Origin of the sequence: Halorubrum cibi (assembly GCF_900182635.1) — an archaeon.
GTDB classification, from domain to species: Archaea; Halobacteriota; Halobacteria; order Halobacteriales; family Haloferacaceae; genus Halorubrum; species Halorubrum cibi.
The window spans coordinates 1-110,382 of the sequence record NZ_FXTD01000004.1 but is presented as its reverse complement, the minus strand read 5'-3'; the positions used below and the strand labels follow the sequence as shown (position 1 = coordinate 110,382).

The window sequence follows — 110,382 nt, the reverse complement described above, 5'->3', positions numbered from 1 at the left end:
CATCGGGACCGACTGGACGGACACCGAGTACGCCGAAAACACCGGTGAGGCCGAGTACGTCGAAATCGACTACAAGAAGGTGTTCAACGACATCCTGATCATCCAGCGGTACAACGGCGTCGAGTACGAGAGCGGGAACCTGTAACGATGCTCGAAACGGAGAAGCTCGGAAAGACGTACCCGACCGGCGACGAGGCGCTCAGCGACGTCTCCGTGCGGATCGACGGCCGCGAGGTCGTGGCGATGATCGGCCCGAGCGGGGCCGGCAAGAGCACGTTCGTCCGATGTGTCAACCGGCTGGTCGAGCCGACGACGGGAAGCATTCGCCTCGACGACACGGAGCTGACGGCGCTGGACGACGACGGGCTGCGGAACGCGCGCCGGAACATCGGCATGGTGTTCCAGGAGTACAACCTCGTCGAACGGCTCACCGTGATGGAGAACGTGCTCTCCGGGCGGCTTGGCTACGTCTCGAACTGGGCGGCGCTCCGGCGGAACTTCCCGCCGGACGACGTCGAGCGCGCCTACGAGCTGTTGGACCTCGTCGGGCTCGACGGCATGGAGGACAAGCGGGTCGACGAGCTCTCGGGCGGGCAGCGCCAGCGCGTCGGGATCGCGAGGGCGGTCGTCCAGGAGCCGAAGATCCTGCTTGCCGACGAGCCGACCTCGAGTCTCGACCCCGAGACCTCCCGCGACGTGATGGAGCTGCTCACCGACATCGCCGAGGACCGCGACGTCCCCGTGCTGATCAACATCCACGAGGTCGACCTCGCGGAGGCGTACGCGGACCGAATCCTCGGCCTCCACGCCGGCGAGCTCGTCTTCGACGGGCCGGCGAGCGACCTCACAGAGGAGTCGAAAGGCGTCATCTACCGCGGCGAGGAGCCGCCGGAGTCGGCCGCGACCGACCCGGACTGGCTGTCGGGAGCGGACGACGAGTCGAACTTGCGGAACGGGCAGAACGCCGGCTCCGACCGCCTGCCCGCGGAGGACTGACCCGTGGCGACCGAGTCGTCCTCGTCGGTCGGGTCGGCGGACGCGGCGGACCGGCGGACGTGGCGGCGTCCGACCGCGTTCCGGAGCCGTCGGGTCAAATGGCTGGTGTACGGCGTCGTGCTCGCGCTGGTCGCGTGGTCGGTCGCGAGCCTCCGGATCACGCCCGGCCGCTTCCTCTCCGGGATCGGGTACGGCTACGAGCTGATCGACTCGATGCTGCCGCCGGAGACCGGCCAGGAGAACCTCCTTCGGCTGGCGGACCGCATGATCGAAACGATCGCGATGGCGATGGTCGCCACCGTCGCCGGGATCGCGATGAGCCTCCCGGTGGCGTTCGGGGCGGCCGAGAACATCTCGCCGAAGCCGACCTACTACCTCAGCCGCGGTGTCATCAGCGCCTCGCGGGCGATCGACGGACTGATCGTCGCGATCGTCGCCGTCATCGCGCTCGGATTCGGCCCGCTCGCGGGGATCGTCGCGATCAGCTTCAAGACGATCGGCTTCTTCTCGAAGCTGTTCGCCGAGGACTTGGAGGACATCGACATGGGCGGCGTCGAGGCGGTCCAGGCCACCGGCGCCTCCCGGTTTCAGAGCCTCGTCTACGGAGTCGTCCCGCAGGTCGTTCCCCGCTTCGCCGGGCTCGCCGTGTACCGGTGGGACATCAACATCCGGTCGTCGACGATCGTCGGGATCGTCGGCGCCGGCGGGATCGGCGTCCTCCTCCAGCGGGCCTACCAACGGTACGAGTACGACTACGTGGCGGCGATCCTCCTCGCGATCATCGCCGTCGTGCTGGTCGCCGAGTTCGTGAGTGCGGTCGTCAGACGGAGGGTCCAGTGATGGCGGGGGCCGCGCGCGAGTGGAGCCGGTTCGACGCGAGAGAACGACTCTTCCGGATCGGTTCCGTCGTCGTCGCCGCCGCGGTGGTGGTCGCCTCGTGGGAGTGGCTGGACATCAGTCTCCAGTACGTAGCCACGGCTCCGACGCATCTCAGTGACCTCTTCGGGCGGATGGTCCCACCCGACTGGGGGTACCTGCCGAACGCCGTCGGCCCGCTGGCGGAGACGGTACAGATCGCGGTCGTCGGGACGATCGGTGCCGTCCTGATGGCCGCCCCCGTCGCCTACATCAGCGCCGAGAACACGACGCCGAACCGGACCACGTACGCGCTCGGGAAGCTCATCGTCACCGTCTCGCGGTCGGTCCACACGATCGTCTGGGCGCTGCTGTTCGTCGTGATGTTCGGGCCGGGTGCGCTCGCGGGCACGGTCGCGACCGCGGTCCGGTCGATCGGGTTCCTCGCGAAGCTCCTCGGCGAGGAGATCGAGGAGATCGACTTCGGGCAGATGGAAGGGGTCCGTGCGACCGGCGCGAGCCCCGCCCAGCTACTGATCTACGGGATCGTCCCGCAGATCAAGCCGGCGCTGGTGGGGCTCTCCGTGTACCGCTGGGACATCAACGTGCGGGCGGCGACGATCCTCGGATTCGTCGGGGCCGGCGGGATCGGCGTCCAGCTGTTCGAGGCGATCAACTCGTTCGCGTGGCAGACGGTGTCGGCGCTCCTCGTCGCCATCCTCGGCGTCGTGCTCGTCAGCGAAGGCGTGTCGGCGTACGCCCGACGGAAGGTGCGCTGAGAGGTTCGAAACGAACGATCCGGGACCGGAGACACACGATACATGACTACATACGACCCGAAACGGCGAACCGAACGGACGAGCGACGAGGTCGTCCTCTTCGACATGGACGGCGTGATCCTCGACGGACGGGGGACCGAGGCGGCGGTCCACGCCCGCGCCCTCGACGACGTGCTCGAGGAGCGCGACCTGGAGGTCGACGACGACCTTCGCGGGCCCCTCGCGACGTACGAGTACGACGACGCGTTCCGCGCCGCGTGCGGACGGATCGGCGTCGATCCCGCGGAGTTCTTCCACGCGCGCGAGGAGCGCAGCGCGAAGCGGACGGTCTCCCGGCTGGCGGCCGGCGTCCGGACGCTGTGTCCCGACGTCGACGCGCTCTCCGACATCGCGGAACGCGCGACCGTCGGGCTGGTGAGCAACAACTACCACCCGACCGTCGAGTTCGTCGTCGACCACTTCCGGCTGACCGAGTTCGGGTACGTCCGCGGCCGCGACCTCGGTCCCGAGGGGTTCGAGCGCCGGAAGCCGGACCCGTACTACCTGAACGAGACGCTCGACGCGCTCGACGCCTCCGGCGGACTCTACGTCGGCGACCGCGCCACCGACGTGGTCGCCGCGGAGCGGGCGGGTCTCGAGGGCGTCTTCCTCCGGCGCGAGCACAACGCCTCGCTGGATCTCGGCGTGGAGCCGACCGCCGAGATCGGGAGCCTCCACGAGCTCGCCGACCTCCTCGCGCCCGCCGGGATAGCGGACGGCGAACGTACTCGATAACGAGCGCGTCCCCGGCAGAAACGGTTATCCCCCGCAGCGACGTCTCGAAGGCATGATACCCTCGCTGACCGGGGCGTTCGAGGGGTTCACGGCGGTCGAGGCGACGGTCGCGGTGCTCCTGATCTCCGTCGTCGCCGCCGTGGGCATGGAGTTCGTCGTCCTCCGCGTCGCCCGCCGGTACGTCGCGACCACGGACGGCGAGTACGACGACATCGTCATCGGCTCGCTGCGCGCGCCGCTCGTCGTCACCGCCGCGCTGGCCGGCGTGTACGTGCTCACGCAGGTGCCCGCGGTCCGGGCGTCGGTCGTCGTCGACCCGGGGCTGCTCGACGATCTCTTCGGCCGGCCGTCGCTGTCGGTCGTGATCCTCGTCTGGGCGTACGCCGCCAACGCGGTCGTGAACCGGCTCGTCGCTGCGGTCAACGCGGAGGAGAACCGATTCGACTTCGCGCCCGTCTTCTCGAACGTCTGGAGCCTCGCCGTCCTCGTCGGGAGCGTCGGGTCGCTGCTGTGGCTGTGGGGGATCGAGATCACCCCGCTTCTGGGCGCGGCCGGGGTCGCCGGCATCGCCGTCGGATTCGCCGCGAAGGACACCGTCGCGAACTTCTTCGGCGGGATCGCGCTCTACTTCGACGACACCTACAAGATCGGCGACTACATCGTCCTCGACGACGGCACCGCGGGCACCGTGATCAAGGTCGGCGTCCGCTCGACGACGCTTCTCACCCGCGACGAGGTGATGGTGACCGTTCCCAACGCCGCGCTCAACGCGGCGAAGGTGACGAACGAGTCCGCGCCGCAGCGCCGCCGCCGCGTTCGGGTCCCGATCGGCGTCGCCTACGGCACCGACGTCGACGCCTTCGAGGCGCTCGCGATCGACGTCGCCCTGGCGGAGCCGCTGGTCCTCGATTCCCCGAAGCCGCGGGCTCGGCTCCGCTCGTTCGGCGACTCGGCGCTCCAGTACGAGCTGCTCTGTTGGGTCAAGGGCCCGACCCGCCGCCGCCGCGCCCAACACGAGATCAACCGCGCGCTGTACAAGGGGCTCTCCGACGCGGGCATCGAGATCCCGTACCCGAAACGCGACGTGACGATCGGTGGCGGCCGCGACCTCGATGTAGCCCGTCCCGACGCGCCCCGTCCCGCGACCGCCGACGGACCGGTCTCCGACGGCGAGGACGCGGACTGACGCCGCTCCCGACCGTCTCCGGATCGGTCCGGTTCCGGGGAATATATATTGCTATTGAGAGATACGGTCGTCTGTGAGGTCACGGGAGCGCTCGACCGGGATACGGACCGGTACGTATCACACATAGCAGGGTACATGATCGTCGGTTCGGTACCGCACGACATGGTACCCGTACTTGATCGGGGTCGAGAGCAGGGCGGATCGATGAACGCGACCGACGCTGGCTCGGAATGACCGGTAGAACCGAGCCGTACGAACGGAAGATCCAGCTCACCGGAGGGACGACGTACACGGTCTCGCTCCCGAAGCGCTGGGCGAACGACCGTTCGCTCGACACCGGCGACACCCTCCAGTTGTATCCGAGAGGCGATCGGCTGCTCCTCGCCCCGCCGTCAACGGAGAGGGGAGAACGGACGGTGTCGCTGTCGGCGGCGCGGCACGACCCGGCCGGGATCGGCCGGCTCGTCGCCGCCGCGTACGTCGCCGGCGCCGACGTCGTCCGTGTCGACGGCTCCCCGGATCGCGCGGAGCGGGCGGCCGTCCGCGACGCGGTTGCCGGCCTCGTCGGGATCGAGATCGCGACGGAGACGGCGGAGGCGGTGGTCGCGCGGACGATGCTCGACGTCGCGGACCTCCCGCCGACGCGGACGCTGGAGCGGATGGCGGACCGTACCCTGACGATGCACGAGGAGGCCGTCGCGGCCGCGCTCGCCGGCGACGGCGACGACGGGCGCCGGGTGCGCGACCAGGACGACGACGTGGACCGACTGTTCGGCCTCCTCTCGCGCGAGTTCCAGCGGTCCCTCGTCGAGATCCCGGCGGACGGCGACGGGGGACTCACCCCGTTCGACCACTACGCCGTCGCCAGGCAGCTGGAGCGGGTCGCGGACCACGCGACGAAGATCGCCGAGGCCGCCGGGGCGATCGCGGAGCCGCCCGCGGGCCCGGTCGCAGCTGATCTCGACCGACTCGCGACCGACGCGCGGGCGGCCGTCGAGCGGGCGTTCTCGGAGGCGATCGGAGAGTGCGACCCGCGAGCGCTCGGCGCGACGGTCGCCGACGCCGAGGACCTCCTCGAGGAGGCGAAGCGGGTCGACCGGGAGCTGTACGAGCGGGACCTCGCGGACGGGTACGTGCTCGCGACGGTCCTCGACAGCATCACGCGGACCGTCGAGTACGGCGTCAACGTCGCCGAGGTCGGTCTCCGTGCGGCCCTGCGGGACGATCCGAGCGGCGCGACCGCGGGATCGGCGTGACCGGCGGATCGACGCGACCAGCGAGTCGCCGCTCCGCGTCTGCCTCCGGGTGCCTGTCGAGAGATCATGACAAGGATTCACACCGCCAGGGTTTTCATCCTGCGACGGGTACTCCGTCACATGAGCACCGAATCGGTTCAGGGAGGCGGTAACGACCCGGCCATAGAGGTGACGCCGGAGGCCGCCGAGGAGGCGCTCTCGCTACTGGAGGGCGAAGAGCTCGACACCGACGAGGCGGGGCTCCGACTGTTCGTTCAGCAGGGCGGCTGTGCGGGGCTCTCCTACGGAATGCGCTTCGACACCGAGCCGGAGCCGGACGACCTCGTGGTCGAGCACCACGGGCTGCGGGTGTTCGTCGACCCCGCCAGCCGGAACTACATCGGCGGGAGCAAACTCGACTACGAGAGCGGCCTCCAGGCGGCCGGCTTCCACGTGGAGAACCCGAACGTCGTCTCCGAGTGCGGCTGCGGGGAGTCGTTCCGGACCTGAGTTTCGGCGGTCCCGAGCCGTGTCTCGCTTCTTAAGTCGCTCGACCGAGTACCGTGCGGTATGGAACTCGACGCGTCGACGACCGCGGACGGCGAGCGGGTGTACATCGATCGAGCGCGCGCCGAACGCGGGGCCGAGGGACCCTTCTACTTCGTCTACGCGGACGCGGACGCCGCCGACCGGTGGGGCTTCGCGTGCGGGAACTGCGGCTCGCTCGACACCGCGATGGACACGATGGGGCGGATCCAGTGTACCGACTGCGGCAACCTCCGCAAGCCCGACGAGTGGGACGCCGCTCACGAGTGAGTCGCGGGGAGCCGGCGTGTGCGGGTCGAACGCGGCGGTGTACGATCTCGAGATCCGTGAGAAAGTTTATCACGGATCCCGATCAACGGTCGAGTAGATGGCCACTGCGAGCATTCCACCGACGACGGAGGCCAGAGACGTCTTTCGTGAGCTCGGATACAGCGTCTCCGAGGGCGGACGCGAGTTCGTCGCGGAGCGGAAGTGGCGACGCGTCCTCGTCACGGCGCTGTGTATGGAGGACGACGATCTGGGTCCGTATCTCGCGGACGGTGGGGAGACGCCGCGGCTCCGTTGTTTCGTCACGTGGCGGAGGAACGCCGACGACCTCCAGGAGCGGCTCACGTCGCTGAAGCCCCCTTACGACTGGGCGGTGATCGGCGTCGACCCCGACGGCGACGACTTCTCCGTGATGGAGGGCGCACCGGGGAGCCCCTGAACGGAGCCGGCGGTCGGGCGATCGACCCGCGATCCGCGGGCGGTTTTATAACGCCGTGCGATCAATCAGCACGCATGGTGTTCAAGAAGATCACGCTGATCGGAACGAGCGAGGAGAGCTTCGACGCCGCCGCCGACGAGGCGATCGACCGGGCCGAGGACACCCTCGAGAACGTCTACTGGGCCGAGGTGAAGGAGTTCGGCGTGGAGATCAAGAACGCGCCGAGCCGGGAGTACCAGGCCGAAGTCGAGGTGGCCTTCGAACTCGAGGACTAAGCCGAGAACTCGTACAGCTCGTCGCCGACGTGGTGGATCGAGGAGACGACCTTCCCGCTTTCACCGGCCATCTCGTCGCCGTCGACCATCGCGCGGCCGACCGCGAGCACCTTCCCGTGGGTCTCCTCCGCGATCACGACGAGGTCGCCCTCGCGGATCGCCGCGTCCGCCTCGACGATCCCCGGCCGCATCACGTCCGCGCCGTCGGAGACGAACGAGATCGCGCCCGCGTCGACGGTGACGACGCCCGTCTCCGGTTCGTAGTCGTTCGCGCCCCGGACGGTGAGGAACGGCTCGTCGTCGTCGACGTAGAAGACCGCCGGGTCGCCGTCGACGAGCACCAACTCGTAGTTCGCGTCGACGAACTCGACGAACTCGAACGTCTCGCCGTCGATGTCGACGCCGAGGTGGTCGGCGACCGCCTCGCGGATCGCCGTGATGTCGTCGCTCCGGAGGTGGTGGCGGGATTTCACCTGCATGCCCGTCCGATCGGGCGGGCGGGCGATAAAGGACCCGTTCCGCGTTCCGGGTCGACGACGTCGACGCCGAGCGCCGGTTCGCGGGGTGAATTCCCGGAGCGTTGGCCCGATCAAAACGGTATTAAACCACCTCTCCATAGTCGTCGGTATGCTTGACCCACTGCCGATCGCGCTCGCAGCGATCGCGACGCTGACGGTCGTTCTCGTCAGTACGGTGAAGGGAACGGGGTGGGAGCCCACGGAGGACGTCTCCGACGAGATCGTCGAACGGCGCGCCAGCTCCCTCCCGGATCCCGGCTTCCCCGAGCCCGGCAACCGCGCGATCGGCGCGGGCGGCGGTGGCGGCGGCGCGATCCCGGCGGGCGGCGAGGGCGGCGAGGGCGAACTCGAGGAGGGCGGCTCGGCGAGCGCCGGACCCGGCGACATCCCCGAAGACGAAATCGAGTACTTCGAGGTCGAGTTCGCGAAGCAGGGCGAGACGGTCGAACTCGCGAACAACGAGCCGATCCTCGACCAGGGCGAAGAGCAGGGGTGGGACCTCCCGTACGCCTGCCGGCAGGGACAGTGCGTCTCGTGTGCCGGGCACATCACGGACGGTCCCTCCGAGGACTTCGTCGAACACGACAACCAACAGATGCTCGACGAGAACGAGCTCGGGGACGGCTACACGCTCACCTGCGTCGCGTACCCCCGAGACTCCTTCACCATCGAGACCGGCGAGGCCCCCTGACTCCCGGCGACGATCCCCGACCTCCCCCGGCGACGACCCGCTCGCGACATCCTTTTTTCCGTCTCCGCCATACTCGCTCCATGTCACTGGCAGCCGCCGCCGGCGGGATCCTCCTCGCGCTCGCGGCCGCGGTCGTCCGTCGAGACGCGAGGCGGATCGGCGTCGAGACGGGAACGCCGGCGCTGTGGGCCGGTCTCGTCCTGTTCACCGGGGGAACGGGAGCGGCCACGGCGCTTCTCGTCCCCGACGCGCCCATCCCGGGCGTCCTGGTGGTGGTCGCGTTGGGGCCGCTCTTGTACCTCCTCGAGCGCGACGACTCGCTTCACGGCGACGACGACCCGGACCCGACGCGGCTTCCGAGCGCGGCGGCGGACGGGTCCCCGTCGGCCGAGGGGGAGGCCGCGCGGACGGGCGCCGGCGACGAAGCCGGCGAAACCGACGACGAGGAAGTCCCTCCGGCGACGAGCCGAGACGAGTGACGCCGAGAAGAGGACTCCACGCGAGTCTCCGGTCATCGACGGTGACGTAGTTGGTTTCGACGGTGCGATCGACTCTCAAACCGCAACCTTCCAAAGGTTCGGGCGCGAAGGGGAGGTAATGAGCGACGAGAGCCTCGCGGACCGGATCGAGACGTGGATGGTCGGCCAGATGCCGATCATCCAGATGCACGGCGGGACGAGCGTCGTGCGCGAGGCCGACCCGGAGACCGGCGAGGTCGTCGTCGAACTCGGCGGCGGCTGTGCGGGCTGTGGCGTCTCGAACGTCACCGCCGAGAACATCCGGCGGGACCTCATCACCGACTTCGAGGAAGTGACCGACGTCACGGTTCGCGTCCCCTCCTCCGGCGACCAGGGAGCCTCGACCGTCGAAGGGGGCCGCGGCGGGGAGCTTCGCCACGAGACGGACGCCTCGAACCACTTCTGAGCGCGACGGACCCGCTCCGAGGCCGAGCAGCCGGTCGTCTCCCGCTACAGCGCGTTCTCCAGCGCCGAGGCCACGCTCCGGGCCTTCTCGGCGAGTTCCTCGGGCGCGTCGCCGGCCGCGACGGACCGGTCGAGGACGTCGTCGTCGACGCGCTCGATCGTCCCGTCGGGGTGCTTGATCACGTCGACGTGGAGGTCGACGTACCGGGCGGCGTCCGGGAAGACCTCGACGGGAGTACAGACGTTGACGTAGGTCCCCTTCACCGTCCCGTCGGACCCGCGGTAGGTGGTGGGGTACCACCATCGACCCTCCTTGAGGCTCGTCGCCGCGACGTCGCCGGCCTCCCGGCGGGTACCGAGCCCGTCGTAGTCCCCGCCCGGCGTCATCTCCCGCTCGACGGTCAGCGACCCGTCGTCGTCGACGGCGGTCACCGTTCCCTCGCCGAGGGTGATCAGCCGACCGTCGGGCTTTCCGTGTTCGAGTCGGAGTCGGTCGCCCTCGGCGGGGCCGAAGGAGCCGCGAACGGCGGCGAGGGGGAAGTCGGCGTCGGGGGCCGGATCGCAGAGCGCCTCCGCGAAGTCGACGCCCGCGGACGCCGACGCGGAACCGGCCTTGATCCGGTGGTGGCCCGGCATCGTCGAGGTGACTTCCCGGCGGATCGCGTCGAGCGCGAAGCGCGACTCGCGGCCGAACCAGACCCACGCGCCGGTCTTCGGGCGAGCCGTCGGCGCGGTTCGCATCGCGGAGGAGTCCGCGAGAAGGCCGAGTCCGTCGGTATCGAGACCGTCGGCGGAGGCGGGATCGTCGTCATCGTCGTCTGATCCGTCCGACCCCGTGAGTCGCTCGGCGTCGGCGACGGCCCGTTCCAGTCCCGTCTCGAGCGCGTCCATGTCGGCATCGAGCGCGGCGGGTCCCCAGACCGCGCGCCACCCCTCCGGCGGCTCGATCCCGAGGAGGTCGGTCATCCCCGCCAACTCGCGGGCCGCCTCGTCGTCCCGGACGTCGACGCGAGTCCCCGATCCGGGTTCCAGCGTGACGAGGCCGTTCCCGACCCGTAGTTCCGTGTCCAGTTCCGGCCGGTGTGATACCCAGGGCGCGGCGGAGTTCACCACCTGCGCTCGCACGCGGTCGCCCGGCTCGATCCGGGCGTCGACGTTCGCGTACGGAAGGTATCCCTCGGCGGAGTCGCTCGGGGCGGTCCGGCCGCCCGCGGCGTCGGGATCGTCGGGATCGACCGCGAGATCCAGGACCGCGCCGCCGCCGAGCGTTTCGGTGACCTCGCCGTCGAGGACGGCGCCGACCGGCGTCGGGTCGGTCCACGCGAGGGTGTCGATCCCGACGTCGGCGAGCAGGTCTCGAAGCGTCTCGACCGCGTCGAGGTCGCCTGCGACGCCGACGCCCTGGCGGTCGTCGGTAGTGGAGACGGTCACGTCCGGCGGGGCGGCGGGGAACGTCGCGTCGAAGCGTCGGCGGATCGGCGGCGAGGCGTCGACGACGTCGTGGTCGGCCTCGAGCAGGAGCCTCGTCAGCGCGGTGGTGTAGATCCCGCGGACGCGCACGTTCACGGCGCCACACCTCGGTTCGATCGCATCTCGCCTCCGCTCCCGCGTCCTCCATCGACGTCCATGCCGAAGCGTTTCGGCCGCGATCGCTTGAACCTCCGGTGTTCGGCGAGTCGGACGACCGCGGCGACGCGAGCGCGAACGACGGAACCCGTCGTCGCGACAACACTGACCGCCACGGCGACCGCTTAAGTCGGAACGGGGCCAATCCGCCCGCATGGACTCACGGTCGGATCCCGTGGAGCGGGGCGACGACGAGGACCGCGACCTCTACGACGTCGCCACGTGGGAGGAGCGGACCTCCCTCGACGGGCTCTCGGTCGCGCTGTACTGGCTTCTCACCCGCTCTGCGAAGGCGCTCGTCGTACTCCTGGCCGGGATCATCCTCCTCAGCATCTTCGCCTCCTTCGGTGCGGGACTCCTCTTCGACCTGACGATGGCGGCGCTTCTCGCGCTGTCCGCAGTCCCCGCGTTCGGCCTCGCAGCGTACGTGTACGTCTCAGACGTCACGACCGGCGAGCCCCTCTCGCTTCTGGTCGCGACGTTCCTTCTGTCCGTACTGACCGCGACGTTCGCGGCGGTCCTCAACGGCGCGGCCCGCCCGCTCTTCGAACCGCTCGGTTTCCTCGGGACCGTCCTCTTCTTCTTCGTCATCGTCGGTCCGATAGAGGAGACGGTGAAGCTGCTCGCGGTGCGGCTGTACGCGTACACCGACGAGCGGTTCGACGCCGTGATCGACGGCGCGGTGTACGGCGCGATCGCCGGACTCGGCTTCGCCGTGATCGAGAACCTGCTGTACATCGCGCGAACGGTCGACATCACGGAGCTCTCGCTCGGCCTCGCGGCGCTCGGGGCCGGAGACGGGATCGCCGCGTTGCGCGCGCTCGCCGGTCCCGGCCACGTCGTCTACTCGGCGTTCGCGGGGTACTACCTCGGGCTCGCGAAGTTCAACCCCGAGAACCGCGGACCGATAGTGATCAAGGGGCTCGTGATCGCGGCGACGATCCACGCGCTGTACAACACGCTCGTGGGGCCGGTGACGGCGATCGCCTCGGGGCTGTTCGGCCTCCCGCAGGTCCTCGCGCTGTTCGGGTTCGTCGTCGTCTTCCAGGGCGCGTTCGGCTACGTCCTCCTCCGGAAGATATGGCGGTATCGGGACGTGTACCTCGAGACGCGCGATGAGAGGACGAGCGGTGCGACGGGCGACGGACGCGGTCCGGAGGCGACTCCCGAGCGCGACGAGTTCGAGGAGTAGCCGACCGGTTGACTACGGTGGCGGTCCGACTACGGCGGCGAGTCGACCCGTGAGCGGTCGCCGGTACCGCCGGTGAGCGCGCTCGCGAGCGCGCCCTTGACGACGACGTCGTCGCCGAGTTCGGTGAGCCGGATCTCGGGGACGTTGATGAACACCATGTCCGCGAGCTTCTCGCGGACCGGGTCGAGGACGCGATCGGGGTTGTTGAGCGCGACCGCGCCGCCGACGCTGACGACGAGGGGCGCGTACGCGTGGATCACGTTCGCGATCCCCATCGCGTTCCAGTGGGCGAGCTGGTCTATCACGTGGTCGGCGAAGGTGTCCTCTCCGGCGGCCTCGAAGACGTCGATCGCGGAGAAGTCGGGGTCCTCGATCGGGAGGGCGGTCTCGATGGGATCCTCCTCGTGGAGCTCGCGGGCGTACTTCGGGATGTTGTTGCCCGAGCAGTACCCCTCCCAGTGGCCGTCGAGGCCGCACCCGCAGGTCATGAACCCGTGCGGATCGACGGTCATGTGCCCGACTTCGCCCGCGTTGCCGTCCCACCCGGAGAGGACGTTTCCGTCGACGGCCACGCCCGCGCCGATCCCCGAGGAGACGGTGAGATACACCATGTCGTCGGGGTTGCGCTCGGAGTGGAACCGCTCGCCGATCACGCCCGCGTTGGTGTCGTTGTGGAGGTGGACCTCCTCGGTGTCGAGCAGCCGCGAGACCGGACCGACGAGCGGGATCCGCTCGACGGTGTCCGGGAGGTTCGCCGGGTTCAACACGACCCCGGCCGCGAGGTCGAGCGGCCCGATGGAGCCGATCCCGGCGGCGACGGCCTCGCTCGGGTCGATGTCCGCCTCCGCGCACGCGTTTCGGACGACGCTCAACACCGCCTCGGTGACGGCGATGCCGGTCGGACCGCGGGGGGTCCCGCGCGCGTCGGATCCGAGCACGGTCGCCGTCTCGTCGCCGACGACCGCGCGGACGTTCGTCGCGCCGAGGTCGACGCCCACGTAGTAAGCCATCGGCGGAAAGAGGTCTCCGTTACCACTTAATCGGGACGGTTCCGTCGGTGTCGTGTCGCTCGCGGACGCTCCGCGTCGCGAGAGGTGAAAAGGGGAGTACTGAGACCGATATCAGGGCGCGACGCGTCGCGTCGACTCCACCGGCTCCTCGCGCACGAACGTCGCGGGGCACGGCGCGGAGAGGATCACTTCCTGTGCGACGCTGCCGAAGACCGCCTTGCCGGTCGGCGAACGGTGTCGACCGCCGACGACGACGCGGTCGGCGTCGGTCCCCTCGGCCAGCGCGACGATCTCGTCGGCGTGGTCGCCGACCGCACCGCGGACCGTGTGGTCCACGCCCGCCTCCGAGAGCGCCTTCGAGATGGCTCTCGTGGTGGTGTGACGCTTCGCGACCGCGTCCGGAGTCGATTCCTCGCTCTCGACGTCGACGCCGAGGTTCGACCGGACCTCGGCGAACTCGTCGTCGTCGAACACGTGCGCGAGGACGACCGTGGCCCCGGTGGGCTTCGCGACGCTCGCCGCCTCCGCGGCGAGCCGCTCGGTTCGCTTCTCGTCCTCGGTTCCGACCGCTAACAGTATCGTCTCGATGCTCATACCTCCCGTTCGCACCCGGAGTGTTTAAAACTGCTGATTTTTAACTCAGTATCGAATTAATGTTCATGATGTGTGGAGCGAGCGCGAGCGGCTTCGAGGGCGAGAGAAATCGATCCGGGCGGGAAGACGCACCGCGGCGGCCGCGTCGCTGGAGGACGGACGATCGACGGCGTGAACGAGAAGAGGAGGCGGCGGTCGGTCGCGTCAGTAGTCGGGGGCGTCGTCCTCGACCTCGCGTTTCAGCGAGTCGCGTCGGGACTTGGCGTCGCGACCGGTGGCCTCGAGCAGGAAGGAGTTCTTCGCGTCGACCGCGTCGGCGGCGGCGTCCGCGTTTCCTTCGGCGATGACGTCCTCGGCCGGACGCTCCTCGAAGTGGACCGCGAGCTTGTCCTTCTTGCCGCTGTACTCGGCCGCGCCGGCGACGATCCGCTCGAAGACGGGATTGTCGGGGTCTTCGACCACGTACAGTTCGTGGCCGTCGTACTCCTCGGTTCCGGTGACTTCACCGAAGTACTCCTCGATGGAGGCTTCGAGATCCGGCATGCGCTCGTCGAGATGCTCGCCGCGGCGCATCTTGTACTGCTTCATGCTGCGACCGTTCGACAGGGTCGCGTAAACCAGTTTCGTCACGGAGAATCGGCTTCAAACGGAGGGTTCAAGGCTCGAACCGCCGACGAAGGGGACGAGAAAAACGGAGCAGGGGTCGACTCGACTACCGCGACCGCTCCGCGACGTAGCCGCGTTTACACTCCGGACAGATGTCGCCAGCACGCATCGAACTCCCGGTCGATTCGACCGTCATCCCGCACTCGGGGCAGTAGTACTCGGTCGGAGTCCCTCCCGAATCCATGGTCTCGAACTCGGGGGCGTCCTCGCGGGTGATCCCCGAACCGGGGCCGTCCTTCCACGCGTCGGGAGCGGCCGCATCGGAGTCGTCGACGGCGGCCCCTCCGGCGGCGGAGTCCGTCGACGGACCGTCGACGGGTTCGACGTACTCCGCGTTCGCGGACTCCGCCGTCGATTCGGCGGTTTCGGGCGTGAGGCCACCGAATTCGACGCCGCTGTCGCCGTCATCGCCGATCTCGGCGTCGAACCCTTCGTCGTCACCCCGCTGTTCGGGCCAAGGAGAGGCCTCGAACGTCGAACCGTCGTCTTCCTCCTCCATCTCCGGCCACTCACCGCGATCCCGATCGTCCGCGGTATCCGCGTCGTCCTCCTCGAGGATCACGCCGTCGTCGGCGGCGTCGGCGTTGACGTCGGCGTCACCGCTCGCCGGACCGTCGTCGGCCCGTCCCTCATCGGCGGCCCCGGACGCGGTCGAGTCGTCGACCACGCCGTCATCCGGTCCCTCGTCGATCAGTTCCGCCCCCTCGTCGTCCGCCACCGCGCCGCCTTCGGCGTCGGTCACCGTACCGCCTTCGACGTCCGGTGCCTCGACCGCGTCGTCGTCGCCGGTGGCGTTGCCGTCAGCGGTCGAGTGACCGTCGGGGTCGGCGTCGAGTATCTCCGCGTCGTCGCCGTCGGGGTCCGCGACGTCGACGCCCGCACCGCCGTAGTCGATGTCGGGGCTCCGGTCCGCACCGCCGGAGTCGGACGGCGGCGGCGTGGGTGTCCCGCGGTCGTCGGACGTCGTCGCCGAACCCCCCGTATCGGTCGGTTCGCTCGGCGAGGCGTTGCCGGTCGTCGCCTGGTCGGTGAGCTGTTCCATGGTCGTGACCTCGGTGTTCTCGCTGACGACCTGCGTCTCGCCGCAGCGAGCGCAGGTCTTCACCTCCCTGACGGTCGTGACGACTTCCTCGCCGTCCTCCTCGCGCTCGCGCTCTATTTCGGGCTCCGAGAAGTCGTGCCCGAGCAGACACCTGATTCCCATTACACCACCCTGCGGTGCCGAGGGTAAAAAACGCCCCGTCGGCGTCCGACGCCCGGCACACACCGATTCGAGACGACCGTCGGTACGATTCGAGACACACCAGCACCTTTGAGGCCTCGACACGTACGGTACCATACGTCATGCCGACCGTGTACTACCAGGGAGAGGAGATCGAGTGCGAGGAGGGCGCCGTGTTGCGCGACGTGTTGAAGGAGGCCGGACTGTCGGTGTACAACGGCAGGTCAAAGCAGTTCAACTGCCGTGGAACCGGGTCGTGTGGGACCTGCGCGGTTCAAGTCGACGGCGAGGTCAGCGAGCCGGGCCGCAAGGAGAAGGCTCGACTGTGGCTCCCGCCACACCACCCCAGCCACGACGTTCGGCTCGCGTGTCAGATCCGCGTCGAGGGCGACGTGGAGGTGACGAAGGGCCGGGGGCTCTGGGGCCAACACGTGTGACGAGGTCTAAGCGGCGACGGGACCGCTCGTCGCCGTCGCTACGCGGTCGATAACAGCCCGCGACGGACGTGAGTCCGCACCGCGGGAAAGAAACTCGTTTTCGCGTGTCGGAGCCGTGTTCGGCGTCAGCCGGACGACCCGCCTCGGTATCCGGTTTACTGCCGAACGACGTTAGTCGCGCGGGGACCCTTGGGGGAGGACTCGATGTCGAACTCGAGCTCCTGACCCTCCTCGAGGTCCGGACCGCCAACGTCTTCCATGTGGAAGAACACGTCGTCGTCCTCGTCCTCAGTCGAAATGAAACCGTAGCCGCCAGTGTCGTTGAAGAAATCAACCTTTCCTGTCGCCATTGCGTCTAAACGAACGCCCGTCGACGGGATAAGACTTGCGAGTGTACAGTTACCACGACTTCTGATCGACGAATGTTTTCAGGATCGGACGTGTTCTCGTCGATCCGTGACCGTACGGTCGGGTCTCGACTCGCTGATCGACCGACCCGTCGATTCTCGTCAGCGGTCGGACGGTGTCTGGCGGCGTCGTTCGACCGAAGGTATCGTTCCGACCGAAGGCGTCGTTCAGTCGTCCGCGACGGTTCCGGCAGCCTCCGATTCGGTCTCGACGGTGGGTTCGAACTCGGGGCGTTCGACGCCGAGCAGTTCGTAGGGGTCGGCGTCCTCGGGCATCGCCGACTCGTACCCGTCCGCGCCGCCGCGCTCCTCGAACTCGGCGACGACCTCGGCGCGGAGGTCCTCGTCGGTGAGCAACCGGAGGAGCGTCCCGCCGATCGCCTTCGAGGCGTACAGCATTCCCTCCGTTCCGGTGGAGCCGCTGGCGGCCACCGCCTGCCAGGAGTGCGGCGGCGTTCCGACGGGCCACGTCGCCGTCGTCATCCGTCCGAGCGGGACGATCTGGCTCACGTCGCCGGAGTCGGTGGAGTACGACCCGACCTCGCCGGCGTCGAGCGCGTCGATCGGCTCGGCGAAGTACGCCGAGTCGCGAGCGCGGTCGCGGTGTTCGGGCTCCAGTTCCGCGAGCTGTCCCGACACGTCGCCGAGCGACTCGCGGAGGTCGGCGGCGAGCGGGTCGTCGACCGAGAACGAGCCGAGGTCGCCCATCGTCTCGCGGATGGCGTCGCCGAGCGTCTCGTTCGGTCGGACGCCGTAGATCCCGCTGATCTTGGTGACCTCGACGTCGACGTCCCCCATCAGCGCCGCGCCCTCGGCCGCCCTGCGGAACCACGCGGAGACCTCGTCGACGAGGTCGCGGCTCGGCGCGCGCACGAGGTACTCGCCCGTCGCCTCCGGCGGGACGACGTTGGCCGCGTCGCCGCCCTCGGTGATGACGTAGTGGAGCCGAACCGGGTCGGGGACGTGCTCGCGCATGTACTCGACGGCGGTGTTGAGGAGTTGGAGCCCGTCGAGCGCGCTCCGCCCGGCCTCGGGCGAGGCGGCGGCGTGGGAGGACTCGCCGTGGACGGTCACCTCGAAGCCGTCGACCGCCAGACACGACCCCTTCGTGGGCGCGTTGTACCAGCCCGGATGCCAGGAGACGACCGCGTCGATGTCGTCGAACGCGCCCGCGCGAGCCATGTACACCTTCCCGGCGCCGGCCTCCTCTGCGGGCGTCCCGACGTAGACGATCGACCCCTCGAGGCCCTCGTCGATGGCGTCCGCGATCGCGAGCGCGGCCCCGAGCGACCCGACCCCGAAGAGGTTGTGGCCGCAGCCGTGCCCGTTCCCGCCCGCCTCGATCGGCTCCTTCGTCGCGCTCACGCGCTGTGAGAGACCGGGGAGCGCGTCGAACTCGCCCATCGTGCCGACGACCGGATCCTCCTCGCCGTAGCGGGCGACGAAGGCGGTCTCGACGTCGCCGACGCCGATCTCGACGTCGAAGCCGCGCTCCGCGAGGACGCCGATCAGCCGGTCGGCCGCGTACGTCTCCTCGAAGGCCGTCTGCGGGTGTTCCCAGACGTCGCGGGCGAGGGCCGTGAGCTCCTCGCGCCGATCCTCGACCGCGTCGGTCACCGTATCTAGTTCCATGCCAACGGATAGCGAAGACCGGTGAAAAAGGGTTCGGACGCGGCGAGGTGGGCGGATCGCCGGAGGCGTCGGGAGCGACGCGACCTCGGTCCCAACAAATATACATACCGTCTGCGCCACACTCCAGCCAGTCGGACGGACCGGCGGCGAGCGTTCCGACCGGTCCGCCACCGCACATCGAATGCCGTCACGAGATTCAAGACCCGGCGACGATGCCGACGATGACCACGACGACCGCGACGATGAGTCCGGAGTGCCCGACATCGGCGATGACGAGACCGAACTGACTGCCGACGGCCCCGTCGATCCCGACGGCGACGGCCCCGTCGATCCCGACGGCGACGAGACCTCCGTCGGCGAAAGCGGACTCGCGGGGGCGTGGAACCGTCTGTCGCCGGTCCGCGACCGGGTTCGAAAGCGATTCGAGGTCGACACCCGGTCGCTCGCCGCCGTCCGGATCGCGCTCGCCCTCGTCATCCTGCTCGATCTGCTCCACCGCTCGCAGGACCTCGCGCTGTTCTACACCGACGCGGGCGCCTATCCGGTGGCCGCCTACGAGGCCACCTACGGCCAGTACACCGGCGTGTCGCTTCACGCGCTCTCGGGCGACCTCTGGTTCCAGGGGCTGCTTTTCGCCGTCGCCGGGGCGTTCGCCGTCGCGTTCCTCCTCGGCTACCGAACGCGGCTGGTCGGCTTCGTCTCGCTGTTGCTCCTGTTCTCGCTTCAGGCGCGGAACCCCGCCGTCCTCAACGGCGGCGACCGACTGTTCCGGGTCCTGCTGGCCGTCGCGCTCGTGACGCCGCTCGGCGAGCGCTGGTCGATCGACGCGCTCCGGCGCGGGTCGGCCCGGAAGGCGGTCGCGAGCTTCGGGACCGCGGCGTTGCTCGTCCAGCCGGTCGTGGTGTTCACGGCGAACGCGATCCTGAAACACGCCGGCGAGGAGTGGTACGCCGGCGACGGTCTCGCGATCGCTTTGCACAACGAGGTGATGACGACCACCCTCGGCAAGTTCGTCGTCGAGTTCCCGGCGCTCCTGACGCTTCTCAACTACGGCTGGGTGGTGCTGCTTTCGGGGTCCGCGCTGTTCCTTCTGGGAACCGTCGGACGCGTCCGGATGCTCGCCGCGTTCACGTACACGAGCGCGTTCGTCGGCATGCTGTTGACGATGGCGGTCGGGCTGTTCCCGCTTCTGTTGATGGCGGCCATGCTGCCGTTCCTTCCCGGCGTCTTCTGGGACACGTTGGCTCGGCGGGTGCCGGCGGAGTGGAGCGATCGGCTGCCGTCGTCCTCGGCGGTGGAAGCGGCGCTCGGCCCGCTCGGACGACCGCCGATCGAGCGGCGGGTCCTCGATCCGGACCGGGAGGGATGGTACGGGGAGGCCTCCGACTACGCGATCGCGTACGGCAAGTCGCTTTTGACCGTGCTGGGCTTTTGCGTCCTGGTGTGGATCCTCGTGTTCAGCGCGAGCAGCGTCAGCGGCCACGACGTGCCCGACGAGATCGACTACGAGCACCTCGATCAACAGAAGTGGGGACTGTACGCGCCCGATCCGACGGAGTCGTACAGCTGGTACCCCTCGCGGGCGTACTTCGAGAACGGATCGATGTCGAACGCGTTCGGCGGCGGAGAGTTGACGTTCGACCGGCCGCCGGATCCCGCGGCCGAGTACCCGAACTTCCGACACCGGAAGTTCATGTCGGCCGTCGACAGCTCTGGACCCGATGGCGCCATCGCGGAGGGCTACGCCGACTGGGTCTGTGAACGAGCCCAGGAGGTCCACGACGCGCCCGTCGATCGGGTGACCGTCTACGAGGTGTACCAGCGGAGTCCGATCGACGGCGAGTACGACGATCCCGGCCGACAGATCGTGATCGAGCGAGACTGTTCGGCCACTGGATAGGTGGAGAGACGGGGACCCGACGCGACCGCGACAGCTTTTAGGACGCCACGGGCCTCGGATCGCGTGTATGGTCTCGACCGGCGACACCGCACCGACGTTCACGGCGACGTACAAGGGGTCCGACCACGAGACGTTCGATCTCGAGGAGCATCTCGGCGACGGGCCGGTCGTCCTCGCCTTCTTCCCCGGCGCGTTCACGCCCCCGTGTAGCAACGAGATGGTGGCGCTCCAGGAGCGGTACGACGACTTCGAGGCGGCCGGCGCGACCCTGTTCGGGGTCAGCGCCGACTCGGCGTTCTCGCTCGGGGCCTTCGCCGACGAGTACGACCTCGCATTCGACCTCGTGAGCGACATGGACGGCGACGCGATCGAGGCCTACGGGCTCTCGATGGATCTCGCCGACCTCGGGCTCTACGGCGTCGCCGACCGCGCCGTGTACGTCCTCGACGACGAGGGCACCGTGACGTACGCGTGGGTCGCCGACGACCCGACGAACGAGCCCGACTACGACGCGCTGCTTGAGGCGGTCGAGGCGGCCTGACGCGGGCGAGTACCGACCTACCGGGTTCCCCGATCCCGATACACCGAAGCGTACCCGACATGCTTTTTTCGACGCCCCGAGAGACGGAACCGGATGAGTTCGCGAACCCCACGAGCAGCCGGGGATCGACCGGGCGGCGTTCGGCGTCGAGTGCTCCGTCGACCGCTCGCCGTCTGGCGCTCATGGCGGTCCTGGCCGTCCTGGCCGTTCTCAACGGCGGATTCAGGGAAGTCGTCCTCGTGTCGCGGCTCGGCCGTCGCGTCGCGCACCTCCTCAGTACCGCCCTCCTCGTCGCGCCGCTGTTGTTCGGTCACTCCCCCGGGCGGAAGTAGCGGACCGGTCGCCGGCGTTCGCCCGCCGCCAGCGATCGACCGCCGGCCGCCAACGTATATACCGCCGCACGCACATCCCCGGACATGGAGTCACACACGGTCGTCGGCGGCGAGGGGACGGAGCTACGCGTCGACGACGCGGGACCGCCGGACGCCCCGACGATCCTGCTCGTTCACGGCTACTCGCAGTCGCGGCTCTGTTGGTACGAACAGTTCGACGGCTCGCTGATCGAGGAGTTCCGCCTGCTCGCGCCCGATCTCCGGGGTCACGGCGACTCCGAGAAGCCCGCGGGCGACGGCCCGTACCGCGACCCGGCGCTGTGGGCCGCGGACCTGCGCGCCGTGATCGACGAGCTGGCGACCGACGACCCGGTCCTCGTCGGGTGGTCGTACGGGGGACTCGTCGTCGCCGACTACCTCGCCGTCGACGGAACCGAGGACGTGGCCGGAGCCGTCTTCGTGGGGGCGATCACGGAGAAAGGAACCGACGCGGCCGGCGAGATCGCCGGCGAGGAGTTCGCCGACATGCTCGAGGACCTCGAGACCCGCGACGCCGAGGCCAGCGTGGACGCGCTCGAGGAATTCCTCGACATCTGTACGGCCGAACCGGTCCCGCCGCGGGAGTACCACCACATGCTCGGATACAACGCGCGGTGTCCCCCGCGGGTTCGGGAGGCGCTCCAGGCGCGAAGCGGCGCGAACGCCGAGACGCTGCGCGGTCTGGACGTCCCCGCGCTGTTCGTTCACGGATCGGCCGACCGGGTCGTCCTCCCGAAGGCCGCCGAACGACACGCCGACCTCGTTCCCGACGGCGAAGTCTCGATCTTCGAGGGAGTCGGCCACTCACCGTTCATCGAGGCCCCGGCGCGGTTCGACCGGGAGCTTCGTGAGTTCGCGGGACGCGTCACCGGGGAGTGACTCGCAGAGAGGAGCGGTCATAGTCGGTCAACACAGCCACCTTTTTCGTCGTCGGGTGCCCTCGCTCACTGCGTTCGCTTCGGGAACCACTCCTCGAAAACCGGGAGGGAAAAAGCCGACTCCGCCGTCTCCGACGGCTCCGTCGGTGAACCGCTCGATTCCTCGCGGATGCTCACTACAGCCGAAGCAGAGAGCGATCCTCTGGGCGGTGGCGCGCCGGTGAGCGGGTGCGACAGCACCCGCGAACCCGACCGCGAGGGACGCGGCGACTGAAAGGAGCCGCGAGGCTGGGGAGGCGTGAGGTGCGGTTTCGGGGCGGTTGGGCGGGACTCAAAGGGGCAGCCGGTCCGGGAAGACGGCCGACGCAAGGACCGCAGGAGCGAACGCAGTGAGCGACGAGGACCACAGCGAGGCCCTCGACCGGAGCCGGCTGGGGCTTTGGAGACGTTCACCGCAACAGCAACGGTCCCGTTCTCATCGCTCCGATCACTCACGAAACACCCGTACCACAAGCACTCGAATCAGGACGGGCGGTTCCGTCCGCAGCCCACCGACGGAAGTACACCGACGGAAGTACACCGACGGTTCCGTCACTTCGAGATCCGACGAGGTCGTTCCGCGGCGTCGACTCGGGATGTTCCTTCGATCGGAAGCGAGGACCGCGTCTCGGAGGAACGACACTGCTTTCACAGTGGTTTTCGTGAGAACAACGATGGCGGTTCCAGACTCCTCCGACGACTCGTCACGGCCGGCGCGTGACACGGTAGAATCGCTCTACGGCGGGACGCTCGACGTGTTGATGACGGGGATCGCGATCATCGTCCCCTTCGTGATCACGCTGTACGTTCTGACGATCGCCCTCGATTTCATCACGGGCGCGCTGACTCCCTTCATCCGAGTGCTCAGATGGTTCGGCGTCATCGCGTGGTTCAGGGAGACCGACCTCGTCTCCGTACTGATCGAGTTACACGTCTACGGCTACGTCATCGACTTCTTCACCGAGATCATCGCCGTCGGCATCCTGTTGGGGATCGTCGTCGTCGTCGGCTCGATCGGTCGTCACCGATACGGCGAGCAGGCGATAGACGTCATCGACCTCGCGCTGGCGTCGATTCCCGGAATCGGGACCGTCTACAAGAGCTTCCGCCGGATGGGCGACGTGATGCTCGACAACGAGGCCGAGAACTTCCAGGAGATAAAACTCGTCCAGTGTTTCGGCGAGGACGTCCACGTCATCGGCTTCGAGACGAGCACGTCGCCGGAGACGGTCGCCGAGGCAGCCGGTCACGACGAGATGGTCACGCTGTTCATCCCGCTCGCACCGAATCCCGTCACGGGCGGATTCCTGACGCACGTCCCCCGAGACCGCGTCATGGACGTGGACATGTCCATCGAGGAGGGCGTCCGAAGCATCCTCACGAGCGGCGTCGCCACCGGCGAGCGCGCCAACGAGAAGACGCCCGTCACCATGGGCGACTTAGAGAAGGTCACCGACATCGACCGCCTCCAAGACGCGATCAGGACCGACGACGAGAACGCGGAGGACGAGGACCCGAACGACGAGAAGACGCAGTAGAATTGGACTGCCGCCTCCCCGATTTGAATTCGCCGAGACGCTCGGCCTCGCTCCGCTCGGGCTCGCGACTCGTCTGCTCAAATCGGCTCGACGTCGGTTATTCACCCGCTCGCTCCGCTCATGGGTTCAGAATATGCCGCTTCCCCGATTTGAAACGCGTGAGACGACCGGAGGGAGTCTCACTGTTCCCCGCTCGCTCCACTCGTGGGGACGGGAGACAGCTCGGGCTATGACACGGAGCGAAATCTCTTCGAATGGAAATCGTGTAGAATCAGGATGCCGCCTCCCCGATTTGAACTCGCCGAGACGCTCGCCCTCGCTGCGCTCGGGCTCCCGACTCGTCTGCTCAAATCGGGTCGGGAGCATTTTCACTGCTCACGGTTCGGTCGCTCCGCTCCCTCACGAGTTCGCAGGAAAATGCCGCCTCCCCGATTTGAACGGGGGACAGCTCGATCTTCAGTCGAGTGCTCTCCCAGTCTGAGCTAAGGCGGCTCGCGTTTCGACCAAGGCCGAATCGAGACAAAAGGATTTCGAAAGACGGCGGTCGCCCCGACTCGAGGACGCGCCGCTTCGACACGAATGTCGATTCGAAGAGCGATGACGGCATGCTGCGTGGATACCGACTTCGTCAGCACCGAAACGCGGCGGAGCCGCCGGTCGAACGAACAACTATGTGTCTCGGTACCGAACCACTCGGATCGATGGCACCGAACGAGACCGACGACGACGCCGAGGAGGAGCTCGGGCCGTGGTGGCGTCGGCCGATCGAGGCGGTCGTCGCCGCGGGCCGATGGATCGCCGACATCTTCCGCGGATACGCGGGGATGCGAGAACTCAAGCGAAACCGGCGGTAGCAGGCGTCTCGATCGCGACGGCGACGCTCGTGAGTTGCTCGCGCGTTAAAAGTGGGACCACCCGGATTCGAACCGGGGTCACGAGCACCCAAGGCTCGAAGTATACCACTAACCCATGGTCCCGTGTTCTCCATTACCCGGATGAGCCGCTAAAGCGTTTCGTTCGTCGGTCCCGCCTCACTCCTCCTCGTCGTACAGCTCGAGGTCCGCGACGAGGTCGTATGGGTCCGTCCCCTTCCGGACCGCATCGAGGATCCGGAACGCCTCGTCGGGCGCGAGGAAGTGTCGACAGATCGCCCGCCCGAGCGGTGTCGGCGAGAAGCCGTTGATGAACTCCCACTCCAGCAGCTTCCCGACCGCGTGCTTCGTCGGCACGTCGCCGATCATCCGGTCGTTGAGCCGCTTCGCCCGCTTTCCCGCGACGACGACGTTCGCGAGCGTCTCCTCGACGGCGGCCGTCTCGTCGTAGTGAGTGGCGACGTCCTCCATTTCGCCTTTGAGCAGGGTGAACGCGACCTCGTCTTCGGTCCGGTCCATCGAGTTGTGGTAGACGGCGTCCGGCTCGACGAGGAGGTAAACCCGGCCGCGGTCGTGGTAATCGGGCCGGCCGGCCCGGCCGAGCATCTGGGAGAACTCCTGGACGGAGAGCCACTCGATCCCCATCGCGAGCGTGTCGAAGATCACCTGCGAGGCCGGGAAGTCGACGCCGGCGGCCAGCGCCGCCGTGGTGACGACCGCCGACAGGTCCTGGTTCCCGAACATGCGCTCGACCTTCTTGCGGCGGCCGTAATCGAGCCCGGCGTGGTACGGCGCGGAGTCGTACCGCAGCTTTCGGCTGATCTCGTGGCAGCGTCGCCGGGAGTTCGTGAAGATTATCGTCTGCCCGCGGTACCCCTTCGAGGACTTCGTGTCGAACTCGCGTTTCACGAGCTTGTCGGCGATGTCGGCCTTCTCGCGGCCGTCCGCGAAAGTGACGTGGCGCTCGATGGGGACGGGGCGCTCCTCGAACTCGATCAGCGTCGCCCGCAGCCGCTCGGCGAGCCACTCCGGGTTGCCGACGGTCGCCGAGAGGTAGACGAACTGGGTGCCGTCGTACCCTTCGTGGCGCTCCATCCGCTCCTCGCTGTAGTACTTCAGCCGGGAGATCAGGCCGTCGAGCCGGTGGCCGCGTTCCCCCTCCTTCAGGGTGTGGACCTCGTCGATGACGACGGTCCCCACGTCGCCCAGGTCCTTCCCCGTCCGGAGCGCGTGGTCGATTCCCTCGTAGGTCCCGACGATCACGTCGGCGTTCGGGTCGAAGCGATTGCCGTCGTCGGCGATCCGCGAGGAGCCCACGCGGATGGAGACGTCCAGCAGGTCGCCGTAGCGGTCCTCGAAGTCCTCGTGCTTCTGGTTGGCGAGGGCGACGAGCGGGACGAGAAACAGTAGCTTTCCGTCGCCGTTCAGCGCCCGGTCGATCCCCGCCAGCTCGCCGACGAGGGTCTTGCCCGTCGCGGTCGCGCTCACGACGAGCTGGTCGTCGCCGTCGAGGAGCCCGTTTCGAACGGAGAGGCTCTGGACGGGCAACAGCTCCTCGAAGCGGCCCTGAACGCGGGCTGCCAGGTCGGGGTGGAGGTCGAGCTCGTCGGTTCGCACCGGCGAGACGTCCTCGACGGTGGCCGACACCTCGTCGTACTTGGTGAGGTCGGGATCGAGTCCTCCCTGAAGCAGATTGACGATCCGGTCGAGGTCCTTCGAGTCGTACAACAGCTCCTCGAGTCGCTCCTCCGCCGCGCCCGTGAAATCGCCCTTGTACGACAGCTCGCGCTCGAGCTCGCGGCGGGCGCAGTCCCGGCAGATCCGTTCGCCGTTGTGCTCGATCGCGGTGTCGGCCGTGATCGGGCCGTAGCGTCCGTCGTTCGCACAGCGCCGACAGGTCCGGACCGCCATCGCCTCCAGCTGGTAGCCGTCGAGCATCTCGTGGAGGCGCTCGCGACGTTCGGGAGAGGTCTGTTCGGAGATCCGGATGCGGGTGGCCGCGCGAGCGAGGTCGACGAACTCGTCCGGGGATCGGGGATGGTCCTCGCCGTCTTTGATGACGCGGAACTTGCCGGGACGGGGGCCTGCGGACGTCTCTTTGAGCTCGAGGCGTCCGCGAAGCACTCGGTTGCCGTCCCGGTTCGCGACCACGGTGTAGTCGCTCCGCGCCTCGTGGAGGAACAGCGTCTCGACCTCGGCCAACTGCTTTGACACTGCCCGAGCATACGCGAGGCGGGTATTTCAGCGATTCGTCTCGAGAGCCGCGGCTCTCGGCGGTCGGAGTCGGAGGGAACACGGAATCGGACGAGACAGCTGAATCGGGGGCGAAGACCGAAATCGAAGGAGAGGAAGGTGTCGTCTACGCGACGAGCAGCTCCTCGCCGCGTTCGACCGTGATCCGGCACGGCGGCGAGAGCTTGTTGTACGCGCGACGGAACGCCTCCTTCACGACGGGGGCCTGGTCGACGGTACAGTACGCCGTGAAGACCACGTCGTCGGCGTTGAGCCGGGCCGCCGTCCCGACGGGCTTTCCGAACGCCTGGCGCATCCCGTCGGAGACGCGGTCCGCGCCCGCGCCGGTCGCCTGCTTGTTCTCGCGGATGACCTGGTGGGGGAACTTGCGGAGCGTCATCTTGTAGTTGCCCTCGCCGAGCTCCTTGATGAGGTGGCGGTTCGCCGAGAGGCGCGCGCTCTCGAGCGAGCCGTGGCGGATCTGGAGCTCCTCCTCGACGCGGAGGCTGATCTCGACGGGGTAGTCCTCGGGCTCCGTGGAGAGGTCGCCCATGTTGTGCTGGGCGATCTTCGAGCCGGGGATGCCCGTGATGTACTCGCGGCGGGTGTACGACGGCTTGTCGATCGTCCGGTACATAGAGGCGGGTTTGTCGGACATGGTTACTTGTCCGATGTAGCCCCCGCTGCGTCGATAAAGCCTTCGATACCGCGACGGAGCCGTCGGGGAGTCGCGTGCGTGAGGGGACGGAGTCGTTCTCGCCGAGGGCGTCCTCACTCCTCCGGCGTCGGCTCGAGCGCGACGTGGTCGAATCCGCGGTCCGCCAGCCGCTCCGCCGCCCGGTCGGTGACCGAGGGCGCGACGAGCACGCCGCGGACTTCGACCGTGGCGTCGGCGTCGGCGCGGTCCTCTTCGATCCCCAACTCCTCGCGGAGCGCGCGCACGTACCTGGCGAGTTGGCCGACCGCGTCGGGGCCGACCCGCCGGCGTTTCAGCTCCACGACGACCGGGTTGCCGTCGGCGTCGACGCCGAACACGTCCATCGGACCGGCGCTGGAGGGACGCTCGGTCTCTCTCGGTTCGAAGTCGGGTTCAACGAGATCCGGGCGTTCCAGGATCCGGGTCCGGAGGTCCTCCTCGCTGCCGTGGAGGTCGAGGTCGCGGCCGCCGGTGACCGGCATCGCCGACAGCTGGTGGATGTCGGAGAAGCGGACGGTGAGGGTCTCTGCGGGGTTGGTTCTGGTGGAGACCACGCGGAGCCGTCCCTCCCGGACCGCGGCGCGGTGTTCCGATCCCGGCGGCTGCCAGTTGACCGGCTGGCGGCCCTCGTCGGTGTGGACTAAGGCGGCCCCGTCGGGCTTCAGGAGGAGGAGGCGGTCGCCGGTGCCGAGGTCGGAGGCCGCCCGGCCCTCGTAGGAGACCGTACAGCGCCCGAAGATGCTTATCAGATCGCCGCGCTCGAAGGCGTCCTCCAGCTCCCACAGCGCCTCTCGGTGGGTCGGGTCGTGGAGGCTGGTGACTGTCACTGCTACGTGTTGGTCGGTGGCGTTCAAAAAGGGCGCGAGGACGACGTGGATACGAACGTGGGTGTTTGCGAAGCGAGATCCGGGTGAGAGCGCGAAGGGACCGTCGTCAGAGACGAGATCGCCGTAGCCCCAGTCGATCGGCCAGAGGTCGTTGCTGGCGCGCTGAAGCCGTCCAAAGCCCCAGTCGCTCGGATCTACGCAGTTGCTGACGCGGTGAACATCGCCAAAGCCCCAACCGCGAGGATTCGGGGGCCTCGCTGTCGTTCGAAAGGCGCTCCGCGCCTTTCGTGATGTCGTCAGAACGCGACGCGTTCTGACTGCTAGCCAGAAATCAGAGATTTCTGGCGATGACGAGAGAGCTTTGCTCTCTCGAACCACGGTCCTCAGTCACTCGCTTCGCTCATTCCTTGCGGTCCTTTCGTCGGCCGCCGTCGTCCTCGCGGTTGCCCCTTTGTGTCCCACCCCGCCCCGCACAGCCCCGCACCTCACGCCTCCCCAGCCTCGCGGCTCACTTCGTTCGCCGCGTCCCTCGCGGGCTCCTCGCGGCCTCCGGCCGCTCGGAGGCGCGCCACCGTGATTAGACGGTACTGATCGTCGCGGTCGATAGCCATCGAGAACCGGAATCGAACGTGGTGTGGCCGTCTATGTCCCGTGCTCCCAGCTTCCCATGTACTCGCGCTGTTCCTCGGAGAGCGAGTCGTGGTCGACGCCCTCGGCGGCGAGTTTGATCTCGGCGACCTCGCGGTCCAGATCGTCCGGGACGTCGTGGACGCCGGGCTCGTAGGCGTCGGCGTTCGCCGCGAGTTCGCGGACGACGACTGCCTGAACGCCGAAGCTCTGGTCCATGACCTCGACCGGGTGGCCCAAGGCGATGGGTGCGGCGAGGTTGACGAGCCGCCCCTCGGCGAGCACGTTGAGCACGCGCCCGTCCGCCATCTCGTACCCCTCGACGCCGTCGCGGGCCTCGAAGCGGTCGACCGCGAGGTCGTCGAGCTCCTCGAGGTTGATCTCCACGTCGAAGTGGCCGGCGTTCGCCAGCAGCACGCCGTCGTTCATGACCTCGAAGTGCTCGCGGGTGATCACGTCGCGGTTGCCCGTCGTCGTGACGAACACGTCGCCCTTCTTCGCGGCCTCGCGCATGGGAAGCACCTCGTACCCCTCCATGTGGGCCTCGAGCGCCTTGCGCGGGTCGACCTCACAGACGATCACGTTGGCGTTCTGGCCGGCCGCCTTCTTCGCGACGCCCTTCCCGCAGTAGCCGAACCCGCCGACGACGACGTCCTTGCCCGCGAACGAGAGGTTCGTCGTCATCGCGATGGTCGCGAGCGAGGACTCGCCGGTGCCGTGGACGTTGTCGAAGAGCCGCTTCATCGGCGTGTCGTTGACGGCGAAGACGGGGTAGTGGAGCTCGCCGTCGTCGTCCATCGCGCGCAGGCGGTGGACTCCCGTGGTGGTCTCCTCCGCGCCGCCGAGGATCGAGTCGATGAGGTCGGGGTACTCCTCGTGGACGAGTTTCACCATGTCCATCCCGTCGTCGACGGTGATCGTCGGCTCGTGGGCGAGACACGCGTGCATCGCGTCGTAGTACCCCTCGTCGTCGACGCCGCGGACCGCGTAGGAGGTGATCGACTCGTGGTCGTTCAACGCCGTGGAGACGTCGTCGTGCGTCGACAGCGGGTTACAGCCGGTGATGGCGACCTCCGCGCCGCCGTCGGCCAGCAGCTCGACGAGGTTCGCCGTCTTCGCCTCGACGTGCATCGCCATCGCGATCGTCTCGCCCTCGAGGGGTCGTTCCGTCTGGAACTCCTCGCGGAGCGCGTTCAGGATCGGCATGTGCTGGAGCGCCCAGTCCATCTTGCGGCGTCCCTCCTCGCGAGCCGTCTCGGGGTCCGACAGGTGCTCCGTGACCGGCGGATACGTGCTCTCGCTCATGGCTCTCGATTCGCTCACGTCGCACTAAACCCTGCCGACACCGACGCGTGCGTCAAAAGAATCGAAACCGGAAAAGCGATGCTTCGAGCGTCGACGAACCGGACTCCGTCGACGATCGGCGTCCGTCACGGTCGAAGCCGTGCGCTCTCAGCTACGGCGGGCCGTTGCCGTTGCCGTTCCCGGGACCGTTGCCGTTCCCGGGACCGTTGCCGTTTCCGGCGTCGTCCTCGTCGCCATCGTCCGCGTCGTCGTCCTCATCCGACTCGTCTTCCTCGGAATCGTCGTCTTCCTCGTCGGCTTCGTCCGCCTCCGTTTCGTCTTCGTCCGCGTCGTCACCGTCCGAATCGTCATCGTCCGTGTCGTCCTCCTCAGTCTCGTCCTCGTTCGCGTCATCTCCATCCGCGTCGTCATCGTCCGAGTCGTTCTCGTCCGCATCGTCATCATCCGAGTCGTCGGCGTGGTCCGGCGGGCTGCGCTCATCATCGTTCCCGTCTCCGGCGTGGTCGGGGGCGTTTCCGGGCGCGTCGGTCTCGTTTTCGGCGTCGTTGTCGGAGTTAACGTCGTCATCCGGACCGTCGGGGCCTCCCGCGTGGTCCGGCGCGTTGCCGGGGTTGTTCTCGGTCACGAAGTCCGAGACCGCGCCGCCGATGCCGCCGTCGCGGTTCTCGATGTTCTCGATGAAGTCGCGGAGCACCTGTCCGAACGGCCGCTCGTCGGAATCGTCGTCGCCGACGGTCAGGTCGACGGTCGTCGAGGCGGTCTCGTTCTCGAACGTCGCAGTCACCTCGACGGTGACGTTCTCCTCGGGAGCGGGAAGCTCGACGGTCCCGTTCTCGTCGGTCGAGTAGTTCCCTTCGCCGACGTAGGTGGCGTTGGTCGTGTCGTTCTCGTCGGTCGTGTTCTCCCAGTCCACGGTCGTGACGTTCACCGAGGCGTTCGCGACCGTGGAGTCGTCGTCGGTCACCGTGACGACCGGCTCGTCGTCGGTTTCATCCACGTCGACCTCGAGTCCGTCCGGCGCCTCGAGGTGAGCGAACGTCGACCCGGTCCGGTTCTCGGTCGAGGCGGTCACTTCGATCCCAACGTCCTCCTCGGGAGCAGGCAACTCGACGGTTCCGTTCTCGTCGGTCGTGTACTCGCCCGTCCCCGCGTACGAGGCGTTCGCCTCGTCGTCCGCGACGCTCACGACCACCGTGGCGTTCTCGACCGCGGTGTCGTTCTCGGTCACCTCGACCGTCGGTTCGCCGTCGGCGTCCTCGACCGTCACGCCGAGGCTCTCCTCGGCGGCCGCGACGCCGGTCACCGCGCCGACCGCGACGACCGCGATCAACAGCAGGCCTATCGTGCGTTGGCTCATGTCCAGTCGGGTCGTGCGGCCGGCCCCACATAAGAGGGAAACTCCGTTAAGCCCGATCAATTCGGATTTAAATCGGGTTAAGCCGGCTCTACGGGCCGTTCTCGGATCGGGGGTGATCGCGGAGTGTTCGAGCCGCTCATCGGAGCCGTTCCGACCCGATCGGAGCTCGCCCGCGGCTCGCTCCCTCGAGTTCCTCGGCGACGACGTGCAGGTTCGTGCGCTCAAGCGGCGACGCGCCCGCGGGTCCGTCCCGCCTTACGCGTCTTCGGGGTCGTCCCGGCGTCGGGACTGACCCAGCGCCACCCCCGCGAACGCGACGACCGCCAGCTGGACGCCGACGCCGACGCTCGATCCGACCGCGAGGACCGCCGTGACCGCCCCCTGCTGGGGACCGAGCCAGAGGAGCGTCCCGGCAGTCGCGACGAGGTACGCGACCGCGGCGACGAGACCGGTCGCGAGCGCGACGCTCCCGCCGTCGGGGGAGCCGTCCCCCGTTCGACCGACCCGGTAGGCGACGCCGAGGAGGAGGCCGTACGCGAGCGCGAACGAGACGAAACGGCCGCCGGCGACGTACAGGGAGAGGACGCTCGTGGCCGGAAGGTCGATCGGCGACTCGAGCAGGATCGGGGCGATCCGACGCGTCACGGAGGTCGTTCCCGCGGCGACGGCCGCGGCGACCGCGGGGAGGAGGGCTCGGTTCACGCCCCGATCCCGATCCGACGAGGGATTGAACCTTCCGGTGGGGATCGGGACGCCCGTCGACCCGCCAGCCGACGTCCTCGGCATCGGGCGATGACGAGGAACGGATCCGCGGGTCGAGTCGCTACGGGTTAGTAACCGTTATACATCGGGTGACCCACACTCGAACCATGCAACGACGCGCTGTAGCCGTATACGTCGCGTTCTTCTTGCTCGTCGGGAGCGCGACCGGTGTGCTCGTCACGACGGCCCAGACGCCCGGTATCTCCTTCGAGAACCCGGACCACGACCTGTCGTCGGGTGATACGTTCGAGGTGGAGGGCGAGGAGTACACGTTCACGGGGGCCAGCGAGAACTCCGACGGCGAGATCGTCGGATCGGTCGAGCGGAACCGGACCGCGGAACGGTCGGAGTCGTGGTCGAACGGATCGACCGTCCAACTCGACGGCGGGGAGTGGACCGTCCGGATCTCGGGTGAGGACCCCGACTCGTTCACGCTCGTCGAGGTGCTCGACCGAACCGCGATCCTCGAGAACGACTCGAACGCCGACAACGAGACGATCGAGCGCGACGGCGAGGAGTACGTCGTCGTGACCGAGAACGACGAGTCGCGGCTCGTTCCGGCGGACGAGTACTTCCCGGCCCCCGAGGAACGGTCGTACGCGGTCGACGACGAGATCCAGTACGAGGACCGGACGGTCACCGTCGACTCGGTCTCGAGTGACGCGGCCGTGGTCGTCTGGACGGAGACGGAGACGGTCTCGACGGAGATCGCCCAGAACTCGCGGGTGACGATCGGTGGGACCGAGTTCGTCGGGCACTTCCCGGATGCGTCCTCCCTGACGCTCTCGACCGACTTCGACTCGTTCGAGGCGCAGAACGCCGCGATCGACCGTCACGAGACGAACAGCGACGGCCTGTGGCGCGTGATGATAATCAGTCTGCTGTCGTCGGGGCTGTTCCTCGCGATGGCGTTCATGCCCTCGCGGTACTGAATCGGACCTCGATCGACCCGCATTTTCGGTGCCGTTTTGTCTCGTCGTTTCCGCCGGATCGACACCCACTACCGCCAGCAAACCGATCGCCGCATCATGAACTCCCTCGCCGAGACGGTGCGACAGCTCGCCCCCCACTGGGGCGTCATGTTCGTCGCGATGCTTTCCGCGCTCGCCGTCGCGGAGCGCGTCGTCGTCGCCGTCCCGCTGTGGGCGTCGCTGCTCGTCGTCCTCCTCGTCGCCGTCGGCTATCCCTCGCTCGTTCGCGCCGTCGGCGTCGCTCCGGACGTGTGGAAACGGTGAACGAGCGGTTCGATCGCGATATCGAGGGTTCGATCGCGTCCGATCCCGACCGCCGCGTCACTCCTCTTCGGGACTCGGGTCGGCGGCCCGGTCGGGTCCGATGCCGGGTCCGTACGCGCCGACGCCGACGCCGAGCGCGAAGGAGGCGACGGCCGAGACGGCGATCCACAGCAGTTCGGGGTGTTCGTGGCCGGTGTGTAACAGGATCTCCATGTCGACCCCTCCTCGCGCCGACGCTAAAACCCATCCATTCGATCCGGTAACATCCGCGTCAGCCGATCACGATCCGGTCTCTCCCGACTTTATTCGGGTGGATACCTAAGGGAGGGTATGGACGACGAAAACGAGGCTCCGGTGACGCCGGAGCGACCTGACGCGCCGTTTCACACGACCGGAACCGACCACGTCACGGTCTGGGGGAGCAACGAGGCGGACACGATCGCGTTCTACCGCGATCTACTGGGGATGCCGCTCGTCCTGCGCCAGCCGAACCTCGATGACCCCTCACAGACGCACCTCTTCTTCGACACCGGCGACGGCCGGATCCTCACGTTCTTCGTGAGCGACGACCGCCCCTCGGCGCGCGGCCAGCGCCCGGGTACGGGGGCAGTCCACCACCTCTGTTTCAGCGTCGATCCCGACGAGTACGAGGACATCATGCGTGCGCTCGAGGACGCCGGAAAGGGGTACAACGTCTTCGACCGGGGGATCTTCCACTCCATTTACACCCAGGACAACAACGGGCTCGTGATCGAGCTCTCCTCGGACAAGTACGAGATCCCCGACGACCGCAAGGGCGAGGTCCTCGCGACCGCCCAGCGGCTCCGCGAGGAGGACGACGCGGACTTCGCACAGGACCGCCACATGGAGGGCGCCTTAGAGGAACTGGGACTTCCCGTGAAGAAGTACGACCTCCCCGAGGCGGACTCCGGCGTGGGCGTATGAGCCGGCGGAGTCCACACGCGGGCGACGACCCCCACGGCGACGAGGAGTTGGTCGCGGCCGGGACGCCCGTGGCGGAAGCCGACGCCGCGGTCGTTCTCGTCCACGGCCGAGGCGCGACCGCCCGGAGCATCGTCGGCTTCGGCGAGGAGGTGTCGTCTCCCAACGGTTCGGTCGCGCTCTTAGCCCCACAGGCGGCCGCGAACACCTGGTATCCGAACTCGTTTCTCGCCCCCGTCGAGGAGAACGAGCCGGGACGGAGTTCGGGACTCCGGGCGGTCGCCGGCGCCGTCGAGACCGCGACCGACGCCGGGGTTCCTCCCGAGCGCGTCCTCGTGGCCGGGTTCTCACAGGGCGCGTGTCTCGCGAGCGAGTTCGTCGCGCGGACCCCCCGCGAATACGGGGGCCTCGCCGCCCTGAGCGGCGGGCTGATCGGCGAGTCGATCGACGTCGACGACTACGTCGCCGGCGCCGCGGATCCCGACGGCGAGAGCGACGCCGCCGGTTCCACGGACGCGCTCGCCGGGACGCCGGCCTTCCTCGGCTGTAGCGACGTCGACCCGCACATCCCCGAGGAGCGAGTTCACGAGACGGCCGAGGTGTTGGAGGCGCTCGGTGCCGACGTCGAGATCCGGATCTACGAGGGGATGGGACACGGGATCAACGCGGACGAGACGGAGTACGTCTCGGCGATGGTCGCGGCCCTGTCGTAGCCGTCCCCACACCGTTTTCTCGCCGGCGACCTCGATCACGAGACGTGACGTTCAGCATCTGCGTTCGCGAGCGGTACACCGACGACACGGGCGACGGCCAGGTCCGGTTCGGCGTGGCGGTCACGACGCGGCTGCCGGGCGTCGGCGCGCTGTGCCCGTTCGCCTCGGAGCACGGCGCGGTGGCGACGCAGTCGCACACCAACGTCGAACTCGGCCGAAAGGGGCTCGCGTACTTCGCCGACGGCCTCGCGGTCGAGGACGCGCTCGACGCGCTGCTGGCGGCCGACGAGGGACGTAACCGCCGACAGCTCCACGGCGTCGACGCCGACGGGATCTTCGCGTTCACCGGAGACGAGTGCGGGGAGTGGTGCGGCCACCGCGTCGGACAGAACTTCACCGTCGCCGGCAACCTCCTCGCGGGTTCCGCGGTCCTCGAGGACGCCGCGGCCGCCTACGAGTCGACCGCACACGGCGAGGACCCGCTCGCGGAGCGCCTGATCGACGCGCTCGCGGCCGGGCAGGACGCCGGTGGCGACAAGCGCGAGGACTTGACGGTCCAGTCGGCGGCGGTTCGGGTGGAGACCACCGAGGAGACGGAGCGGCTCGATCCGTCCCACGCCGACCTCCGCGTCGACGCCACCGAGACGCCGATCGCCGACCTCCGGGAGACGTTCGAGACCGCGGTTCGCGGCTACGAGGACGCGATGGCACGGTACGCGGACGACGAGTGACGACCCGGCGCCGCCCGCTCTCGACCGAGCGTCACAGCCGCAGTCGGGCGAACACCGGCAGGTGATCGGAGGGGTACCGTCCCCGGTCGTCGCGGTCCGCGAGCGTCGCGAACGCCTCTGTTTCGACGTCCGACGAGACGAACACGTGGTCTATTCGCCGGTTGTCGATCAGCCGCGAGAAGTCGGTGAGGCTCGTCCGCGGCCCGTGTCGTACGTCGGCGGTCGCGGCCGCGTCCCGGAGAGCGTCCTTCGTATCGTGATCCGATCCACCGCTCGTTTCATCACCGGGGCCGTCGTCCGCTTTCGGGGGGTTTCCGGTGAGGATCCGGTGTGGGTCCGATCCGGGCGTACAGTTGAGATCGCCGACGAGCACTCGCGGGAGCCGTTCGGCTCCGTGGATCGACTCCCCGGGCGAACCGCCGACGGCGTCCGCACTTCTCCCCTGCTCGCTCACCGCGGCGAGTTCTGGGATCCGCTCGCGGAGCAGTCGGGCGGACTCGCGGCGTGCGCGCGCGCTCACGTGATCGAAGTGCGTGTTGACGACGAGCAGCGACGAGTCGGCGGGCGCGGTCGGTCCCCCGACCCGGTCTCGGGGTCGGATCCGCACCCAGGTGGCGATCCGCGGATGCGCGGCGTCCCAGTCGGTCGAGGGGTCCGCCGGCGTCTTCGAGAGCCAGAACGTCCCGTGGTCGACGACCCGCCAGCGATCGGTGCGCACGCCGATCGGACACCCCTCACCGCCGTCGTCCTTCCGTCCCCTCCCGAGGAGGTCGTACTCGGGGAGACGCTCGCGGAGGTCCGCCCGCTGGCCGGGCAGCGGCTCCTGAAACGCGACGACGTCGGGACGGTGAAACCGAACCGCGTCGGCGACGCCGTCCCTTCGGGCGTGCCAGGCGTCGTGGCCGTCGTGTCGGTTGTCGTAGCGGACGTTGTAGCTCAAAACCCGAATCCGACTCATTGTCGACTCCTCGTGAGCGAACCGACGTAAATCGAGCGGCGTCCGCGACTCACTCGACGGTCTCCTCGCCGGCGCCCGGTGCGTTCCGTTTGACGCCCGTGACGGCCTCGACCGCGTTCGACCGCGAGGCGTATCCTTCGCCGGAGTCGGCGACCACGTTGCCGTTGCGGTGGCGGAGCCGCCAGCGCCACTCCGCGGCCGCGTCCTCGTATATCTCGAAGGCGGCGTTTCCGACCTCCAGCGCGTCGGCGTCGGGGGCGTACTCGCGGACGCGGCCGATCGCGTCCTCGGCCCCGCCCTTCGAGGCGTACCCCTCCCCGGAGTCGGCGATCACGTTGCCGTTGCGGTGGCGGAGCCGCCAGCGGAACTCACCGGCGGCGTCCTCGTACAGCTCGAACGTCGCTTTCGCCCCGCCGTCGCCGGATCCGGCCTCGCCGACGGTCTCGTCGCCGTCGTCAGCCTCCTCGCCACCGCCTGCCTCGCCGTCGAGGTCGTCGAGGTCGGCGGTCGCGACGTTCGACCGGACGCTCTCGAGTCCCTGCCGGGTCTTCGACCGGCTGCTGTACCCCTGTCCGGAGTCGGCCATGACGTTGCCGTTCTCGTGGATCAGCCGCCAGCGCCACTTCCCGGCCCTGTCCCTGTACACCTCGAACGCGGCGGGATCGATCCGGAGATAGTCGGCGGCGGCGACGTGCTCGCGGACCCGTGAGAGCGCGCGCTTCGCGTTGGACTTCGAGGCGTATCCCTCGCCCGAATCGCCGATGGTGTTGCCGTTGTCGTGACGGAGTCGCCAGCGCCACTCCGCCGCGGCGTCCTCGAACAGCTCGAAGGTCGCCTCGCTCTCTATCGCCTCGTCGTCGCTCGGGACGGCCACGTCCGGCTCGTCGGCGTCCGGGGGCTCCGGCCCGTCGTCGTCGGCGATCGCCTCGGCCTCCTCGACCGGCGTCTCGATCCGCAACAGTCCGGCACCCAGCGCGTTTCGCCTCACGCTGTGGAGTCCCTTCTGCGCCTTTCCGCGGCTGCTGTACCCCTGTCCCGAGGTCGCGATCACGTTGCCGTTGCGGTGGCGGAGCCGCCAGCGAGGTCTGCCGCCCGCGTCCTCGAACACCTCGAACCTGGCCTTGCTCTCGTGAAGCGCGGCGGTCTCGGCCCGGGCGGTCTCGGTCTCGGCTTCGCGTTCCTCGGTCTCGGCTTCGAACTCCGCGACGCGCGCCTCCGCCGATCCCAACTCCTCGCGGGTCGTGTCGAGTTCCTCGCGAGCCGCCTCCAGTTCGGCCTCCGTCTCCTCGCGGGCGGTCGCGGTGGCGGCCGTCTCCGCTTGCATCCGCTCGTAGTCCTCGTGTACCGGGTCCGAGAGCAGCGGAACGACGGTGCCGGCCAGCCCGATGAGGGCCAGCCCGACCCCGTAGACGGTGATGACCGCCGAGTCGCCGGACGCGGTGAACCACCCGTCGGGAAAGATGCTCACGAACCAGACGACCCCGACGAAGCTCAACACGGCCCCGAGATAGCCGAGATACGTCCCGGCCCGACGGAGCGGGAACCGGATGACCGCACCGAGCATCACGAACGGGGGCGCGAGCGCGGCGAGCGCGTACGCGAGCCCCCGGGGCGTCGTCGCCGATTCGGTGAGAAAGAAGAGGACGACCCCCGACAGCCCGAGCAGTACGCCGAACCCGAACAGCCAGTAGCCGTTCACCTCGTCGTCGGTGGTCGGCGTCCCGATGCGCCGCTCGTACACTCCACCGCCCTCGAGTTTGTCATGATTTGCCATATCAAAGACATCCACGTCCGGCCGTTTATATTTGTAGGTGGAGTAATATGTAGGTGTGCGGAAGATCGCCGACTCCCCTCGACCGCTCCGGTCGTTTTTAACGGATACCGTTCCAACGGTCGATCGATGACGAGCTCGTCGACGCGGCACGCGGACCCCGAGGAGAACCCCTACGTCGAGGAGCCGCCGACCGACTTCGATCCGATCGCGGAGCTGTCCCCCGAGGCGGCGGAGCGGCAGGTGTCGCTGCTCCGGTCGGCGATCCGCGAGCACGACCACCGGTACTACGTCGAGGCCGATCCGCTGATCGAGGACGAGGCCTACGATCGGCTGTTCGAGCGGCTCCGCGATCTGGAGGAGGCCTTCGACCTCGACGTCGAGGGATCTCCGACCCGCCGGGTCGGCGGCGAGCCGGTCGACGAGTTGGCCACCGTCGAACACGTCGAGCCGATGCGGTCCATCGACAACGCGAAGGCGGCCGAGGCGGTCCGCGAGTTCGACGAACGCGTTCGATCCGGCCTCCGCGAGGGGGGGTTCGATCCGGCGGATCTCCGATACGTCTGTGAGCCCAAGTTCGACGGCCTCTCGGTGGAGGTCGTCTACGAGGACGGCGAGTACGTCCGCGCCGCGACCCGCGGCGACGGCCGCGAGGGCGACGACGTCACGGAGCAGGTCCGGACGATCCGGTCGGTTCCGAGTCGCCTCCGCGGTGAGCCCCCCGCACGACTCGCCGTCCGCGGGGAGGTGTACATGCCCCGCGACGCCTTCGAGACGCACAACCGGAAGCGTCGCGAGCGCGGGGAGGAACCGTTCGCGAACCCGCGGAACGCCGCGGCCGGGACGCTCCGACGGCTCGATCCCGCGGTCGTGGCCGATCGTCCCCTCGACGTCTTCTTCTTCGACGTGCTGGCGTGGGAGGGAGACGAGATATCGGGCCCGGCACGTCCCGCCACCAACCGCGAGCAGTTCGACGCCTTCGACGCCCTCGGCCTCCCGCGGACCGACCGCGTCGAGTTGGTCGAGGACGTCGAGGCGGCCATCGACTACCGCGACCGGATCCTCGCCGTCCGCGACGACCTGAACTACGCGGTCGACGGCGTCGTGATCAAGGTGAACGACAGGGCCGCCTGCGAGGCGCTCGGGTCGACCGCGCGGGCCCCCCGATGGGCGTTCGCCTACAAGTTCCCGCCCCGGACCTCGACGACGACGATCCGGGACGTCACGGTCCAGGTCGGACGAACCGGGCGACTCACTCCCGTCGCGGAACTCGAGCCGGTCGACGTCTCGGGCGTCACCGTCTCGCGCGCGACGCTTCACAACCCCGCGGAGATCGAGGCGCTCGGGGTGAACGTCGGCGATCGGGTCCGGATCTACCGCGCCGGCGACGTGATCCCGTACGTTCCCGAGGTCGTCGAGAAGCGCTCTTCGGGGACCTACGCGTTCCCCGAGCGGTGTCCGGTCTGTGACGCCCCGGTCGAGCGCGACGGACCGCTGGCGTTCTGTACCGGGGGGCTGGGCTGTCCGGCCCAACTGGAGCGGGCGGTCGAACACTGGGCGCGCCGCGACGCGCTCGACGTCGAGGGACTCGGCCCCGAACGCGTCGAGCAGCTCCGCGAGGCCGGGGTCGTCGAGTCGCTTCCGGACCTCTACGACCTCACGGTCGAGGATCTCGCCGGATTGGAGGGGTGGGGCGAGACGAGCGCCGAGAACTTGATCGACGCGCTCGAGGCGACCCGGGAGCCCCCGCTCGATCGGTTCCTCGCCGGGCTCGGGATCCCCGACGTGGGGCCGACGACCGCCCGAGCGCTGGCGCGGGCCTTCGGCGACCTCGACGCCCTGCTCGCGGCGGACGAGGCGGCGCTCCGCGAGGTCGACGACGTGGGGCCGGCGGTCGCGGCGTCGATCCGGGACTTCTTCGACGCCGAGGAGAACCGAGAGGCGATCGAGGCGCTCCGCGAGCGCGGGGTGGAGCCGCGACCCGTCGAGACCCCCGACGCCGCCGGCGACGACGCGTCCCTCGAGGGGTTGACGTTCGTCTTCACCGGGTCGCTGTCGACCACTCGAGACGAGGCGCAGGCGCTCGTCGAGGCCCACGGCGCGAACGCGACCTCGAGCGTCTCGGGCAACACGGACTACCTCGTCGTCGGCGAGAGCCCCGGCCGGTCGAAGCGCGTGGACGCCGACGCCGAGGACGTGCCCGTCCTCGAGGAGGCCGACTTCGCCGACCTGCTGGCCGATCACGGGATCGATTGGCCGCCGGAGGACGAGGCGTAGCGTCGCGGGTCGTTCGACCTCGGCATCGCAGCGAGCCGCAACCCTTTATCAAATGCCGCGGAAACGGAGGGGTATGACCGCCATCGAGCTGCGCGGCGTGACGAAGGAGTTCCCGGGCGTCACGGCCGTGTCCGACCTCGACCTCACGGTCGAGGAGGGCGAGGTGTACGGCTTCCTCGGCCCCAACGGGGCCGGCAAGTCGACGACCATCGACATGGTGCTCGACCTGGTTCGACCGACCGAGGGGACGGTGACGGTGCTCGGCCGCGACGCCACCGCCGACAGCGTCGAGATCCGGAAACGAACCGGCGTCCTCCCCGACGGGTTCTCCGTGTACGAGCGGCTCTCCGGTCGGAGACACGTCGAGTTCGCGATCGAGTCGAAGGAGGCCAACGTCGAGCCCGAGTCCGTCCTCGAACGGGTCGGGCTCCTCGAGGACGCGGACCGAAAGGCGGGCGGCTACTCGAAGGGAATGCGCCAGCGGCTCGCGCTCGCGATGGCGCTTGTCGGCGAGCCCGACCTGTTGATCCTCGACGAACCCTCCTCCGGGCTCGACCCCGCCGGCGTGAAGGACATGCGCGAGATCGTCTCCGCGGAGGCCGACCGCGGTGCGACCGTCTTCTTCTCCTCGCACGTGCTCGCGCAGGTCGAGGCCGTCTGCGACCGCGTCGGCATCCTGCGAGCGGGCGAGCTCGTCGCCGAGGACTCCATCGAGGGCCTCCGCGACGCCGTCGGTGACGGCGAGACGCTGGAGGTGACCGTCGACGACGCGACCGACGCGGTCGTCGACGCGGTCCGCGCGGTCGACGGGGTGTCGCGGGTCGACCGCGACGGCGACGCGCTCCTCGTGAGCTGTGACCCCGGCGTGAAGACGCGGGTCATCGCCGCGGCCGAGGACGCCGGGGCCGTCGTCGACGACTTCCACACGGAGGAGGCGTCACTGGAGGACCTCTTCCTGGCGTACACGGAGGGCGAGGCGCCCGGCAGAAGCGGGGACGCGTCGTCGGCGAACGGGAGCGGGGACGACCCGGACCCCGCCGGATCCGAGGAGGTGGAGCGATGAGCCTGCTCGCGGTCGCGAACAAGGACTTCCAGGACACGGTCCGGTCGCGCGGGATGGCGCTTCTCGTCGCGCTGTTCTCGCTTCTCGTCGCCGTCTTCGCGTACGTCGTTCGCCCGCAGGGACAGGCCGACCAGTTCGCGACGGAACTCCTCTTGAGCGCGTTCGTCGGGCCGGTGCTCGTGACAGGGCTGGTCCCGCTCGTGGGCGTCGTCGTCGGCTACAACGCGGTGAGCGGCGAACGCGAGTCCGGCTCGCTGAAGCTGCTCCTCTCTCTCCCTCACTCGCGAGCCGACGTCGTCTTCGGGAAGGTGGTCGGACGAGGTGCGGCGATGGCGCTCGCGACGTTCGCCGGATTCCTCCTGCCCGCGCTCGTGTTGATCGTCACCCCGGTGACGTTCAACGCGGGCTCGTTCCTCGGGTACACCGTCTTCGCCGCGGCGCTCGGCGTGGTGTTCGTCGCCATCGCGGTCGGCTGCTCGGCGGCGGTCGCGACCCGCCAGCGCGCGCTCATCGCCGGGATCGGCGTCTACGCCCTCTTCGTACTCCTGTGGGGGCTGTTCACGGGTCGCGTGGTCGGCGCGTTCTCCGGGCCGATCGAGGCCCTTCCCGTCTCCATGACGCAGATCCGAACCTTCCTCGACGCCGCGAATCCGACAAGCGGTATCGAACTCCTCGCCAACGCCTTCCTGGGCGACCAGCTGTTCGCCGGCGACTCGCTCAACCAGCAGGTGTCCGCGGTCGCGATGTTAGTCTTCTGGACGCTCGCGCCGCCGCTCGCGGGACTGTTGAAGTTCGACCGCGACGACCTCTGAGGTCGCCGTTCGTGGGTTTCTCCGCGTCACGTCTCTCCTCGTCCACCGCGCCCTTGATGCCCGGAGAGCCCCATCGTCGACACGATGAACCGACGCCGACTCCTCTCGATCGCCGGTCTCGCCGGGACCGGCGCGTTCGCCGGCTGTGTTGGAAACGGCGGTGGCTTCGGTGGCACCGGCGACGACGTGGACAACGAAGGATCCGCCGAGGGCAACGGCGTCGACGGATCCGCCGGCGACGATCCGGACGTGACGTTCGCGGTCGAGACCGTCACGTCGGGCTTCTCGAACCCGTGGGCGATCGATTTCCTCCCCGCCGGGGACCTCCTCGTCACGGAACGCGCCGGCACGCTGAACGTCATCGACCCGGAATCCGGCGAGGTCCGGCCGGTCGACGGGACCCCCGAGGTCGACGCCCGCGGGCAGGGCGGGCTCCTCGACGTCGCGCTCGGACCGACCGCTTCGGACCCGGACTGGGTATACCTCACATACTCGGCGGCGAACGCCGCCGGCGACACGGCGACCCACGTCGGCCGCGGGCGGTTCGACCCGGACGGCGCTCGACTGGAGGGGTTCGAACGCCTCCACGCCGCCGGACCCTTCGTCGACTCGACGGGCCACTACGGCTCGCGGATCGCTTTCGACGCGGACGAGCGGCTGTACGTGACCGTCGGCGACCGCCAGTTCAAGGACTTCGGGCCGGACCACGTCGCCCAGGACCTCGGCGTCGAACTCGGCAAGACCCTCCGACTCGAGGCGGACGGCTCGGTCCCCGCCGACAACCCGTTCGTCGACGACCCGGACGCGCGGGACGCGATCTTCAGCTACGGACACCGCAACGCCCAGGGGTTGACCGTTCACCCCGACACCGGCGACCTGTGGGAGAGCGAGTACGGCGAGCAGGACGGCGACGAGATCAACGTGCTCCGCCGGGGCGGCAACTACGGCTGGCCCGTCGCCGACGAGGGGTGTACCTACGGCTCGGGCGAGCCGATCGGCGTCTCCCACGACGACCGCGAGGACGTGATCGCGCCGGCGTACTCGTGGCCCTGCGGGAGCGGTGGCTTCCCGCCGGGCGGGATGACGTTCTGTTCCGGGGCCGCGTTCCCCGAGTGGGAGGGCGACCTGTTCGTGGGCGGGCTGGCCTCGCGGGCGCTCGCCCGATTGACGGTCGAGGGACGGGAGGCGACCGGGATCGAGCGGCTGTTGACGGACCGCGAGTGGCGGATTCGCACCGTCGCCGAGCACCCCGACACGGGCCACCTCTACGTCGCGGTCGACGCCGACGACGCGCCGATCGCACGGTTGACGCCGGCGTGAGGGCGTCGGCGGCGCGTCGGCGGTCCCGAGTTACTCCGTCGCGGTCTCGATCGCCGCCTCCAGATCGGCGACGATGTCCGCGGGGTCCTCGATGCCGACCGAGAGCCGGACCATGTCGCCGGTGACGCCGGCGGCCTCCTGCTCCTCCTCCGTCAGCTGCTGGTGGGTCGTCGAGGCCGGGTGGATGACGAGCGTCTTCGCGTCGCCGACGTTCGCGAGCAGCGAGGCGAGCTCCGTGTTCTCGACGGTCGCCTTCGCGGCCTCGAAGCCGGCCTCCAGCCCGAACGTGATCATGCCGCCGTAGCCCCCCTCGAGGTACTCGCTCGCCTCCTCGTGGGTCTCGTGGCTCTCCAAGCCGGGATAGTTCACCCACGCCACGTCGGCGTGTTCCTCTAGGTACTCCGCGACGACCGCGGCGTTCTCGCAGTGCCGGTCCATCCGCAGCGGGAGCGACTCGGTCTGCTGGAGCGTGTTCCACGCGTCGAAGGGGGACTGCTGATTGCCGAGATCGCGCAGGCCGCGGGTGACGGCCGCGAAGGTGAACGCCGCGTCGCCGAACGCGTCGACGTAGTTGATCCCGTGGTAGGCGGGGTTGTCCTGCGCTATCTCCGGGAACTTCTCAGGGTACTCGGCCCACGGGAACGAGCCGCCGTCGACGAGGACGCCGCCGATCGTGGTCCCGTTGCCGGTGAGCCACTTGGTCGTCGACTCCCAGACGAGGTCCGCGCCGTGGTCGAGCGGCCGGCAGAGGTACGGCGTCGCGAACGTGTTGTCGACGAACAGCGGCACGCCGTGGTCGTGGGCGATGTCGGCGATCCGCTCGATGTCCGGCGTGACGAGCGACGGGTTGCCGATCGTCTCGAGGTGGACGTAGGCGGTGTCGTCGTCGATCGCCTCGGCGTACCCCTCGTAGTCGAGCGGGTCGACGAACCGGGTCGAGACGCCTCGCCGCTCGACGGAGTGGGTGAGGTAGGTGTAGGTGCCGCCGTACAGCGCCGAGGAGGTGACGACGTTGTCGCCGGCCGAGGCCAGCATGAACGTCGCGAGGTCGAGCGCCGCCATCCCGGAGGAGGTGGCGACCGCGGCCACCCCGTTCTCAAGGGAGGCGATGCGTTCCTCGAGCGCCGCGTTCGTCGGGTTCATGATCCGCGAGTAGACGTTTCCGGCCTCCTCTAACGCGAACAGCCGCGCGGCGTGGTCGGCGTCGTCGAACTCGTAGGCGGTCGTCTGGTAGATCGGGGTCGCGCGCGCCCCCGTCGCCGGGTCCGGGCTCGATCCGGCGTGGACGCTTCGCGTGCGGAACTCGCGGTCGGAATCCTCGTCGCTGGGCATATACGCCCCTCCGTGCGCGATCCGGTTAAAGCCGATAGACGGTCACGGATGCTACCGGTAGCTCGGACGGATCACGGTGCGTGGAGGCCACCGCTTGCGGATGCTCACTACTGCCGAAGCAGCGAGCGATCCTGTTGTGCGGTGGCGCGCCGGTGAGCGCCCGGAGGGCGCGAACCGTCCGCGAGGGACGCGGCGACTGAAAGGAGCCGCGAGGCTGGGGAGGCGTGAGGTGCGGTGCGGTTGGGGTGGGACTCAAAGAGGCAGTCGCGAGGCGGGCGCAGGCGACGTAAGCACCGCAACGAGAGAGTGAGCGAAGCAAACGATCGAGTGAGGAGCGCAGCGAGCGTGCGCCCGCCTCGCGACTGGGGCTTTGGAGACGTTCACCGCGCCAGCAACGATCCTCTTCTATTCTCCTCGACCACTCACGAAACACCCGCTCTATAAGCACTCGAGATAGAACGACCGTCTCACACCGAAGCCGCCTACAGGGAACGAGTCCGACGAAACGGCCGAATTTCGATCCGAACGCGACTTATCCGCCGACCGCCTACGCCGGCCATGGACGTCTACGAGCTGGGCGAGGGCCCGGCGGAGGTCGCGGTCGTCGCGGCGATCCACGGCGACGAGCCCTGCGGGGTTCACGCCGTCGAGCGGCTCGTCGCCGAGGATCTCGCCGTCGAACGGACGGTGAAGCTGATCGTCGCGAACGAGGAGGCGCTCGCGGCGGACGCGCGCTACCTCGAGGCCGACCTCAACCGATCGTTCCCGGGCGACCCCGACGCCGACGCACACGAGGAGCGGCTCGCCCACCGGCTCCGCTCGGAGCTCGTCGGCTGTACGACCCTCGCGATCCACTCGACGCAGTCGTACGCGGAACCGTTCGCGGTCGTCGACTCGATGGACGAGGTCGCCCGCGCGGTCGCGCCGCACCTCCCGGTCGACGCGGTCATCCAGACCGACGCCTTCACCGAGGGCCGGCTGATCGAACACCCGCACACCATCGAGATCGAGGCGGGCCTCCAGGGGAGCGAGCAAGCGGCCGACAACGCCTACTGGGTCACCCGCGCGTTCCTCGCGGCGACCGGCGCGCTCCCCGCGCCCGGCTCCGACGACGTGATCGACGCCGGCGGGCGCGAGGACGTGCCCGTCTTCCGGCTCCGCGACCGGATCCCGAAGCCGACCGCCGAGGAGTACGAGGTGTTCGCGCGTAACTTCGAGCGCGTGGAGGCCGGCGACCGGTTCGCGACCGCAGACGGCGAGCCGCTCCGCGCGGAGGAACCCTTCTACCCCGTGTTGCTGTCGGCGTACGGCTACCGCGACCAGTTCGGCTACGTCGCAGAGCGAGTCGGCGCGATCGAGTAGTCCGATCGCCCGCGCGGGATCCGACTACTGCTCCACGAGTTCGTACTACTCCACGAGCTCGATCGTGTCGTCGCCGTTCGGGACCGCACAGAGGAACGCGCCGGGCTCGTCGCCGTCGTTGCGGTACCAGTGTTCGACGCCCGCGGGGATGAGAAGCGAGTCGCCCGCCTCCACGGTGTACTCCTCCTCGCCGATGCCGACGACGTACTCGCCCGCGAGGACGTGCTGTTCGTGTTCGACCGCGTTGGTGTGTCGCGGCACCTCACTGCCGGCGGCGAGTTCGAACCGCCGGATCGCGAAGTTGGGCGCGCCGTCCGACTCGTCGAGGAGGACGCCCTTCCGGAGCCCCTCGGCCGCGTCGACGGCCTCGTAGGCGACCTCGCTCGCGCGCTTGACGACCGGTTCCGCGTCGTCGTGGGTGGACCCACTCATACCGGTTTCGTCGTTCCGTACCGGTATAAATGGATTTATTGTGGTATGGAGGATCATGAAGGACATATGCAGGAGAACGTACCTCACGCCGACCGCGGCGAAGCGGACGGAGAGACGATCCCGCACTGGCACGACCCGAAGAGCGAGGGGATGACCATCGTCGAGGGAGAGGACGCGACGGTGTACGACGACGAGGGCACCGCATACCTCGATTTCGTCTCACAGCTCTACTGTACGAACGCGGGTCACAGCAACGAGGCCATCACGGACGCGATGACCGCACAGATGGAGCGGATCCCCTACGTCTCCTCGGCGAAGGGGAACGACGTCCGCGACGCGTTGGCGGCGGATCTGGCGGAGATCGCGCCCGGGTCGCTCTCCGAGGTGTACTTCTCGATCTCGGGGAGCGAGGCGAACGAGTCGGCCGCCCAGATCGCGCGGACGGTCCAGGACGCCCCGAAGGTGCTGACGCGGTGGCAGTCGTACCACGGCGGGACCGCCGGCGCGGGCGCGCTCACCGGTGACCCGAGCACGCGGTCGACCGTCGGCCGCTACGCCGCGACGACCGGATCCGGGAAGTTCCTGCCGCCCCTGCCGACGGCCTTCGACGCCGACTCTCCGGAGGATCTGGCCGAGCAGGCCGCGGACCACGTGGAGTTCGTGATCCGGAACGAGGGGGCCGACTCGGTGGCCGCGATCATGATGGAACCGGTCGGCGGGTCGAGCGGCGGCTACCCCGCGCCGCCGGGCTACTTCGAGCGACTCCGCGAGATCTGCGACGAGTACGACGTGTTGTTGATCGCGGACGAGGTGATAACGGGGTTCGGCCGCTGTGGCGACTGGTTCGGCATCGACACCGAGGACGTCGAACCCGACCTGATCACGTTCGCGAAGGGCGTCACGAGCGCGTACGCTCCGCTTGCCGGCGTGATCGCCGCCGACTGGATCGGCGAGGCCATCCGCGAGGAGGGGTACGACCTGGGACAGACGTTCGCCGGACATCCCGTGGCCTGTGCTGCCGGCCGCGCCGCGATCGACGAGTACGACTCACACCTCATCGACGACGTCCGAGAACTGGCGCCGGTGCTCGAGTCCCGCCTGACGGAGTTGGAGGAGACACACGACGCGGTCGAGACCGTTCGCGGTCGGGGGTTCCTCTGGAGCGTCGTCTTCGCCGATCCCGAGACCGGGGAACCGTTCGTCCACCCGTGGGCGGCCGACGGAGACGGGGAGGAGAACCCGGTCGCCGCGGTCCGGGAGGTCGCCGCGGACAACGGGGTACTCTTCGGCAGCGGCCGGCCGGACGTACAGATCCTCATCTCGCCGCCCCTCTGTACCACCCGCGAGGAGATCGAGCGCGGTATCGACGCCCTCGACGAGGCGATCGAGGAGACGTTCGAGTAACGGGTCGTCACCGTCGCTCGTTTTCGCCCGGATCGGTGGGGTCGGCCGACGGGCGTCCCACGGTCAACAGTTAAACGGCCGCCCGATCAACACGGAGGCATGCGTGGACTCCGGATCGGGACCGTCGTCGGCATTCCGGTCAGACTCAACTGGACGTTCCTGATCGTGTTGCCGCTCTTCGCGTATCTCATCGGCTCGGAAGTGACGACGATCGCCGGGGTGATGAACGAGACGCTGAGTGCCGGCATCGACACGACCGCGGTCGGTGCGGGGACGACCCCGTGGCTGCTCGGGCTGGCGGCCGTGATCGGACTGTTCGCCGGCGTCCTCCTCCACGAGTTCGGCCACTCGCTCGTCGCGATGCGGTACGGTTACGAGATCGAGTCGATCACGCTGTGGCTGCTCGGCGGGCTCGCGAGCTTCACGGAGTTCCCCGAGGACTGGAAACACGAGTTCTGGATCGCGGTCGCGGGTCCGATCGTCAGCCTCGGCGTCGGCGCGGTCTGTTACGGCGCCTTCGTCCTCGCGCCCGCGGGGGCGGACGCGCTGCTCTTCGTGTTCAGCTATCTGGCGGTGTTGAACGTCGTCCTCGCCGGGTTCAACATGCTCCCGGCGTTCCCGATGGACGGGGGACGCGTCCTGCGGGCGCTGCTCGCCCGCAACCAGCCACACGCGCAGGCGACCCAGCGCGCGGCCGCGATCGGGAAGATATTCGCGTTCCTGATGGGCATCTTCGGCCTGTTGACGTTCCAGCTGCTCCTCATCGTGCTCGCCTTCTTCATCTACATGGCGGCCTCCGGCGAGGCCCAGCAGACGACGCTAAAGGCGGTATTCGAGGGCGTCACCGTCGCGGACGTGATGACGCCCCGCGACCGGCTCCACACGGTGACCGAGACCGCCTCCGTCGCCGACCTGATGAGCCGGATGTTCGAGGAGCGCCACACCGGCTACCCGGTGATGGATGGCGAAGACCTCGTCGGCATGGTCACCCTCGAGGACGCCCGCGAGGTGCGGGAGGTCGAGCGGGACGCCTACCGCGTCGAGGACGTGATGGAGACGGACGTCGCCTCCGTCACCGCGGGCACGGACGCGATGAGCGCCCTCCAGGTGATGCAAGAACGCGGCGTGGGGCGACTCCCCGTCGTCGACGCGAACGGGGAGCTGGTGGGGCTCATCTCGCGGTCCGACCTGATGACCGCGTTCAACATCATCCAGACCGGCGGCACGCCGAGCGTGATCACCGGCCGCCGCGCCGAAGAGGGCGGTCGGATACTCTGAGACGTCGAGGCCCGCACCGACCCTCCCGCGCTCCTCGGTCGGATCAGTCGTCCGCGGAGCCGACCGGCGTCGACGTCGACGCCCCGTCCGCGTCCTCCTTCTCGCTCTCGTCGCCTCCGAGCTCCGAGAGCCGGTCCAGCGCGTCGACCATCGCGACGACGCTGGCGCGCGTGATGTCGGCGTCCGACGCCGAGACCGACACGGATCGGTCGCCGCGCGAGAGGTCGACCGCGACGGTGACGACGGCGTCCGTCCCGCCGGTGATCGCGTCGACGTGATAGGAGTCGAGCTCGAAGGAGACGGCGTCGACGCCGCCGCTCTCGTCGGCGAGCGCCGCGCGAACCGCCTCGAGACCGGCGTCGACCGGCCCGGAGCCGGTGCCGGAGGCGACCCGCTCCTCGTCGCCGACGCGGAGCCGCACGGAGGCGGTCGGCAGGTTGCCGCCGGAGGTCGCGGAGAGGTCGACCAACTCGACGTGTCGGTCGCGCTCGCGGCCCTGGACGTCCTCCGTGATCGCGAGCAGGTCCGCGTCGGTGACGCGCTTCCCGCGGTCGCCGAGCTCCTTGACGCGGGCGACGACCTCGCCGAGTTCGTCGTCATCGACGTCGACGCCGTGGTCGGCGAGCGCGGCCGCGACGCCCGCGCGCCCGGCGTGTTTGCCCAACACGAGCCGGCGCTCGCGACCGACCGTCTCCGGCGGGTACGGCTCGTACATCGTCCCGTCCTTCAGCGTGCCGTCGGTGTGGATGCCCGACTCGTGGGCGAACGCGTTCGCGCCGCACACCGACTTGTTGGGCGGGATCGCGACGCCGGTCACCTCCGAGACGCGCCGGCAGAGCCGGTAGAGCCGCCCGACGTCGACGGTGTCAACGTCGTAACAGCGGTCCAACGCGATCGCGACCTCTTCTAAGGCCACGTTGCCGGCGCGCTCGCCGACGCCGAGGACGGTGCCGTGGACGGTGTCCGCGCCCGCCTTCAGCCCGGCGTGGACGTTCGCCACGCCGAACCCGAGGTCGTCGTGGGTGTGGAGGCTCGTCGGGCCGAGGTCGGCGAGCCGGGAGACGATCTCGGCGGTTCGTTCCGGGCCGGCCGCGCCGACGGTGTCGCAGTAGCAGACGCGGTCCGCGCCCGCGTCGAGGCCCGCGCTCATCAGACGTTCGAGGTAGTCGAGGTCGGCGCGCGAGCCGTCCTCGCCGAGCACCTCGACCCAGAGGTCGTGGTCCGTGGCGTACTCGACGAGTTCGACGGTGGTCTCGACGACCTCCTCGCGGCTCGATCCCACCTTCGTCTCGACGTGTTTGTCGGAGGCGGGAACGACGAGGTTGACGCCGTCGACGTCGCAGTCGAGCGCGCGGTCGATGTCGGATTCGACGCCGCGGGCGAAGCTGGTGACCGTGGCGTCGAGGCCCTCGCCGGCGACGCGGCGGATCCCCTCGCGTTCGCCCTCCGAGGTACACGCCGAGCCGGCCTCGATCACGTGGACGCCCGCGGCGTCGAGCTCGCGGGCGACGTCGACTTTGTCCGCGGGCGTGAGCGAGACGCCGGGCATCTGCTCGCCGTCGCGAAGCGTCGTGTCCAACAGCTGTACCTCCTCGAGGTCGGTGAGTGGGTTCGGGTTCAAAAGGGTCTCCGTGGTCTGCGTCGGTGTCGTTCGGTCGGTTCCGCCGTCGGAAACGAGGCCCGATGAGTCGGCGTCGGCTGACGCGGCATCGGACGCGTCGGCTGACGCGGCGTCGGATGCGGCGTGATCGTTACTGTCGGCGAATTTCACGGCCAGCCGCCGCGAGGCGACTTGCTCTATCCTCCGAACGACCACGAGTGTCTCGTGTCATTCGTACCCGTGCGGATGGACCTTAGGGTAATAAATCAGACGATCCCCGTCCGAACTCGCCGAACGATCGTAGATGATGGCCGCATCTCAGTGACGATCCCTCACCGATCACCCGATAAGCGACCGGAGCGTTCGGCGGCGGGTTCCGCACCGCTCGCGGTACTCGCAGGACGTACATCGGTCGTCGTCGACGCGGGCGGGAGGACCGTCGATCGCCCGAATCGCCCTGAGCGCCCGGCGGTAGGCCGCCTTTCGGTGCGTCGTGAGCCGGACCTCCCGGACGACGCCGACGGCGGGATACTCGACGACCGCTCGCGGAACGGGTCGTTCCCGCTCCCACGCGAGCGCCTTGGCGGCCGCGACCGCCCGGACCGACTGCGGCTCCCAGACGCCCGCCTCGGGCGGCTCGCCGGGCGAACAGAGGACGGGGACCGGCGGGTCGTCCTCGACGCCCGCGAGCAGCTTGTGGACGACTCCGTGACACTCCCGGCCCGAGAGGAACGTCCGCGTCTCCGCGGGGTCGACGAGCCGGTCGTACAGATCTCGTTCGCGGAGTCGCGAGAGGTTCCGGCGGTAGGCGGCGGGCTCGCGCCGGATCGGGAGCCGTCGGAGGGCCGAGTCCGGGGCGTCGACCAGTTCGGGGTAGCGGTAGGCCAGATCGATCCGGTCGCGGACCTCCTCGGGGAGGCTCCGGTCGTCCTCGCGGCGGCGGTAGTAGAGCTGGCGGGGGCAGTACGCCGCGGCCGCGAGGTCGCTGAAGGGAGTCACGGGAGGGATCGCCGCGACATCGTATATAAGGAGTCGGGCTGGAGGTTGGGTTGATCGGTCGCGGTGGCGCGCACGAAACGAGCGGCGGAGCCGCGAGTCGTGCGCGAGGGAGTCGGCTCGGCGTTCGTAAACGCCGAGCCGACGAGGCTGGGGAGGCGTGAGGTGCGGGGCTTTGCGCGGCTGAGGTTTCGAAAACGATCCTGACTACGCTGTCGAGTCAACGAATCGGACGTGACACGGGATTCACGATCTACAGTGATACGTCGGTTTCGATGTCCTCGGTGGCCTCCCGGAGCCCGTCCTCTCGGGCGGTCGCGGCGTGGGCGTCCTCGATGTCGGCGTCGGTGAGGAGCGCGCGGAACTCGTCGCGGAAGCGGTCGTTCACGCGCGTGGACGCGAGGTCGGCGCGGGCGACGGGAACGAACTCGCGAACGGTCTCCGCGTCGGCGTCCAGCTCCGCCGCGGCCGCTTCGACCGATCGATCGGCCGCGAGCAGGCGTTTCAGCGCCGCGTACTCGAAGGGAGCGTCGCGGTCCGCGTCCGCGACGAGGTGGAGATCGAGGCGGGCGTCGCGAACCGCGCGGGCGTCGATCCCCGAGTCGACCGCCGATCCGGAGCCGCCGAGGGCGTCGGCGATCGCCGCGTCGTCCTCGCCGTCGAAGAAGCCGACGACGACGCGCTCGTAGCCGGCGTCGCCGAGGTCGGAATCGAACCCGTACCGCTCGCGCATCGTCGCGACGAGCGCTGCGACCCGGTCGGCGACCGCGTCGTCGTCGCGGTCGACGAGGCTCCCGGGCGACTCGGCCTGCCGCTCGGTCACCGTCTCGGAGCCCGTGGCGTCGACGAAGAGGTCCCGAAGCTCCTCGGTCTTCTCGTCCATGTCCCCGAAGACAGGCGGCGAGGCCGAAAAAGCGTGTCGGCGGGCCCTCGCGGATCCCCGGCCCGAACGGGGAGGCCGGCGCGGAGACGACGAGGGCTACCCCGTCGTCGTAAACCAGTATTCTCAAATGAGTTTACGAGAGACGGCGATCCATGTCGACTCGAACCGAGTCCGTCGATCTCGTCGGCGACGAGGCGGCGACCAACCTCGCACGCGCCGCGCTGTTCGCCGCGCTCGTCGGCGCGTTCGCGTACGTCACGTTCCCGAACCCCGTCTCGCCCGTCTCCGTGACGCTCCAGGTGCTCGGCGTCTTCCTCGCCGGGATCTACCTCGGGCCGGTCTGGGGGCCGGCCGCGCTCTCGTTATATCTGGTCGCGGGCGCGCTCGGCGCGCCGGTGTTCGAGGGCGGCTCCGCGGGCGTCGGCCAGCTCGTCGGCCAGTCGGCCGGCTACCTCTGGTCGTACCCGCTGGCCGCGAGCGTCGTGGGCGCGGTCGTCCACCGCGGGACCACCCTCCGCGACCCGGCGTCCGTCGGGGTCGCGACGCTGGTCGCCGCGATGGTCCTCGGGATCGTCGCCGTCTACGCGCTCGGGGTCGCCGGCCTGATGCTCGTCCTCTCGCTCGGCCCGATCGAGGCGGTGACAGTGGGCGCGGTGGCGTTCCTCCCCGCCGAGGCGCTGAAGGTCGCCGCCGCTGTCGGGATCGTCCGGTCGGACGCGATCACGGCCGCCTGAGCCGTGATCGCCCTCGAGAGCGTCACGTGTCGGTACGAAGGCCGCAACCGCGGCGACGAGAACGGGGTCGACGGCGGCGGGACCGTCGCCGTCGACGACGTCACCCTCTCGGTATCGGACGGCGAGTTCCTCGTCGTCGCCGGCGCGAACGGCTCGGGCAAGACGACGCTCGTCCGCACCTTCAACGGGCTGGTGACCCCCGACGCCGGGACCGTCTCGGTGAACGGAGTCCCCGTGAGCGAGGACCTCGTCGCCGCCCGCACCGCGGTCGGGATGGTGTTTCAAGAGCCCCGCGACCAGTTGGTGTCCGCGACCGTCGGCGGCGACGTCGCCTTCGGCCCGGAGAACCTCGGGCTGTCACACGGGGAGATAGATCGCCGGGTCGCGGTCGCGCTCGACGCGGTGAACATGACCGACCGCGAAGACGACCGGATCGACTCGCTGTCGGGCGGCGAGCGCGAGCGCGTCGCGATCGCCGGCGCGCTCGCGATGGAGCCCGACCACCTCGTCTGTGACGAGCCGTTCACCTGGCTCGACGAGCCCGCACGCGAGTCGGTCCTCGCCCGCCTGCGCGAACTCCACGCGAAGGGGACCGGCGTCGTCGTCGTCACCCACGACCTCCGGGGCGTGCTGGAACTCGCCGATCGGGTCGTGGGCCTCGCCGACGGGCGGATCGTCGTCGCCGGACCACCACACGCGGCCGCCCCGGATCTCGCCGGACTCGGCGTCCGGGTTCCGGAGGCGTTCGACAGCGCCGGCGGCGCGGGGAGGCCGACGGACTCGTGACGCTCGCGTACGTTCCGGGCGACTCGCTCGCACACCGGCTCGACCCCCGGACGAAGCTGCTCGTCCAGATCGGTTTCGCCGCGGCCGCCTACGCGCACACCACTCCTCGGGAGTTGGCGGCGCTCACGCTCCTCGCCGGCGGCTGTCTGTGGGCCGCCGACGGCGACCTCGCCGACCTGTGGACGTACCGGGTCGCGTTCCCGGTCCTCCTCCTCGCCCCCCTCGTCGCCGGCGCAACGATCGAGTCGCCGTGGTTCCGCCTCGATCGCGCGGCGGAGACGGCGCTCGCGAGCTACCGCGTCCTGCTCCTGCTCGTCGTCGCCGCGGCCTACGTGCGGTCGACGCCGATTCGCGACTCGCGGGCGGCGCTCCAGCGGACCGTTCCGGGGCGGGCCGGCGCGTTCCTCGGGGCCGGCGTCGCGCTCGTGTTCCGCTTCCTCCCGCTGCTCCGGCGCGACCTGCTGGCCGCGCGCGAGGCGGTCTGCGCCCGCGGCGGCGGCCAGCTCCCCGCCCGAGAGCGGATGCGACTGATCGCGATCGCCGGGACGAACCGGGCGTTCGGTCGGGCCGACCGGCTGGGGACCGCACTGGCCGCCCGGTGTTTCGCCTGGAACCCGACGCTCCCGAGGCTGTCGTTCGGACCGGCGGACTACCTCGCACTCGCCCTCGGGGCCGGGCTGTTCGCGGTCGCGGCGACGGCGGCGCTCTGATCCCGATCGCCGTCGGGGTTCGGCCTCGACGGCGACCCCGATCCGACGCCGCGTGGCAAGTTTTAACCCGACCGTATGCCCGTGATAGATCATGACTGCGCTGCAGGCGGCCACCCGGGAGACGTTCTGGACCATCGGTCCGGTCGGGAAAGCCGCGTTCTACTGGCTCGCCGCGGTGGCGGTCCTCGCGTTCGGCTACGGCGTTTACGCCCGGTTCGCCGCGTACGCGCGGGGCCGCGAGGATCCGCGCGATCGGCTCTCGAATCTCCCCGGCCGCGTCGTCTCGGCGACGCGGACCGTCCTCTCGAACGAGAACCAGTTCGACGGGGACCTGTACGCCGGCGTGATGCACACGTTCGTGCTCTGGGGCTTCCTCGTGTTGCTCGTCGCCACGACGATCCTCGGGATCGACATCGACGTCTACCGCCCGCTCGCCGGTGAGTCCTTCTGGGTCGGCGACTTCTATTTAGTCTACCAGTTCGCCGTCGACGCGTTCGGCCTGCTGTTCGTCGTCGGCGTCGGCATGGCGATGTTCCGGCGCTACCGCGAGCGCGACGGGCGGCTGTGGGGCAAACACACCTCGCTCGAGGACGACGCGTTCGTCTGGACGCTCTTCCTGCTCGGCGTCGGCGGCTTCGTCCTCCAGGCGATCGGGATCGTCGGTCAGCCGGCCCGCGCGGACGAGGCGGTGAGCTTCGTCGGTATGGCGATGGCGGCCGGCTTCGAAGCGGCGGGACTGACGACCGCGGGTGCGGAGGCGATCTACGGAGTCGTCTGGTGGAGCCACTCGCTTCTCGCGTTCGCGTTCATCGCGTGGATCCCGTACGCGAAGCCGTTCCACATGATCTCCTCGTTCGCGAACGTCGTCGCCCGCGACGAGACGGCCGGCGCGCGGCTCCCGAACGTCCCCGCCGACCTCGATCACACGAACGCCGAGTCGCTCGACGACTTCACCTGGAAGGAGCTGATGGACGGCGACGCCTGTACCAAGTGCGGGCGCTGTACCGACGCCTGTCCGGCCGACACGGTCGGGCGAAACCTCGATCCCCGCGACGTGATCCTGGACCTCAAAGCGTACCGCGAGTCCGTGGTCGACGACCCGGTCGCGGGGAGACGTGACAGTGGGGTCGCGACCGACGGCGGCGTGGACGGTTCCGCCACCGTCAGCGACGGCGGCACCGTCCCCATCGTCGCCGACGAGGGCGGCGTGATCGCGAGCGAGTCGATGGAGTCGTGTATGTCCTGTATGGCGTGTATGGACGCCTGCCCCGTCGACATCGAGCACCTCACCTCCTTTACCCGCATGAACCGCCAGCTCGTCGACGAGGGTGCGGTCGACTCGAACCTCCAGGACGTCTTCCAGGACGTGATGACGAAGGGGAACACCTTCGGTGAGTCGCAGTCGAAGCGGGGCGACTGGGCGGACGACCTCGAGTTCGAGGTCGACGACGCCCGCGAGACCGAGGTGGAGTACCTCTGGTACGTGGGCGACTACCCGAGCTTCGACGACCGGAACAAGAAAGTCGCTCGGTCGCTTGCCCGGCTGTTCGAGGAGGCCGACGTCGAGTTCGGGATCCTCTTCGACGACGAGAAGAACGACGGCAACGACGTTCGTCGGATCGGCGAGGAATTCCTCTACCTCGAGCTCGCCGGCCACCACGTCGAGACGTTCGCCGACTGCGAGTTCGAGACGATCGTCTGTACCGACCCGCACTCGTACAACACGATGAGAAACGAGTACCCCGAGGTCGACTTCGCGGAGTTCGCGGACGACCCGATGATGCCGTTCGACCGCGAGGAGCCGTGGAACGCCGACGGCGAGACCGACGTGCTCCACTGGACGCAGGTCGTCGAGGAGCTGGTGGACGACGGACGGCTCGGCCTGTCGGGCAACGAACTCGACTACACCGTCACCTACCACGACCCCTGTCATCTCGGACGGTACAACGACGAGTACGAGGCCCCGCGCGAACTGATCCGCGCGACCGGCGCCGACCTCCACGAGATGCCGCGCTCGCGGTCCGACTCCTTCTGTTGTGGCGGCGGCGGCGGCGGGCTCTGGGCGGAACACGACGAGGAGGTCAAACCGAGCGAGGAGCGGCTCCGCGAGGCGCTCGAGGACACCGACGCGGGCGACGGAATCGAGAAGTTCGTCGTCGCCTGTCCGATGTGTACGACCATGTTCGAGGACGGCCGGAAGACCGGCGGCTTCGAGGAGGACGTCGAGATCGTCGACGTGGCGGAGCTTCTGATCGAGGCGATGGAGGCGGGTTCCTGACGGGCCGATCGAGGCGGGTTCCTGCGGGGAGAAACGGAACTCAGGCGCGGCGGGGAGTCGACTCGACGGCGTCGTCGGTCCGGCGAAGCAGTGCCCGACCGGGCGCCCGGTCTCTGACGGGCGCGTCGCCGAGGTAGTCGACGAGGGCGTCCCGGAGCAGCGCCGTTGCTTCCGCGTCGAGTTCGTCCCCGCGCTCGATTCGGGCGAGCGGGCGGCGGTACGGGGCGGCGTCGCCGCCGGCGTCGACGACGCGCTCGCAGGCGTCGAGCAGCGCCGCGTGCGCGACCCACGCCTCCTCGCGGGAGAGCGTTAAGTCGATCGCGTCGGATCTCCGAGAGGGCATTCACCTGGGTTCTCCAGAGGGAGGGTCTTAAAAGTATGCCCGAGTTCGATGGTTTAAGAGTCGGCGCACGAAAGCGCGGGTATGGTGCGGGATCCGTCGAGCGACGAGGCTCGCCCGGAGGTCGCCGAGGTACTCGACGCGCTGGCCGACGAGGCCGCTCGGCGGATCGTCGCAGCGCTCTCGGAGCCGAAGACGGCGAGTGAACTCTCCGAGGAGTGTGACGTCCCGCTCTCGACGACGTACCGGAAACTGGAGAAGCTCACCGACGCGTCCCTGTTGAACGAGTCGACCGACATCCGGCGCGACGGCCAACACACGACGCGCTACAGCGTCGCGTTCGAGGAGATCATCGTCTCGATCGACGAGGAGGACGAGCGCGAACTGGCCGTCGAGTTCGAGCGTCCGGAACCGACGCGCGACGAGCGACTGGCCGACCTGTGGTCGGAGCTTCGTGAGGAAACATGACAGCAGCATACATCGACCTGACGATAATCGTGGCAAAGACCGCCATCCTCGTGTTGGGTGGCTCGATCACCTACTACGCGCTTCGGGCGTTCGAGCGCACGGGCGACCCGTCGCTTCGAGCGCTCGGGGTCGGCTTCGGCGTGGTCACTGTCGGGGCGCTGGTCGGCGGCGTCTCCCACCAGATCATCGGTGCGGACCTGGCGGTGGGGATCGCGATCGACAGCCTGCTGACGGCCGTCGGATTCGCGGTAATCGTCTACTCGCTGTATCTGGAGTGATCGGTCGGTTCGCGGGCCCTCGGCCGAGTCCGTCGACGAACGGTAGTCTTTTGCGGGGCTCACGCGTGGGATGGGACAGATGAGCGAGGCCGCACGCGAGGAGCTCTCCCGCCGGATAGCCGGCGAGATCACGCTCAGCGACGACCCGGGAGCGACCCTCCGAAAGTGGCGGACCGACTTCGACGTCTCACAGACGGAGCTGGCCGACCACCTCGGCGTCTCCTCGTCCGTGATCTCCGACTACGAGAGCGGCCGCCGCGAGAGCCCCGGCATCGGCGTCGTCCGCCGGACCGTCGAAGGGCTTCTCGACATCGACGAGAAGCGCGGCGGTGGTCGGCTCCGGCAGTACGCCCGAGTCCTCTCGGCCGGGTTCGAAAGCGACATCGTCCACGATCTCCGGGAGTACGCGACCGCGGTTCCCCTGGAGGACTTCTACGAGGCGATGGGTGCGACGGAGGTCGTCCGCGGCGACCGCGACCACGTCAACGGTCACACCGTGATCGACTCCATCCAGGCGATCACCCGCCTGTCGAGCGAGGAGTTCTACCGCCTGTACGGCCAGTCGACCAACCGCGCGCTGGTGTTCACGCGGGTCACCCGCGGGGAATCGCCGCTCGTCGCGATGCGCGTCGTCAGCCCGACCCCGAACGCGGTCGTGCTCCATGGGATCGACGCCGACGACCTCTGGGAACACGCCGGCGACCTCGCCCGCGTCGATGGCTTCTCGCTCGCGACCTCCACGCGCGATCTGGACGCGTGTCTGGCGGACTTACGGGAGCTGTAAGCGGCACCGGAGCGACGCCGGAGACCTCCCCGGAGCCGCGATCGGGGGGCTGAAACCGCTGGCGCGTCTCGCTTCCCCCATGAGTGACCGAGGATACGCCGACCGACTCGCCGCCAACCGCGAGGAGAAGGACGACTTCTTCGCCGAGCACCCGCAGTCGCCGATCCCGCCGGAGCACCGAGAGGGGTTCGACGGGCTCGAGTACTTCCCGCCGGACCCCGACTACCGCGTCGAGGCGACCGTGACCGTCCACGACGAGCCGGAGCCCGTGGAGATGGAGACGACGGCGAGCAACCCGGTCCGCTACCTCCGGGTCGTGACGTTCTCCTTCGAGATCGACGGCGAGGAACTCGAGCTCGCGGGGTACCGGCAGGAGGGCGACGACGGGGCGATATTCGTCCCGTTTCGCGACAAGACCACGGGCCAGCAGACGTACCATCAGGGACGGTACATGGAGCTGGAGCCGGACGAGGAACTCGGGGACGGCGACGCGGTCGTGGTCGACTTCAACCTCGCGTACAACCCGTTCTGTGCGTACAGCGAGACGTTCGCGTGTCCGCTCCCGCCCGAGGAGAACTGGCTTGAGATCGTGGTCCCAGCCGGCGAGAGGGCACCCGTGTTCGCCGAATCGGAGTAGCCGGAGCGCTCCAGAGACCCGGCGCGCGCCTCCGAGCGGCCGAAGGCCGAGAGGAGCCCGCGCGAGGGAGGCCGAGGGGACCCGCCGGACTTGCCGGCGGGTCACCGAGGCCGAGGCTGGGGAGGCGTGAGGTGCGGGGCGGTCGCGGATGCGGAGCGGTCGCGGTATCAGTGCGCCCGGCGATTCGTGATCGGTTCGTGGCTCACACGCGACGGTCGCTATCGACGGTCCCGAGGCGACCATACGGGACGCGAATCGAATCGGCTCAGATATTCTCCTCGTACCGCTCGATCGCGCGGTCCGCCCCCGCCGACAGGAAGCCGATGTCCGTCCCCGCGATCAGGTAGTCGTAGCCCGCCTCGACCCACCGGTCGATCAGCTCGTCGCTCGTCGCCAGCGTTCCGACCGGCACCCCCTCGTCGTTCGCGGCGCCGATCGTCTCCGCGATCGCGTCCGCGAACGCGGGGTCGTCGTACTCGCCGAACCGCCCGAGCGACGTCGAGAGGTCGGCCGGACCGACGAACAGCGCGTCGATTCCGGGAACCGCCGCGATCTCGCCGGCCGACTCGACCGCCCGCGGGGTCTCGATCTGGGCGATCACCGCGATGTCGTCGGCCCCGCTCCGGAGGTACCCGTCGAGCCGCCGACCGAAGTCGGACGCCCGGCTGCCTGCGACGCCGCGCCGGCCGCGGTAGCCGTCGGAATCGACGCGGTCCGCCGGGTCGGCCGAGGCTTCCTCGTCCCCGCTCCCGCTCGCGACCTGCGGCGGGTACCGACACAGCTCGACGAGTTCGCGCGCGGCCGCCGGCGAGTTGATCTGCGGGGCCATGATAGCCGATGGCCCCGCGTCGAGCACGCGCTTGATCCGGGCCGGCTCGACGTCGGCGACGCGCACCAGCGCCTCCGCGTCGCCGGGAGCCGCCTCGATCGCCCGGAGCATGTCCTCGACGTCCCCCGCCGTGGTCGCCGAGTGCTCGGTGTCGACGGTCACGAAGTCGAAGTCGGCGGTCGCCAGCGCCTCCGCGACGCCCGGCGACGGCAGCGCACACCACCCGCCGACCGGGCGGTCGCCCTCCGCGAGCTTGCGTTTCAGGTCCATACGCCACGTTCGTGAACGGGGTACAAAAGCGCCGGTGCGGCGGCCATCGCCGAGGGGTTCAGGGCGGGTCCGTCGTCCGAACGTACCCGAGGGTCACGGCGCGAGAGCACGCGGAAAACGCGATCCGGCGGCGTCGAAGTTCGCCGGTATGACGACGCCGACGACTCGGTCCGAACTACAGTCGGCCGACGTTCTCGACGGCGACTGACTCGACGTCCTCGACCTCGGCGAACGCCTCCTCGACGGCCTCGGTGCCGCCCGCGTCGTCGGGGACGATCACGGTCGGGAGCAGCGCGACGAGCCCGAACGCGACGTCGTCGCGCTCGAAGCCGCGGATGCGCGCGCCCTGCGGGAGGGCGGCCTCGAGTGCGTCCTGAAGCTCGTCGAGGTCGACCTCGGGACTGTTCGGCATGACCTTGATCTTGGCGGCGACGTCCCCCATCTCAGGGCCCCCGGAAGCCGCAGTCGTGACACTCGTAGAGGTTGCTCTGCTTCCGGCACTTCGCGCACCGGTGGATCGTCGCGCCACAGTCCGGGCAGGCGAACCGCGCGGCGTTCATCCCGGACACCTGGATGCCACAGGAGACACACTGCTTCGTGCCCCGGCTTTCGGTATCGCTCATACCTGTTCTCACCGGCGCGTGACGTTTAACCGTTGTTCTTTGCCCTCGCGCCGCGTCGTCCACGGACGCGAGGCCGTCGACCGACCGCTTCGCTCCACCACCTCGCCCCCTCACCCCAGCATCAGCGGTCCGATCAGCACGCCCATCAGGTGAACGCGTCGCGCGCCGAGCCGCGGCGGAAGGAGGCCGAGGACCGCGGCGACGAGGAAGACGCCGACGCCGAACGATCCCGCGAACGCGTAGGAGACGCAGCCGAGCAGACAGAGGACGCCGACCGAGAGCCGGGTGTAGTCGGCGTTCCCGACCACCCGGAGGTACGCGTCGCCGACGAGGAGTACGAGCGCGAACCCGCAGGCCGCCGCGGTGGCGCAGGCGACGAGGAGGATCGGCAGCGCGAGCGGCACCTCGGCGCGGTCGATCGCGACCGTGACGCCGGTCCGCGGCGTGCCGAGGGCGACGAGCGCGAACAGCGCGAAGACCGTGTTGGCCGTGTTGGCTCCGCTCGTTGCGACGATGAACCCGCGGTCCGCCTCGCTCCGCGGGACCGCGGGCAGCGCTGCGACGCTCGCGATGGCCGCCGAGATCCCCGGTACGTAGCCGACGACCGCGCCGGCGAGCGACCCTGCGGTCGCGCTGACGCCGAGGTCGCGTCTCCCCATCGTGATCCGGGCGTCCGACTGCGGGGGGACGCCGTCGCCGCCGAGCGCATCGACGAGGACCGGCGCGCCGAACAGCCCGGCGAAGAGCGGCGCGAGCACCCCACCCGCGTCCAGCGGGGCCGCCGGGTCGACGTCGAGGGTTGCGACGCCGAGCGCCGCACTCGCGAGGAAGGCGACGACCCCGCCGACCGCGGCTCGTTTCGACGATTCCGTGACGACGAGGAAGGCGACGACCGCCGCGAGCAGGACGGGAAGGTGCGTCCGGATCGTCGGGTAACCCCGTGCCATGACCCAGGTGATCGGGACCGCGAAGGGCACCGCCAGCGCGACCGCGAGGCCGGACCCGACCGCGGAGAGGCGGAGCGCCTCCCGCCCGCGGCCGGCGACGACGAGCCGGTGGCCGGGGAGCGCGGCGACCGCGGTCGCGGCGTCGGGCACTCCGAGCGCGAGCGCTGGAACGATGTCGAGGAACGAGTGGACGACTCCCGCCCCGAGCATGGCGACGCCGACGAGAAGGGGATCGGCGGGGATAGAGGGAGCGAGCCCCGCGAGCAGCAGCGCGAAGTTGTTCGCGTGGAGTCCGGGAACCAGCCCGCTCACGGTGCCGAGTGCCGCGCCACAGAACAGGAACGCAAGCGCGGCTCCGGCGAAGGTCGGATCCAGAACCGGGCGGACGAGCGCGTCCATCCCGGCGAGGTGGCCGCGGCTTCGGGCATAAAGGTGCGCCGGCGTGTCGAACTATCGAAGCGGACGACGAGATCCGAGAATTACGCCGAAGCGGCCGCCTGCGACTTCTTCTGAGTGATGTAGCCGGCGATGCGGTTGCGGACGCCCTTCGACTCGACGGTCGTCAGCGCGGAGACGCTCTCCTTGTTCGTCTCGAAGTCGGTGTTGAACGACTCCGGATACCGCTCCAAGAGGACGTTCGCGAGCTGTTTGATGTACTTGGGCTTGATGGCCATACCGAGCGATACCGGCGGGCCGAACTAAAAGGGTTCGTTCCCGCGCGAGCGGCTGTACGGAGGGATCGCGCCGCCGTAGTTCCGAAACGGGTCACCGAGAGTCGCCCGAATCGTCGACGACCGCGTCCACGTCGAGCCCGCGTTCCGCCGCGAGCGCCCGCCAGTCGGTCGCCTCGTCGATCCGCGCGAACGCCTCCCGCTCGGCCGGACCGCCGCACCGGTCGACGACGTCGGCGAAGTACCGCAGCCGGCCGAGCAGTTCGTCCGCGTCGTACCCGGGGACGTCGAGCCGCGAGGCGGCCACGGTGGCGTCGACGACCGCGCCGAACCCCCGGTTGACGGTGGGTACCCGCTCGGAGACGACCGCGCTCTCGACCGGCTCGAGCGCCCACGTCCGGACGGTGGCGTCTCCCCTCTCCTCGCTCGCGACCTCCGTCACGCGCACTTCGACCCAGGCGTCGGCGTTGGGCAGGACGGGATCGGGCTCCTCGCGAACGGCCAGCGCCGCGTCGACGAACTCCCGGGGATCGATCGTGAACTGGACCACGCCGCCGCCGCGCTCGGTGAAGTTCCGCCAGGTCCGGGTCCGGCCGAAGGTCCGGGCGGTGGCGGGTTCGTCGGGTTCGTCGGGCGCGTGGATCCCGAGCGCGGCGACGTTCCACAGGTCGTTCGGACCGAGGGTCGAGACGACGGACTCCGTGACCCCGCGGAGGTCGACCGGCCAGCCGTCGGGGCTCACGGCTTCACCCCGTGGTCGTCCCTCGCTTCTCCCGATCCGTTCGCGTCCGCCCCGCGACGGAGCGCGACGTACAGCGCCGCGCAGGTGAGATCCGCCGTGGTCCCCGGGTTGATCCCCCGCTCGAGGAACGACGCCGCGAGCGACTCGGCCGCCTCGAGATCGATCGCGTGGACCGCGTCGGCGTCGGGTGGGGTTCCGTGGGGCTCCGTACTCAGAACGTCCGTCGGGTCCGTCTCCGTCGTCGGATCCGCGCTCGAGACGATCGCGCGCGCCTCCGCGCTCGCCTCGCGCGCGACCGCCGGCCCGTGTGCCGTCGCGACGAGCGTGTCCGGTTCGGTCGCGAGTAGGCCGAGGAAGGCCCTAGCGGCCCGATCCGCCAGCGGTCCCTCGTCGGAGAGGACCCACTCGGCGGCGCGGAACGTCCGCGGGAACCCCTCGACCCACTCCTGAGCGTTGCGGTCAGGGATCCGATCGTCGCTCCCGTCGTCCCCGGCGTTCGCCGACGTCGCCATCACGTCGCGAAGGGTGAGCCCGCGCTCCCGGAGGACCGGTTCGGCGTCGCCCCCGCGACGAACGTCGAGGTCCGTCGCGTCCTCGGGCGGGTCCTCGACCGCGACGTCGACGTGCTCGAACGCCCGGTAGAACGCGACCGCGTCGTCGACGGTCGTCTCCCGCGTCACGCGATCGAGCCCGCCCGGCGAGAGGTCGCCGTGCCGGGTCGCACGGAGGAGCGGGACGAGAAGCAGGAGACACCCGAACTGCGTGTTCGTTCCGGCCCGATCGGCCATCCCGGCGACCGCGCGCTCGAAGGCGTGGCCGACCGCCGCGCCGCGGGCCCCGCGCTCGAGCCCCTCGCGAGCGCTGACCGCGCCGCCGAGGAAGGACTCGAACCGGAGGTCCGCGAGGTCGCGGCGGCGGTCGACGTTTCCCGGCTTCGGCGTCCCCGCGACCTCGAGCAGCAGCGCGAGGACGGCGTCATCCGCGGGAGAATCGCCCGTCATCGAGACACCTCCCGCTCCCGTCCGTCGGATCGATCGAGGAGGTCCCCGGCGCGCCAGTCGGCGACCGCGTCCGCGACCCGTGACAGCACCCGCGGGTCGTCGCTCGGCCGACCGACGCTCACCGCGTCGGCACCGTACGCTGCGTACTCACGAACCGTCTCGCGACCCCGGACGCCGTTGTTGGCGACGACCGTCGGGAGAGCGGGGGCGTCGGTTTCGGCGGACGCGAACGCGCCAGCGGCCGCCGAGCGCGCAGCCGCCGAGACCTCGGCGACGACTGCCTCCGAGTCCATCGCGTCGACGTGGATCCACTCCGCGCCCGCCTCCGCGACCGCGCGGGCGACCGCGGCGAGGTCGACGCCCTCGACCTCCGCACGGACCTTCACGCTCGTGGCCGCGCCCGTCTCGACCGCGGCGGCGACGTAGTCGGCGAGGCGGTCGCGGTCCGCGAGCAGAGTCTCCCCGCAGCCGGCCGCGCGAAGTTCCGGCTGCCGGCAGTGGGCGTTGATCTCACAGATCGCGCCGCGGTCGGCACAGACCGCGGCCGCCTCGCGGACCGGCTCGACGGTCGCGCTCCGGACGTTGACGCCGGGACGAACCGGGGAGTCCGCGAGCGCCCGCACCTGTCGGTCGATCCACGCGATGGGGTCCTCGGGCAGGAACTCGGAGCGCCCGCGCGCGACGAGGTCGCGGGCGGCCTCGCGGCTCGTTGGATCGATCGCGATCCCGCCCAGCACCGCGCAGTCGACGTGGTCGGCGGCCGCACGCGCCCACGCCGCATCCGATTCGCCGCTGAGGCTCGCGGCGACGAGAATCGGCTCGTCGGCGCCGTCGCCGACGTCGGCGGCGGGCGCCGACGAGCCGATCACGACACCACCTCCAGCGCTCGCTCGCAGGCGATCGAGACGCGCTCCGCGTCGTTGGCGTCGTCGATCCGGGTGTCGGTTCGCTCGACGTGGCGGTCGGGCTCGGTCGGGTCCTCGCGATCGAGGACGAACGCGTCCGCGAACGGATAGGTGTCGACGACGCCGGCGGTCGAGGGGTCGAGCCCGACTCCCGCCATCAGCTCGGCGGCGGGTCCGGAGAACGCCTCGTCGCCGACGAACGGCGAGACAGCGACAACGGGGGTCGCCTCGAGGGCCGCCTCCACGCCCGGTACCGCGAGCATCGGGCCGATGCTCGTCACCGGGTTCGACGGACCGATCACGACCGGCTCCGCGAGCGCCTCGCGGACCGCGTCGGTCGGCTCCGCCGCGTCCGCTCCGCGGAACTCCACGTCGTCGACCGCCGGCTCGCCACGCCGGGCGACCCAGTACTCCTGGAAGTGGAGCGTCTCGCCCTCGACCGTGTGGACCAGCGTCGCGACCGGGTCGTCGGACATCGGGAGGAGGTCGACGACGAGGCCGAAGGCGTCCGCGAGGCCGGCGATGACCTCGGTGAGGGTGTGGCCCTCGTCGAGGAGCCCGGTTCGCGTGAGGTGTACCGCCCGGTCGCGGTCGCCGATCTCCATGAACTCCGCGACGCCGGAGAAGCGCCGCCACCGGGCGATCTCCCGGCCCGCGGTCTGGGCGTCGTCGTCGAGGTAGCGCGGTCCGGAACCGAGGTCCGCCGCCTCGGCGAGCCGGGCCAACTCGTCGTGGGTCTCCGTGGTGTCGCCGGCGATCCCCCACCAGCGGTCGCGGTCGAGGACGCCGCCGCCGGCGAACAGCACGGTGTCGACGTCGGGACAGACGAGGTGGCCGCCGAGCTCGACGTCGTCGCCCGTGTTGGCGACGACCGTCACGTCGTCGAGGTCCCAGACGGAGCCCGCGCCCTCGAGCAGCTTCGGCGTCCCCGTGCCGCCGGCGAGGAACGTAACCATACGCCCGCAAGGCGGGGGGCGGATTTGTATCCTCGGCTCCGCGGTGACGACGCGAATCGCTGGAGGGTCCGACGCGCCGATCAGGCGGTCTCCATCTCGCGTTCGAGCTCCCGGAGCCGGTCGATCCGCTTCTCCGTCGAGGGGTGCGTCGACGCGATCCGGCTGAGGAATCCCGCGCTGATCGGGATGATGAAGAAGGCGTTCATCTCCGAGCTGCCGTCGCGGAGGTCCTCCTGCGGAACGCGGTCCATCCGGCCGTCGATGCTGACGAGCGCGGACGCCAGCGCGCCCGGCTTCCCGGTGATGACCGCCGCGCCGCGGTCGGCGGCGTACTCGCGGTACCGAGAGAGCGCGCGGATCAGGAGGAACGAGACGATCCAGACGACGATCGACACCGCGATGGCGACGATCACCGGCGCGCCGCCGCCCTGCCGGTTGTTCCCGCCGAAGAGCCAGCCCCACCGCACGATGAAGAAGGCGATCGTCGAGAGGAACGAGGCGATGGTCATCACCATCACGTCGCGGTTCTTCACGTGTGCGAGCTCGTGTGCGAGCACGCCCTCGAGCTCGTCCTGGTCGAGCGTCTGGAGCAGACCGGTTGTCACCGCGACGGTCGCGTTCTTCTGGTTCCGACCGGTCGCGAACGCGTTCGGTACCCGCGAGTCGGCGATAGCGACGTTCGGCTTCGGCAGGTCGGCCTGCTGGCAGAGCCGCTCGATCGTGCGATGGAGCTCCGGCTCCTCCTCGGCGGTGACCGTCCGGGCCCCCATGCTCCGGAGCGCGAGCTTGTCGCTGAAGAAGAACTGGGCGATCGCAAACCCGCCGAGCATGACGAGCGGGAACAGGAAATCCTCGAAATACAGGGACAGCACGCCGACGAACACGATGTAGAGGGCGAAAAGCAGGAACATCGTGAACGCCATGCGTCCACGCAGTCCCCAGTCGGTCTTCCAATCCATACCCGTGGGTTACCGTTCGTGGCGTTAAAAGTTGCCGGCGCGGAAGCGTCGTCGGTCGACGCGAGATCGACGGAGGGCGGACGCCGAAACCGGCGAACGACGGCCTTTTTTCGGGCCTCGGCAAGCCACACGCATGGAGACCGTCCTCGTCACCGGCGGCCGCGGCGCGTCAGGTCGCTGGATCGTCGACCGGCTCGCCGGCGAGTACGACGCCGTCGTCGTCGACCGCGAACACCCGGGCCTCGGCATCGATCCGGCCCCGAACGTCTCGTTCCGCGCGGCCGACCTCGCCGAGCGCGGCGAGGCGCTCGACGTCGTGAGCGCGGTCGACCCCGACGCGGTCGTCCACTGGGCGGCGATCCCCGTCGCGGGCACCCACCCGGAGGGACGCGTCTTCGAGACGAACGCGCTCGCCGCCCACAACGTCCTGTCCGCGGCGGGACGCGCCGACGCCCCGGTCGTCCAGGCGTCGAGCGACGGCGCGTACGGCTTCTTCTTCGCCGACCCTACGCCGCTGCCCGAGGAACTGCCCGTGACGGAGGACCACCCGCTGCGGCCCGAGGACCCCTACGGGCTCTCGAAGGTGACCGCGGAGGAGACCGCGGCGGCGGTCGCCCGCCGACACGGCGTTCCCGCCGTCTCGATCCGGCCGTCGTGGATCCAGTACCCCGGCGCGTACGCGTGCCGGGAGGGAGAGTACGTCGAGGACCTCGCAGCCGGCGCGGGCAACTTCTGGTCGTACGTCGACGTCCGGGACGTGGCGGGTCTCGTCGCCGCCGCGGTCGGGGACCTCCTCGGCGAGGATCCCGCCGTCGGCCCGGGGTCCCACGAGGCGGTCAACTGCGTCGCCGCCGACAACGCGCTCGGCCGCCCCCTGCTCGACCTCCTGCGGGAGGCCTACGGTGGGGTGCCGGCGGACAACGACGTCGCCGAGGGCGACGACCGGGGCGCGTACGCGATCGAGAAGGCGGCCCGGCTGTTCGGCTGGGAGCCGACCCGGTCGTGGCGGGAGGCGGCGGGGTCGGCGGGAGCGGACGCGACGGAGCCGGCGCTGTTCGAGCGGTAGACCGAGAACGCGACGCTCGACCGCGTCAGATCGACAGGATCGCGTTCACGAGCGTCCGCGTCGCGATCGCGGTCGCCGCGCCGAGCCACGTCAGCAACACGAAGTGGATGTAGCCGTTCGCGGGGTTGCCGCCGTCGATCTTCCGGATCATCTGCGAGGAGAGCGTGGCGTTGAAGAGCACCACCGTGAGGAGCAGGTACTCGATGAGCGGGATGTCGTACGCACCGGGATAGACGATCTGCCCGATGTCCATCTGGTCGATCTGGAAGTCGGCGGTCAACTCGGCGAGGATGGCGACGATCTCCAGCCCGATGAAGAAGGCGAACGTCGCCGCCGCGGTGATCCCGTACAACAGCCCGATGAACGTCACGGCGGACTGCCGGCGCTGCTCGCGGAGCTGGTTTACGGTGTTCATGTTCCGCGAGATCAGTTCGCCGAGCAGCTTCGGGTCCCCGCCCATCTCCCGACCGACGAGGTACATCTCGGAGAACTTCTGGATCAGGTACGACCGCGTGTCACGCGAGAAGGCCCGCCACGCCCCCTCGGTGCTGATACGCATGTTCAACCGGCGGTACAGCCGGGTGATGGACGGCGAGAGCGCGCCGAAGTCCTTGTCGCGAAGCGTCGTCAACACGTCCGAGGTGGTCGACTGCTTGGCGCTCTCGGTCGCGCCGAGCGCCCGGACGAACGAGGGAAACTCCCCGTCGCGGGCGGTGATCGCCTGCTCTTCGGTCCTGAGGATCACGCCGGTGAGGAAAAGCGGGGTGATCGGGACCGCGATGTACAGCGGGAGCCTGACGTCCTCGAGGAAGAAGAGGAGGCCGGGCAGTCCCGGCCCGTACCCGAACATCCCGGCGGCGGTGAACCCGATGAGCAGGAACGAGAGACCGGCACCGATGCCCAACGACGCCCACAGCTTCAGGTCGCCGGGCGAGCGTTCGTCGGGGTGATACCAGATCGGGTCGTACGGCGAGGTCGCCCGGATCATCGCGTAGAAGCCGAGCTGGACGAAGACGAAGAGGACGATCACGGCCGCGACCGTCGCCGTCGGGTCGTTGCCCGTCAGGATCGGGAGCACGATGGCGAACACCAACGCGAACGTCATCGAGAGGATCATCGACATGTACAGGTCCTTCATCACCTCCAGATTCGACAGCGACGACTCGTAGAGCGTCTCGTACTGGGCGAGCATGACGTCCTGTTCGGAGACGAGGAAGTCCTCGAGCGACTGGCCGGCCCCGAGCGTGTAGCCGAGCCGGTCGAAGAAGTCCGCCATGGCGTCGGAGGGGACCTCCTTGGCGCGCCGGCGACACGCGTCGTCGAGGCTCTGGTTCCAGGTGTCGACGAGGTGGACGACGCGACCGATCTCCTCGGCCGCGGCCCCGTACTCCTCCTCATTCGCCAGCGTCCGGAACACCTCCATGCGGTCGATGTTCGTCGTCGACAGCACGGTCATGTGCGTCATCACGAGGTGGAGCTGGTTGTCGATCCGGTTCTCGACGCCGCTCAGATAGATCTTCGGATAGACGACCGCCGACAGAAGCGTGAGCGCGCCGAACATCGGGATAGGCACTCGAGCGGCGACGGGCAGCGGGAGGACGAATGCCCCGGCCACGGTGGCCGCGAACACCAGGATCGCCGGGATCAGCACGTAGCCGACGTACTGGCGCTTGGTGATGTCGAGCTTCTCGTAGGAGTCGAGCACCTCCTCGGTGAGCCGCATCGCGGTCGCGAGCCCGTCTCCCGCCGCCTTCACGTTCATCGGGTCACCTGGTCCATGCGCGCGAACTCACCTGACGTTTCGGTGCATCTCGAAGGGAAGCCCCTCGACCCCGTCGCGCTGGAAGGCGTCGATCGCCTGATTCACCTCGTGATAGCCCAGGATGTCCTCTTGGATCATCCGCTCTATCAGCTCCGCGCGGAAGTCGAGATCGTCGTAGATGTCGCGGGTGTCGGCGTAGCCTAAGAGCGTCGCGATCTGCTCTTCCAACACGTAGGAGTTGTTCATCCCCTGGAAGACGATGTCGTCCTCGACTGGATCCCAGCTGAACACCTCGCGGGTGACGACCCCCTCCATCTCCTTCGAGTACCCCTCGATCTCCTGAACGCTCGTCACCCGACGGAGCACGTCGTCGCCCTGTTTCACCCGATTCTGGAACAGCGCGACGTCGGCGTTGTCCATGAACGTCTCCGGGACGTTAATCGGCTCGGAGGTGAACCGCTGGATCATCGAGACGATGTCGGAGGCGTGGAACGTCAACATGACGGGGTGACCCGTCTGAGCGGCCTGGAACGCCATCCGACCCTCCGCCCCGCGCACCTCGCCCACGATGATGTAGTCGGGACGCGACCGCAGCGCGGCCGCGACCAGGTCGAACATGTCGACGTCGGAGGATCCCTCGCCGCCGCCCTCGCGGGTCAACAGCTGCTGCCAGGTGTTGTGCGGCGGGACGACCTCGGCGGTGTCCTCCGCGGTGTATATCTTCGAGTCCTGCGGGATGTACGAGAGGATGGCGTTCAGCGTCGTCGTCTTCCCGGACGCGGTCTCCCCGACGACGAAGACGGTCTGTTCGTTCTCTAAACAGAGCCAGAGGTACGCCGCGAGCTGCGGCGAGAGCGTCCCCCAGTTCGTGATCTGGTTGACCGACAGCGGGACGTCCTCGCCCTGCCGGATCGTGAGCGAGGAGCCCTTGAGCGAGACGTCGTCGGAGTAGATGATGTTGATACGCGAGCCGTCCGGAAGCGTCGAGTCGACGATGGGATCGGAGTCGGAGAGCGGGTCGCCGATCCGCTCGCCCATGTTGCGGAGCCAGTTGTCGAACTCCTTCGGCGTCCCGAAGTCGACGGTGGTCTCGAGCATGCCGAACGTGCCGTGATCGACGTGGCACTCGTGGGGGCCGATCACGTGGATGTCCTCGTTGGCCGGGTCGCGCATCACGGGTTCGAGCGGACCGAGACCGACGATGTCTCGGTTGAGGCGGTACCGAATGTTCTCGTAGGTCTCCTCGGTGACCGAGAGCTTCCCGACGTTGAGAAGCTTCGAGGCGGTCGATCTCCAGCCCGTCTGACCGTTCTGGATGTAGGTGACGTCCTCGAGCAACTCCTCGATGAGGTCATCGTACTCGGCCTCGGAGGCGGGGGCGGTGTGACCGCCGCTGGCGGCGAGGAGCTTGTTCTTCACCCGTTCGAGGACGGTCGCCTGCGGGCCGGACATCTCGGGTTCGATCGCGTAGTACTTCGTCTCTTGGCCGAGGTCGCCGTACACGTGACAGTATATCGGCCCGCCGACCGGATAGAGCACGTTCGGACGGTCCGACTCGTACTCGCCCTTCGGTTCCTCGATGTACAGGGGGAACTCCCCGGTGATCTGTTTGAACTCCTTGAGGTGCTCTCTGAGGTGCGGCCGGCGCATGGCGGCCTTCCGGAGCTCGTCTGACGGTTTCGCTGTGCCGTGTTCGGTCATCGTTCGTGTCTCGTATCGTCGCTCCTCGCCGGGGGTGCCCCCGCGGCGGTCCCCTCAGGCGACACTGCGACTCTCGATGACGATCCCCGTCCCCGAGCGGACGGAGAAGCCGATGGTGTCGCCGACCTGTTCGCCCATGCCCGCGAAGCGTTTCACGTTGATCTGCCGACGGATGTCGTTGCCGACCTCGATCATCTCGAGCTGGAGGAAGACGTCGGCGATCGACCGGAACGGCCCGATCGCGTCGTCGTCGACGGCAGAGGGGTCGACGGTGAGGACGACGATCTTCCCCTGCGAGATGATCTCCCGGAAGAAGGAGATGATCTCGAGTGCCGCCTGTCGCTCCTCGTTCTTCCGAACGAGCGCCTCGAAGGTCGGGTCGTTCCGGAAGATCGCGTCGAACGTGTCGAGGAAGATCACGTCCGAGCGCCACATCGCGTCGGCGTTCATCAGCCGCTTGAGCAGCTCCTTGCGCTCGCCGTCGTCGTCGGAGAACGCTCCGCCGGAGTCGAAGTCGGCGTGTAAAAAGAGCAGCTCCTCGTTCAACAGCGGCTTCACCATGTCGTACTCCAGGGAGTGCATCTGGTCGATGAACCCGCGGACGGTGAGCTCCGTCGACATCAGCGTCACCGACGCGCCCTCCTCGACGAGGCCGTAGGAGAAGCGCTGGGACATCGCGCTCTTTCCCGCGCCGTAGTCGCCCTCGACGAGCACGATGCTCCCGCGGGGGATCCCGCCGCCGAGCTCCTTGTTCAGCCGGTCGCGCTCGCCCAAGCCCAACGACAGCAGGTTGTCGGTGCGGGGCATTACGCCTCCACCCGGAACTGGAACAGCTCCTCGTCCCCGTTGACCGTGAGGTACACCCGGTGGTCGCTCGTGCCGCCCGCGGGGTCGACGCCGACCACGTCGAGGTCGATCGTGAGCCGGAGTACGTCGCCGCGGCTCCAGGCGGTCGCGCCGTCGACGGAGACGACCTCGCCGGTCGTCGCGTCCGGCCGCACGTACTGCCCGTCGAAGACGACGTCGACGCCGGAGCCGTCGGGGGCGAGCCGCTGGGTGCCGGTGTTCTTCACGAGGAGCGTGACGTTGTTCTCGGTCCCGTTGTACACCCCGCCGTTGGGATCGGAGATAACCGTCACGTCCGTGCGGAGCTGTTGGGTCGCGTCGAGGCTGCCGTCCTCGACGGCTGCGCTCACCCTGTCAACCCCGGTGGTGACCGTGCCGACGACGCCGGCGGCGATCACGAGGCTGGCGACGAACAGGATGAGGTGGGAGACCGGGACGCTGGCCATCTACGCGCTCACCCCCGTCGCGTCGCGGACGCCGGACTCGACGACGAGGACGACGCGGGAGTCGTTCGTGACGCCCGTCTCGAGGGAGTTCCCGTCGACCTCGACGGAGAGTCGCTCCCCGCCGAGCCAGAGGTCCGTGTCGCCGTCGCCGTCGACGGTCGTGGTCGCGTCGGCGACGTCGACGTACTCGTTGTCGACGACGAGGGTCGTATCGCTCACGACGAGCCCGACCGACCCCTCGTTGGTCGCGTTCACGACGAGCCGGTCGTTCCCGCTCGCGTTGAACGTCGCGGAGTCGACGGAAAACGCGGTGTTCTGTCGTTCGAGCGCGCGCTCGTGGACGTCGCGTTCGCCCTCGGTGACGCGGTCGAACCCGTTGGCCGCGACGGGGTAGAAGGCGGTGAACGCGAAGAACATCCCCGCGACGATGATCGCCGTCGACGCCGAGACGCTAACGCCCATCTCCCCACCCTCCGTCCGCCGGGTCGGCGCGGTCGGGATGCGGATCCGGGTCGTTCATCGGTCGGGGCGATCTCCCGTTTCGGTCGCGGCCGTCGTCGGGTCGCGAACGACGGTCGCTCTCGTCCCGCGGATCCGCGCCGTTTCGCCGCTCGTGGGTATCCCCCCCGGTTCCGTTGGGGGGTGAATCACGCCGTTCGCGTCCGCGGGCGTCACGAGGACCGCGAGAGCCGCGGGCGGGAGACGGCGGCCCCCCGCCGACTATCGATCCGCCGGCGAGGTCGTCCCAGCGGTCGAGGAGGACGAGATGCCCGCCCGTCCCGTTGAGTTGCGTGATGTACCGCAGACTCCGGGTGTGGTGTTCACGGACCAGGCGGTCGGTCCCCGGCCGGTCGACGAGGTTGCGGTCGATCGTGCCGAAACCCGAGAGGAAATCCCGGAGCCGCGCGGCGGCGTCGGGGCCGACCCACTCGATCCGCTCGTAGTAGTTCACCGCCCGCACCGCGTCGGTGACGTCGCTCTCGGTGACGAGGAACTCCAGCCACTCCATCACGAGCAGGTCGCCGACGTAGTCGCCGGGTAACTCGGTGAGGTACGGCTTTCCACGACGGCCCGAGAGGTCGTCGTCCCCGACGTACTCGAAGCCGTCTCCGGTCGCCTCGGCAGGATCGCCGCCCGGCGTCGGGCCGTGCGATCCGGCCGCGCGGTCGTCCCCGACCGTCTCGCCCCCGACGTCGTCGAGGCCGTCGTCCGGTCCGTCCCCGAGGTCCTCGTCGAAACCGTCGCCCCCGACGCCGTCGTCGAGGCCGTCGCCGAGACCGTCGTCGTCGAACGGATCCGTCCCGTCGTCGAAGGCGTCCTCCTCGGATGCCGTCTCGTCGCCGGCGTCATCGGCCCAGTCGGCCTCCCCGGAGTCGTACTCCTCTTTGAGTTCGCTGAAGCTCTTTCCGTCGTCGTTCATGTCGTCGTCTTCCTCCGCCGGTTCGGTCTCGGACGCGGCGTCGGCGGGTTCGCCGTCGTCCGGTTCGCCGTTCGGTTCGTCCGCGTCGTCCGCGTCCTCGAGGTCGTCGAAGTCGTCGAGTCCGTCGTCCTCGTCGAGCAACTCCTCGTCGAAGAACCCGTCCGCGTCGGCGCTCGCGACGTCGTCGTCGAGTTCCGCTTCCGCCTCGTCGTCGCCGTCGTCGTCGAAGAGGCCAAAGGAATTCTCGGCCGCACCGCCGCCGTTGAATCCGCTGGACTCGTCGACGAACGGGTTGATCCCGCGGGTGACCATCTCGTAGATGTCGAGGAGGTTCCGAACGTCCTCCTCGATGTCGTCGACCGCGGCGGAGATCTCCTCGTTCTCCGACCGCACCGTCGACACCGTGGAGGAGAGGGTGGCGACCTCGGCTTCGAGGTCGTCGAGGCGCTTCTCCAACTCGTCGGTGTCGGAGCCGCTTCCGCCCCCGCCGTCGCCGAACCCGTCGTCCCACTCGTCCATGCCGTCGAAATCGTCGAAATCGCCACCCCCCATTCCGCCGGCCATACCGCCGTCACTCATGCTTCCGTCGTCCCCCATTCCGCCGTCGCCTCCCATACCGCCGCCTCCCATACCGCCGCCTCCCATACCGCCGCCTCCTCCCATACCGCTGTCTCCCATTCCGCCACCGCCTCCCATTCCACCACTACCGAAGACGTCGTCGCCACCGTCCGCGTCGTCCCCGTCATCGTCGAGGAACCGGTCGAGAACGCTCGCACCGACGAGCCCCAGCGTGGCGACTGTCCAAGCGGCCGTCGAGACGCCCCACACCGATAGTTCGAGGCCCATTGATCACAGCAACCCCCAGACGACACTTCAACCCACCCCTCAAAATATCACGTGTGAGAAAACTGGCGTGACGACGCTCGATCTCACCGAGGGTCTCACAACGTCCGCTCGAACCCGTCGGCCGCCCGGACGGCGAGGTCGCCGCCGGACAGGAACCGCACCGTCCGGCCGACCGCGTCGCCGACGTCGCTGGCGACGATCGGAATTCCGGCGTCCTCCAGACACTCGCGGGCGCGGTCGACGTTTCGCGGACCGACCGCGGCCGTGAGATCGAGCATCTCCGCACCGCCGACGAGTCGGGCCTCGAGCCGAGCGGGCGACGCACCGGCCGACGCCAACTCGTCGACGAGCGTCCCGAGCCCCGAATCGACGTACTTCGCCGGGCGGGGCGTGTGCGAGGCGTTCCCGTCGGCGGACGGCAGCATGGCGTGGAGGAGTCCGCGCGTGTCGGTCACGGGATCGACGAGCGCGACCGCGACACAGGAGCCGAGGCCGCTCGTCGTCAGGGTCGCGCCGTCGTTCACGACGGCGAGATCGCCGACGCCGACCTTCACGCGTCGGGGGGGTTCGCCCCGGTTCGAGGCGGTCCGATCCCCCGACGGCGTGAGGTGGCTCATGTCTCCGAGAGGCGTTCCAGCGCCGCGGCCAGTTCGCGCTCGTCAGGGAGCGCGTACACGTCACAGCGTGCTTGGATGCCCTCCGTCCGGATGGCGGCGTCGATGACGAACCCGTAGTCCTGACGTCGACTCAGCGAGGCGACGAGCGGGCTGACCGTCGCCGACCCGATGTCGTGGACGAACTCCGGCGGCGAGTGTGAAATGGACGTGCCGAGGACGTTCGCCCAGCCGTCGATGAAGCCGCTCGTCATCACGTTGCCGAGCTCACAGAGCGCGTTCTCGGCCATGTCACCGAGCGGCTGGTCCGGCTCCATCGGAAGCATCGCCTCGGCGATCGCCGCCGCCGACTCCTCCGAAAAGAGGATCGCGAGGTAGCCGCTCGGCTTCCCTTGAAGTTCGAAGACGGTCCCCGCGTGCGGCTCCGTGCCCACCTCGCTCGGCACGTCCGCGAGCGGGACGAACCGGAGCCGACTCACGTCGACGGTCGTCTCGAGCCCGGTCATCATCCCGATGTTGTCGGCGGCGTTCGCCGAGCCGCGCTTCGCCAGCGACGCGAACGTCGAGAGCGACTCGTACGGGACCGCGGTGGCGTTCGCCCCGCCCGCGGAGCCGCCGGCACCCTCCGCGCCGACGGTCGCCGCCGTGGCGGTCTTGCCGACCACGAGGTCGCGGAACGGCCCGGAGTCGGGCAGCATGTAGATCGAGAAGTCGAGGTCCGTTCCCGTGGCGTCGAGTCGGCTCTCGAAGAGGAAGACGCCGTCGCCGGCGAGCGCGCCGTCCGGCAGCACCGCCGCGCCGTCGGCCTCGAAGTACCGCGGCGGAGTCATGTCGATCGCGCGTCCGAGGTAGTTCGCCCAGCCGTCGAGGAAGCCGCCGAGCGCGATGTTTCCGACCTCCGTCACCGCGCTCCGACCCATCGACGCGCCGCCGGGAAGCACCGAGAGCAGCCCGTCGATCTGTTCGGCGTCGAACGCGAGCACCGCCTGTCCCTCCAGACCGCCGTCGAGTCCGACGCGCACGCCGATCGACTCGCGGCCGGAGAAGGCCTCCGCGAGGTCCTCGCCGGTGGCGACGCTCGCCCCCGTCACCTCGACCGCGAGGTCCGACCCCGTCAGCTCCCCCAGCGCGTTGGCCGCGCGTTCGGCGCCGCGCTCGGCGAGCCGGTTACACGCGCCGAGCGCTCGGACGTCGACGCGCATCAGACCGCCGACCCGATGGCGTCGAGGACGTTCGGCTTCTGAAACGGCTTCGTGATGTACCCCTCCGCCCCGGCTTTGATCGCCGCTTTCATCTTCTCCTCCTGGCCGACGCTCGTACACATGATCACCGTCGCCTCCGGGTCGTCGCCTTTGATCTCCGTCGTCGCCTCGATCCCGTCGCGGATGGGCATCACGATGTCCATCATCACGAGGTCGGGGCCGTGTTCGTCGTACATGTTCACCGCTTCCACCCCGTTCTCCGCCTCGCCGACGATCTCGAACTCCCCTTCGAGGATCTCGCGGAGCAGGTTCCGCATGAACTCCGAGTCGTCCGCGATGAGCACGCGCTTCGCCATATACACGAACTCGGAGCCAGCGTCCACTTAACCGCTCGCCCGCGGTTCTCAGCGATGAGAACGAACGTGGATTCCATCCGACCGGAAGCACGACGGTGGTCGATCAGCTCACAGCCAGTGGTCGATCAGGTACGTCGCGCCCACGACGACCGTACCACCGAACGCCTCACGGGTACCGACCGGGATCAACCCCGGCGTCGCCGGATCGGTGGGAGTCTCCGGGTCGTCGCCGTCGGTTCCGTTGAGGGCTGACCCGTTTCCGGCCGCCGTGTCGGTCCCGTTTCCTTCATCATCCGCGGTGCCGGTTTCGCTTCCGTTCGCGGCGTCGGTGTCGTTTCCGGTGTCAGTGTCGTTTCCGGCATCGGCGTCGCTTCCGGTGTCAGTATCGTTTCCGGATCCCGCGCCGTCGGGGTCCGTACCGTTCGCCGTCTCGGTGTCGCTTCCGGACTCCGTTCCGTTCGCGACTTCCGTTCCGTTTCCGTTCTCCGTCCCGGTGTCGTCTCCGACATCCGCCTCGTCGTCGATCTGCGTCACTGCGGGGTCAGGTTCGACCCGCAGCGTGCCCGTCGTCTCGTCGCCGTCGATCGCCAGCGTGTACGAGTACGTGCCGGGGTCGAGGTCGACCGTCGTCCCGTTGAACGTCTCGTTCTTCGGCTCGTCCGGGCCGGCAGTTACGTATCGCTCCTCGTAGATCTCTCCGCCGGCGACGTCGAGCGACAACAGCTCTCGACCCTCGACGGCACCGGCGTTTCGAACCGTCACGGACAGCTCGGAGAGCGTGTCGCCACGGGTCACGTTGAGCTCGGTGGTCTCGTCGTCGAGCCGCAGCCGGTCGGGGTCGGTGGCGTCCGCGACGACGATCGCCGTCCGGCTGTCGTAGGGTCGCGAATCGGCGTACAGATCGAACGTGAGGCGGTCGCCGGGCCGCGCCTCGCCGATGCCGGGATCGACGCTGAACGTCCCGTCGTCGCCGATCCGGACCGTCGACTCGGAGGCCTGTGGCGTCTCTCCGCCGTCGTACGCGAACGCGGCCGTCAGCTCGTTAGCGGGCAACAGCGTGGTCGTCCCGGTCACCCCGCTCCCGTCGACGAGTATCTCGCCGTCGTCGGTGACGTGGTCGTACCGGAGGTACCGCTCGCTGATCGAGAACGACGCCTCGACGGAGACGCCCGTCTCGTCGGTCGAGAAGTACGGGAACTGCTCGGGGACGCCGTCGTCGCCGACGGAGGCGGCCGCGAACGGCGGGTCGGCGTCGACGGAGCCGGGATCCTCCGCGAACCGGTACCGCTCGCCGTCGACCCCCTCGAGCCCGAACTCGACGCGGTACTCCTCGCCGGGGTCGAGCCGGTCGCCGATCGCGTTCCCGTCGCTCGTGTCGATCACGAGGTAGAGACGGCCGGCGGTGGGATCGTCGGGCGCCGGCTCGAGCTCGTTTGCCGACTCGAAGATCAGCGTGGCGTCCTCGAGCTCGTCGGGGCCGATCCGCGTCGCCGGCTCGTTGCGACCGGGGTTCGTCTGTTCGATCTCCAGGGATACCCCTTCTTCGGCGGCGAGCAGGTCGGCGAGGACCGCGCCAGTCGCGTTCTCGCCCGCGGTGACCGGACCCGCGCCCCGCTCGTCGGCGAGGTGTGACATCGCACCCCAGATCCCGGCGGCGTCGACGCCGATCACGAGCCGGTCGCCCTTCGTGACGGCCGACCGCTCGAGGCCGTCGCTCCGCAGGGAGCCGACCGCCTCGACGCCGGAATCCGAGTCGCCCGGCATCGTCGTGAACACCTCGATCTCCTCGCCGAGCCGGCGTTCGGGCTCGGTGATGACGAGTTTCGACCGATCGGAGGCGGCCGCGGGAGCGACGACGCCCTCCTCGTCGACGGTGAACGTCGCGTTGTCGACGAGCGAGAGGCGGTAGCGCTCGGGGGCGAGCGGGCGCACCGGCCCGTCAGCGCCCGTGCTCGACGGGAGCCCGGAGAGGGAGTTCGCGACCTGCTCGCCGTCCTCGTCGACGAACGCGAGCGAGCAGCCGGAGACGGAACAACTGGAGGCGCTCCCTTCCTCGCTCGTGACGGACGCGTACTCCACCCCCGTGCCCGCCGTGCGGGTGTTGAGGGTCAGTTCGACGGATCCTTCGCCGCTGACCTCGATCACGTCGACGAACCCCACCGGTGCGTTCGGATCGGTGAGTCGGTTCCCGCCCACGAGGAGGTACTTCGTTCCCTCCCCGACGTCGACGGAGACGTCGACGAGGTCGCCGGCGGTCGTCGTGTACGTGTCCGACCCGAAGGACGCGTCCACCGCCGCCGGGGCGTCCGTCACTCCGGCATCGATCGACGTCGTCTCGGACGGCAACGGATCGGCCGCGGCGGCCGCGTCGCCGACCGGCATCACACCGAGGGGAGTCGCTCCGACGAGGAGGAATCCGAGGAGAGCGATGCTCAGGGATCCGACGGCGAGCACCCTCCCGATCGATTCCCGCTCGAGAGTCGAGGCGAGGATCGAGTCGGCGTCGACGGACTGGTTCGGAGGGTTCGTCGATGGTGGCGGGGGTGGCTGTGACATCGTTGGTCGTTCGCGCGGTCCGTCCGCGGACGGACCGGCGGTCGTCTGGATCGACTCGGCGTCGTTCCGACTAAAACGTACGCCCCCGATTATCAGCACGGAAAACGAGCGGATCGGTCGTGATTACGAGGAAGAAGCCATATACGTTCGATTTGACGATCCGAGATCCCGGTCGAAGCCGACCGCGGACCGAAGAGTTAAGCCCGACCGCGGTGCCGTTCCGATGAGGATGAAGTCCTGTCCCCGCTGTGAGGCGTCGATCGACGACTCCGCTCGATTCTGCTCGCAGTGCGGCGCGCCGCAGAACGAGGAGGCCGCCGAGGAGCTCGACCAGTACGTAAAGCGGCAGGCGGAGCAGGTGGCCGCGGGGTCGGGCGGGGGAGGCGGCAGTGGCGGAGCCAGCGGAAGCGGCGACATCACCGCGGCCGACGTATTCGGCGTCGCCGCCGAGGAACTCACCGAGCGGGAACAGCTGTGGCGGCGGGGGACCTACGTGCTCGGGTACGCGACGATCGTGGTCGCGCTCACGCAGATCACGAACCCCGGCGCGTGGCTCCTGCTGCTCGGCGGGATCGCGATCCTTCCGCCGACCCGTCGGCTGCTCGGGCTTCCCGTCGGCGGGACGTTCAAGCGGGAGGCGATGGCCGGGCTGTACGTCGTCTTCGTGGTTCTCGGCGCGGCGCTATTCTTCGTGTTATAGTTCGAGATGTGGTCGGTTTAAACGGTGGCGCGCCTCCGAGCGCCCGACAGGGCGCGAGTAGGGAGGGACCGAAGGTCCCTCTGACAGCCGGCGGCTCCGCCGCCGGCGAGAGCCCGCGAGGGAGTCGGTCGCCGCTGGCGACCGACGAGGCTGGGGAGGCGTGAGGTGCGGTCCCGCGAGCGAAGCGAGCGGGAGTACGGAAGTCGCAGCGCCGAGCGGAGCGAGGCGATCGTCTTCCGGTGGTGCTGGGCAGTCTGGGTGGGACTCAAAGGGGCAGTCGCGAGGGCGCCGTAGGCGACGCAAGCACCGCAGGGAGCGAGTGAAACGAGTGACCGAGGAGCGCAGCGAGCGTACGGCGCCCTCGCGACTGGGGCTTTGGTGGTGTTCGCCGCGTCAGAATCGATCACAACCAACCGATCCGCCCGATCTCACTCGATCCGGAATCCACCGGCATTCTCGGCGGCGCGGATCAACTCGCCGATGGAGTCGTCGGCGGAGAGGCCCCGGCTCGCCGCGAAGCGTTTGATCGCCACCGGCGGCAGGTCGATCGGGGTGTCGGCGGCGACGAGGAGCAGCCCGAGCGCCTCCGCCGGATCGGTTCCCGGCCCGGCGTTGGCGACGAACCACGAGAGGGTGTTGTCGAACGTCGCCGTCACGTCGTTCGAGACCATGCGGTTGCGGGCGGTCGACCCCTTCGCGTGGAGCGTCATGTCGACCCCGTAGTCGAAGCCGTCGTCGTCGAAAGAGTCCGCCAGCCACCGGCTCACCGCCCGGCGGTCGACGCCGGCGTCGCCACCTTCGGCGCCCGAGGAGCCGTCCGCACCGCCCGAGCCGCCCGCCCCACCGCGCGCACGACCCCGTTCCCCGGCGACCGGTTCGCGCTCGTCGGCGGGGGCGGGGTCCGTCGGCGACCGGAATCCCGAGTCGTCGGCCGGGCCGGGTTCCGGCTCGGGGGACCGCCGTCGGACGTTGGGCCGGCCGTTGGTTCCGACGACGTACCGGCCTTCCCCGATCTCGACGACGTTCTCGTCGTCGGTGAAATCGAGTTCTTCGGGGTCGGCCGGCGATGCGTCGTGGTCACTCATGGCGTAGCCGTGGTGACGCGAGAAAATAGGTGTTCCGGGCGGACCGGTCCGCCGGGGACGTGGTTAACGGGCTATTCGAGGCTCGTTAGAGCCTGACCGCTTCGTCTACCGAGTTGAACAGGTCGGGCGCGCGGAGCTCGACCTGCGTCGTCGCGCCGGCGGGCGAGACGATGTCGAGGGTCGCCTGTTCGCCCTCGCTGAAGGCGGTACCGTCAGCGTTGAACGCACCGGCATCCGGATTCAAGAGGATCTGGAACTGCGACTCGCTGTCGAGCACGGCGCTCCGCTGAAGGTCGCCATCGTCGCGGATCGCGAACTGGCTACCACTGAGGTCGTTGACCCCGCTCACGAGGTCGACGACGGCCACGGTGTCGGTGTCGAGATCACTGCCGTCGGGTGCCTTGAGAGTGACCGTCAACTCATCACCACTGGCCATGTTACCGGAGAGGTTGGTCAAGGCGACGTTCACGGTGTCAGGGCTGCTGAAGCTAGAGTCGTTGATCGTCGTGTAGTCGGTGTTACTACCGTCAGTCACCGTGAGATTGTACTCATCGTTGTTCCCGGACGTGCCAATGCTGACATTAGCGGTTAGCGTGTTCGCACCGACGTCAACCTCCGCTTGGGCGTCGGTTTCGTTTCCACTGACATTGCCGTAGGACGTGTCAAGCGTCCCACCGGGGACGAACACCAGGTTCTCCTGGCCGTCCGGGCCGACCGCCTGGATCGTCGTTTCGGTCAAGTCGATGTTGTCAGAACCGGGCGCACCGGAGACCGACACGCGGATCTCTTTGAGAGTGTCAGCTCCGGAGGCGACGATGCCGACGGAACTGCCCACTTCGATGCGTTCGGAGACGAGGTCCGTACTCTCCTGACCGGTCGCTTCCGCCTGTGACTGGAGGAACCCGGCGGTGTTGATCAGGACGCCGGCGGCGATCGCCGCCACCAGCACCATCGCGATGAACACGATGAGCGTCCCGATACCCACCTGACCGCGCTCCTCGGGGTTAGTGATGAATTCGAACATTGTTACAGCCTCACCGAGGTGTCCTCGCTCGTGATGGTCGTCGGGACGCGGATCTCCTTGGTCGTCGTCGCGCCCGCGGACGTCGTGAACGTCACCGTCAGACGTTCACCTTCATCGAGTTTCGCGTAATCGATGTCGCCCGTGCTGCCGTTGAGGTTGATTCTGACGTTGACTCGATCGCTGTTGTCCGTCAGGATGCGTCCCTGATCGGTGCCGATGATGTCTTCGGTCGTGACTTCAGCGACGGTCGTTTCATCCAGATCGAAGGTCGCCTGTCCGCCCTGGCCGATGAACTCGGTCGTCGTCTCTTGTAGGTCGACCGGGCTCGAACCCGGCGCGAGCGCCATGACGAAATTGAGGGCCTCGACCTGATCGTAGTTCGTCGTGTTCACCTCACCCGAGGTACTCACGACCTGAAGCCGGTCCGAGACCTGGCTCGTACTCTCCTGCCCCGTCGCCTCCGCCTGCGTCTGGAGGAACCCGGCGGTGTTGATCAGGACGCCGGCGGCGATCGCCGCCACCAGCACCATCGCGATGAACACGATGAGCGTCCCGATCCCCACTTGACCGCGCTCTTCCTCGTCCAGTATGGTTTCGAACATTGGTTGTTGTGTGGGCCCGCGGTCCGCCCGGCGGGCGTTATCGCTACGGAACGGGAATCGCCTATTAAAGACACGGGACGGGTTATCTAAGTTGATAAACGGCTGCCGTCGTGCGGTTTTTGAGTTTGATACACAGATATAGTTACAGAAACGAAAAACGACATGGCCACCGGATTATCAGGACTGGATCCGGAGAGTCACCGATCTCGGATCTCCTCGATCTCCGGTTCCGAGACCACGAACTCGCGCGTGCCCGGCTCGTAGACCGCGAGGCTCCCCGCGACGAGCGCCATCGACCCGGCGAGCAGGCCGGTGTTGACCAAGAGCAGCGCTCGGGGATTCGCGAACGCCGTCCGAAACGCCGCGAGGGGAGTAGCGAGCGCGGCGACGACGACCAGTCCGAACCCGACGGCGAGGTACGCCATCGCGGTCCGCCCGGAGGAGCGGTACGCCGTCACCGCGAACGCCGACAGCGTCGCGCCCACCCCCGCGAGCACGGTGGTCGTCACGAGATACAGTCCTTCGATGAGGTCCATACGCGGCCTGCCCGCTCGGCCACGATAAAGCTCCTGTAACGGGTATCAATACCGATAACGTTCGGCGGATCGACGATCGGTCATACGCGACCGATCGCCGCGCGGCCGCAGACCCTCAGAAACCCGACCGTCCCGCGTCGACGACCCGATGGAAACCGTCGGTAGTCGTGCTCTCTATCAGTATCTTTTTGGGTCGGGAATTCATAATTGATAACGATAATGGTGGGGGACGACCTGATCACGGTGCTCGGGAACAAGTACAACACGGACATCCTGACGGCGACGGGCGACGCCAAGTCCGCACAGGACCTGAGCGAGGAACTGGAGGTTCCGATCGCGACGTGTTACCGCCGGATCAACGAGCTCGAGGAGGCTGATTTACTCGAACTCCACGATCGGCCGCTCTCCGACGAGCACCGCCGGGTGAAGGTGTACCGCCGGAAGGTCGACGGCGTCGACGTCGACTTCCGGGACGGGCTCACCGTCGAGGTCGAGGAGCGCTCCGCGGTCAAGAACCGTCTCGACGACGTGTGGCGCGACCTCTCAGCGAGGAGCGACTGAGTCAGAACGACGGCTCGTCGGACTGGCTCATCATCGAGAACCCGCCCGCCCGCTCGTGGACCGTGATCCCGCCCTGCCCGATCTCCATCGGGAAGATGTCCGTGTCGATGTCCTGTTTCCGCATCTTCGCGACCCAGACGTAGCGGTTCACTCCCGAGTCCGTCGGCGTCTGGATGAAGTAGATGTTGCCGTCGGTGAGGAAGTTCTCCAGGCCGACCTCGGTGTCGGGGAACACCGCGCCCTGTTCGTTGATGAGAAGCGAGGTCAGCCCGTTCGCCTTGAGGATGTCCGAGAACTTCAGCAGGTACGTCCGCTTCTCCTGTTCGTCCTCGAAGAACAGCTGGAACATCGACAGCGAGTCGAGCACGAGCCGGTCGAAGTCCTCGCCTTCGATCGTATCGAGCAGTTTGTCGACGGCCGTCGAGAAGTCGGTCTCTCGGAGCATCTGACGTTTATCCAGGATCACGATCTCGCCGTCGTCGACCAGATCGCCGAAGTCCTCGAACCCGATCGACTCGGCGGCGGCGCGGATGTCGGCTTCGTCCTCCTCGAAGGAGACGTAGACGCCGCGCTCGTCGTGCTCGGTTACGCCCGTGTAGAGGTACTGGATCCCGAAGATGCTCTTTCCGGTACCGGGGTTCCCGGAGACCAGAACGGTCGACTGCTCCGTGATACCGCCGGTGAGGATCGAGTCGAGCCCCTCGACTCCGGTAGAGACGAGTTCTGACATTCGCCTTGGCCTTCGCGGCGGGAGCATATAAAAGACGATCCGTTCGAGACACGGGTCTGGCCCGGTGACGACGACCGGACGACGACCGGACGACGACTGAACGACGACCCGACGTTCGTGACGAGGAAGACGGCGATAGCTTTATTCCTCGACACGCCGCCACGTCCAGTATGCTCGGTGAAACGTACCCCGTCGCTCTCGACGGTGATCGGCGGTGAGCGAAGCGACGGTTCTCGTCGTCGAGGACGAGTCGGACATCGCGGCGCTTTACGCCGGCTTCCTCGATGAGCGCTACGACGTCACCGTCGCCGAGACGGCCGCCGAGGCGATGGACGTCGTCAACGAGACCGTCGACGCCATCCTCCTCGACCGGCGACTCCCCGACGGCAGCGGTGACGACGTGCTCGAACACGTCCGCGAGAACGGTCTCGACTGTCGAGTCGCGATGGTGACCGCCGTCGAGCCCGACTTCGACATCATCGGCATGGGATTCGACCTCTACTTGACCAAGCCGGTGAGTCGAGCGAACCTTCTGGCCGCACTCGAGACGCTCTTGACCCGCGACGAGTACGACGACCTCCTCCAAGAAGCCGCGGCGCTGGCGAGCAAACGCGCGGTCCTCAAAGCACAGAAGCCGGCCGCCCAACTCGACGGCAACGAGGCGTTCGCCCGACTCGTCGATCGTCTCGACGAGATCGACGCCGACATGGATGCCATCACCGAATCGCTCTCGACGGACGACTACCGCGCGATGTTCCGGGACATCGGCGAGGCGTGACGTCGTCCACCGACGAGGCGTGACGCGGGCGACTGGCGGTTCGAGATCACGACGAGAGCTGATCCCCGATCAGCTCTTCCGCCGCCGCGAGGAACGCGTCGCGCTCGTCGATCGGGACCGTCGCGCCGGCGGCGACGTCGTGGCCGCCGCCGTCGCCGCCCACGGACCGGCTCGCCTCGCGCATCACGGCCGAGAGGTCGAGACCCCGTCGGACTAACCGCCCCGTTCCGCGGGAGGAGACCTTCAACTCCGTGTCGCTCTTCTCGGCGAACGCGATCACGGGTTTCGAACGGTCGACGGCGGACGAACCCGCGGCCATGCCGGCGACGATCCCGACGATCGTCTCGCGGATCCGCGAGCCGGCGTCGAACCACTGGAGGTGCTCCTCGTGGGTCACGCCCTCCGATTTCACCCATTGGAGGCCCTCCGAGAGGTTCCGCCTGTGGTTCCGGAGCAGTCGTCGCGCCTCCGCGAGCGCGACGTCCCGGTCCCCGAGACACACTGCGAGCCCCACGTCCGCACGCTCGTACCGCGCCGTCGCGTTGAGCAGCGTCGAGAACTCGCTGACGTCTCGAAGCTCGGTGCCCGACTCCTCGTCGAGCAGCGTGTAGGAAGTGCCGACGAGCGTCTCGATCCGGTCGGCGGGAACGCCGGAGGCCACGGCGCGTCGTATCAACGCGGAGACGAGCGTTTGCCGCTCCGCGTCGTCGAGGTCGACCCAGCGCCGCCACTCGCCGTCGCGTCTCGCGTCGACGTCGAGGTCCCGGAGGAAGCCGATCGCGCCCGCCTCGTCGTTGGAGATCCCCGGGATCCGAACGTCAGAGGCGTACTCCAGCAGCTTGGGGAGCGGGCGGGTCTGTCGGCCGTAGAGGTCGAGGTCGGTGCGCTCCTCGAGGACGCCCGCGTCGACGCCGTCCGCGACGATGGCCTCGTTCGCGCCGACGAGCCCGCCGCCGCCGTTTTGCATGTCGCCCACCGCGCCGACGACCGCCAGCGCCGCGAGGTCGCGGTTGTCGCCGTCGGGACCCTCTAACGCCCGAGCGAGGACGTAGCTCGCGCCCGCTCCCGAGAGCTCGCTCGCTCCGTCGATCCCCTCGAGAAGCGGGTTGAGGTGGAACGTCGTGTCGGGATCGGCTGGCTGGTGGTGGTCGGCGATCACGGGGACGAAGTCGCCGCGGGTCTCGTGATCGGCGATGACGTCGAGCTGGCCGGAGCCGAAGTCGGTGAAGAGGACGACCTCGAACTCGCGGGCGGCGATCCCCGCTATTGACTCAGCATCGAGCTGCTTCTCGAAGACGACCTCGTGGTCGATCCCCGCCCGCGCGAGCGCCGCCGACGCGACTGCCGCGCTCGTGAGCCCGTCGGCGTCGATGTGGGATGCGAGCAGGACGCGATCGGCCGCGCGCAGTCGCTCGGCGCAGGCGCGAGCCCGATCGCCGAGGTCGGGAACGGGAGTGTCGACGGCTGCCATTACCCGTTCGTGGGGCCGCATCCCGGATAAACGCACGTTTCGCGCGGCGGGTCAGCGCACGAGCCCGGTCCGTCTCCCGGGGCTCACCGTTCCACGGTCAGCTCGATCCGGGCGTCCCGTGAGGATCGACCGACTTCGACGACGTACTCGCCGGGGTCGACGGTCCACCCCTCCTCGGGGTCGTACCGGGAGAACGCGAGCTCGTCGAGGCGGATCGTGACCGTTTCGGTCTCGCCGGCGGCGACGGCGACGCTCTCGGCTCCGGCGAACTCGCGGACCGGGCGCTCGACGCCCGCGACCCGCGGCGGGCGGACGTACGTCTGGACCACCTCCCGGCCGTCGCGGTCGGCGACGTTCTCGACGGTGACGGTGACTGCGGCGCCTCCCGCGTCGCCGCCGGTGGCGACGTCGAGGGCGGCGTCGCGGTACTCGAACTCCGCGTACGATCGGCCGTGCCCGAACGGGTAGGTCGGCTCGAGGTCACGGGCGTCGAACCAACGGTAGCCGACGAAGACGCCTTCGTCGTGGCTGACGCGCCCGTCGACCCCGGGGAAGCGCCGACGGTCGGCCGTCGGGTACGCGGACGCCGGCGCGAACGTGACCGGCAGCCGGCCTCCCGGATCGACGTCCCCGTACAGCAGCGCCGCGAGCGCGTCGCCGTGGACCTGTCCGGGGTACCAGTTGAAGAGGACCGCGTCGACGGCGTCGCGCCACGGAAGCTCGACCGGGCCGCTCGCGGCGATCGCGACGACGGTCCGATCGGCGGCCGCGGCGACCGCCTCGATCAGTTCGTCCTGGCGACCGGGGAGTCCCAACCCGTCCCGGTCGAGGGCCTCCGTGGTGGTGTCGCGGACGACGACGACGGCGACGTCTGCGGCCTCGGCGGCCGCGATCGCCGCATCGACGTCGACGGCCGAGCCCTCGTCGGCCGCGTCGACGGGGTCGGTCGTATCGCCCGTGTCGACGGGGTCGGTCGTATCGTCCGTGTCGACCGGCCCGGCGGAGCCCTCCCCGTCGCCCAGGAAGTCGAACATCGAGATCCCTTCGACCGGCGGGTGGCCGGGAGCGACGGTCACGTTCCCGTCCGCGCGAGCCACGAGGCCTTCTCGCGGCGTGGTGCTCGTCTCGGGAGTCGTCTCGGAGGAGCCGCCACCGCCGAGGACCGCCTCGTCGACCGCGGGACCGACGAGCGCGACGTCGGCGTCGGTCGAGAGCGGAAGCGCGTCGTCGTTCTTCAGGAGAACCGACCCTCGCGTCGCAACCTCGACCGCCGTTCGACGGTTGGCGTCCGTGTCGACGTCGGGCTCCGACCGGTCGCCGTCCAGCACTCCGGCCCGGTCCATCGTCCGGAGGACGCGCGCCGCCATGTCGTCGAGCCGCTCGCGCGGAAGCGACCCGTCCCGGACTGCGGCGGGGAGTGCCTCGTCGAACGGTTCGCACGTCTCCTGGTCGGGCATTCCGCGTGCGATCTCCGGCGGGATCGGGTCGTCGGCCTCATCGTCGCCGTTACCGGATTCTTCTCCTTCGCTCGTCATCGGGACGCCCGGCATCTCGACGTCGAGGCCGGCGGCCGCGGCGTCGACCGCGCCCTCGGTGCCGTACCAGTCGGAGACGACGTAGCCGTCGAACCCCCACTCGTCTTTCAACACGTCCGTCAGCAGTCGGCGGTGGTCGCTCATCCGGGTCCCGTTCACGCGGTTGTACGCCGACATCACCGAGCCGGCGCCGGCCGCGACCGCGGCACGGAACGACGGGAGGTACAGCTCGCGGAGCGCGCGCTCGTCGACTTCTGCGCTGACCGTCGCGCGGTTCGTCTCCTGGGAGTTCGCGACGTAGTGTTTCGGCGTCGCGATCACGTCCGCGGACTCGATCCCCTCGACGACGCTCGCGGCGGTCGCGGCCGACAGGACGGGATCCTCCGCGAAGTACTCGAAGTTCCGTCCGCCCTGCGGGACCCGGATCAGGTTCGTTCCCGGCGCGAGCAGGGCGTCGGCTCCGGCGGCGCGGGTCTCGCGGCCGAGCGCGACTCCGTGTTCGCGGGCCAACTCGGCGTCGAACGTCGCGGCCAGCGCTATCGGGGCGGGAAAGGCGGTCGCCGACTCGCCCGGGATCCGGACGCCGAGCGGCCCGTCGACCAGGCACAACGGAGGGACCTCGAGCCGATCGACGCCCGCGAGGTAGCCGGTCGCGCGCCCGGTCGGGTCGGTCGTCCCGGAGACGAGTCGGGCCGCCTCCTCGAGCGTGAGCGCCTCCACCAGCCTGCGGACCGCCGCGTCCTCGGTCATGGTGAACCCTCGGCCGCCGGGCGCAAAGACGTTCGGTCGGCGGCGGGCGACACGGCCCGCCGCTCGCGGCGAGTCCGGCAGGGCTTGCCGTAACTGACAGTTATAGATGTTTGCGGATATATGCGCAACACACATGACACGTGGGTTCGACACCCGGAGTCTCCACGCCGGGTCGACCGCCGACCCGGCGACCGGGGCTCGTGCGACGCCGATCCATCAGACGACCTCGTACGCGTTCGCGGACGCCGACGCGGCGGCGGACCTGTACGCGCTCCGGGCCGACGGCGACGTCTACTCCCGCGTCTCGAATCCGACCGTTCGCGCCCTCGAGAACCGTCTCGCCGACTTGGAGGGCGGGTCAGGAGCGGTCGCGACCGCTTCCGGAATGGGCGCGTTCGACGCGATCGCCACGGTGCTCGCGAGCGCGGGCGACAACGTCGTCGCCAGCGAGGAGATGTACGGCGGCACCGCGACGCACCTCACCACCGTCGCGAACCGCCGCGGGATCGAGACCCGCCTCGTCGGCACCACCGACTACGAGGGGTACGCCGAGGCGATCGACGACGACACCGCCTTCGTCCACGTAGAGACGCTCTCGAACCCCTCCCTCGTCACGCCCGACTTCGAGCGGCTCGCCGACGTCGCCCACGACTGCGCGGTCCCGCTCGTCGTCGACAACACGTTCGCGACGCCCGCGCTCTGCCGACCGATCGAACACGGCGCGGACGTCGTCTGGGAGTCGACGACGAAGTGGATCACCGGCAACGGCACCACCGTCGGGGGGATCGTCGTCGACGGCGGCACCTTCCCGTGGGACCACCCGGACGCGGAGTACGAGGAGCTCTCCGGGCAGTCGCCGGCGTTCCCGATCGACTTCGTCGAGCGGTTCGGCGATGCCGCCTTCGCGAACGTCGTCCGCCAGCGAGCGGTCCGTCCCACCGGGAGCCAGCAGTCCCCGTTCGACGCCTGGCAGACGCTTCAAGGCGTGGGAACGCTCCCGCTGCGGATGGAGCGTCACTGCGAGAACGCCCGACGGGTCGCCGAGTACCTCCGCGGCGACGACCGCGTCGATTGGGTGACGTACCCGGGATTCGACGACCACCCGACCCACGGCGACGCGAGCGAGTACCTCGCCGACTACGGCGGCATGATAACCTTCGGCGTCGCGGGCGGCTACGGGGCCGCGAAGACGCTCTGTGAATCCGTCGACCTCGCGAGCTTCCTCGCGAACATCGGCGACGCGAAGACGCTGATCATCCACCCCGCCTCGACGACGCACGCACAGCTCGACGAGGAGGCCCGGGAGGCGGCGGGCGTCCCGGCGGACATGGTCCGGCTCTCGGTCGGCATCGAGGAGCCCGCGGACGTGATCGCCGACCTCGACGGCGCACTGGGGGCCGCGACGTCGACACCGACGTCGACGGAGGCGTGAACGTGGCGGCGACACCCACCGACGCCGGCGTCGCGGCGCTCGGGGAGTTCACCTTCGAGTGCGGTCGGGAGATCCCGGACCTGCGGGTCGGCTACGAGACGTACGGCGAGTTCGACGGCGACAACGTCGTCCTCGTGTGCCACGCGCTCACGGGCAGCCAGAACGTCGCACGGACGCCCGATCGCGACGCCGACGCCGGGCAGGCCGGCCAGGCCCGGGCGTGGTGGGACGACGTGGTCGGCCCGGGGAAGGCGATAGACACGACCGAGTACTACGTCGTCTGCGCGAACGTCCCCGGCTCCTGTTACGGCACGTCGGGGCCGGCCAGCGAGCGGCCGGCGGACCTCGAGGTGCCCGGCGAGGAGCCCGACCACGACCGCTGGGGGACGGCGTTCCCGCCGGTTCAAGTCGAGGACTGGGCGCGCGCACAGCGCCGGCTGCTCGACCACCTCGGCGTCGGCCGGCTCCGGGCGGTCGTCGGCGGCAGCGTCGGCGGGATGAACGTCCTCGAGTGGGCGAAGCGCTACCCCGACGACGTGGATCTGGTCGTCCCCATCGCGGCCGCGGCCCGACTCGACGCGCAGTGTCTCGGGCTCGACGCCATCGCGCGCCGGGCGATCCGCTCGGACCCGAACTGGAACGGCGGCGACTACTACGGCGAGGGTCGCGAGTCGCCCGCCACCGGGCTGGCGATGGCCCGCCAGATCGGCCACGTGATGTACCTCTCGAAGGCGTCGATGGAGCGGAAGTTCGGCCGGCGCTCGGCGGGCCGCGACTCGCTGAGCCGCGAGGAGGGCGACCTCGGGCTCGAGGCCGACCCCGCGGCCGCCTTCTTCCCGTACCGCGAGGTGGAGTCGTACCTCGACTACCAGGCGGAGGGGTTCGCGGAGCGGTTCGACGCCAACAGCTACCTCTACCTCACGCGCGCGATGGACGAGTACGACCTCGCGGCCGGCTACGGCTCCGACGCCGACGCGCTCGCGGCCTTCGAGGGCGAGGCGCTTCTACTGAGCTTCACCGGCGACTGGCACTTCACCGTCGAGCAGGCCGAGTCGGTCGCGACCGCCTTCCGCGAGCGCGACGTCCCCGTCGCCCACCACGTGATCGACTCCGACCACGGCCACGACGCGTTCCTCGTCGAACCGGAACACGTCGGCCCGCCGCTGCGCGATTTCCTCGCGGACGGGGTGGAGGGCCGCGCCGTCGACGACCGAGGCGGCGACGACGAGGAATCGGAATCCGACCGCGACCCGGACCACGCCCCCGTCCACTCCAGCCTGTTCGGCGGGTGAATCGGAGGGAGAGTCGGATACGGAGGAACGAAAACCCGCGGTTGCGGTGGCGCGCCGGTGAGCGCCCGGAGGGCGCGAACCCGACCGCGAGGGACGTCGCGACCGAAGGGAGCGACGAGGCTGGGGAGGTGTGAGGTGCGGTGCTGTGCGGAACGGGGTGGGACTCAAAGGGGCAGTCGCGATTCCCGCGAGCGTGAGCGAGCGGGAAGTCGAGAGACGAAGTCTCTCGGAAGGACGAAGACGCGCGACGTAAGCAGCGTGGCGCGACGCGCCACGGGAAGCCGGCGGCGGAGCCGCCGGCGACACCGCAGGGAGCGAACGAAGTGAGTGACTGAGGAGCGCAGCGAGCGCATCGAGTCCTCCCGGCTGGGGCTTTGGAGGTGTTCACCGCACCAGCAACGATCCGCCTCAAACGGCCGGACCCTACTCGAAACGATCGGATCTAAGAGAGCGATCTCGGGCGGGTTCGAACCACGGTCGCTCCCGTTCGCTCGTGATGCTCGCTCACCTCCCGCTCTCTGGTTCGGACCCGCCTCACATACATTTCTGTGACTCACTTCGTTCGTCCCAGAAATGGGCTCGGGCGGGTTCGAACCGCCGACCTCAGCCTTGTAAAGGCCGCGTCATAACCAGCTAGACCACGAGCCCTCGTCGAAACCAGCCGCCGCGAGCGGAAAACGGTTTCTGTCTCGACCGCGAACCCCGGCCGTGAACCGTCGTTTTCCCGCGCTGACCACCGCCGCCATCGTCGTCTTCGTCCTCGCCGCGCTCGTGGTCGCCACCGCCCCGACGGTCCTGATCCCGAGCTACGACACGACCGCGGTCGAGGCGGTCGACGCCGAGACGGGCGAGACGCTCACGACCGTCGAGGCCCGGATCGCCGACGGCCCGATGAAACGCTACGTCGGGCTTTCGACGACGGACGAACTCGCCGACGCCGAGGGGATGTTGTTCGTCCATTCCGAGTCCGGCGAGCACGGCTACGTGATGCGCGACATGGCCTTCGCCATCGACATCGTGTTCGTCGCGGAGGACGGCGAGATCACGGAGGTTCGCGAGGCGGAACCCGAATCGCGCCCGCTCACGACCTACGAGGGGACGGGGAAGTACGTCCTCGAGGTCCCGAGAGGGTGGAGCGCGAAAAACGGGATCGAGCCGGGGGATCGACTCGAGTTCGATCTGTCCTGACTGCCGAAGCGAGTTCGCGGATGCCCCGACGAAACCCTTTCACGCCTCCCTCGCGTGCGACCGCGTATGGCCGGTCCCCTCCGACGCGCCGCCTGGAACCTCCGGTACCGCTGGCGGCGGGTGTTCGCGCTCTGCGTCGTCGGCGCGGGCGTGCTCGCGCCGATCCTCACGAACCTCTGGTGGACGCTGCCGCTCGTCTGGTTCCTCGGTCTGTTCGTCGTCCTCCCCGTGCTCCACACCCTCGCGAAGCCGCTCCCGTCCGCGGACGACGAGGGCGGTGACGGCGATCGAGGTTCCGGAAACGACCCCGCGCTCGACGCGTTGCGCGAGCGCTACGCACGCGGCGAGATCGACGAGGCGGAGTTCGAGCGGAGGTTGGATCGTCTGCTCGAGACCGAGGACGCGGAGGTCGCGGAGCGCGACCGCGACGTGGCCGCCCGGATCCGCGGGACCGTCGAGCGCGAACTCGAGCGCGTGCGTGAGTGACTCGGATGGATGACCTCGACGGAGCGACCGCCTCGGACGACCCGACCCGCCGGATCGACCGTTTCTTGAGCGCGCGGCCCGGACGGGAGGGTAATGGACGGACCGCTGTGGATCGACACGCACGCGCCGGACCTCGACGAGATCCGGCAGACTGACGCCCGCGACCGGCTCCGCCGGGCGGTCGACGAGCCGATGAACCTCGTCGTTCAGGGGCCCCCGGGAGCCGGGAAGACGGCCGCGACGCGGGCGCTGGCGCGGGAGTCGCACGCCGACCCCGAGAGCGACCTGATCGAGATCAACGTCGCGGACTTCTTCGGCCGGACGAAAAAGGAGATCCGGACCGATCCCCGGTTCGAGGGATTCCTCCAGGGGAGAAGTCGGATGGCGAAACGCGACATGATAAACCGCGTCCTCACCGAGTCGGCCTCCTACGCGCCGATGTCCGGCGAGTACAAGACGGTGTTGCTGGACAACGCCGAGTCCATCCGCGAGGACTTCCAGCAGGCGCTCCGACGGGTGATGGAGAAACACCACCGAACGACCCAGTTCGTGATCGCCACCCGCCAGCCCTCGAAGCTCATCGCGCCGATCCGGTCGCGGTGTTTCCCGATCCGGCTGCGCGCGCCGACGACCGACGAGACCATCGACGTGCTCGAGACGATCTGCGACCGCGAGGACGTGGAGTACGACGCCGACGGCCTGGAGTTCGTCGCAAGCGCGGCCGGCGGCGACCTCAGACGCGCGATCCTCGCGGCGCAGACGACCGCCGTCGAGGGCGGGGAGATCACCATGACGACCGCCTACGAGACGCTCGGCGAGGTGGGCGAGGACGACGCGATCCGCGAGGCGCTCGCGGCCGCCCGCGAGGGAGACCTGAAGGACGCCAGAGGGACCCTCGACGACCTCCTCGACGAGGGCGGATACGACGGTCCGGGGCTGCTCCGCGAGACGCTGCGGGTCGCGCGGGCGGGCTCCGCGTACGGCGGTGACGACCTCGCACGGCTCCACACGCTCGCCGGCGAGGCCGACCTCGCGCTGACCGAGGGGCTCGACGATCGGCTCCACCTCACACACCTGCTCGCGGCGTGGGCGGCCGGCCGAACGGACCTCCACGCCGCGTTCCACGAACCAGACCCCGCGGGGGCCGAACCGTGAGCCGGAACCCGCCGCTCGCCCGCGTGCTCCCGTTCGAGGTGGTCGACGACGCCTGGCGGCTGGCGCTCGTCCCCGCGCTCGCCGCGGCCGTCGTCGGTCCCTTCCTCCCGCCGGTCGGCCTCGGCCTGGCCGCGCTCGCGCTCGGCGTCCTCTGGTTCCACCGCGACCCCGAGCGAACCCCGCCGGATCCGGAGCGGGCGGTCGTCTCGCCCGCCGACGGCACCGTGAGCGTCGTGCGCGAGGAGGGGACGCGGCTCCGCGTCGGGGTGTACATGAGCGCGGCCGACGTCCACGTGAACCGCGCGCCGGTCGCCGGGAACGTACGAGAAGTCCGGCATCGACCCGGCGCGAACCGCCCGGCGTTCGACAAGGAGTCCGAGCGCAACGAGCAGGTCGCGATCGACTTCGGTGAGTACGAACTGCTCGTCATCGCCGGCTGGTTCGCCCGCCGGATCCATCCCGCGGTCGAGTCCGGCGACCGCGTCGAGCGGGGCGACCGCGTCGGCCACGTCTCGTTCGGCTCTCGCGCCGACGTGGTGTTGCCGGCCGACGTCGCCCGCGAGGACCTCCTCGTGCGCGAGGGCGATTCGGTCCGCGCGGGCGAGACGATCATCGCGGAGCGGGAGTGAGGCCGGAGAGGCGGACCCGAGCCGCGTCCGGCTCGACCCGTCGATGAACCGCGTCGACCCCGTCTCGGCCATAGCGTTTTGTGTGCTCGCGGAGACGGGACCGTGTATGCCCGACGAGACGGAGGAGACGGTCCACGAGTCCGAACGGTCGCGCAGTCGACAGGCACTCGCCACCTACTTCCGCCGGATCGCGAAGGCGCTCGGTCGCGGCGAGCCGGTTCCCGTCGCCGACGCCGGAACGATCACCGTCGACCCGCCGGCCGAGCCCGACCTGGAGGTCGAGATCGAACGCGAGGGCGACAGGGTCAGTCTCGAACTCGACGTAGAGTGGATCGAGGAGGAGGGCGACGTCGACCTCGACGCCGCCGCGAGCAAGGCGACGTTCGAGGTGTACGGTGACGCCGCCGACGACTGGCGCTGGCGGCTCGTCCACGACAACGGCAACATCATCGCCGACGGCGGCGAGGGATATTCCGACAGGCGTGACGCCGAGAACGGCATCGAGTCCGTGAAACGGAACGCGCCGGGCGCGCACGTCGTCGACCTGAAGAACGAGGAGGAACCGCCCGAGGAGGGCGGCAGCAACGCGACCTTCGAGGTGTTCGAGGACCAGGGGGGCAAGCGGCGCTGGCGGCTCGTCCACGACAACGGCAACGTGATCGCCGACGGCGGGCAGGGGTACGCCTCCAAGCGGAACGCGGTCGGCGGGCTCCGGAGCGTGAAGGAGAACGCGCCGGGCGCGGCCGTCGAGGAGGTCGACGAGTAGAGGGAGACGGGCGGGCTTCAACGGGGCCGAACGGAGTCGTTTAACCCGCCGGCCGGCCACTCTCCTCCCATGACGAACGCACTGGAGGTCGAGAACCTCCGGAAGAGCTACGGGGACCTCGACGCCCTGAAAGGGGTGTCGCTGACGGTGCCCGAGGGCTCGTTCTTCGGCCTGCTCGGCCCCAACGGCGCGGGGAAGACGACGTTCATCAACGTATTGGTCGGGCTCGTGCGCGCCTCCGGCGGCGACGCGCGCGTCTTCGGCCACGACGTGGAGGCGGACTACCGGGAGGCGCGCGACCGGATCGGGCTCGCCCCACAGGAGTTCAACGTCGACCGGTTCTTCCCGATTCACGAGGTGTTAGAGCACAAGGCGGGGTACCACGGCGTCCCGCGCGACGTGGCCGCCGAGCGCGCCGAGCGCGCGCTCAAGCAGGTCGGGATCTACGACAAGCGCGACACCCGATTCGACTGGCTCTCCGGCGGGATGAAACGCCGGTTCATGCTGGCGCGGGCGCTCGTCACCGACCCCGACCTGTTGATCCTCGACGAGCCCTCCGCGGGCGTCGACGTCCAGCTGCGCCGCGACCTCTGGGACCTCGTGACGGAACTCAACGAGGAGGGCACGACCGTGCTCCTCACCACCCACTACATCGAGGAGGCGGAGCGGCTCTGCGACGAGGTCGCCATCCTCGACCGGGGGCGGGTCGTCACCGTCGCCTCCCCGGAGGAGCTGATGGACCGCGGCACGGACCGGGTCGTCATCGCGCTCCGGGAGCCGCCGGCGTCCACGGACGCGCTCTCCGATCTCCTCCCCGGCGACGACCGGATCGAGGACGTGAGCCTCGAGGAGGATCGACTCGTCGTCACTGCCCGACAGGGCGGGCTGGTCGCGCCCGACCTCGTCCGCGAGCTCGACCGCGCCGGCCACGAGATCCTCGACATGGAGATCAAACGCACCTCCCTCGAGGAGGTGTTCGTGGACATGACTCGCCATGAGGAGGGGGACGGTCGCCCGGACGGGGACGGCGTCGACGGCGACGTCGACGATGAGGGTGGGAACGACCGCGACGACGACGCGCCGCTCGAGACGGCCGCGACCGGCGGCCGGGAGGGGTCCCGATGAGCGGCGACGCCGGGAGCATCGATCTCACCGGCTTCCTCACGCTCACCAAGCGGGAGGTACTGCGGTTCCTCCGGCGGCCGAGCAACACGTTCGCGCCGCCCTTCATCACCAACGTGTTGTACTTCTCGGTGTTCGGCGTCATCCTCGGCGAGCGGGTCGGGACGATCACCGGCGTGCCGTACATCCTCTTCATCCTGCCGGGGCTCGTGGTGCTCGGTGCGGTGTCGAACAGCTTCGAGAACGCCTCCTTCTCCATCTTCCACGGGAGATGGAACGAGTACATCCACGAGGTGCTCACCTCGCCGCTGTCGTACGCCGGGATGGTCGGCGCGTACGTCCTCGCGGCCGCGACCCGCGGGGTCCTCGTCGGCGGGCTCATCGCCGCGATCGGGTGGGCGATCGTCACCGCGCTGTTCCGACCCGTTCCCGTCGAGGATCCGCTGTATCTGCTCGCGTTCCTGCTCGTCATCACGCTGCTCTTCGCCAGCCTCGGCGTGATCGGCGGGCTCGCCGCCAGCGACTTCGACGACCTCACCGTGATGAACCAGTTCATCCTCCGACCGCTGGTCTTCTTCGGCGCGGTGTTCTACTCGCTCGAGGACCTCACGCCGCTGTTGCGCGACATCTCGCTTCTCAATCCGATGGTGTACATGGTCAACGGCGTGCGCTACGGCTTCCTCGGCGTCGCCGAGGTCGACCCGCGGCTCTCGCTCGGCGTGCTCGCGGGCATGACCGTCGCCGCCGTCGGCCTCGACGTGCTGTTATTCAAGCGCGGCTACGGGCTGACGGATTGAGTCGGGCGGCGATCCGATGTCCCGCCGCGCGCCCCGCATCCCGGACCGCACCGCTTATTCGCCGCGACTCTCTACCTCGGGCCGGACATGGACGCGCTCCACGCCAAGTACCCGTTCTTCGAGGGGGCCCGCGACGCCGTCGCCGGGGCGTCGGCGTCGCTTCCGGAGCTCGTCGCCGCCGACGCTCCGGCGGTCGATCGGGCCCGCGAGCGCGTCGAGCGAGGGTTACTCGAGGGCACGATCGAGCCCGAGGCCGGCGCGTTCGGCGGCTCGGCAGTCGACGTCGATGCGCGCGCGGAGCTGCTCTCGTACCCCATCGCGCGGATCCTCGTCTCGCTTCTCGACTCCGAGCCCGCCATCGAGAAGTACGCGGCCGCGGAGGCCTCGACCGCGCTCGATCGCCTCCGTGCCGACCTCGAGCGCGACGACGGGCTCAGATCGACGCCGACGCCGACCGTCGACCTCGACGACGTGCTCGCCGAATTCGACCTGACGAAGGCCGTCCGCGCCGAGCCCGTTCGTGGGAGCCGCGACCCGAGCCACTACCGGATCGCGGTCGGCCCGTACCTCCGGCTGAGTTCGCCGTCGTGGGGGGACTCCTGGCGGCTCGTCAACCGGGCGCTCGCGGACGGCGCGGTGCGGGTCTCGCGCGAGGAGCTGTTGGAGGCGCTCGGGTCCGCGATCGAGGCGCGGGTCCGCGAGGGACTCCCGTTCGAGCTGGAGGCCGGCGAGGGGATCGCGGCGGAGCTGGAATCGCGCGTGACGGAGCTGAAGCGGCTGCTCAAAGAGCGCACCTACACGGGGCCGATCGACGTCGTCGCGCCCGAGCTGTTCCCGCCGTGTATGGAGAACCTGATCGGGAAGGCCGAACGCGGCGTCGAGCTGTCGGGCCCGGAGAGCTTCGCGCTGATGGCGTTTCTCGTCGGGATCGGGATGTCGCCCGACGAGGTGGTGGCCTTCTGTGCGGACACGAGCCTCGACGCCGAAGGGATCCGCTATCAGACGGAGTACCTCGCGGACGACCGCGGGACGCAGTACCCACCGCCGACGTGCGAGACGCTCTCGAACTACGGGATCTGCCACAACGAGGACGACCACATGCGCGTCGCCGCCGATCCCCTCTCGTACTACGAGACGCGGGTGAACGACGCCGACGCCGACGATATCGTCGACTGGCGGGAGAAACACGGTGAGAGGGATCCGGATGAGAGGAGATCGGACGAGAAGGATCCGGACGAGAGGAGACTGGACGAGAAGGATCCGGACGAGAGGAGACTGGACGAGAAGGATCCGGACGAGAGGAGACTGGACGAGAAGACGGAGGACGAGCGGACCGACGAGGCACGCGCCGATGACGAAGCGGCTATCGGAGAGGGAGAGCCCGTCGAGAAGTGAGGTGGGCGAACGGCTACGCCTCGCCGTTGCCGGCCCGGATGAGGTACGCGCCGACGAGCGCCATCAGCAACACGAATCCGGTGAGAAGCCCGACCAGCGCGATCGCGCCGGACTCGGGGAGCGAGGAGCCGTCGAACGTGACGCCGATGGCGACCAGCCCGGCGATGAACACCATCGCGGCCAGGAGCGAGACGGTGATCTGTCGACGCAGCTCCGCATCGATTTCCATGCCCCCGGTTCCCGTCGGCACTAAAAAAGGACTTCGATGAACCGCCCGGAAGCGTCTGGGGAGGGCGGTCGCCGAGGGCTCACCGCAGCCGACAGGTTAAGCTGAACCCGCCCGTAGGTCGGGACGAACCGGGGCGATCCCGGGGAACGTCATGACTCACAGACGGATCCCGCCGGTGTCGTTCGCGATCGACGGTGCCGCCGGCAACGAGGAGGACGACGGGAATCACGATGACGACTCCAGTGACGACGCCGAGGACGACAGGGACGCCGACACGGACGGTAACGGTGATTCGAGCCGGGAGAACGGCCGGTCCGAGCGGGCGAAACGCGAGCCGATGACGGTGCGGCCGCTTCGGGATCGCCGGTACGTCGTCGAGACGGAGGGCGGGACCTACGTCATCGCGCTCGATTCGGGCACCTGTAGCTGCCCGGACCACGAGATCCGCGGAGAGCGGTGTAAACACCTCAGGCGGGTCGCCATCGAAGTGACGGAGGGGCGACTCCCCGCGCCGGATCAGCGGGTCGGCGTCTGTGCGGTCTGTGGAGTCGAGACGTTCGTCCCGTTCGCGGCGTCCGGACCGCGGCTCTGTGAGCGACACGGGTTCGACCGCGGCGACGCCGTGTACGACCGCGAGACGGGGAAGCTGCTCGTCGTCACTCGCGTCACGGAGCGGCGCGCCGACGAGTACCGAACCGACGAAGAGCGGTCGATCGACGCGTACCCGACCAACGCGGCCTACGGGGCGCACGAACCCGTCGTCGAGGCGGTCTACGCGGAGTCGCTCGGGCCCGCCCACGGGATCGACGACGCCAGGCGGTACGGGTTCCCGGCCTCGCGGCTGGTGTCGGTGGACATCGGCCGCGAGGAGTGAATCGAGCGGGAATCGGTTCTACAGCACGTCGAGCGCGTCCTCGACCGGCATGTGGCCGTCCCGGACGGCCTCGAGGACCTCCCGGCGCTCCTCGTCGGGGTCGGTCGCGACCTCCTCGAGGGTCACCTTCTCCGTCTCGCCGACGAACTCGGGGAAGTCGGTCCCCTCCGCGAGCGCCGTCTCCTTTTTCACGCGATAGGACCCGGCGTCGGTGGTGTACAGGTCGCCCGGGTGGAAGAAGTACCAGTCCTCGCGGTCGAACCGAACCGCGATACGAGCCTTCGCACCGAAGTTCCGCGCGAAGAAGAGCAGCGCCTCCACCTCCTCGCCGGAGAGGTAGATCGGGTCGCCCGCGCTGGACTTCGCCTCGATCGCGTAGAAGGTCTCGCCGTCGCCCGCGAGCACGTCCGGCAGCTCCCGCTCCGTCGCCGAGCCGCTGGCCGGCGCACGCATCACGGCGAATCCCGCCTCGTCCAACTCGTTGACGAGCTCACGCTCGCGGCGATCGCCCTTACGGTTCGCCGACACGGTCACGTTCACCCCGGTGAGTCACGTCGATCGGTACTCGAGAGGAGGCTAAAAGGTCGGCGGGTCGTCGGCGGCCCTTCGGGATCCGTGTCGGGATTTATCCCGTCACGTCGCGTACGGTGAGTCATGATAACGCGTGTTCTCGTCGCGATGGATGGGTCCGAAGTCGCCGAGCGGGCGCTCCGGTACGCGCTCGAGGTCCACGAGAACGCGGAGGTCGTGGTCCTTCACGTGGTGGGGGAACCGTCCTCGATGATGGGCGAAGCGACGGAGATCGCGCTCGCAGAGGACTCCGAGGAGAAGGCACACGATCGGTCGGAGGAACTGATCGAGCGGGTGGGAGAGATCGCGACCGAGTACGACGCGACGGTCGACGTCGAGGTCGCAGTGGGTCAGCCCGGCAAGCGGATCGTCGAACGGGCCGAGGAGTTCGATACGGTGATCGTTGGAACCCACGACGGGTCGCTGATCGACCGGTTGCTCGTCGGTAACGTCGCACAGACGGTTTTCCGGGGATCACCGGTGTCGGTGACGGTGGTTCGATGACGGACACCGGAAGCTCCGCCGCGATCGGATCTTCCACGAACATGTTCGCCCGGTGAGACAGGGTCCGGCGGCGACGACTGTGCGATATGAGTGAAATCGACACCGTCGTCGACTCCGACGCCACTGCCGACCACGACGCCACCGCCGACCACGACGACCTTCCCGCGTTCCTCACGGAGGAGCACGCGGGTTCGTGGTCGGCGAACCTCGAACTCGACCGATACGCCGACGACAGGGAGTCGCTCGTCGAACACGCGCTGCTCGCGGTCGAGCGGACCGACCCGGCCCACCACGTGAACCTCGTCACGCACCCCGAACACGGGAATCCCGAGCCGTATCTGGGCGAACGCCTCCGTGAGCGGTTCCCCGAAGCGACCGCGGAGGTCGTCGATCAGTGTGGCTGCGGAGGATACGTCTACCGAGTCGAGCCGTGATCTCGCGTCAGTCATCGGCACGGGCCATCTCGTTCGTCGTCACTCCTCGAACTCGACGCCGGTGACCTCGAAACGCGCGCCGCCATCGGTTCCGTCGGCGATCCGGACCTCCCAGCCGTGCGCCTCGACGACTCGTTTGACGATACTGAGCCCGAAGCCGGTGCCGTCCTCGTCGGTCGAGTATCCCGGACCGAACACGTCCTCGCGCGCGTCTCGCGGGATGCCGACGCCGTCGTCCTCGACGTAGAACCCGTCCGCGATCTCGCCGACCGTGATAGTCACGCCGTCGCCGGGCTCCACAGGAGCCCGGCTGTCAGTCGAACCGTGTTCGACGCTGTCGTCGGCCCGTGGCCGACTGCTCGTGGAATGGTTCGAAAACTCCGAGGAGGAGTTTTCGTCATCACGAGAGACGGCGTCGCCGTCTCTCGAACGACCGTGTTCCACGCTGTCGCCGGATTCCGGAGGAATCCGGCTGCCAGTCGAGCCGTGCTCGACGCTGTTCCGAAGGAGATTCTCGAAGAGCTGCTGGAGTCGGGTCCGATCCGCTCGAACCGTTCGGTCGACGTCGACGCGGAGCCGCGCGCCGGGCGGTCGCTCGACGTGGACCCAACAGCCCTCGATGAGGTCGGCGAGGTCGACGATCTCGAGCTCGCCGAGTTCTTCGCCCTCGCGAGCCAACGTGAGGAGGTCGCCGATCAGGTCGTTCATGCGATCGTGCGCGCGGGCCACGTCCGCGAGGTGCTCGCTGTCGCACTCGTCCTCGACGAGTCGGAGCCGGCCCTCGGCGACGGTGAGCGGATTCCGGAGGTCGTGGCTCACCACGTCGGCGAACTCCTCGAGCCGCTCGTTCTGCCGTTTCAGTTCGTCGCGGCTGCGTCGGAGTTCGCGCTCGCGCTCGCGCTCGTCCAGCGCGGTCTCGGCCGCCGTCGAGAGGATCCGCGCGAGGAACTCGTCCGTCGAGTCGAAGGCGTTCGGAGTCAATTCGCCGATCGAGAGGGTCCCGTGTTCGCCCATCGGAAGGAGCATCAGACTCCGAAGGCCGGTTCCCTGATCGAGTGCGTCCCCCTCGGCCTCGATGTCGTCGTACACGCGGACCTCGCCGGCCTCGTAGGCCGCCCAGTTGAGGCTGCCGGAGTCGGATGTGTACACCTCACGTTCCGGGACGACGTCGCTGACGGCCTCGGAGGAGGCCACGGGGACGAGCCCGTTCTCCTCCGATTCGTAGAGACGGACCACGGCGACCGAGAAGCCGAGGATATCCTCGACGGCGTCGATCACGCGATCGGCGATCTCCGTTCGTGACTCGGCGCGGATCAGCTCCCGCGTGGCGTCGTGGAGCAGTTCGAGTCGTTTCTCGCGCGTGCGGAGCGTCTCCTCGCGAGCGACGCGGTCGAGCGCCGCCTCGAGGTAGTTCGCAAGGATCTCGACGAGGAGCACGTCGGTCTCGGTGAAGCGGTTGGGCTCGGCCGACGAGATGACGAAGACGCCGTGGTCTCCGATCGGGTGGAGCACGACGCTCTCGGCCGGCGTCTCCTCGGTGAGTCGGGACGAGGCGGAGACGTCGTTCAGGTGGACGGACTCCGACTCGCGGAACGCCTCCCAGACGAGGTGCGCCCGCGTTCCCGGCTCGGTCGAGCGGTCGTACCCCGGTAGCTCGTCGAACAGCTCCGGGACGCCCTCCGCGAACGCCGACAGCTCGAGTCGCGTCCCGTCCTCGTTCAGGAGGTGAACGCCGGTCAGGGACGCGCCGATGATCTCGTCGGCCGCCTCCGTCGCCAGCCGCGTCGTCTCCTCGACCGTCCGGGTGTAGTTGAGTCGCCGCGTCCGCTCCCGCAGCTCCTCGAGTTTCCGCTCTCGACGCTTTCGATCGGCGACGTTTCGGCTGCTGACGAGGAATCGCTTCTCGCCGTCGATGTCGAATCGCCTGAGGTGAACCCTGACGGGGAACGTCGACCCGTCGCGGCGTTCGAACTCGGTTTCGATCTCCACCCGGTCGTCGACGTCCATCTCCCGCCAGATGTCGCGAGCCTCGTCGGGACCGAGGTGGTGGTCGAGCTCCCAGACTTTGGTTCCGACGAGCTCCGACTCGTCGTAGCCGGTCTCCGCACACAGCCGGGGGTTCGCGTCGAGGAGCGTTCCCTCGACGTCGTGAACGTCGATCATGTCCGGGGAGTTCTCGAAGAGCGCCTCGAGCCGGGTCGTGGTCCGCTCGAGTCGCCGTTCGCGCTCTCTCCGATCCGTGATGTCGGTGATGAATCCCTCGAGCACCTCGAGGCCACCGTCGTCGTCGTGGACGGCGCGTCCGCGCTCCCAGAGCCACTTCGTCTCGCCGGCCCTCGTATGGATCCGGTAGGTCACCTCGAAGGTGCCGTCCGTCTCGATCGCCTCCTGGACGACGGACCAGGCGTTCTCGCGGTCGTCCGGGTGGATCACCTCCTCGCCCCACACCACCTCGTTTCGCTCCAGTTCATCGGCGGCGTACCCGGTGAGCGACTCGACTTCTCCCTCGACGGTCTCCATCGGCCACTTCGGGTCGTTTCGACACCGGTAGATCATCCCGGGCAGGTTCTCGATGAGCGTCTCCAGACGACGGGTCCGCTCCGCCAACAGCTTCCGAGCCCGGTCGGCGTCGGCCGCGTTGCGGATCCGGTTTGCGAGGAGGGCGTACTGTTCGGTGCCGCCGCGCTTCTGGAGGTAATCGGTGACGCCCGCGGATATCGCCTCACTCGCGACCTCCTCGCTCCCCTTCCCGGTAAAGAGGACGAACGGCAGGTCCGGGTGGTCATCGCGGACGGCCCGCAGGAAGTCGATCCCGTCCAGGCCGGGCATGTCGTAATCGGAGACCACGCAGTCGACCTCGGCGTCCGCCAACGCACGCAGTCCCGCCTCGGCGTCGTGTTCGGTCCGGACCTCGATGCGGTCGTCCTCGCGTTCGAGGAACGTCGCGACCATCTCGGCGAGACCCGGATCGTCGTCGACGTGAAGGACGCGGATCGTCTCGAGGGTCCCGCTCATATACGTGAGAACCTACCAACACGCAGTGAAAAGTGTTTGTGACGGCCGTCGCGAGACGGAGTGAGTCGCGATTCGGGAGGGGATCGCGAGCCGACGGGGCTACCGTCGATACCGGTTCGGGACGTACCGTGACAGCGCCTCCGGCGCGTAGCCGAATACCACCGGAGCGAGGGAGGCGAGTCGCCGGCGTAACGCGACGTAGGCGACGCCGACGGCGAGCGCCGCGACCGCCACGATCCGGAACGATCCGTCGAGGACGACGAGGAGCGGGAGCGACAGCCCGGCGAGAAGCGTCAGGTCCCCCGGCGAGCCGTCGTACCGGATCCAGCGTTTCGGTCGCCGCCAGCGACCGCGGACGTGGTCGTACACCGCGCGCTCGGAGGTGCCCTCCCAGGGACGCAGTTCGAGGCCGCCGCCGTAGCGGTCCATCCGGCAGTGGACCGTCGCGCCGAGCAGGAAGGCGGCGATCGCGACCGTCGCCGGGAGGGTCACGACCGCCGCGGCGACGACCGCCGGGGCCGCGAGGAGGGTGTACACGGTGGGGTAGTGAAGCGTGCGGCGGTGGCCCGAATACAGGTCGAGGTCGGGCGCGACGCTCCCGGCGAGTGCGCCGACGAGCGCCGCGGGAGCGATCTCGGGAGCGATGGAGACGAGCGGGGCCGCGAGCGCCAAGCCCACCATCGCGTGTGTCGGAAGCATCATGGATTCGTCGGGATGGAGTACGCGTACGCGGCGCCGAGGTTTATACTCGCTGGAGGAATGTAAGCGATACACACGGTACGTGTCACGGACCCGCGTCAGGTATCCACGTCAGTCCGTCCGGTCACGCGATTCCCCGTCAGTCCGTCCGGTCACGCGGTTCGTCGATGTCCGCGTGAAGCCCTCGCGGAGGAGGAAGAGGCCGATCTCCCGTTCGATGCCACCTCTACCCTCCGATCGCGAAGGCGATCGGTAGCCACAGGTACGTGAGAACGACGATCGCAACGATACCGAGTAGATTCAGCCACAACCCGATACGCGACATCTGGGGAACCGTTACGTAGCCGCTGCCGAAGACGACCGCGTTCGGGGGCGTCGCCACCGGGAGCATGAACGCCATCGAGGCCGCGAGGGCGGCGGTCGCCATCAACACGAGCGGCGATTCGCCGAGGGTCACCCCGAGGCTGATCATGATCGGCATGAAGACCGTCGCGGTCGCCGTGTTCGAGGTGACTTCCGTCAGAAACACCACGACCGTGGCGATCACGAGGATGAGCACGACCACTGGAACCCCCGAAATACCGGCCAAACCCTCCGCGATGACGGTGTCCAGTCCGCTCTCTCGAAACCCGTTCGCCAGCGAGAACCCGGCTCCGAGGAGCAGGAGCACGCCCCATGGCAACCGTGCTACATCACGCCAGTCGAGCAGGAACTCTCGGGTTTCGTAGTCCACCGGAACGACGAACAGGAGCACTCCTCCCACGATAGCAACGACCGCGTCCGTTACCGCCGGAAACAGTGGCTGAAGGACGAACGGCCGGAGGAGCCATCCCGCTGCGACGAGCGTGAACACGACCAACACCCGCCGCTCGCCACGAGAGGTCCTTCCGAGCTCCTCACGTTGTGCCCGAATGACCGTCTCGGCCCCTCGATCGCGTGGGATCTCCGGTCGAAGGAGTTTCACCAGCACTACCCACGTGACGAACAGGAACACGATAGAGAGTGGCCCCACGAACACGATCCAGTCGAGGAACCCGATCTGTACGTCAAGACGGGATGCTGCCACGCCCGCGAAGACGGCGTTCGGCGGGCTCCCGACCAGAGTTGTGACACCGCCGATCGACGCACTATACGCGATCCCGAGCATCAGTGCGACTCCGAAGCCAGTCGCGGGACGGTCGTCCGGATCCGAGTCGACTCCCGCGACGAGTTCGTTCCCCTCGTCTCCCTCCACCGGCGCCCGATCGGACTCCTCCGCGGTCCCGATCGAGACGATGACCGCGGTCCCGATCGGCACCATCAGCATCGCCGTCGCCGAGTTCGAGATCCACATCGAGAGGAAGGCGGTTGCCAGCATGAACCCGAGCAGGAGCCGGTCGGCTCGAACGCCGACGTGGCTCACGACGGTGAGGGCGATCCTCCTGTGGAGGCCCCAGCGTTCGATCCCCAATGCGAGGAGGAACCCACCTAGGAGGAGAAACACGACGGGGTCTGCGTACGGTGCCGTCGCTCCCGCGGTGTCGATCACGCCGGTTAGCGGGAAGAGAACGACCGGAAGGAGGCTCGTCGCCGGGATCGGGATCGCCTCGGTTATCCACCAAGCCGCGATCCAGAGGGTGCTTGCGAGCGCTGCGTTTGCGGACGGAGGGATGGCAAACGGAGAAACCAGGAGAACCCCGACGAACAGCGCCGGCCCCAGACCCAGTCCGACCTGCTGTCGGGTGACGAACTCCGAGACGCGACTGTGAGTGATCATCTCTGAGGCTGGGGTATGGAAGTTTCAAGGCAAAAACCCCGCCGTTCACAGTAGTTGCCGAACCTCGAGTTGAGTGTTGCTGACTCCCAACAGATCGCGTGGATTCTGGTAGATATTCCGGATACTGGTGGATTCAGTTATATACGCATTCATATGGGGGTAGCCACCTATATTAATTTTAATTCAATTAATATGAATTAATCACACAGAGAATTGATTCGGCAACTACTGTTCAGGGAGGGGAGGATGTCAACGTCGAATGATTGCGAGGCAATGGAGTATACCGCTGTATTCGACTGTCCCTCGAGCGTGAGCCCGCACGCTCTCCGGCGTGGTGGGATCACTAACCAGTTGAACAACGATGTTCCGAGAGAGGTTGTCAGTGACCGCGCGAACGTGACACTGGGTGTTCTCGACGAACACTACGACCGCCGAAGCCAGCGTGAAAGGATGGAACAGCGACGGGGGTATCTCGACAATATTTGATTTGCCGTAACGGGTATTGCTACACAATTTCAACACAGCAGTATGTCCGAAGACAGTTCGCCGCCCGAGAAAACGACGGTCAACATTCGAATGACCGAGACGTTTCTCGCCGACGTCGACGCAACGTGGGAAGACCTCGGGTACAACAGCCGTAGCGAGTTCGTTCGCGACGTACTTCGTGACGCGGTGAAACATCCCGAATTCAACCGTGCGGATCTCAAGGCGATCGCTGCGAGCGAGGTCGACATTCAGGAAGGTCGAACACACTCTAGCGAGGAGATCAAAGCGGAGTATGGGCGTGAAGATGCGAGTGACTGATGAGCGAGGAGTGGGACTGGGAGCTCACTGATCGGTCGAAGCGACAACTCGACGCACTTGACGAGCACGCTCGCGACCGAGTCATTTCTAAACTCGATGAAGTCGTCACCGATCAATGGCGGGAGCCAACGGATCACCTCGAACCGCTTGCGGGGGCTCCACATCAGAAGCTTCGGGTTGGACAGTTCCGGCTCGGATGCCGTGCCGATCGCGAACAACGAATACTCTATGTGGTCGCGATCAGAAAACGGGGTGGAAACGCGTACAGAGGCGACGATTGAATTCCGTGTGCGATCTGTATTTCTTGCTACGCTCTTCTGTAGGAGATTGTTGATACTGCTGAGCTGCTGCTGTGGAGTCGAAGAGGACAAGGACACCGCGTCAGCGGTGTCCGACACGGATGAT

At 68.8% G+C, this 110,382-nt stretch carries 114 protein-coding genes, 3 tRNA genes and 2 pseudogenes (1 of these 119 only partly in view); 61 read left to right on the top strand and 58 right to left on the bottom strand.

Translation table 11 applies throughout. From position 1 onward, the window contains the following. The 11 genes from phnD to FN829_RS06460 all read left to right on the top strand — a co-directional run. Positions 1–145: the 3' end of a phosphate/phosphite/phosphonate ABC transporter substrate-binding protein gene (gene phnD / locus FN829_RS06510; RefSeq protein WP_142986185.1), read on the top strand. Its footprint begins 1,103 nt before the window's first position; only the last 145 of its 1,248 coding nucleotides appear in the window; its start codon lies beyond the left edge, outside the window; it ends in the stop codon at positions 143–145. A 2-nt stretch (positions 146–147) separates the two neighbouring features. After that, positions 148–996: a phosphonate ABC transporter ATP-binding protein gene (gene phnC, locus FN829_RS06505; RefSeq protein WP_142986184.1), complete on the top strand. Its 849-nt coding sequence runs from the start codon at positions 148–150 to the stop codon at positions 994–996. A 3-nt stretch (positions 997–999) separates the two neighbouring features. Beyond that, complete coding sequence (gene phnE, locus FN829_RS06500) at positions 1,000–1,836, top strand: phosphonate ABC transporter, permease protein PhnE (protein WP_142986183.1); 837 nt, start codon at positions 1,000–1,002, stop codon at positions 1,834–1,836. Then, complete coding sequence (gene phnE, locus FN829_RS06495; RefSeq protein WP_142986182.1) at positions 1,836–2,630, top strand: phosphonate ABC transporter, permease protein PhnE; 795 nt, start codon at positions 1,836–1,838, stop codon at positions 2,628–2,630. The genes phnE (FN829_RS06500) and phnE (FN829_RS06495) overlap by 1 nt, the downstream gene beginning before the upstream one ends. 42 nt (positions 2,631–2,672) lie before the next feature. After that, positions 2,673–3,404: an HAD family hydrolase gene (locus FN829_RS06490; RefSeq protein WP_142986181.1), complete on the top strand. Its 732-nt coding sequence runs from the start codon at positions 2,673–2,675 to the stop codon at positions 3,402–3,404. Positions 3,405–3,456: 52 nt separating this feature from the next. Continuing rightward, the gene (locus tag FN829_RS06485) at positions 3,457–4,590 is read left to right on the top strand and encodes a mechanosensitive ion channel family protein (RefSeq protein ID WP_142986180.1); all 1,134 of its coding nucleotides are present in this window, start codon (positions 3,457–3,459) and stop codon (positions 4,588–4,590) included. Positions 4,591–4,820: 230 nt separating this feature from the next. Beyond that, positions 4,821–5,846 (top strand): AbrB/MazE/SpoVT family DNA-binding domain-containing protein, encoded by a 1,026-nt coding sequence (locus tag FN829_RS06480; protein WP_142986179.1) that lies wholly within the window; start codon positions 4,821–4,823, stop codon positions 5,844–5,846. Positions 5,847–5,966: 120 nt separating this feature from the next. Beyond that, positions 5,967–6,335 (top strand): HesB/IscA family protein, encoded by a 369-nt coding sequence (locus FN829_RS06475; protein WP_142986178.1) that lies wholly within the window; start codon positions 5,967–5,969, stop codon positions 6,333–6,335. Between the two features lie 60 nt (positions 6,336–6,395). After that, positions 6,396–6,641, top strand: coding sequence for a DUF5816 domain-containing protein (locus FN829_RS06470; protein WP_142986177.1), 246 nt, complete (start codon positions 6,396–6,398; stop codon positions 6,639–6,641). A 97-nt stretch (positions 6,642–6,738) separates the two neighbouring features. Further along, entirely contained in the window at positions 6,739–7,077 is a 339-nt protein-coding gene (locus FN829_RS06465; RefSeq protein ID WP_142986176.1) for a DUF7116 family protein, read from the top strand. A gap of 74 nt (positions 7,078–7,151) precedes the next feature. Then, a complete protein-coding gene (locus FN829_RS06460) occupies positions 7,152–7,352 on the top strand; it encodes a dodecin (RefSeq protein WP_142986175.1) in 201 nt (66 codons plus the stop codon). Here the strand turns inward: FN829_RS06460 and FN829_RS06455 are convergent. Beyond that, positions 7,349–7,831, bottom strand: a complete 483-nt coding sequence (locus FN829_RS06455) for an RNA-binding protein (RefSeq protein ID WP_142986174.1) — start codon at positions 7,829–7,831, stop codon at positions 7,349–7,351. The genes FN829_RS06460 and FN829_RS06455 overlap by 4 nt on opposite strands. 148 nt (positions 7,832–7,979) lie before the next feature. Between FN829_RS06455 and FN829_RS06450 the strand changes: the two genes are divergently transcribed. The 3 genes from FN829_RS06450 (at position 7,980) to FN829_RS06440 (ending at position 9,485) form a co-directional block, all read left to right on the top strand. Further along, on the top strand, positions 7,980–8,561 hold the full coding sequence (locus FN829_RS06450; protein ID WP_221929825.1) for a 2Fe-2S iron-sulfur cluster-binding protein: 582 nt from the start codon (positions 7,980–7,982) through the stop codon (positions 8,559–8,561). A gap of 80 nt (positions 8,562–8,641) precedes the next feature. Further along, positions 8,642–9,040: a hypothetical protein gene (locus tag FN829_RS06445; protein ID WP_246066462.1), complete on the top strand. Its 399-nt coding sequence runs from the start codon at positions 8,642–8,644 to the stop codon at positions 9,038–9,040. 118 nt (positions 9,041–9,158) lie between these two features. Continuing rightward, a complete protein-coding gene (locus FN829_RS06440; protein ID WP_142986172.1) occupies positions 9,159–9,485 on the top strand; it encodes a NifU family protein in 327 nt (108 codons plus the stop codon). A 44-nt stretch (positions 9,486–9,529) separates the two neighbouring features. Here FN829_RS06440 and FN829_RS06435 read toward each other — a convergent pair whose 3' ends face one another. Beyond that, positions 9,530–11,050, bottom strand: a complete 1,521-nt coding sequence (locus tag FN829_RS06435; RefSeq protein ID WP_246066461.1) for a DUF402 domain-containing protein — start codon at positions 11,048–11,050, stop codon at positions 9,530–9,532. A gap of 214 nt (positions 11,051–11,264) precedes the next feature. On the opposite strand from FN829_RS06435, the gene FN829_RS06430 reads away from it, so the two are divergent. Next, positions 11,265–12,302 (top strand): PrsW family intramembrane metalloprotease, encoded by a 1,038-nt coding sequence (locus tag FN829_RS06430; RefSeq protein ID WP_142986170.1) that lies wholly within the window; start codon positions 11,265–11,267, stop codon positions 12,300–12,302. A 29-nt stretch (positions 12,303–12,331) separates the two neighbouring features. Here FN829_RS06430 and FN829_RS06425 read toward each other — a convergent pair whose 3' ends face one another. The 4 genes from FN829_RS06425 to FN829_RS06410 all read right to left on the bottom strand — a co-directional run bounded on the left by FN829_RS06425 (position 12,332) and on the right by FN829_RS06410 (position 15,776). Then, positions 12,332–13,312 (bottom strand): ROK family protein, encoded by a 981-nt coding sequence (locus tag FN829_RS06425; protein WP_142986169.1) that lies wholly within the window; start codon positions 13,310–13,312, stop codon positions 12,332–12,334. Positions 13,313–13,423: 111 nt separating this feature from the next. Next, a complete protein-coding gene (locus tag FN829_RS06420) occupies positions 13,424–13,906 on the bottom strand; it encodes a universal stress protein (RefSeq protein ID WP_142986168.1) in 483 nt (160 codons plus the stop codon). A gap of 204 nt (positions 13,907–14,110) precedes the next feature. Continuing rightward, positions 14,111–14,494 carry a DUF5611 family protein gene (locus FN829_RS06415; protein ID WP_142986167.1) on the bottom strand — a complete coding sequence of 128 codons (384 nt, stop codon included), beginning with the start codon at positions 14,492–14,494 and terminating at the stop codon, positions 14,111–14,113. Positions 14,495–14,618: 124 nt separating this feature from the next. After that, positions 14,619–15,776: a DUF7093 family protein gene (locus tag FN829_RS06410; RefSeq protein ID WP_142986166.1), complete on the bottom strand. Its 1,158-nt coding sequence runs from the start codon at positions 15,774–15,776 to the stop codon at positions 14,619–14,621. 140 nt (positions 15,777–15,916) lie between these two features. Here FN829_RS06410 and FN829_RS06405 point away from each other — a divergent pair, with 140 nt between their 5' ends. After that, positions 15,917–16,231: a 2Fe-2S iron-sulfur cluster-binding protein gene (locus tag FN829_RS06405; RefSeq protein WP_142986165.1), complete on the top strand. Its 315-nt coding sequence runs from the start codon at positions 15,917–15,919 to the stop codon at positions 16,229–16,231. Positions 16,232–16,386: 155 nt separating this feature from the next. Here FN829_RS06405 and FN829_RS06400 read toward each other — a convergent pair whose 3' ends face one another. Beyond that, a complete protein-coding gene (locus tag FN829_RS06400) occupies positions 16,387–16,581 on the bottom strand; it encodes a cold-shock protein (RefSeq protein WP_023499165.1) in 195 nt (64 codons plus the stop codon). A gap of 225 nt (positions 16,582–16,806) precedes the next feature. Beyond that, positions 16,807–18,270, bottom strand: coding sequence for an amidohydrolase (locus tag FN829_RS06395; protein WP_142986164.1), 1,464 nt, complete (start codon positions 18,268–18,270; stop codon positions 16,807–16,809). Positions 18,271–18,451: 181 nt separating this feature from the next. On the opposite strand from FN829_RS06395, the gene FN829_RS06390 reads away from it, so the two are divergent. From FN829_RS06390 to FN829_RS06375, 5 genes are all read left to right on the top strand, one after another. Next, entirely contained in the window at positions 18,452–20,170 is a 1,719-nt protein-coding gene (locus FN829_RS06390) for an HTTM domain-containing protein (RefSeq protein WP_142986163.1), read from the top strand. Positions 20,171–20,237: 67 nt separating this feature from the next. Next, positions 20,238–20,711 (top strand): redoxin domain-containing protein, encoded by a 474-nt coding sequence (locus FN829_RS06385; protein WP_142986162.1) that lies wholly within the window; start codon positions 20,238–20,240, stop codon positions 20,709–20,711. 182 nt (positions 20,712–20,893) lie between these two features. Next, on the top strand, positions 20,894–21,043 hold the full coding sequence (locus tag FN829_RS15870; RefSeq protein ID WP_185955703.1) for a hypothetical protein: 150 nt from the start codon (positions 20,894–20,896) through the stop codon (positions 21,041–21,043). Between the two features lie 84 nt (positions 21,044–21,127). After that, positions 21,128–21,961 (top strand): alpha/beta fold hydrolase, encoded by an 834-nt coding sequence (locus tag FN829_RS06380; protein ID WP_142986161.1) that lies wholly within the window; start codon positions 21,128–21,130, stop codon positions 21,959–21,961. Positions 21,962–22,673: 712 nt separating this feature from the next. Then, complete coding sequence (locus FN829_RS06375; RefSeq protein ID WP_246066460.1) at positions 22,674–23,537, top strand: DUF502 domain-containing protein; 864 nt, start codon at positions 22,674–22,676, stop codon at positions 23,535–23,537. A 418-nt stretch (positions 23,538–23,955) separates the two neighbouring features. On the opposite strand, the gene FN829_RS06370 is transcribed toward FN829_RS06375, so the two are convergent. Then, positions 23,956–24,029 (bottom strand) — tRNA-Phe (locus FN829_RS06370). A gap of 209 nt (positions 24,030–24,238) precedes the next feature. Between FN829_RS06370 and FN829_RS15865 the strand changes: the two genes are divergently transcribed. After that, positions 24,239–24,391, top strand: coding sequence for a hypothetical protein (locus FN829_RS15865; protein WP_185955702.1), 153 nt, complete (start codon positions 24,239–24,241; stop codon positions 24,389–24,391). Positions 24,392–24,443: 52 nt separating this feature from the next. On the opposite strand, the gene FN829_RS06365 is transcribed toward FN829_RS15865, so the two are convergent. The 7 genes from FN829_RS06365 to FN829_RS06335 all read right to left on the bottom strand — a co-directional run bounded on the left by FN829_RS06365 (position 24,444) and on the right by FN829_RS06335 (position 32,156). Continuing rightward, positions 24,444–24,514, bottom strand: a tRNA-Pro gene (locus tag FN829_RS06365). A gap of 54 nt (positions 24,515–24,568) precedes the next feature. Beyond that, complete coding sequence (locus tag FN829_RS06360) at positions 24,569–26,623, bottom strand: DEAD/DEAH box helicase (protein WP_142986160.1); 2,055 nt, start codon at positions 26,621–26,623, stop codon at positions 24,569–24,571. 145 nt (positions 26,624–26,768) lie between these two features. Next, positions 26,769–27,299: a 50S ribosomal protein L16 gene (locus tag FN829_RS06355; protein ID WP_142986159.1), complete on the bottom strand. Its 531-nt coding sequence runs from the start codon at positions 27,297–27,299 to the stop codon at positions 26,769–26,771. A gap of 113 nt (positions 27,300–27,412) precedes the next feature. Beyond that, positions 27,413–28,165: an endonuclease NucS gene (gene nucS / locus FN829_RS06350; protein WP_142986158.1), complete on the bottom strand. Its 753-nt coding sequence runs from the start codon at positions 28,163–28,165 to the stop codon at positions 27,413–27,415. A gap of 642 nt (positions 28,166–28,807) precedes the next feature. After that, the gene (locus tag FN829_RS06345; RefSeq protein WP_142986157.1) at positions 28,808–30,097 is read right to left on the bottom strand and encodes an adenosylhomocysteinase; all 1,290 of its coding nucleotides are present in this window, start codon (positions 30,095–30,097) and stop codon (positions 28,808–28,810) included. A 151-nt stretch (positions 30,098–30,248) separates the two neighbouring features. Then, positions 30,249–31,454 (bottom strand): hypothetical protein, encoded by a 1,206-nt coding sequence (locus FN829_RS06340; protein WP_142986156.1) that lies wholly within the window; start codon positions 31,452–31,454, stop codon positions 30,249–30,251. Positions 31,455–31,709: 255 nt separating this feature from the next. After that, a complete protein-coding gene (locus FN829_RS06335; RefSeq protein WP_142986155.1) occupies positions 31,710–32,156 on the bottom strand; it encodes a hypothetical protein in 447 nt (148 codons plus the stop codon). Positions 32,157–32,323: 167 nt separating this feature from the next. Here FN829_RS06335 and FN829_RS06330 point away from each other — a divergent pair, with 167 nt between their 5' ends. Beyond that, positions 32,324–33,148: a hypothetical protein gene (locus FN829_RS06330; protein WP_142986154.1), complete on the top strand. Its 825-nt coding sequence runs from the start codon at positions 32,324–32,326 to the stop codon at positions 33,146–33,148. 96 nt (positions 33,149–33,244) lie between these two features. Then, complete coding sequence (locus tag FN829_RS06325; RefSeq protein WP_142986153.1) at positions 33,245–33,451, top strand: hypothetical protein; 207 nt, start codon at positions 33,245–33,247, stop codon at positions 33,449–33,451. A gap of 57 nt (positions 33,452–33,508) precedes the next feature. On the opposite strand, the gene FN829_RS15860 is transcribed toward FN829_RS06325, so the two are convergent. After that, complete coding sequence (locus FN829_RS15860) at positions 33,509–33,664, bottom strand: hypothetical protein (RefSeq protein ID WP_185955701.1); 156 nt, start codon at positions 33,662–33,664, stop codon at positions 33,509–33,511. Positions 33,665–33,781: 117 nt separating this feature from the next. On the opposite strand from FN829_RS15860, the gene FN829_RS06320 reads away from it, so the two are divergent. Genes FN829_RS06320 through FN829_RS06310 form a run of 3 tightly spaced genes read left to right on the top strand, consistent with a single transcriptional unit; the run spans position 33,782 to position 35,837 of the window. Next, positions 33,782–34,396: a VOC family protein gene (locus FN829_RS06320; protein ID WP_142986152.1), complete on the top strand. Its 615-nt coding sequence runs from the start codon at positions 33,782–33,784 to the stop codon at positions 34,394–34,396. After that, on the top strand, positions 34,393–35,106 hold the full coding sequence (locus tag FN829_RS06315; protein ID WP_142986151.1) for an alpha/beta hydrolase: 714 nt from the start codon (positions 34,393–34,395) through the stop codon (positions 35,104–35,106). Before FN829_RS06320 ends, FN829_RS06315 begins: the two co-directional genes overlap by 4 nt. A gap of 44 nt (positions 35,107–35,150) precedes the next feature. After that, a complete protein-coding gene (locus tag FN829_RS06310) occupies positions 35,151–35,837 on the top strand; it encodes a DUF1028 domain-containing protein (protein ID WP_142986150.1) in 687 nt (228 codons plus the stop codon). A 31-nt stretch (positions 35,838–35,868) separates the two neighbouring features. Here the strand turns inward: FN829_RS06310 and FN829_RS06305 are convergent, their stop codons facing one another. Next, the gene (locus tag FN829_RS06305) at positions 35,869–36,795 is read right to left on the bottom strand and encodes an endonuclease/exonuclease/phosphatase family protein (RefSeq protein WP_142986149.1); all 927 of its coding nucleotides are present in this window, start codon (positions 36,793–36,795) and stop codon (positions 35,869–35,871) included. 49 nt (positions 36,796–36,844) lie between these two features. Next, complete coding sequence (locus tag FN829_RS06300; protein WP_142986148.1) at positions 36,845–38,569, bottom strand: YegP family protein; 1,725 nt, start codon at positions 38,567–38,569, stop codon at positions 36,845–36,847. Positions 38,570–38,695: 126 nt separating this feature from the next. Between FN829_RS06300 and ligA the strand changes: the two genes are divergently transcribed. The 4 genes from ligA to FN829_RS06280 all read left to right on the top strand — a co-directional run bounded on the left by ligA (position 38,696) and on the right by FN829_RS06280 (position 44,038). Then, positions 38,696–40,843 carry an NAD-dependent DNA ligase LigA gene (gene ligA, locus FN829_RS06295; RefSeq protein WP_142986147.1) on the top strand — a complete coding sequence of 716 codons (2,148 nt, stop codon included), beginning with the start codon at positions 38,696–38,698 and terminating at the stop codon, positions 40,841–40,843. Between the two features lie 73 nt (positions 40,844–40,916). Next, a complete protein-coding gene (locus FN829_RS06290; RefSeq protein ID WP_142986146.1) occupies positions 40,917–41,906 on the top strand; it encodes an ABC transporter ATP-binding protein in 990 nt (329 codons plus the stop codon). Beyond that, positions 41,903–42,718 carry an ABC transporter permease subunit gene (locus FN829_RS06285; protein ID WP_142986145.1) on the top strand — a complete coding sequence of 272 codons (816 nt, stop codon included), beginning with the start codon at positions 41,903–41,905 and terminating at the stop codon, positions 42,716–42,718. Before FN829_RS06290 ends, FN829_RS06285 begins: the two co-directional genes overlap by 4 nt. A gap of 84 nt (positions 42,719–42,802) precedes the next feature. Further along, a complete protein-coding gene (locus tag FN829_RS06280; protein ID WP_142986144.1) occupies positions 42,803–44,038 on the top strand; it encodes a PQQ-dependent sugar dehydrogenase in 1,236 nt (411 codons plus the stop codon). A gap of 30 nt (positions 44,039–44,068) precedes the next feature. Here the strand turns inward: FN829_RS06280 and FN829_RS06275 are convergent, their stop codons facing one another. Continuing rightward, on the bottom strand, positions 44,069–45,370 hold the full coding sequence (locus FN829_RS06275; protein WP_142986143.1) for an O-acetylhomoserine aminocarboxypropyltransferase/cysteine synthase family protein: 1,302 nt from the start codon (positions 45,368–45,370) through the stop codon (positions 44,069–44,071). Between the two features lie 558 nt (positions 45,371–45,928). On the opposite strand from FN829_RS06275, the gene FN829_RS06270 reads away from it, so the two are divergent. After that, a complete protein-coding gene (locus FN829_RS06270; RefSeq protein WP_142986142.1) occupies positions 45,929–46,732 on the top strand; it encodes a succinylglutamate desuccinylase/aspartoacylase domain-containing protein in 804 nt (267 codons plus the stop codon). Positions 46,733–46,777: 45 nt separating this feature from the next. Here FN829_RS06270 and FN829_RS06265 read toward each other — a convergent pair whose 3' ends face one another. After that, the gene (locus tag FN829_RS06265) at positions 46,778–47,164 is read right to left on the bottom strand and encodes a cupin domain-containing protein (RefSeq protein ID WP_142986141.1); all 387 of its coding nucleotides are present in this window, start codon (positions 47,162–47,164) and stop codon (positions 46,778–46,780) included. A 66-nt stretch (positions 47,165–47,230) separates the two neighbouring features. Between FN829_RS06265 and FN829_RS06260 the strand changes: the two genes are divergently transcribed. Next, entirely contained in the window at positions 47,231–48,568 is a 1,338-nt protein-coding gene (locus tag FN829_RS06260) for an aminotransferase family protein (protein WP_142986140.1), read from the top strand. 99 nt (positions 48,569–48,667) lie between these two features. After that, positions 48,668–49,846 (top strand): CBS domain-containing protein, encoded by a 1,179-nt coding sequence (locus tag FN829_RS06255; protein ID WP_142986139.1) that lies wholly within the window; start codon positions 48,668–48,670, stop codon positions 49,844–49,846. Between the two features lie 43 nt (positions 49,847–49,889). On the opposite strand, the gene FN829_RS06250 is transcribed toward FN829_RS06255, so the two are convergent. The 3 genes from FN829_RS06250 to FN829_RS06240 form a co-directional block, all read right to left on the bottom strand. Next, entirely contained in the window at positions 49,890–51,467 is a 1,578-nt protein-coding gene (locus FN829_RS06250) for a (R)-citramalate synthase (protein WP_142986339.1), read from the bottom strand. A 318-nt stretch (positions 51,468–51,785) separates the two neighbouring features. Further along, positions 51,786–52,445 carry a CRISPR-associated protein Cas4 gene (locus FN829_RS06245; RefSeq protein ID WP_142986138.1) on the bottom strand — a complete coding sequence of 220 codons (660 nt, stop codon included), beginning with the start codon at positions 52,443–52,445 and terminating at the stop codon, positions 51,786–51,788. Positions 52,446–52,695: 250 nt separating this feature from the next. Next, the gene (locus FN829_RS06240) at positions 52,696–53,325 is read right to left on the bottom strand and encodes a hypothetical protein (protein ID WP_142986137.1); all 630 of its coding nucleotides are present in this window, start codon (positions 53,323–53,325) and stop codon (positions 52,696–52,698) included. Positions 53,326–53,477: 152 nt separating this feature from the next. Here FN829_RS06240 and FN829_RS06235 point away from each other — a divergent pair, with 152 nt between their 5' ends. From FN829_RS06235 to FN829_RS06220, 4 genes are all read left to right on the top strand, one after another. Continuing rightward, positions 53,478–54,059 carry a biotin transporter BioY gene (locus FN829_RS06235; protein ID WP_142986136.1) on the top strand — a complete coding sequence of 194 codons (582 nt, stop codon included), beginning with the start codon at positions 53,478–53,480 and terminating at the stop codon, positions 54,057–54,059. Positions 54,060–54,062: 3 nt separating this feature from the next. Beyond that, complete coding sequence (locus FN829_RS06230; protein WP_142986135.1) at positions 54,063–54,845, top strand: energy-coupling factor ABC transporter ATP-binding protein; 783 nt, start codon at positions 54,063–54,065, stop codon at positions 54,843–54,845. Next, a complete protein-coding gene (locus FN829_RS06225) occupies positions 54,842–55,555 on the top strand; it encodes an energy-coupling factor transporter transmembrane component T family protein (protein ID WP_142986134.1) in 714 nt (237 codons plus the stop codon). Before FN829_RS06230 ends, FN829_RS06225 begins: the two co-directional genes overlap by 4 nt. Positions 55,556–55,646: 91 nt before the next feature. Next, positions 55,647–57,833, top strand: a complete 2,187-nt coding sequence (locus FN829_RS06220; RefSeq protein ID WP_142986133.1) for a (Fe-S)-binding protein — start codon at positions 55,647–55,649, stop codon at positions 57,831–57,833. Between the two features lie 40 nt (positions 57,834–57,873). Here FN829_RS06220 and FN829_RS06215 read toward each other — a convergent pair whose 3' ends face one another. Further along, positions 57,874–58,176, bottom strand: a complete 303-nt coding sequence (locus FN829_RS06215; RefSeq protein WP_142986132.1) for a DUF7853 family protein — start codon at positions 58,174–58,176, stop codon at positions 57,874–57,876. A gap of 81 nt (positions 58,177–58,257) precedes the next feature. Here FN829_RS06215 and FN829_RS06210 point away from each other — a divergent pair, with 81 nt between their 5' ends. The 4 genes from FN829_RS06210 to FN829_RS06195 all read left to right on the top strand — a co-directional run bounded on the left by FN829_RS06210 (position 58,258) and on the right by FN829_RS06195 (position 60,340). Next, positions 58,258–58,641, top strand: coding sequence for an ArsR/SmtB family transcription factor (locus tag FN829_RS06210; protein WP_142986131.1), 384 nt, complete (start codon positions 58,258–58,260; stop codon positions 58,639–58,641). Next, positions 58,638–58,919 carry a DUF7521 family protein gene (locus FN829_RS06205; RefSeq protein WP_142986130.1) on the top strand — a complete coding sequence of 94 codons (282 nt, stop codon included), beginning with the start codon at positions 58,638–58,640 and terminating at the stop codon, positions 58,917–58,919. The genes FN829_RS06210 and FN829_RS06205 overlap by 4 nt, the downstream gene beginning before the upstream one ends. A gap of 79 nt (positions 58,920–58,998) precedes the next feature. Next, positions 58,999–59,703 (top strand): helix-turn-helix domain-containing protein, encoded by a 705-nt coding sequence (locus tag FN829_RS06200; RefSeq protein ID WP_142986129.1) that lies wholly within the window; start codon positions 58,999–59,001, stop codon positions 59,701–59,703. Positions 59,704–59,782: 79 nt separating this feature from the next. Beyond that, positions 59,783–60,340: a DUF1684 domain-containing protein gene (locus FN829_RS06195; RefSeq protein WP_142986128.1), complete on the top strand. Its 558-nt coding sequence runs from the start codon at positions 59,783–59,785 to the stop codon at positions 60,338–60,340. A 265-nt stretch (positions 60,341–60,605) separates the two neighbouring features. On the opposite strand, the gene FN829_RS06190 is transcribed toward FN829_RS06195, so the two are convergent. The 10 genes from FN829_RS06190 to htpX all read right to left on the bottom strand — a co-directional run bounded on the left by FN829_RS06190 (position 60,606) and on the right by htpX (position 68,243). Further along, positions 60,606–61,439, bottom strand: coding sequence for an HpcH/HpaI aldolase family protein (locus FN829_RS06190; protein WP_142986127.1), 834 nt, complete (start codon positions 61,437–61,439; stop codon positions 60,606–60,608). Between the two features lie 175 nt (positions 61,440–61,614). After that, positions 61,615–61,881 (bottom strand): elongation factor 1-beta, encoded by a 267-nt coding sequence (locus FN829_RS06185; RefSeq protein ID WP_142986126.1) that lies wholly within the window; start codon positions 61,879–61,881, stop codon positions 61,615–61,617. A gap of 1 nt (position 61,882) precedes the next feature. Continuing rightward, complete coding sequence (locus FN829_RS06180) at positions 61,883–62,062, bottom strand: HVO_2753 family zinc finger protein (RefSeq protein WP_122106307.1); 180 nt, start codon at positions 62,060–62,062, stop codon at positions 61,883–61,885. A gap of 110 nt (positions 62,063–62,172) precedes the next feature. Further along, a complete protein-coding gene (locus FN829_RS06175) occupies positions 62,173–63,408 on the bottom strand; it encodes a tripartite tricarboxylate transporter permease (protein ID WP_142986125.1) in 1,236 nt (411 codons plus the stop codon). 80 nt (positions 63,409–63,488) lie between these two features. Beyond that, positions 63,489–63,683 carry a 30S ribosomal protein S17e gene (locus FN829_RS06170; RefSeq protein ID WP_112077531.1) on the bottom strand — a complete coding sequence of 65 codons (195 nt, stop codon included), beginning with the start codon at positions 63,681–63,683 and terminating at the stop codon, positions 63,489–63,491. A 91-nt stretch (positions 63,684–63,774) separates the two neighbouring features. After that, positions 63,775–64,422 (bottom strand): DUF447 domain-containing protein, encoded by a 648-nt coding sequence (locus FN829_RS06165; protein ID WP_246066459.1) that lies wholly within the window; start codon positions 64,420–64,422, stop codon positions 63,775–63,777. Then, a complete protein-coding gene (locus FN829_RS06160; protein ID WP_142986123.1) occupies positions 64,419–65,423 on the bottom strand; it encodes a triphosphoribosyl-dephospho-CoA synthase in 1,005 nt (334 codons plus the stop codon). The genes FN829_RS06165 and FN829_RS06160 overlap by 4 nt, the downstream gene beginning before the upstream one ends. Then, entirely contained in the window at positions 65,420–66,292 is an 873-nt protein-coding gene (locus FN829_RS06155; protein WP_394348703.1) for a tRNA-dihydrouridine synthase, read from the bottom strand. Before FN829_RS06155 ends, FN829_RS06160 begins: the two co-directional genes overlap by 4 nt. Next, complete coding sequence (gene cofD, locus FN829_RS06150) at positions 66,289–67,284, bottom strand: 2-phospho-L-lactate transferase (RefSeq protein WP_142986122.1); 996 nt, start codon at positions 67,282–67,284, stop codon at positions 66,289–66,291. The genes FN829_RS06155 and cofD overlap by 4 nt, the downstream gene beginning before the upstream one ends. Before the next feature lie 80 nt (positions 67,285–67,364). Further along, on the bottom strand, positions 67,365–68,243 hold the full coding sequence (gene htpX, locus FN829_RS06145; RefSeq protein WP_142986121.1) for a zinc metalloprotease HtpX: 879 nt from the start codon (positions 68,241–68,243) through the stop codon (positions 67,365–67,367). Positions 68,244–68,376: 133 nt separating this feature from the next. Between htpX and FN829_RS06140 the strand changes: the two genes are divergently transcribed. Further along, entirely contained in the window at positions 68,377–69,309 is a 933-nt protein-coding gene (locus tag FN829_RS06140) for an NAD-dependent epimerase/dehydratase family protein (protein ID WP_142986120.1), read from the top strand. Between the two features lie 25 nt (positions 69,310–69,334). Here the strand turns inward: FN829_RS06140 and flaJ are convergent, their stop codons facing one another. The 10 genes from flaJ to FN829_RS06090 all read right to left on the bottom strand — a co-directional run bounded on the left by flaJ (position 69,335) and on the right by FN829_RS06090 (position 81,058). Continuing rightward, complete coding sequence (gene flaJ, locus FN829_RS06135; protein WP_142986119.1) at positions 69,335–71,071, bottom strand: archaellar assembly protein FlaJ; 1,737 nt, start codon at positions 71,069–71,071, stop codon at positions 69,335–69,337. A gap of 27 nt (positions 71,072–71,098) precedes the next feature. Beyond that, positions 71,099–72,772 (bottom strand): type II/IV secretion system ATPase subunit, encoded by a 1,674-nt coding sequence (locus FN829_RS06130; protein ID WP_142986118.1) that lies wholly within the window; start codon positions 72,770–72,772, stop codon positions 71,099–71,101. Positions 72,773–72,826: 54 nt separating this feature from the next. Then, complete coding sequence (locus FN829_RS06125; RefSeq protein WP_142986117.1) at positions 72,827–73,579, bottom strand: ATPase domain-containing protein; 753 nt, start codon at positions 73,577–73,579, stop codon at positions 72,827–72,829. Continuing rightward, on the bottom strand, positions 73,579–74,064 hold the full coding sequence (locus FN829_RS06120; RefSeq protein ID WP_142986116.1) for a flagellar protein G: 486 nt from the start codon (positions 74,062–74,064) through the stop codon (positions 73,579–73,581). The genes FN829_RS06125 and FN829_RS06120 overlap by 1 nt, the downstream gene beginning before the upstream one ends. Continuing rightward, on the bottom strand, positions 74,065–74,526 hold the full coding sequence (locus FN829_RS06115; RefSeq protein ID WP_142986115.1) for a flagellin: 462 nt from the start codon (positions 74,524–74,526) through the stop codon (positions 74,065–74,067). It lies immediately after the preceding gene. Further along, complete coding sequence (locus FN829_RS06110; RefSeq protein ID WP_142986114.1) at positions 74,516–76,330, bottom strand: FlaD/FlaE family flagellar protein; 1,815 nt, start codon at positions 76,328–76,330, stop codon at positions 74,516–74,518. The genes FN829_RS06115 and FN829_RS06110 overlap by 11 nt, the downstream gene beginning before the upstream one ends. A 95-nt stretch (positions 76,331–76,425) precedes the next feature. Beyond that, positions 76,426–76,947: a chemotaxis protein CheD gene (locus tag FN829_RS06105; protein WP_142986113.1), complete on the bottom strand. Its 522-nt coding sequence runs from the start codon at positions 76,945–76,947 to the stop codon at positions 76,426–76,428. Continuing rightward, positions 76,944–78,146, bottom strand: a complete 1,203-nt coding sequence (locus FN829_RS06100; protein ID WP_142986112.1) for a chemotaxis protein CheC — start codon at positions 78,144–78,146, stop codon at positions 76,944–76,946. Before FN829_RS06100 ends, FN829_RS06105 begins: the two co-directional genes overlap by 4 nt. Further along, positions 78,146–78,502: a chemotaxis protein CheY gene (gene cheY, locus FN829_RS06095; RefSeq protein ID WP_142986111.1), complete on the bottom strand. Its 357-nt coding sequence runs from the start codon at positions 78,500–78,502 to the stop codon at positions 78,146–78,148. The genes FN829_RS06100 and cheY overlap by 1 nt, the downstream gene beginning before the upstream one ends. A gap of 108 nt (positions 78,503–78,610) precedes the next feature. After that, complete coding sequence (locus FN829_RS06090) at positions 78,611–81,058, bottom strand: BGTF surface domain-containing protein (protein WP_142986110.1); 2,448 nt, start codon at positions 81,056–81,058, stop codon at positions 78,611–78,613. 229 nt (positions 81,059–81,287) lie between these two features. On the opposite strand from FN829_RS06090, the gene FN829_RS06085 reads away from it, so the two are divergent. Continuing rightward, positions 81,288–81,758, top strand: coding sequence for a zinc ribbon domain-containing protein (locus FN829_RS06085; RefSeq protein ID WP_142986109.1), 471 nt, complete (start codon positions 81,288–81,290; stop codon positions 81,756–81,758). 428 nt (positions 81,759–82,186) lie between these two features. On the opposite strand, the gene FN829_RS06080 is transcribed toward FN829_RS06085, so the two are convergent. The 4 genes and pseudogenes from FN829_RS06080 to FN829_RS06065 form a co-directional block, all read right to left on the bottom strand. After that, positions 82,187–82,843, bottom strand: a complete 657-nt coding sequence (locus tag FN829_RS06080; protein WP_142986108.1) for a DUF7500 family protein — start codon at positions 82,841–82,843, stop codon at positions 82,187–82,189. Between the two features lie 376 nt (positions 82,844–83,219). Then, positions 83,220–83,867 (bottom strand): annotated as a pseudogene (locus FN829_RS16420) (archaellin/type IV pilin N-terminal domain-containing protein); the annotation flags it as partial. A gap of 2 nt (positions 83,868–83,869) precedes the next feature. Next, entirely contained in the window at positions 83,870–84,469 is a 600-nt protein-coding gene (locus FN829_RS06070) for an archaellin/type IV pilin N-terminal domain-containing protein (protein WP_142986107.1), read from the bottom strand. 197 nt (positions 84,470–84,666) lie between these two features. After that, entirely contained in the window at positions 84,667–85,005 is a 339-nt protein-coding gene (locus FN829_RS06065) for a hypothetical protein (protein WP_142986106.1), read from the bottom strand. Between the two features lie 219 nt (positions 85,006–85,224). Here FN829_RS06065 and FN829_RS06060 point away from each other — a divergent pair, with 219 nt between their 5' ends. Next, a complete protein-coding gene (locus FN829_RS06060; RefSeq protein ID WP_142986105.1) occupies positions 85,225–85,566 on the top strand; it encodes a helix-turn-helix domain-containing protein in 342 nt (113 codons plus the stop codon). A 1-nt stretch (position 85,567) separates the two neighbouring features. On the opposite strand, the gene FN829_RS06055 is transcribed toward FN829_RS06060, so the two are convergent. Continuing rightward, positions 85,568–86,296, bottom strand: coding sequence for an RAD55 family ATPase (locus tag FN829_RS06055; RefSeq protein WP_142986104.1), 729 nt, complete (start codon positions 86,294–86,296; stop codon positions 85,568–85,570). Positions 86,297–86,510: 214 nt separating this feature from the next. On the opposite strand from FN829_RS06055, the gene FN829_RS06050 reads away from it, so the two are divergent. Beyond that, positions 86,511–87,074, top strand: a complete 564-nt coding sequence (locus FN829_RS06050; protein ID WP_142986103.1) for a HalX domain-containing protein — start codon at positions 86,511–86,513, stop codon at positions 87,072–87,074. Between the two features lie 46 nt (positions 87,075–87,120). Here the strand turns inward: FN829_RS06050 and FN829_RS06045 are convergent, their stop codons facing one another. Then, a complete protein-coding gene (locus tag FN829_RS06045; protein WP_142986102.1) occupies positions 87,121–88,545 on the bottom strand; it encodes a single-stranded-DNA-specific exonuclease RecJ in 1,425 nt (474 codons plus the stop codon). An 83-nt stretch (positions 88,546–88,628) separates the two neighbouring features. Next, entirely contained in the window at positions 88,629–90,830 is a 2,202-nt protein-coding gene (locus FN829_RS06040) for a beta-glucosidase family protein (RefSeq protein WP_142986101.1), read from the bottom strand. A gap of 133 nt (positions 90,831–90,963) precedes the next feature. Between FN829_RS06040 and FN829_RS06035 the strand changes: the two genes are divergently transcribed. Together FN829_RS06035 and metX are read left to right on the top strand one after the other, a co-directional pair. Beyond that, complete coding sequence (locus tag FN829_RS06035) at positions 90,964–92,262, top strand: O-acetylhomoserine aminocarboxypropyltransferase/cysteine synthase family protein (protein WP_142986100.1); 1,299 nt, start codon at positions 90,964–90,966, stop codon at positions 92,260–92,262. A 2-nt stretch (positions 92,263–92,264) separates the two neighbouring features. Beyond that, positions 92,265–93,554 carry a homoserine O-acetyltransferase MetX gene (gene metX, locus FN829_RS06030; RefSeq protein WP_142986099.1) on the top strand — a complete coding sequence of 430 codons (1,290 nt, stop codon included), beginning with the start codon at positions 92,265–92,267 and terminating at the stop codon, positions 93,552–93,554. Between the two features lie 574 nt (positions 93,555–94,128). Here the strand turns inward: metX and FN829_RS06025 are convergent. Then, a tRNA-Val gene (locus FN829_RS06025) sits at positions 94,129–94,202 on the bottom strand. A 60-nt stretch (positions 94,203–94,262) separates the two neighbouring features. On the opposite strand from FN829_RS06025, the gene FN829_RS06020 reads away from it, so the two are divergent. The 8 genes and pseudogenes from FN829_RS06020 to FN829_RS05985 all read left to right on the top strand — a co-directional run. Continuing rightward, complete coding sequence (locus FN829_RS06020; protein ID WP_142986098.1) at positions 94,263–94,742, top strand: DUF192 domain-containing protein; 480 nt, start codon at positions 94,263–94,265, stop codon at positions 94,740–94,742. A 66-nt stretch (positions 94,743–94,808) separates the two neighbouring features. Continuing rightward, complete coding sequence (locus FN829_RS06015) at positions 94,809–95,228, top strand: SHOCT domain-containing protein (protein WP_142986097.1); 420 nt, start codon at positions 94,809–94,811, stop codon at positions 95,226–95,228. Positions 95,229–95,321: 93 nt separating this feature from the next. Beyond that, positions 95,322–96,383: an AAA family ATPase gene (locus FN829_RS06010; protein WP_142986096.1), complete on the top strand. Its 1,062-nt coding sequence runs from the start codon at positions 95,322–95,324 to the stop codon at positions 96,381–96,383. Further along, positions 96,380–97,012: a protein sorting system archaetidylserine decarboxylase gene (locus FN829_RS06005; protein ID WP_142986095.1), complete on the top strand. Its 633-nt coding sequence runs from the start codon at positions 96,380–96,382 to the stop codon at positions 97,010–97,012. Before FN829_RS06010 ends, FN829_RS06005 begins: the two co-directional genes overlap by 4 nt. Positions 97,013–97,118: 106 nt before the next feature. Then, the gene (locus FN829_RS06000) at positions 97,119–97,778 is read left to right on the top strand and encodes an HVO_2922 family protein (protein WP_142986094.1); all 660 of its coding nucleotides are present in this window, start codon (positions 97,119–97,121) and stop codon (positions 97,776–97,778) included. Positions 97,779–97,847: 69 nt separating this feature from the next. Further along, a complete protein-coding gene (locus FN829_RS05995) occupies positions 97,848–98,903 on the top strand; it encodes an ABC transporter ATP-binding protein (RefSeq protein WP_142986093.1) in 1,056 nt (351 codons plus the stop codon). Then, a complete protein-coding gene (locus tag FN829_RS05990; RefSeq protein WP_142986092.1) occupies positions 98,900–99,697 on the top strand; it encodes an ABC transporter permease in 798 nt (265 codons plus the stop codon). The genes FN829_RS05995 and FN829_RS05990 overlap by 4 nt, the downstream gene beginning before the upstream one ends. 87 nt (positions 99,698–99,784) lie before the next feature. Then, positions 99,785–100,885: pseudogene (locus tag FN829_RS05985) on the top strand (DNA primase); the annotation flags it as partial. 220 nt (positions 100,886–101,105) lie between these two features. Here the strand turns inward: FN829_RS05985 and FN829_RS05980 are convergent. Further along, positions 101,106–101,321 (bottom strand): DUF7472 family protein, encoded by a 216-nt coding sequence (locus FN829_RS05980; protein WP_142986091.1) that lies wholly within the window; start codon positions 101,319–101,321, stop codon positions 101,106–101,108. A gap of 151 nt (positions 101,322–101,472) precedes the next feature. Between FN829_RS05980 and FN829_RS05975 the strand changes: the two genes are divergently transcribed. Continuing rightward, positions 101,473–102,195, top strand: coding sequence for an SWIM zinc finger family protein (locus tag FN829_RS05975; RefSeq protein WP_246066458.1), 723 nt, complete (start codon positions 101,473–101,475; stop codon positions 102,193–102,195). Between the two features lie 18 nt (positions 102,196–102,213). Here FN829_RS05975 and hjc read toward each other — a convergent pair whose 3' ends face one another. Continuing rightward, positions 102,214–102,735, bottom strand: coding sequence for a Holliday junction resolvase Hjc (gene hjc / locus FN829_RS05970; RefSeq protein WP_142986090.1), 522 nt, complete (start codon positions 102,733–102,735; stop codon positions 102,214–102,216). Positions 102,736–102,849: 114 nt separating this feature from the next. Between hjc and FN829_RS05965 the strand changes: the two genes are divergently transcribed. After that, positions 102,850–103,269, top strand: a complete 420-nt coding sequence (locus tag FN829_RS05965; protein ID WP_142986089.1) for a universal stress protein — start codon at positions 102,850–102,852, stop codon at positions 103,267–103,269. 86 nt (positions 103,270–103,355) lie between these two features. Then, the gene (locus FN829_RS05960; RefSeq protein WP_142986088.1) at positions 103,356–103,703 is read left to right on the top strand and encodes a CGCGG family putative rSAM-modified RiPP protein; all 348 of its coding nucleotides are present in this window, start codon (positions 103,356–103,358) and stop codon (positions 103,701–103,703) included. A gap of 39 nt (positions 103,704–103,742) precedes the next feature. Here the strand turns inward: FN829_RS05960 and FN829_RS05955 are convergent, their stop codons facing one another. From FN829_RS05955 to FN829_RS05945, 3 genes are all read right to left on the bottom strand, one after another. Then, positions 103,743–106,718, bottom strand: coding sequence for a hybrid sensor histidine kinase/response regulator (locus FN829_RS05955; protein ID WP_142986087.1), 2,976 nt, complete (start codon positions 106,716–106,718; stop codon positions 103,743–103,745). Between the two features lie 99 nt (positions 106,719–106,817). Continuing rightward, positions 106,818–107,420, bottom strand: coding sequence for a metal-dependent hydrolase (locus FN829_RS05950; protein ID WP_142986086.1), 603 nt, complete (start codon positions 107,418–107,420; stop codon positions 106,818–106,820). 223 nt (positions 107,421–107,643) lie between these two features. After that, positions 107,644–109,173 carry an SLC13 family permease gene (locus tag FN829_RS05945; protein ID WP_142986085.1) on the bottom strand — a complete coding sequence of 510 codons (1,530 nt, stop codon included), beginning with the start codon at positions 109,171–109,173 and terminating at the stop codon, positions 107,644–107,646. 528 nt (positions 109,174–109,701) lie between these two features. On the opposite strand from FN829_RS05945, the gene FN829_RS05935 reads away from it, so the two are divergent. Together FN829_RS05935 and FN829_RS05930 are read left to right on the top strand one after the other, a co-directional pair. After that, a complete protein-coding gene (locus FN829_RS05935) occupies positions 109,702–109,977 on the top strand; it encodes a ribbon-helix-helix domain-containing protein (RefSeq protein ID WP_142986084.1) in 276 nt (91 codons plus the stop codon). After that, positions 109,977–110,258 carry a type II toxin-antitoxin system RelE family toxin gene (locus FN829_RS05930; RefSeq protein ID WP_142986083.1) on the top strand — a complete coding sequence of 94 codons (282 nt, stop codon included), beginning with the start codon at positions 109,977–109,979 and terminating at the stop codon, positions 110,256–110,258. Before FN829_RS05935 ends, FN829_RS05930 begins: the two co-directional genes overlap by 1 nt. Positions 110,259–110,382: the final 124 nt, after the last annotated feature.

Bases quoted from the DNA above. Each gene is read 5' to 3' on its own strand.
- phnC (WP_142986184.1), top strand. From the start codon at position 148: ATGCTCGAAACGGAGAAGCTCGGAAAGACGTACCCGACCGGCGACGAG.
- phnE (WP_142986182.1), top strand. From the start codon at position 1,836: ATGGCGGGGGCCGCGCGCGAGTGGAGCCGGTTCGACGCGAGAGAACGA.
- FN829_RS06490 (WP_142986181.1), top strand. From the start codon at position 2,673: ATGACTACATACGACCCGAAACGGCGAACCGAACGGACGAGCGACGAG.
- FN829_RS06485 (WP_142986180.1), top strand. From the start codon at position 3,457: ATGATACCCTCGCTGACCGGGGCGTTCGAGGGGTTCACGGCGGTCGAG.
- FN829_RS06480 (WP_142986179.1), top strand. From the start codon at position 4,821: ATGACCGGTAGAACCGAGCCGTACGAACGGAAGATCCAGCTCACCGGA.
- FN829_RS06475 (WP_142986178.1), top strand. From the start codon at position 5,967: ATGAGCACCGAATCGGTTCAGGGAGGCGGTAACGACCCGGCCATAGAG.
- FN829_RS06470 (WP_142986177.1), top strand. From the start codon at position 6,396: ATGGAACTCGACGCGTCGACGACCGCGGACGGCGAGCGGGTGTACATC.
- FN829_RS06465 (WP_142986176.1), top strand. From the start codon at position 6,739: ATGGCCACTGCGAGCATTCCACCGACGACGGAGGCCAGAGACGTCTTT.
- FN829_RS06460 (WP_142986175.1), top strand. From the start codon at position 7,152: ATGGTGTTCAAGAAGATCACGCTGATCGGAACGAGCGAGGAGAGCTTC.
- FN829_RS06455 (WP_142986174.1), bottom strand. From the start codon at position 7,831: ATGCAGGTGAAATCCCGCCACCACCTCCGGAGCGACGACATCACGGCG.
- FN829_RS06450 (WP_221929825.1), top strand. From the start codon at position 7,980: ATGCTTGACCCACTGCCGATCGCGCTCGCAGCGATCGCGACGCTGACG.
- FN829_RS06445 (WP_246066462.1), top strand. From the start codon at position 8,642: ATGTCACTGGCAGCCGCCGCCGGCGGGATCCTCCTCGCGCTCGCGGCC.
- FN829_RS06440 (WP_142986172.1), top strand. From the start codon at position 9,159: ATGAGCGACGAGAGCCTCGCGGACCGGATCGAGACGTGGATGGTCGGC.
- FN829_RS06430 (WP_142986170.1), top strand. From the start codon at position 11,265: ATGGACTCACGGTCGGATCCCGTGGAGCGGGGCGACGACGAGGACCGC.
- FN829_RS06425 (WP_142986169.1), bottom strand. From the start codon at position 13,312: ATGGCTTACTACGTGGGCGTCGACCTCGGCGCGACGAACGTCCGCGCG.
- FN829_RS06420 (WP_142986168.1), bottom strand. From the start codon at position 13,906: ATGAGCATCGAGACGATACTGTTAGCGGTCGGAACCGAGGACGAGAAG.
- FN829_RS06415 (WP_142986167.1), bottom strand. From the start codon at position 14,494: ATGAAGCAGTACAAGATGCGCCGCGGCGAGCATCTCGACGAGCGCATG.
- FN829_RS06410 (WP_142986166.1), bottom strand. From the start codon at position 15,776: ATGGGAATCAGGTGTCTGCTCGGGCACGACTTCTCGGAGCCCGAAATA.
- FN829_RS06405 (WP_142986165.1), top strand. From the start codon at position 15,917: ATGCCGACCGTGTACTACCAGGGAGAGGAGATCGAGTGCGAGGAGGGC.
- FN829_RS06400 (WP_023499165.1), bottom strand. From the start codon at position 16,581: ATGGCGACAGGAAAGGTTGATTTCTTCAACGACACTGGCGGCTACGGT.
- FN829_RS06395 (WP_142986164.1), bottom strand. From the start codon at position 18,270: ATGGAACTAGATACGGTGACCGACGCGGTCGAGGATCGGCGCGAGGAG.
- FN829_RS06390 (WP_142986163.1), top strand. From the start codon at position 18,452: ATGCCGTCACGAGATTCAAGACCCGGCGACGATGCCGACGATGACCAC.
- FN829_RS06385 (WP_142986162.1), top strand. From the start codon at position 20,238: ATGGTCTCGACCGGCGACACCGCACCGACGTTCACGGCGACGTACAAG.
- FN829_RS15870 (WP_185955703.1), top strand. From the start codon at position 20,894: ATGGCGGTCCTGGCCGTCCTGGCCGTTCTCAACGGCGGATTCAGGGAA.
- FN829_RS06380 (WP_142986161.1), top strand. From the start codon at position 21,128: ATGGAGTCACACACGGTCGTCGGCGGCGAGGGGACGGAGCTACGCGTC.
- FN829_RS06375 (WP_246066460.1), top strand. From the start codon at position 22,674: ATGGCGGTTCCAGACTCCTCCGACGACTCGTCACGGCCGGCGCGTGAC.
- FN829_RS15865 (WP_185955702.1), top strand. From the start codon at position 24,239: ATGGCACCGAACGAGACCGACGACGACGCCGAGGAGGAGCTCGGGCCG.
- FN829_RS06355 (WP_142986159.1), bottom strand. From the start codon at position 27,299: ATGTCCGACAAACCCGCCTCTATGTACCGGACGATCGACAAGCCGTCG.
- FN829_RS06345 (WP_142986157.1), bottom strand. From the start codon at position 30,097: ATGAGCGAGAGCACGTATCCGCCGGTCACGGAGCACCTGTCGGACCCC.
- FN829_RS06340 (WP_142986156.1), bottom strand. From the start codon at position 31,454: ATGAGCCAACGCACGATAGGCCTGCTGTTGATCGCGGTCGTCGCGGTC.
- FN829_RS06330 (WP_142986154.1), top strand. From the start codon at position 32,324: ATGCAACGACGCGCTGTAGCCGTATACGTCGCGTTCTTCTTGCTCGTC.
- FN829_RS06325 (WP_142986153.1), top strand. From the start codon at position 33,245: ATGAACTCCCTCGCCGAGACGGTGCGACAGCTCGCCCCCCACTGGGGC.
- FN829_RS15860 (WP_185955701.1), bottom strand. From the start codon at position 33,664: ATGGAGATCCTGTTACACACCGGCCACGAACACCCCGAACTGCTGTGG.
- FN829_RS06320 (WP_142986152.1), top strand. From the start codon at position 33,782: ATGGACGACGAAAACGAGGCTCCGGTGACGCCGGAGCGACCTGACGCG.
- FN829_RS06315 (WP_142986151.1), top strand. From the start codon at position 34,393: ATGAGCCGGCGGAGTCCACACGCGGGCGACGACCCCCACGGCGACGAG.
- FN829_RS06305 (WP_142986149.1), bottom strand. From the start codon at position 36,795: ATGAGTCGGATTCGGGTTTTGAGCTACAACGTCCGCTACGACAACCGA.
- FN829_RS06300 (WP_142986148.1), bottom strand. From the start codon at position 38,569: ATGGCAAATCATGACAAACTCGAGGGCGGTGGAGTGTACGAGCGGCGC.
- ligA (WP_142986147.1), top strand. From the start codon at position 38,696: ATGACGAGCTCGTCGACGCGGCACGCGGACCCCGAGGAGAACCCCTAC.
- FN829_RS06290 (WP_142986146.1), top strand. From the start codon at position 40,917: ATGACCGCCATCGAGCTGCGCGGCGTGACGAAGGAGTTCCCGGGCGTC.
- FN829_RS06285 (WP_142986145.1), top strand. From the start codon at position 41,903: ATGAGCCTGCTCGCGGTCGCGAACAAGGACTTCCAGGACACGGTCCGG.
- FN829_RS06280 (WP_142986144.1), top strand. From the start codon at position 42,803: ATGAACCGACGCCGACTCCTCTCGATCGCCGGTCTCGCCGGGACCGGC.
- FN829_RS06275 (WP_142986143.1), bottom strand. From the start codon at position 45,370: ATGCCCAGCGACGAGGATTCCGACCGCGAGTTCCGCACGCGAAGCGTC.
- FN829_RS06270 (WP_142986142.1), top strand. From the start codon at position 45,929: ATGGACGTCTACGAGCTGGGCGAGGGCCCGGCGGAGGTCGCGGTCGTC.
- FN829_RS06265 (WP_142986141.1), bottom strand. From the start codon at position 47,164: ATGAGTGGGTCCACCCACGACGACGCGGAACCGGTCGTCAAGCGCGCG.
- FN829_RS06260 (WP_142986140.1), top strand. From the start codon at position 47,231: ATGCAGGAGAACGTACCTCACGCCGACCGCGGCGAAGCGGACGGAGAG.
- FN829_RS06255 (WP_142986139.1), top strand. From the start codon at position 48,668: ATGCGTGGACTCCGGATCGGGACCGTCGTCGGCATTCCGGTCAGACTC.
- FN829_RS06240 (WP_142986137.1), bottom strand. From the start codon at position 53,325: ATGGACGAGAAGACCGAGGAGCTTCGGGACCTCTTCGTCGACGCCACG.
- FN829_RS06235 (WP_142986136.1), top strand. From the start codon at position 53,478: ATGTCGACTCGAACCGAGTCCGTCGATCTCGTCGGCGACGAGGCGGCG.
- FN829_RS06220 (WP_142986133.1), top strand. From the start codon at position 55,647: ATGACTGCGCTGCAGGCGGCCACCCGGGAGACGTTCTGGACCATCGGT.
- FN829_RS06215 (WP_142986132.1), bottom strand. From the start codon at position 58,176: ATGCCCTCTCGGAGATCCGACGCGATCGACTTAACGCTCTCCCGCGAG.
- FN829_RS06210 (WP_142986131.1), top strand. From the start codon at position 58,258: ATGGTGCGGGATCCGTCGAGCGACGAGGCTCGCCCGGAGGTCGCCGAG.
- FN829_RS06205 (WP_142986130.1), top strand. From the start codon at position 58,638: ATGACAGCAGCATACATCGACCTGACGATAATCGTGGCAAAGACCGCC.
- FN829_RS06200 (WP_142986129.1), top strand. From the start codon at position 58,999: ATGAGCGAGGCCGCACGCGAGGAGCTCTCCCGCCGGATAGCCGGCGAG.
- FN829_RS06195 (WP_142986128.1), top strand. From the start codon at position 59,783: ATGAGTGACCGAGGATACGCCGACCGACTCGCCGCCAACCGCGAGGAG.
- FN829_RS06190 (WP_142986127.1), bottom strand. From the start codon at position 61,439: ATGGACCTGAAACGCAAGCTCGCGGAGGGCGACCGCCCGGTCGGCGGG.
- FN829_RS06185 (WP_142986126.1), bottom strand. From the start codon at position 61,881: ATGGGGGACGTCGCCGCCAAGATCAAGGTCATGCCGAACAGTCCCGAG.
- FN829_RS06180 (WP_122106307.1), bottom strand. From the start codon at position 62,062: ATGAGCGATACCGAAAGCCGGGGCACGAAGCAGTGTGTCTCCTGTGGC.
- FN829_RS06175 (WP_142986125.1), bottom strand. From the start codon at position 63,408: ATGGACGCGCTCGTCCGCCCGGTTCTGGATCCGACCTTCGCCGGAGCC.
- FN829_RS06170 (WP_112077531.1), bottom strand. From the start codon at position 63,683: ATGGCCATCAAGCCCAAGTACATCAAACAGCTCGCGAACGTCCTCTTG.
- FN829_RS06160 (WP_142986123.1), bottom strand. From the start codon at position 65,423: ATGACGGGCGATTCTCCCGCGGATGACGCCGTCCTCGCGCTGCTGCTC.
- cofD (WP_142986122.1), bottom strand. From the start codon at position 67,284: ATGGTTACGTTCCTCGCCGGCGGCACGGGGACGCCGAAGCTGCTCGAG.
- htpX (WP_142986121.1), bottom strand. From the start codon at position 68,243: ATGGATTGGAAGACCGACTGGGGACTGCGTGGACGCATGGCGTTCACG.
- FN829_RS06140 (WP_142986120.1), top strand. From the start codon at position 68,377: ATGGAGACCGTCCTCGTCACCGGCGGCCGCGGCGCGTCAGGTCGCTGG.
- flaJ (WP_142986119.1), bottom strand. From the start codon at position 71,071: ATGAACGTGAAGGCGGCGGGAGACGGGCTCGCGACCGCGATGCGGCTC.
- FN829_RS06130 (WP_142986118.1), bottom strand. From the start codon at position 72,772: ATGACCGAACACGGCACAGCGAAACCGTCAGACGAGCTCCGGAAGGCC.
- FN829_RS06125 (WP_142986117.1), bottom strand. From the start codon at position 73,579: ATGCCCCGCACCGACAACCTGCTGTCGTTGGGCTTGGGCGAGCGCGAC.
- FN829_RS06120 (WP_142986116.1), bottom strand. From the start codon at position 74,064: ATGGCCAGCGTCCCGGTCTCCCACCTCATCCTGTTCGTCGCCAGCCTC.
- FN829_RS06115 (WP_142986115.1), bottom strand. From the start codon at position 74,526: ATGGGCGTTAGCGTCTCGGCGTCGACGGCGATCATCGTCGCGGGGATG.
- FN829_RS06110 (WP_142986114.1), bottom strand. From the start codon at position 76,330: ATGGGCCTCGAACTATCGGTGTGGGGCGTCTCGACGGCCGCTTGGACA.
- FN829_RS06105 (WP_142986113.1), bottom strand. From the start codon at position 76,947: ATGAGCCACCTCACGCCGTCGGGGGATCGGACCGCCTCGAACCGGGGC.
- FN829_RS06100 (WP_142986112.1), bottom strand. From the start codon at position 78,146: ATGCGCGTCGACGTCCGAGCGCTCGGCGCGTGTAACCGGCTCGCCGAG.
- cheY (WP_142986111.1), bottom strand. From the start codon at position 78,502: ATGGCGAAGCGCGTGCTCATCGCGGACGACTCGGAGTTCATGCGGAAC.
- FN829_RS06090 (WP_142986110.1), bottom strand. From the start codon at position 81,058: ATGTCACAGCCACCCCCGCCACCATCGACGAACCCTCCGAACCAGTCC.
- FN829_RS06085 (WP_142986109.1), top strand. From the start codon at position 81,288: ATGAAGTCCTGTCCCCGCTGTGAGGCGTCGATCGACGACTCCGCTCGA.
- FN829_RS06080 (WP_142986108.1), bottom strand. From the start codon at position 82,843: ATGAGTGACCACGACGCATCGCCGGCCGACCCCGAAGAACTCGATTTC.
- FN829_RS06070 (WP_142986107.1), bottom strand. From the start codon at position 84,469: ATGTTCGAAACCATACTGGACGAGGAAGAGCGCGGTCAAGTGGGGATC.
- FN829_RS06065 (WP_142986106.1), bottom strand. From the start codon at position 85,005: ATGGACCTCATCGAAGGACTGTATCTCGTGACGACCACCGTGCTCGCG.
- FN829_RS06060 (WP_142986105.1), top strand. From the start codon at position 85,225: ATGGTGGGGGACGACCTGATCACGGTGCTCGGGAACAAGTACAACACG.
- FN829_RS06055 (WP_142986104.1), bottom strand. From the start codon at position 86,296: ATGTCAGAACTCGTCTCTACCGGAGTCGAGGGGCTCGACTCGATCCTC.
- FN829_RS06045 (WP_142986102.1), bottom strand. From the start codon at position 88,545: ATGGCAGCCGTCGACACTCCCGTTCCCGACCTCGGCGATCGGGCTCGC.
- FN829_RS06040 (WP_142986101.1), bottom strand. From the start codon at position 90,830: ATGACCGAGGACGCGGCGGTCCGCAGGCTGGTGGAGGCGCTCACGCTC.
- FN829_RS06035 (WP_142986100.1), top strand. From the start codon at position 90,964: ATGACACGTGGGTTCGACACCCGGAGTCTCCACGCCGGGTCGACCGCC.
- FN829_RS06015 (WP_142986097.1), top strand. From the start codon at position 94,809: ATGGCCGGTCCCCTCCGACGCGCCGCCTGGAACCTCCGGTACCGCTGG.
- FN829_RS06010 (WP_142986096.1), top strand. From the start codon at position 95,322: ATGGACGGACCGCTGTGGATCGACACGCACGCGCCGGACCTCGACGAG.
- FN829_RS06000 (WP_142986094.1), top strand. From the start codon at position 97,119: ATGCCCGACGAGACGGAGGAGACGGTCCACGAGTCCGAACGGTCGCGC.
- FN829_RS05995 (WP_142986093.1), top strand. From the start codon at position 97,848: ATGACGAACGCACTGGAGGTCGAGAACCTCCGGAAGAGCTACGGGGAC.
- FN829_RS05990 (WP_142986092.1), top strand. From the start codon at position 98,900: ATGAGCGGCGACGCCGGGAGCATCGATCTCACCGGCTTCCTCACGCTC.
- FN829_RS05980 (WP_142986091.1), bottom strand. From the start codon at position 101,321: ATGGAAATCGATGCGGAGCTGCGTCGACAGATCACCGTCTCGCTCCTG.
- FN829_RS05975 (WP_246066458.1), top strand. From the start codon at position 101,473: ATGACTCACAGACGGATCCCGCCGGTGTCGTTCGCGATCGACGGTGCC.
- FN829_RS05965 (WP_142986089.1), top strand. From the start codon at position 102,850: ATGATAACGCGTGTTCTCGTCGCGATGGATGGGTCCGAAGTCGCCGAG.
- FN829_RS05960 (WP_142986088.1), top strand. From the start codon at position 103,356: ATGAGTGAAATCGACACCGTCGTCGACTCCGACGCCACTGCCGACCAC.
- FN829_RS05955 (WP_142986087.1), bottom strand. From the start codon at position 106,718: ATGAGCGGGACCCTCGAGACGATCCGCGTCCTTCACGTCGACGACGAT.
- FN829_RS05950 (WP_142986086.1), bottom strand. From the start codon at position 107,420: ATGATGCTTCCGACACACGCGATGGTGGGCTTGGCGCTCGCGGCCCCG.
- FN829_RS05945 (WP_142986085.1), bottom strand. From the start codon at position 109,173: ATGATCACTCACAGTCGCGTCTCGGAGTTCGTCACCCGACAGCAGGTC.
- FN829_RS05935 (WP_142986084.1), top strand. From the start codon at position 109,702: ATGTCCGAAGACAGTTCGCCGCCCGAGAAAACGACGGTCAACATTCGA.
- FN829_RS05930 (WP_142986083.1), top strand. From the start codon at position 109,977: ATGAGCGAGGAGTGGGACTGGGAGCTCACTGATCGGTCGAAGCGACAA.